The organism is Anabaena sp. FACHB-83 (assembly GCF_014697485.1).
GTDB lineage: Bacteria > Cyanobacteriota > Cyanobacteriia > Cyanobacteriales > Nostocaceae > Nostoc_B.
This window is the reverse complement of record NZ_JACJRY010000018.1, coordinates 57672-148409: the sequence shown is the minus strand read 5'-3', so window position 1 is coordinate 148409 and position 90738 is coordinate 57672. Positions and strand designations below refer to the sequence as shown.

The following is a 90738-nucleotide window of genomic DNA, read 5'->3' as shown; positions in this document are numbered from 1 at the left end:
TTCTCAATCACCTTCCGATTCATCTTCATCGCTGGAGTTCTTTTCCTTCTACTCCTGTTGACGATTTCTTCTGCTTTAACTCCTCCTAATTGTAAAAAACCTACACCTGTCAGGGTTAGGGGGTGGGGTGCAATGACTGTGGGAATCATAACTAATTAACCGGACATGATATGATTTAGGACTGCTATATAGTTTGGTTGATTTCCACTGACTTACTTATATTAAAAGACAAAGTTTGCTTCATTCAGCTTCCCCAATTAGTGTAAATGCTGCCCAGTTAATTGGTAGAGAATTTTCTTTAATTCTGCCTAGCATAGCTTGGCGTAATGCTTGGGCTTTATCGGGGTTCTTTTGCAGATGTTGATAAAACTCTGTCATGAGTAACTGGGTTTCTTCATCGGGAACTAACCACAGGGAAACTAACACGCTGGGAACACCAGCAGAAATTATCGAACGAGATAAACCAATCACACCATCACCTGTGATGCGTCCCCGTCCAGTTTCACAAGCACTGATGACAAATAATTCGGCTTGCAGTTTTAAGTCTAATATTTCTTCAGCAGTTAGTAAGCCATTACCTATTTCATTTTGATTTTTTGGGTTTGGTGCTAATGCAATCCAACTTCCTAAACCGCGAGTATCATCAGCCCATCCATGAGTTGCTAAATGGATAATTCGGGCTTTTGGTAGCAGTTTTAAAATTTGGTTTTTGGTTGCATCTTTACCGATGATGGCTTTGGTATTTAATAGCCGCGCAACTTCTTTGGCTTCAATTTCTGCACCGGGTAAAGCTTCTAATTGTTCTGGTGTGTCTCCAGGTTTGTAAGCGACACGGGGCATGATGGGATTACCAACAACTAAGGCATTTTGATTAGATGCGTTTCGTGTTTGGATGCGTTGTTTATGAGTTAAATCTAATACTTGAATTGACGGTGCAGTGAGGATGGTGTGTTTTTCAATGAGGTATTTATTGTCTGCATCTTTTAAGGAAGGGAAAGGCACAAAGAATAATGATGCTTGAGGGATAAAAATAACATGAGCTTTAGGGTCTTTGGGTAATTCTTGGGCGATTGGTTCAATGAGAATTTCATGGAGTTGCTGTAGAGGTTTTTTCCAAAGACGATAGTTTGTGCCGAGAATACTTTTAACTAAATTTTCCAGATTGGTGTTTTGTTTTTGCCACAATGCTTTAAGGTCTTGGCGGTGAAATTTGACTTCACCGTTAGGTTTGATGACCCAAATATAAAGTTCTGATTCTTGCGTCGTTGGTTTACTTTCTACTTTGAAATTATCGTAAATAATTGAGTACTGCACCAAGGTAGAATTTTGCTGTTTGGCAATTTGTCTCATCTCGCCTATTGTGGGTGCAGAGAGCGATTTCATTTCACTGTTATCTTTGTTCAAGCGGGATGATAGTAATTCAACAAACGCCCTAGCACGACCCCGTTCTGATATTTCTAAAGCTGCATCGGTTTTCTTTTGGGCGATGAGGACTTTTTGTAAGGTGCGGTAAGTGCTTCTTTGCGTCTCGAAAATTGAGACTTTATTGGTATCAGCTAATTTTTTATCTCGCAGAGATTCCCATAATTTTTTATCTCGCAGAGCTTCCCAAACTTTAATTCCTTCATCCAGCGTTTTCTCGGCTGCGTGGAGATTACCAGATTTGTAGAAAGCAACTCCTAGATTATTTAAAGACTGTCCCTCACCCAGACGGTCTTTAATTTCACGGGCGATCGCTAAACTCTGCTGCTGGTATTCTATGGCTTTTGGGTAGTCTCCTAGTGAATCGTAAGCAATACCGAGATTGCCCAGTGCTGCACCCTCCCCGATACGGTATTTGATTTCACGGGTGATCGCTAAACTCTGCTGGTGGTACTCAATAGCTTTCGGGTAGTCTCCTAGTGAATGGTAAGCAAGACCGAGATTGCCTAGTGCTGCACCCTCACCCAGACGGTCTTTGATTTCACGGGTGATCGCTAAACTCTGCTGGTGGTACTCAATGGCTTTCGGGTAGTCTCCTAGATTACGGTAAGTAACACCGAGATTTCCCAGTGACTGTCCCTCGCCACGACGGTCTTTGATTTCACGGGTGATCGCTAAAACTTGTTGTAGGTACTCAATGGCTTTGGGGTAGTCTCCTAGTGAATCGTAAGTAACACCGATATTACCCAGTGCTTTACCCTCACCTCTAGGATCTTTGATTTCTCGATAAATAATTAGTGCTTGTTGCCACGACTGCAAAGCTGCTTCAAATTGACTGGTTTGATACTGCTGAATACCTTGCTGTAAAAGTTTATCTGCTTCGGCTTTCCGTGCGTCTGGGGTTTGTGCTGAAGCGACTGAGTTGGCGTTGTGGAGAAAATTGAGTTTGGGTAAATCTAAGTTGATGCTGAGAGTTGCAGTCAGCAAGGCGATGATGGCATATTTGCAGAGTTTGAAGTGCATCGCGGTGAGTTGTTGCCAGGGTTGATGTTTATTTTACTACCACTACAAATTGCCAAAATTAGCCTGAGATTAAAATTCTATTTTCTCACCCCGTGATATGGCAAAATGCTGAGTGAGTCTTTAAGAGGATGTTTTAAAAGTCCTATTGTTGGTAGCCAAACATTTTAGATCCCCCTAAATCCCCCTTAAAAAAGGGGGACTTTGAAGCATTTCCCCCCTTTTTAAGGGGGGTTAGGGGGGATCAAGAAGTGCTAATAATCACAACCAACCACTTTTCAAACACCCTCTAAGACTCATTCACGAATATTAAAGACTCATTAATGAAGTTCCGAGACTCATTCACGAGTATTAAAGGCTCATTAATGGAGTTCCGAGACTCATTAATGAAGTTCCAAGACTCATTCACGAGTATCAAAGACTCATTAATAGAGTTCCAAGACTCATTCACGAGTATCAAAGACTCATTAATGAAGTTCTAATACTCATTCATAGGGATCAGAGTGATTCGCATCATGGATAATTGTTTGTGTGATCGCATTTGCGTATAATTTTTTTTCAAATTCCTCTCAGGCAGATGCAGCAGTGTAGACTTGGTGTTTAAAATCTCACAGTTATGAATGAGCAAGATTTGGATGTAGTGCGATACCTATCAGTATGCGTGAATGTTGGGTTCCGTTCCTCCACCCAACCTACACAAATCTAAGTTGTTGCTGTCTCCTACCTTCTTCACTCCCATTCATCCAATTCATGACTGCGGTTGCGAAGTAAGCTATTAAGTTGGGTGCGGTGAGTTTCAAAGTTAGCGGCGATATAAATCAGCAAAATGCCAACTAGCAAGCCAATTACCCATTTTAAAAATGAGTAACGTAAGCTAAAAATGACTAATTGGTAAATACCAGTAACTAAGAAAGTACCTGTACCAACATACAAAAAAGCCCGAATACGCAAAGTTAATCCAGCAAAAATAGCGATGAGGCTGAAAATTCCGGGAATGATGACTGTATCTTGATGAAATACTACTGCCCATCCACAAATTAAACTGATACCTACCAGCCTCACAATGTGCCGCGATGATTTTGATTCTGGCAGTTTTAGCTGTGGATCAACTTGGGCAATGTATAACAGCGAAAGTCCAGTGGCGGTAAAATACCACAAGGGATCAGTAATATTTAATTGAGATAACCATTTCCAGGCTGCCCAATCAATTAAGGCGATACTAATATATGTGAGGCGGATATTTTCACTCACCTTGGCTAAGATGATGTAAAATCCAGCCGCGATGAGCAGGGTGATGGGGTAAACTTGCAGTTTGGTTTCCCACAAAATCATTAATGGCAAAATGTAGGCGGCGAGTTGCCAAGGTCTTTTTGACCAACCCCAATTTTCCCAGGGTAAGCTGTATAAGAAGTAGGCTATCACACAAGCGATCGCACCATTCCAAGGGACTAACGGCCCGGTTAGCCACTGTCCGACGGCGGTTTCTCGCCAATAAACCCGCATTCCCAATACTTCTAATAAGCCGAGATACACCCACATTTCTTCTGTGGTGATTCTGCCAAAAACCCTTGGTGTATTACTATTACCTCTTCCTTGAAAGATGGCATACATAATTAATAATCCCCCTGTACCCAACCCAACAAGGCGGTTAGCTTGAATTGGCAGGGCAATGGCCAGGGTTAATAATACACTACTCCAAGCCCAGTGCAGATGAGCAATACCTTTGATTTCTAGCAAACTGAGGCGTAAATATCGGCTCAACCAAGGCGCTAATCGGTTGTAAACTAGCATGATGCTTGTTCCTAAAGTGGACATAGCAATTAAGCCATCACCCAATGCACCGCCTTTAGCTTGGGACATTTGATAAAACAATAGTTCATAAAAAGAAATTGATACGCCAATAATGCCGCAGTACAGCAGAGGTTTAAAGTTTGGTTGTCGTCTGCCGATACCAATGACAATTAAAGCCACACCCAAACTAGATAAACCAGTCCACTCTGTAAAAACATTTAACCGCAGAACAACACTCAATGCACCATAAACTAAAGGCAGAATATGTAAACTGCTGGGAAGTACGGCGGGATGATATCGTCTTTTCCACCATTCGCCTAAAAGTTGGGTGAATAAACCTAAAGCAATATTAGCGATCGCAATTCTGATTGTAGAACGTTCCCCAAAGCTCAACACTTCGGCGATGAATAATTCTACACACCAACCAATACCGTAAAATGCCCAATCTGTGGGTTCACGCCAGCTACGATAAACAATGGCGAGTAAAGTAATTGCACTGGCGACTAAATACCAAACTCCGGGGATGACGACGGCATCATAAACTAAATATGAGTGGATTGTCAGGGTTGAGAGTACAGTACAACATAAAGCGATCGCCCATTTATCACTAGCATCTGCATATATATCTGCTAAATCATGGTTGCGTTGTTGCAGTAATTTTCGCATTAACCATAAACTAAAAGTGGCGATCGCACCTACGACTAACCAACCTGCAATAGCTAGGCGGGGTAATCCTGGTATTCCTTCCCACAGCAACGCCGCTACAAAACTCAGTCCTAAACCAATGGTAAAAGCGGCAGATCCTTCATTTCTTAAATAGCGGGTATTGAGATACATTACACCCGTACCCACCGCCAAACTCATAAATCTAGTTTCTGGTACAAGAATAGTTAAAAACTGCACCGCAAACACAGCCACCCCACTCAAAAAAGCCCTGATGATGCGGGGTTTGCCTGTGGTGCGACTAGCTAAAAAAGTCAAACATAAGGGTGTAATTAACCAAATCACGCCCCAATATTGTTGGTTAATTTGTTTAAAAGTGGCATCAAAAAATAAACTAAAACTGACAATGGATAATACTAACCCGAAATACCATGCACTACTTTGCCAGCTACCATTACCAAGACTAAATCCCCATTCTGCCACCATCACAACTGAGATCACCGTTGCCCAGAGATAAGTCGGGAGATTCGGGAAAAACCAGTCTATGACTGAGAAAAGTGCCAGTAACCCGATGAAGTGAGTCAGGTAAATTAATGGCGTGGAAGATGGCGAACGGCGTTTAGTAACAACAACCAAAGTAATAGTAGAAAAAACTAGATTTAGCGATCGCAAGGTAGGATTAATTGTGGACAAGACAGTTAAAAAACTGCCAAACATCACGGCTATCGCTTCACCATAATTTGCCAAATCTCGGTTTTCGGTATGACGCAGGCGATCGCAAAACCATACCATAAAAATTAAATAAGGAAATAATGCCACACTCAACAACGCCCAAGGTTCATTGTGCGCCTGGGTGATATTTGCCGCAGTAGCAATTATCGATTGTCGCGTTCCCGGCGGTACAACTCGCCAACCCTGCCAAATCGACTGCAAGCCAACCAAAAACAGCACCGCTAAATCAAGCTTGAGGCTATATCTCTGCAAACGCTGACTCACATACCACAAAGCCAAACCACTCACAGCCAAAGCTTGTCCCGGATAATCTATTACCGCCACAGCCCAACCGAGGAAGAGTAAAAGGCTACCTAAGATTTCCCAAGCGGGGTGAAGTGCTGAGTGCTGAGTGCTGAGTGCTGAGTGGGGAGACAAGGGAGAGGGGGTAGACAAGGGAGAAAGATAGCTACCTTGTCCACCTTGTCTACCTTGTCCACCTTGTCCACCTTGTCTACCTTGTCCACCTTGTCCCCCTTGTCCCCCTTGCACCCCTATACCCTTGTACCCCTGCACCCTTCCCTGCTGTACTAACCACGTAATCAACCAACCACAAATCCCAATGGCTAACCCTAGTTGGGTGACATTTACACCAGCAACAAAAATTGCCCGTGACAACAGTACAATTAATGAGTAAACAATGACGGTGGCAAATAAACTGAGTTGATTTTCACCAGTATTACGTCGCTGACGACGAATGTCATAGACAGTTAGTAGAGTTGTGCCTATCATCGCTGCATACACAGCAATTAAAGGAAAGACTGCGATTTTCCAACCCCAATGTAAATAACTCAACGCCAGGATATTAATTAGCGGTAACTTTCTTGTGGAGGAGTTGGGAAAAACTGTACGATTACTGCAAAGTAAAACTGTAACAAAAGAAAGAGTAGGAGCAGCGATCGCAACTGTCAACCAGTTAAGCGGATTGTGCCATAATCCGAAACTGTCCATTGCCCAAAAATTTACAGGCACTAAAAATAACGTGACAATTAATAGCGTCTGAGTGGTTAATCTCAGGTTTGCTTGTCTCCCAGTCCAAAAACTGAAACCCCAAAAAGTTAAAGTATAAGCAAATAACACCCCATACTGTCCAGATGCGGGAAATCTTTCCCATTGACTTGCAGCCAATACCCCAGAGGACAGCACTACTAAAAATACACCTAAAAATAGTAGCCAGCGTACACTCAATTCTTCCCCCAAAGATTGCAACATCCTCGTGACAAAATTGGGTTGAGAAGGTTGTTTTGGCGGTGCTGGTGCATAAGCAATTAATGGCTTCTGTTTGGGAGTTGCACCCGCTACCACTGCTTCCGGTTCGACTTGCGGCTGTAGCACCACCGTACAACTGAGATATTCTTTACATAACTGCCTAACTTGGGCATCAGATATCAAACCTAAGCGCAGCCATAAATCCAATCCCTCCAATAACTGCGGATGGGATGATGGTAGGGTGAGGTTAATTTTTAACGGACGCTCTGGAGAAGATGACATAAGCAGCAGCCGTATAGGTATATACTTAAGTCTTGATGAGGGTAACGTATATCTTGACTCAACTTGTGCCAGTTCCGGGAGCGATCGCTAGAATGTTTTAAGATGAGTGAGTTGAACCTCTCCCCAACCCCCCTGCAATTGCTGAATGTCTAAGTAAACAGGAGTTTTTCTGCAAATACCTATCCCGCCCCAGAATTCATTCTAAGTCTCATAGCGCAAGTCATCTCAAAATGACTTACATTCCGAGTTTTTGCTCAGTAATTTAACATCTGATGTTCTATCTTCGAGTTCTGAAACAGAAGTTTGAGGTTCTGAGGTTGGAATTTCAAACTTATAAGCTTAACATTGCTTTTCTGAAGACGAAATATGGGTAATAGATAGAAATTGACCGTACAATAAATCGTTAGACAAATATACTTTTACAATTCATTTTTTAATTACTCTAGTGGTTTTGATAAGGAAAATTATTTCAGCGTTTATTGCGACTGGTCTTGTTACCGGAACCGTTTATCTTGGAATTCAATCTGGAAAAGATAATCGTTTTGTAGTTTGGTTTGGCATTGCATCTGCTACTGCTGCTCCCGTTGGTCTAGCCTTATTTGGCTATGCAATTAGCCGATCTGATGACGAAATCATACAGCGACTTTCCAAAGTTCCAGAGATCGAAAGGCTAATTGAGCAAGCTAAAACTCAGGAGGAAAAGATTCAAGTTCTCGAAGCAGAACGTTCGCGGCTTGCGGAAATTGTAAAAATTGAATCTCGACGACAAGCAGCCTTGGATAGAATAGATAGCTTAGAGCGTGATGCTGTTAGAATTTTAGCTGAACTCGAAAATCTAGATAGAGAAATAATCTTAATAGATGAACAGGTAGGCGAAAGTGCTATAAGTGAAGAAATTCGGCGCTTAAGAGAGCGTGTAAAAGCTCGTGAAGATGGAGATGTTATCCTCCGACTTGGTTCTAGAGTTTATCGTCTTGATCGAGATATCATCAAAGCATTACCTTTTGGGCTGGGGAACCCATTAATTGCATACTTCCGAATCGCAGAAAAGCTGGAAAAGACATTTATACCTAAAATACGTCGATAAGCAGGTTTGTATTACTTTATAAATTAGTTAACTTCCAAATCTCAATCAAAACCCAATAGCGATCGCCTGTGTCTGCTGAAAAGTTACATTGGCGATATGATGAAATTAGCTTCTGATGAGAAATCTTTATGGTAGCAGCATCCAAGCAAGAACCAAAAATCATTCGCACAGAACGTGGATTGACGATCGCCGGTACACGCATCACACTTTACGACGTGATGGATTATCTAAAAGCTCAGTATCCACCAAAACTGATTCGTGAGAAGCTTGGTCTCAATGATGAGCAGATTAATTCAGCGTTAGCATACATTGAAACTCATCAGACAGAAGTTGAGGCAGAATACCAAGAATGTCTGCAAACAGCAGTGGAAATTCGGCAATATTGGGAAGAGCGAAATCGAGAACACTTTGCAAAAATCTCTGCAATGCCTCCTAAATCAGATAAAGAAGCCCTACGTGCAAAACTACAAGCCTGGAAAGCTCGCATTGAAGCGCAGTCATGAATTTTCTTATTGACTACAATTTAACAGGCGATGCTGTTCTATTCTGGGGAACACTCTCTGCGGAAGGATGGCTGGATTTGTTACCTATCCGCTTCTTTACATTTCAGGAAGTCGGTTTGCCGATGGATAGTAGCGACCGAGTTGTTTGGCAATTTGCTCAAACCAACCAGATGATTTTGATTACAGCGAATCGAAATATGAAGGGCGATGATTCTCTAGAACAGACAATACGTGAGGAAAATACACCAATTTCTCTACCAATTTTGACAATCGGAAACCCTGATAGACTTGATGAAATTAACTATCGGCAAAAGTGTGCCACTCGCCTGATTGAGATTGTGTTTGATATAGAAAACTATCTAGGAGTCGGTCGAGTTTTTATTCCGTAAAGCTGAGTAATGAGCTTTTTTTATATAAAATACTAGTACAACAAAGCAAAAGTAAAAATAAATAACAACTACACCACAAGCCTTGTAGCAATTTTTTATGGTCTGTTGATTTACGCCGACCTGTACTAGCTATACTAACTAACCAAGAGTTGTTAGTATCCATTAATAGGGTTCTAACATTGTCAGATAGTTTTTTTGGCTCTCCTACTGACCAAATAAGTACATAAGTGTCTAACAATAAATTTCATACTGCACCTTCACCCATCCAAAATTCATCAGGTAAAGGATCATTAAAATCATCACTCATCCAAATTTCGCCTTCATGTAATCCTAATACCCTTGGCTGAGGATGTTCTTGGTTTGTTTCAGGTTGAGCATATTTTTGCATTAAAAATTCCACAAAATCTAAGACTTGCTGTTGCTATTCTGGTGCTAGAGTGTGGAAATTGGCAATTAATTCTGAGGTGGTATCTACAACTTGAGCAGTCATCTCACCTTCTCCCTTGGGTACATCTGATTTTATGCTTAGTTGTTTAGTCAGGCGATCGCTCTTGATTTGGTACTACTATGAATATATGGGGAAACACTACGCGAATCCTGACCTCCTCATTCTCATCGCCTAAACTTCCCAGATAATACTTGACAAAATTACATATTTATATATTTGGCTATATCACGCCTCAAAAGTACAAATTTGCCAGAATATATCGAAAAATATTAAGTTTTTGTTACATTAAGTGAGCATTTGCTTTTATTATCTATTAATGTTTGTTAACAAAGTTTGCGATTTTTATATCGATTTATGTCAGTTAAGCGACAAAATGCCCATTTGGTAAGGTTTTTCTGATAAAAAACTCTTATTGCCGAAAAAAATCGTTAAACTTTGTGGGCAACTTAGCCGCAAAGCAATTCCAGTCGAGAACACGCATCAAAGGAGCAGAGGAAGCATGTTCACCCACGTCAAGTCCACCATTAGACACATTGCGCCTGATAACCTGGGCGGACGTAACTTCATTAAGGTGGTCTATGTCGTGCTTGAGTCCCAGTACCAGAGTGCATTGTCGCAAGCGGTTCGTACAATTAACGCCAACAATCCTGACCTTGCGATTGAAATCAGTGGGTACTTGATTGAGGAACTCAGAGATCCTGAAAATTACGAAGAGTTCCAGCGCGATATACAAAGTGCCAATATTTTTATTGCCTCTCTGATTTTTATCGAAGACTTAGCACAGAAAGTAGTAGCAGCAGTAGAACCACACCGCGATAATCTAGACGTTGCTGTTGTGTTTCCCTCGATGCCAGAGGTAATGCGCCTAAATAAAATGGGCAGTTTTTCCTTGGCACAGTTGGGTCAATCGAAGAGTGCGATCGCACAATTCATGAAGAAACGCAAAGAAAAATCCGGTGCAGGATTCCAAGATGGAATGCTGAAACTATTGCGGACACTGCCCCAAGTCCTGAAGTTCTTACCGATAGATAAAGCACAGGACGCACGCAATTTTATGCTGAGTTTCCAGTATTGGCTGGGTGGTTCTCCAGAAAACCTGGAAAACTTCTTGCTGATGCTGGCTGATAAATATGTATTAAAAGATGTCGAAAAACAAAAAGCTGCATCTTTAGAATATCAAGCACCAGTAGTTTATCCCGACATGGGAATTTGGCATCCTTTAGCCACAACCATGTATGAGGATGTTCGAGAATATCTCAACTGGTACAGCGCCCGCCGGGATATCCCCCAAGATTTAAAAGATCCTTTAGCACCCTGTGTCGGGTTAGTATTACAACGCACTCACTTGGTTACAGGCGATGATGCCCATTACGTGGCGATGGTGCAGGAACTGGAAGCACTAGGCGCAAGGGTAGTACCTGTGTTTGCTGGTGGTTTGGATTTCTCCAAACCTGTGGATGCTTACTTCTACGAACCCACAACTAAAACCCCGTTAGTTGATGCAGTCATATCTTTAACAGGTTTTGCGTTGGTAGGCGGCCCCGCTAGACAAGACCACCCCAAAGCAATTGACTCACTCAAACGCCTGAATCGCCCTTACATGGTGGCTTTGCCTTTAGTCTTCCAAACTACGGAAGAGTGGTTAGATAGTGATTTGGGCTTACATCCGATTCAAGTAGCATTGCAAATTGCGATTCCTGAATTAGATGGCGCAATTGAACCGATTATATTATCGGGTAGAGATGGGGCAACAGGAAAAGCGATCGCACTCCAAGACCGTATCGCCGCCGTCGCACAACGGGCTTTGAAATGGGCTAACCTGCGTCGCAAACCCAAACTCAACAAAAAAGTTGCCATCACCGTTTTCAGTTTCCCCCCCGACAAAGGCAACGTCGGTACAGCCGCATACCTCGATGTATTCGGCTCAATTTACGAGGTGATGCAGGCACTCAAAAACAACGGCTACGACGTGCAGGACTTACCAGAAAACGCGAAAGAGTTGATGGAACAAGTCATCCACGACGCACAAGCACAGTACGCCAGCCCCGAACTCAACATTGCTTACAAAATGTCAGTCCCCGAATACGAAGAACTGACACCTTATTCCCAACGCCTAGAAGAAAACTGGGGGCCACCACCAGGAAACCTCAACAGCGATGGACAAAACTTGTTAATTTACGGTAAGCAATTCGGTAACGTCTTCATTGGTGTTCAACCTACCTTTGGTTATGAAGGCGACCCCATGCGGTTGTTGTTCTCCCGTTCCGCCAGCCCTCACCACGGCTTTGCGGCTTACTACACTTACCTCGAAAGAGTTTGGGGCGCGGATGCGGTACTCCACTTTGGTACACATGGTTCCTTAGAATTCATGCCCGGTAAGCAAATGGGGATGTCGGGTGAATGTTACCCCGATAACTTAATCGGCACAATTCCCAACCTCTACTACTACGCCGCCAACAACCCCAGCGAAGCGACAATTGCCAAACGTCGCAGTTACGCCGAGACAATTTCTTACCTCACACCACCCGCAGAAAACGCTGGTTTGTACAAAGGTTTGAAAGAACTCAGCGAATTAATTGCTTCTTACCAAACCTTAAAAGATAGCGGTCGCGGTATTCCCATCGTCAACACGATCATGGATAAATGCCGGATGGTGAACCTAGATAAAGATATCAACTTGCCCGAAACCGATGCCAAAGATATGACCCCGGAAGAACGGGATAATATTGTTGGTAGCGTCTACCGCAAGTTGATGGAAATCGAATCTCGGTTGTTACCTTGTGGTTTGCACGTCATTGGTAAACCGCCAAGTGCAGAAGAAGCGATCGCCACTCTAGTTAATATCGCCAGCTTAGACCGTCAAGAAGAGGAAATTCTCAGCTTACCCCGCATCATTGCCAGCAGTATTGGGCGCGATATTGACGAAATTTACCAAAATAGCGACAGAGGCGTATTAGAAGATGTCCAATTACTGCAAGACATCACCCTAGCAACTCGCGCCGCCGTCCGCGCCTTAGTACAAGAACAAACCGACGCGGAAGGACGGGTTTCTCTAGTATCCAAGTTGAATTTCTTCAACATGGGCAAAAAGGAACCTTGGGTAGAAGCACTGCACAAAGCCGGGTATCCCAAAGTCGATGCTTCCGCCTTGAAACCCCTGTTCGAGTATTTAGAATTCTGTTTACAACAAGTTTGTGCAGACAACGAACTCGGCGCATTACTCAAAGGCTTGGAAGGCGAATACATTCTTCCCGGCCCTGGTGGCGACCCCATCCGCAACCCGGATGTATTACCCACAGGTAAGAACATCCACGCCCTCGACCCCCAATCAATTCCCACGGCTGCGGCTGTCCAATCAGCTAAAATCGTTGTTGATAGACTTTTGGCAAGAAACAAAGCCGAAAACAACGGTAACTGGCCAGAAACCATCGCTTGTGTTCTCTGGGGAACAGATAACATCAAAACCTACGGTGAATCTCTAGCGCAAATCATGTGGATGATGGGTGTACGTCCGGTTCCCGACGCTTTGGGACGGGTGAACAAGTTGGAGTTAATTCCCTTAGAAGAGTTAGGACGACCCAGAATTGATGTTGTAATTAACTGTTCTGGTGTATTCCGCGACTTGTTCATCAACCAGATGAACCTGCTAGATCAAGGGGTGAAAATGGCTGCGGAAGCAGATGAACCCTTAGAAATGAACTTCGTCCGCAAACACGCGATGCAGCAAGCTGAGGAATTGGGAATTAACCTCAGACAAGCAGCCACCCGCGTGTTCTCCAACGCTTCTGGTTCCTACTCCTCAAACATCAACTTGGCAGTAGAAAACAGCACATGGGACAGCGAAGCCGAATTACAGGAAATGTACCTCAAGCGCAAATCCTTCTCCTTCAATTCCGATAACCCCGGAATGATGGACGAATCCCGACAGCTTTTTGAAAGCACCTTAAAAACTGCTGATGCAACCTTCCAAAACTTGGATTCCTCCGAGATTAGCTTGACCGACGTTTCCCACTACTTCGACTCAGACCCCACCAAGTTGGTAGCAAGTCTGCGTGGTGATGGCAAAAAACCAGCATCCTACATTGCAGACACCACCACAGCTAACGCCCAAGTCCGCACACTATCGGAAACCGTCCGCCTAGATGCCCGTACCAAATTGTTAAATCCCAAGTGGTACGAAGGTATGCTATCTCACGGTTACGAAGGTGTACGGGAACTCTCCAAGCGGTTAGTAAATACCACAGGTTGGAGTGCAACAGCCGGCGCTGTGGACAACTGGATTTACGAGGACACCAACGAAACCTTCATTAAAGATGAAGAAATGCAGAAACGGTTGATGAACCTCAACCCCCATTCCTTCCGCAAGATTGTCTCAACTTTGTTGGAAGTGAATGGTCGCGGTTATTGGGAAACTAGCGAGGAGAATTTAGACCGCCTCCGCGAGTTGTACCAAGAAGTTGAAGACCGAATCGAGGGCATAGAGTAGGTTTTGCATAACCTAATAAATTAGCTAAGAGGCACGGTATAACCGTGCCTTTAGTATTTATCTAAATTTTTACTGAATGTAGAAAAAAGATAGGTTAGCAAAAGCTATTAGTAGATTGTTTATATAGTCTTTAGAATTTCGCTTATTGTTAAAAAACAAGAAATGCTAAAAAAACTTGAAATAATTGGACTACGTGGATTTGCTACCCTTCAAACTCTTTACTTGGCTCAAGCCGGACAGGGATTGGGTAGTGGTCTTACAATCTTAGTTGGTGCAAATAATACAGGAAAGTCAACAGTAATTGAAGCACTTCGTGCTTTAGTCCAGCAAAATCCAAATCCCAATTTTACACAAGGAAAACGGAATCGTAAAGCTGGTGATATGGTAAAACTTCGTATCACTGATAACAATAATAAAACAGAGGAGCTTCGTACCGTAAATGCTGGTTCAAGCGAAACAGAACGAGATCCCATTCAGTCAAAAATTTTAAATAACCTTCTAATTTTACCTTCACGGCGTACATTATATCCATATTTCCAGCGAGCTGAATGTCCTCGCAGTGTTTATATGGCGCAAGTAGGATTTCCTACTGTTCGTACATCAGTGGTTGATCAGTTTGCATCCCGTTTGTTTACTGCACAGAAAAATCAAAGTCAATTTAATGAAGTATTAAAGAAAGTACTTAATCCAGTACCCAGTTGGACAATTGATCAAACGGATAACGGAGACTATTATCTGAAGATCAAAACTGGCGGTGCTGATCATAGTAGTGAGGGACTGGGTGAAGGGCTGGTAAGCCTTTTATACATTGTTGATGCTTTATATGATTCAAATCCTGGGGATGTAATAGTTATTGATGAACCAGAGTTATCACTTCATCCATCGTTGCAACGTAAATTAGCAACTCTTCTCACAGAGTATGCAACAGAGCGTCAAATTATCTTGTCTACTCATTCACCCTACTTCTTAAATCTTGAAGCACTGAAAAACGGCGCGACAGTAGCACGTATTTATCTCAAGAATGGTGAGTCAGTAATTTCACAACTATCTCCATCTTCTGCCAAGGGAATATTACCGCTTTTGACGGATAAGAACAACCCCCACATCTTGGGTTTAAACGCTCAAGAAGTTTTTTTCCTTGAGGATAAGATAATTTTAGTTGAAGGACAAGAAGACGTAATCTTCTATCAATTTGTTCAACAACAAATCAATGTAGACCTAAATGGAACTTTCTTTGGTTGGGGTATAGGTGGTGCTGAAAAGATGGCAAAAATTGCAGGTGTTCTACATGATCTAGGTTTCACTCGTGTTGTTGGTATTCTTGATGGAAATCGTAACTCATTGGTGAACGATTTGAGTAAAAAGTTTCCTAATTTTCATTTCTTTGCCATACCAGCAGACGATGTTCGTACAAAACCTGAGCGTCAGTATAAGGCTCCAGTAATTGGTCTACTAGACGATAACAAAAATATTAGGACTGAGTATAAGGACACAACATACCATTTGTTTATCGAAGCTAATAACTATTTAAGTGATATATAGGAGTCAGAATGGTGACAAACAGGCGATCGCATTTGTGAGTGTGGAGAGGTGCGATCTCTTTTGGGAATGTAGAGTGCGATCGCTCATCTCTCCATACACGCAATCGCTTTTGGAAATGCGGAGTGCGATCGCTCATCTTTTCAAACAGGCGATCGCATTTGGGTATGTGGAGTGCGATCGCTCATCCTGAAAAACAGGCGATCGCTTTTAGGAATGTGGAGTGCGATCGCTCATCATGATACACAGGCGACACGTTTGGGAATGTGGAGTGCGATCGCTCATCATGATACACAGGCAATCGCCTATTGTGCAATCATAGAATCAGCGATCGCGTTTGGGAATGTGAAGTGCTTCGCTCATCTTGAAAAACAGGCGATCGCGTTTGGGAATGTGGAGTGCGATCGCTCATTGTAATCAACAGGTTATCACTGTTTGGTAATTGTGGAGTGCGATCGCTCATCCTGACAAACAGGCGATCGCCTATTGTGCAATCATAGAATCAGCGATCGCTTATGGTAAATAATGAGTCAAATAGATAAACTACTGGCTAAGATATTATCAGGAACATCAGACAAAAACATTGCCTTTGAGCAGTTGTGTCAACTACTAATTAAACTAGGGTTTGATGAGCGCATTCGCGGTAGCCATCATATATATACAAAAGATGGTATAGAAGAAATCTTGAATCTTCAGCCCAAACAAGGAAAAGCTAAAGCTTATCAGGTTAAGCAAGTGCGTGAAGTAATTCTCAAATATGAACTAGGAGAACAAGATGAATCTGCGTTATGAAATTAATCTCTATTGGAGTGAAGAAGACCAAGCATTTATAGCAGAAGTACCAGAATTACCTGGATGTGCTGCTGATGGTGAAACTTATCAAGAAGCACTACAAAATGTAGAAATTATTATGCAGGAATGGATTGAAACTGCTCAAGAATTAGGTCGTCACATTCCTGAACCAAAACAGCGTTTGATCTCTGCTTAGGTGATTAAAAAAATATAAATCATGTTCATATTTTTCTACAGGCGATCGCTCTAGAAATTTTTACGTTACAATCGCTCATGATAGCAAACAGGCGATGCTAACCTTATCATCATAGAATCAGCGATCGCTATACTATCAATTGCTCTAACACTAACACTGATAACCCTGGCAACGAAGGTAAACGTGCGTCATTCGTCACAAAAAATGATATTCCATGAATCGCGTTCGTGATTAACATATTCTTGAGCATCAACACCATTCCAGATTTCTTTACCCAACCCACGCAATTCTAAAATGCTACGCTTTGGTTTAGATATCATTGTTACCTGTTGACGAATTAAGCTGGATAAATCTTCAATTAAGCGTATTTGTTCTTCAGGAGTTAAAGTTTGAGCTTGTTGTAATACTTCTTGATAGCTAGACATAAAATTTATAACTATAATTTTTTGACTCTAGGTTTAGTATACAAAGAATTACTTTTTGCTTTTATATATTTTACAAACAGAAAGACAGGCGTTAGGGAAGCTTATCGGAGGTATCGCTAACCTTATCATCATAGGATCAGCGATCGCTTTTGGAAATGGGGAGTGCGTCGCGCTTTGGGAGTGTTATCGAGTGTAATTGCCTTTATTGCTTTTACTGAATACTTTCAATTAATTTAATATTATTTCTCAACCATTCATTGACTAAAATTTGCACATCAATATTTTTCTCTTGAGCAATTTTATTTAAAAAATTATCAACATCTGGTTCAAGGTAAATCGGATAATGAAACGTTGCATCAGGATGATAAAACTTACCTTGTTCAGCTTGTGAAAAATCATATTCCGCTTTCATAGTTTTCTGCCTTGATAACACTGCTGCTCATTAAAATTTGCTTTCCGTGCTGAAATAATACGAATTAAGCAGGAATCTTCATCTGTTTGTTCAAAAGTATGAATAACAACCCTTAAAATACCCGTTTCATCTAAACCTATCGTAATCCATCTGTCTTCATAATCACTATGTTCCTCATCATATAAACTTAACTGATATTGATCACGAAAAACAGTTGATGCTAAACGAAAATTGAGTTGATGTTTACTAATATTTTGTTTTTCTTTGGCCGGATTCCAATCAAAATTATAACGCAAATTTATAAACTAAAGAAGAGTAAATAAGTTGGCATCATAATTATACAATAATTTTATACTTTGACATTTTTAACGGTAGCTTACTGTAGGTATCGCTCATCTGGAAAAACAGGCGATCGCGTTTGAGAATGTGGAGTGCGTTAGCGAAGCTTACCGGAGGTATCGCTCATCTCTCCATACAGGCGATCGCTAACAGTGTCATCATAGAATCAGCGATCGCTTTTGGGAATGTAGAGTGCGCTCGCTGTTAGACATAGTAGAGAAGATACACTCAATTGCACAAACAGTATATTTTATCTAAAAACAGTATTTGATATCTGGTTTATTATTGTAATTACTCAATGCGTTTAGTATATGTTGTGTATCTTACGATAGGTATCACGCATTTAGCCATACAAGCATTAGCTTACATTAAGTATCGTAAGTTATTAATGGCATGATATAGAAAGCAAGCGATGAGCCAATACAATGCAAAAACCGCTTAAACAAATAGTTGTATCCGACCCAAAAGTAATGATGGGTAAACCTGTAATTGCAGGTACGCGCATCACTGTTGAGTTAATTCTAGAAAAATTAGCTGCTGGTGAAACCCCAGAACAAATATTAGAATCACATCCGCGACTAACACGCGAAGCAATTCAAGCAGCTTTGGCATTTGCGGCTGAGGCTTTACGATATGATGTGATTTATCCGATTGTTGAGAACGTTTCTTGAAGTTTCTAGCAGACGAGAATTTAGATTGGCCGATTGTTGAGCGTTTGCGTCAAGATGGCCATTTAGTTTGGTACGTTGCTGAAATGGAGCCAGGAATTTCAGATGATGTAGTGCTGGATTTGGCTAACCAAGAAGAAGCAATATTATTAACATCAGACAAAGATTTTGGTGAGTTAGTTTTCCGCTTACGTCGTATTGCATCAGGTGTTATCTTAACTCGATTAGCAGGGTTATCTACAATCAGCAAATCAGAGATTATTGCCAATGCTATTAATCAACACCACTCTGAATTACTGGGAGCTTTTACTGTTATTTCACCAACAGCAATTCGCATTCGTAGGCTGGAGAATTGAATACTGAAAATAAAGTGTATTTTACTCTGTTGAAGACGAGCGATCGCATTTAGGATTGTGGAGAGGTGCGATCGCTTGTTGCCAACGGGGTAATGGAATATAGAATAGTATCTAAGGCGAATATAATTGCTGCTTTAATATTTAATCTGGAATATTGCTATGAATGCTTTTACAGTCAATCTCAAACCAGTATTGGAACTGACAGATGAGCAATTTTTTAATCTATGTCAAGCAAATAAGGACTTGAAATTTGAACGCAGCGCAACTGGAGAATTAATTATTATGCCGCCTACGGGAGGAGAAACGGGAAATAAAAATGCGAGAATTACTCAACAAGTAATGAATTGGACTGATGCTGATGGTACTGGCATAGCTTTTGATTCTTCTACTTGTTTTAAATTACCTAATGGTGCAGACCGTTCTCCTGATGCTGCTTGGATAAAGTTGTCAAGATGGAATACTTTAACAGATGTAGAAAAAGAAAAGTTCCCTCCTATTTGTCCTAATTTTGTAATTGAGTTACTTTCCCCAAGTGATAGTTTGAAGGTTGCACAGGAAAAGATGAGGGAATATATAGACAATGGTGTGCGGTTAGGTTTATTAATTAATCGTAAATCTCGTCAGGTAGAAATTTATAGACAAGGTAAGGAATTTGAGCTTTTGGAATCTCCTGTTACAGTATCAGGGGAAGATATTTTAAATGGTTTTGTTTTGAATTTGGGAAGAATTTGGTAATTGATTTTTTGATTATGAATAATGTTTAGTATACAAAGAATTACTTTTTGCTTTTATATATTTTACAAACAGAAAGACAGGCGTTAGGGAAGCTTATCGGAGGTATCGCTAACAGTGTCATCATCATATCAGCGATCGCTACACTATCAATTGCTCTAACACAACAATTGATACAAATGTTTTTGGTGTAGTGCGTGTTACTCAAGCATTAATTACCTTAATGAAAGAACATAATTATGGACGAATAGTGAATGTTTCTTCAGGGATGGGATAGTTAACAGATATGGAGGGAGGTTTCCCTGGATACCGTATTTTTAAAACAGCTTTAAATGCCGTCACCCGAATTTTTGCTAGTGAATTAACTGGCACAAATATATTAGTTAATTCTGTTTGTCCTGGTTGGGTAAAAACTGATATGGGTGGCGCAAATGCACCACGTACACCAGAACAAGGCGTTGACACAATCGTATGGCTGGCAACCCTTCCAGATGATGGTTCTACTGGAGGATTTTTCCGCGATCGCCAACCAATTGCTTGGTAAAATTTTGTATTTAGTTATGAATCGATACAAAGAATTCACGATAATTAATCAGGCAAAGTTGGTGAAAATATACGATTTTCTTGACATGGGGATCGCTAGACAAAATTTATTCAGTAATCTCGAAAAATTGTGCGGGCTGATACAGTAATTTCTAAAGGGCTATTATATTCTTTATAAGCCCTTTACTTTTACCCTTATGGCGGAAATATCCGCTAAAAAAGCACCAAAGCATATAGATAATTTCTCCTAGGAAAGTAGGATTGATAAACTTCAACCACAATGTTTCTGTAACAACATAGGAAAATTACTATGCTTTGGTGATTTACTTAAAATTTTGTCAAGATTCAATAGAAATTTGTTATTCTTTGCCTACATATTTGATTCTCAAGGGAATGCAACGTCTTTGGGGTAGGAAAATCTCGGATCTGGCGTTTGGCGAGTTTCTACAAATCCTGGAATGGGTTGCTAAGAAGAAAAATAAATTGGTTGTGTTTATCGACCAGTGGTATCCATCCAGTAAGACTTGTGCTAGTTGTGGCCATGTTCTAGAAGATTTGGATTTATCTATGAGAGAATGGCGTTGCCCATCTTGCCAATCCGTGAACGCAAGGGATGAGAACGCATCTCAAGTGATTGAAATGGTTGGGGCATCAACCATCGGGTTAGGTGATGTAAGTCGGGCTACGCCTGCAATCGCTGTTTGAGCCTAGAATCCCCGTGCTTTCACGCCGGGGAGTATGTCAAAATCGAGTTGCTGGGATACTCAGCAGGATTGCCATTTTTATTGTTTTAGCCTGTGCTTACTTCTGGATTACCGACTATCAACACCCTCAAGCAACCCACCTCTGATGCTTGGGTCGAACAAGCGATCTCAAATTTAGATATTATTTTGCTTGACCATTCCCACTGCGAACGCAAAGCCGCCGGGGTGGCGTTAAATTTCATGTTTCGCTATCCTTCTAATACTAAAATGGTTAGGGAATTAACTGCGATCGCCCGTGAAGAATTAGAACACTTTGAACTCGTCAACCAGTGGCTAGAACGTCGCAACATCCCCCTTGCACCCTTATCGCCGCCTCCTTATGGTGCAGGTTTGAAAGCCGCAGCCCGTCCCAACGAACCAGACCGTTTTTTAGATTCCTTACTCGTCACCGGCTTAATAGAAGCCCGCAGTCACGAAAGACTAGGACTATTAGCCACACATTGTCCTGAACCAGAATTAGCGAAATTTTATAAAGGCTTAATGGCATCAGAAGCCAGACACTTTGGTACATACTGGGTTTTAGCAGACACTTACTTTGAACGTGAAATTGTTCAGCAAAGACTTGATGAGTTAGCAATTGTTGAAAGCGATATCCTGGTAAACTTGCATCCAGAGCCGAGAATACACAGTTAGTCAAGCAAAGTGCTGAGTGCTGAGTGCTGAGTATTAACCAGTTAAATTCAAGGTCTTAAGAAATTAATACTGTGCTAACCTCAGTGACTACGGCTATATATTCACTAATAGACATCATATTTATCATGCTTCAATTAACACATATCAGGCTGTTAGTAAACAACTATAAAGATTGTTTCTTCTTCTACCGTGACGTATTGGGCTTTTGGATTGATTGGGGGGATGAAAATAGTGGCTATGCTGAGTTACACACTGGAGATAACCTCAAATTAGCCTTATTTAGAAAAGATTTCATGGCTGAAGCAATTCCCAGTGCTTATTTACCTTCAGCCTCAGATTGTCATAATAAAATGGCTTTGATTTTTGCCGTTGATAACGTTGATGAAGTATACGAAAAACTCAAAGAACGCAACGTTGTAATTGTCACCCAACCTTTAGACCGTCCAGCTTGGGGACTACGCACTGCTCATTTTCGTGACCCCGATGGTAATTTAATTGAAATCTTTAGTAATTTAGGGACGGTAAATTAAGGTTGTCATTTGTCATTTGTCCTTCCTCATTTGTAATAACCATTTGGAAAATAATTATCTACAGATGGAGTGCAGAAAGGCTGACTAATAAGTTCTTTCACAATTCAAAATTGTACCAGTACAGGTCGGCATAAATAAACTGACCATAAAAAATTGCTAAAAGGCTTGTGGTATAATTATTCTTTCTTTTTACTTTTGCCTTGTTGTACTAGCCGACTGCAAACTCGGTAAATTTTCGTTTAAAAGGAGAATGAAAAGCCAAGACAATATCTTGTTTAGGCACACCTCGGCTAGTCAGTTCATCAGCAATACCACCTTCAGTACCGTCGTGCTGAATCCAGATTTTTTCGTTTTTAATATCTAAGTGTAAAACACAACCATATACACGCCGTTTATTAGACCAGCCGACATGAACTAGTTGATAGCGATCGCGCTCTTGATCAAAAATAACTTCAGCGTCTACTTCTTCATTACTAGCTTTAATTTCGCTATAAGCTTGTAAAAGCTCTTGAATAAGTTGTCGATATTGTTCTACTTTTGCCATTTGATAATCGCCTCCTCATCTGGAGAAAAAATAATCAATCGCACTTGATAGCGTTGAATTAACAAGCGCGGTAATTCTTAATATTCATATAGCAGTCCTATTTGAGAAATGAACAAAAGAGACAAGGTAGACAAGGTAGATAAAGGAGACAAGGTAGAGAGATGTTGGTATATCATTTAGAATTGCTATATTTTCTTGAATTTTAGGATTGCTATATTTTCTTGAATTTCCTAGCCTACAGTTTGTTCAGCTAACCTCAATTCATAGTTTTTCTGAAGATTTAGCCAAAATTCTCCACCAGTTCCAAAATATTGACCTAATCGTAAAGCTGTATCAGCTGTTATCCCTCTTTTTCCGTTGATGATTTCGGTAATCCGGTTTTTAGGAACATGGAGAACACGAGCTAAATCACGGGTGCATCCCAGTTTTTATTTAGCAACTAAAGAATAAAAGTCATTGCGTTCGCGTAGCGTCTCGCAGAGAGGAGGGACGACGAAGCAATCGCATGGTTTTGTTCTTAGTGCGAGACTTTGCGATTGCTTCACTTCACTTCGTTGCGTTCGCAATGACATACAAAAAAGTGGGATGCTCCCCTAAATCACTTGCGGTCATACCAAGTTCTGTGATTTCATCCCCAATAATTTCTCCTGGATGAATGAGTAGGCTTGCCATTTATCTCTCCTGATTGGAATTTTTGCATTTATTAGGGGTTCCTGCAACAGAAACCCCCAAAACATTTATTTTTTACAGTTATCTTAAACCACCCAATATTTTAAGGTTTGGGAGTACTTGTAGGTGCAGATGCGGCAGATGCAGCAGGCGCAGGCGTTGGGGAAGTGGTTGCAGCTTTGTTAATTTCGTCTCGGTATTGAGCAGGCGCTAAACTGGCTGCATTATTAAACAAAGGTTTAGCTTCGGTGGTTTTGCCTTGTTCCTTCAACAACATGGCTTTAGCCAATACGGGGCGAAAATCCTTGGGATCTTTTTTAATCGCTTGGTCATAGACATTCATCGCTTGAGGAAAGCGTTTTTGGGCTGCATAGACATTGCCTAGTAGCACTTGCACAGCAACTACATTCACACTTCCCGGTTGAATGGTATTAGCTTGGGTAGCATTATTTAAAGTTTCTTGTAATAGACCGATCGCAGCTTCCGGGCGTTTTTGGTCTAAGAGCAGTGCTACCATACCTTGTAAAGCTTTTAAATCGCCTGGTTTAGTATCCAAAATTGTGCGATATGCTTGGGCGGCTCCTTCTTTATCGCCAATTTGCTGTTTGGCTTGAGCGAGGAGGACTCCATATTCTGATCTTTCAGGATTGAGTTTAGCTAGTTTTTCTAAAGGGGCTATTACTCCTTGAACATCACCTTGATTCAAGCTTAAAAGTTGTAAACGTGCTTGTAATAAACCTTTCAGGGCAGTTTGATTTTCAGGTTCCCGTTGTAAAACTAGTTCATAACCCCGTACTTCATCTTGCAATTTTGTTTTTTGGTCAGAGGAAGCTAAGTTACCTGTAGGATTTGCAGCATTCTGGTTTGTCGATGTCGGGCTATTGAATGCGCTAATAATAGGAACTATAGATACACCCACAAACATCAGAACTGCTAATGCCAAGATAACCCGGACTATCCAACGATTACGCGCTTCAGACACAGTTTTGTAATTCTCCAGAACTCTAATGACATTATCATTGACACAAATTGGAAAGTGAAAATTTCCAAAACTTTGCGGAATACCGCCAATTGTCTGTGAATTTTATAACAAATAACTATTTACACTGCTAAAGTAATTGATGACTTTAGGGGGAGCCGTCAGAGTTTTACCTATGATATGCTTCCGAAACTAGTGTCTAGACGCTAGATTAAACATTTAGAGTATAAATGTAAATTTAGCGTTTTTGGAATTGTATTTGGCGTTGTCGTGTGTCTTGGTGGAACACAATATACTTTCATCAGCCGCACAAACGCGCTTTCCAGTTGCTTTAGTAAAATCCCACAATGGGATGTGTCTCCGCCGCAAGGAGTTTTTATGAATTCCGACCTGATGCCTTCGCCTGAATCTTCTAATTTGCCTGAGTCCAATCAACCTGAAACCGAAACAGATACGGCTCTTGATGTCACAACAGTAGTAGCTACTGTTTCTGAATCGGAAAATTCGTCTACTGATCCTAGTGAGATTGCCAACGATGCTCATTTAGCCAATCGACAGCAACCAATTCCACCACCCAGCGAACCAATGCAGTACAGGGCGATCGGATTAGTCCGGGGTCGCTACATTGCAAGCAGTGAACAATTTACTCAAGGTACGCTCCTGACTGCGGATGGTGTGGAAATCCAAGCTGTTCTCCTCGGTCGAATTATGAGCTTAGTCAAGAATCACCTTGATTTAGAAAAAAATCACCTCTGGGTAGTTTATCCCCGTACTAAGCAAGAAACCGATGCCTTACATCTGCAAATTGTGGGTGTATGGGAACCCGAAAATTTAGCCAAACAGCAAGCACAAGATTCGGCCGATGATGAATTGCCTCAAGCCGATGCTGCTGTAACAGATAAAAGCGACATTAAAGCTTCATCAGATATTCCCGATGGTGGTTTTTCTGTGCGTGGCGAAGTAGTTTACCAATCTTTTGATGACAAAAATTTAGTTGTCAAAATTAAGCAGGCTGCTCGCAAACAAGATGAAAAACCCAAATACTTTAAATTAAAACTCAAAGGTGTCCTAGCGACTAAAGCTGTGGGCAAGTTTTGGGATTTCCAAGTCAAACGAGATGGTGACTTATTAGCCATAGAAACAGCAGAAGCGATCGCGGATTTACCCAAAAAACGCCGACCACCCCAAAGAGGTGGCCCTGGTGGTTTCCGTGGTGGTGGTGGTGGCGGTGGTCGCCGACCATTCCCGCCCAGACGTAGCCCTGGAGACAGTTCCAGCCCACGTCCAGTCAAAAAGATCGGCGGCGGTGAAGCCTCAGCAGTGTCCAAACCTCTGCCAAAATCATCTGCTCCAGTTCCTAAGCCCATTAAAAAACAAAAGCCACCGCAAGAGTAGTGCTGAGTTGAAAGTGCTGAGTGCTGAGTTAAGAGAGTGCCTGCGGTACTAAATAAAGCTGAATTACTGACTCTTAGTACTCAGCACTCAGCACTCAGCACTCAGCACTCAAAACTAAAAATCTGTCCAACGATCTTGGGGCAAAAATGATCGCTCCATTGGAATGGGGGCGACTGGTTCTGTGAGGGTAAAAGTGCCAGCTGCAATCCATTGTTTTAACTCTAGGGCGACTTGCCGAGATAAGGACATACTAGCTAAAGGTGCAGCACGCACAGTTTTATTTTCAATGGTGAGTCGCCCGGATTTCAGTTGGGCGTAACTCACCAACCCAAAGGTCGGACGCACGCGCCGGGGAATGGAAAAATCGACGATGGGCGCGACTAAATCTTTATCCTGCACTGCACAGTGTTCAACGACAGTTTCGTTTAATACGGGGAATGGTATCCCCACACCCAACATCAACGAAGGGCCATAACTTTTAAAGTAGCAACCACGTACCCAACTGGCTGACATTTGTTTAGCATCACCAATTAAGGCTAAGGTAGCAGCCGGGCCAATGGGTGTACGATTAGCTAACCGCTTTTGTAAGGGGAAGTGTTGCGTTCCTTCCCAAGCGATATAGCCGATACCGCCACCTAAGAAAATCCGTGTCCCAATGCCAATGAGTTGCAAATCGGGGTCGTTAAATAGGGGAGAAATTGCCCCAGGGTTAGAGTAGACGGCGTTACCAAGATGAGGTTGTAAAGGGCCGAGATAAGTAAAAAGTGGGCGATCGCCACCATTCACACCCACGATAAAATTTTGATAAAGGTTACGCGGATTAAATAAATAAAATTGATTGATAGTATCACGGGTAATGGTTGTTTCAAAAGTAGCCCGTGGATAACAATCTGTAACTTGTCCTTGCGCCCTGACTTGTACTTGTTTCCCAGCAATCAAATCTTCAATCACATGACCACCGCCACGTTCGCGGATTTCCTCACCGTCCATCGTCTCCACGGCACAACTAGCACCCAAGTATAAATCTACCGCCCCAAAACCTGTATATGCAGGTACGCCATCTATCCAACAACGGCGAATTTTAATCGGGGGGTCAGTGTGTCCGAGATTAAGAATCGCACCACTAGACTCCATTGGCTCAAATGTGCCGGTGGTAATCACATCAACTTCCTTGGCAACTTTGCTGACACCAACTTCTACAACTCTGGCTTTGACTTCTTCAACTGTTAAAACTACTGCACGCTGGCGGCTGATTTTATCGTTAATTTCGGCGATCGTTCGCATAATAATCAAAATTAGGGGTGTAAGGGTGTACTTCGACTTACCTCGACGTCTCCTGACGGAGACGCTGCGCGAACGCTCGGTACAAGTCGCCCAGTAACCTTTACTATCACCTGTAACCTATCACCTATTCCCGATTAATCAATTGTTTCTGGGTCAATATTTAATTCCCGCAGTTTCGCTGCTAACTTTTCGGCTCGTGCTTGCGCTAGTTCTTTTTGCTGACGTTCAAATTCGGCGGCTTCTTCTGGCGTTGGAACTAATAGACCGACTGGAGTAAAAAATCGCAATAGTCCTTCATGAATCCCCAAATATAAACCCAACTGCTGACTCCACAAATGTCCTTGAGCATTGGGTTCTAGGGTTTGGTATTGACCATCAACTAAATGAAATCCAGCAAATTCTTGAGTTTCTGGGTCGAACCAAAAATAATCAGGTGTGCGGAAAGTATTTTGGTATAGTTTTTTCTTTAAATCTTTATCGGTTTTCGCCGTTGATTCTGAAAGAATCTCTAAAATTACGTTAGGATATTTCCCTTCTTCTTCCCAAACAACCCAACTTTTGCGAGTGCGACGCTCTGTATCCAGCACGACAAAAAAATCTGGCCCCCGGAAGTGTTCATCTTTGCGTTTATTCCAACTGTAGTAAATAGTTAGATTTCCAGCCGCGTAGAAATCGTTTCTGTCTCGCCACAACCACTCTAAGCATTTAAAAAGTAAAATTATTTGCCGGAGATGCAGTTCTGTTTCCAAGGGAGGTTCGTCGCTGTATAAATCACCTGGAGGAAAGATAACATCTTCTGGGGTTGCTTGAGGAGCGTCTAGTTCTTTAGCAAGGGACATGAGGAGATGACTGCATCTGGTAGTGATGGGTTTATTTTAGCGTCTAGGTTGAAAGTGCTGAGTACTGAGTGCTGAGTTCTGAGTAAAAATAATAATCTCTAGCCCCAAGTCCCTCTTGTTAAAATCTACTTCATAATGTGCAGAATGTACCATTTGGATGGTACAAATGGGAGATACGATTCCCACATCAGCGCATAACAATCAACTTGGATAGTAAAACTTACCTACAGCCTAAAACGATGAAAGCATCTGCTAAGTTCGACTTTGAGGACGAAAAATTTAATGCGCCGCCTTCTCAAGTCATCCCTTGGTGTCAGATGATTAATCCTCGGTATGGCACTGATGGGATGCAAACCTATGGTCTCGCCATCAAGTTAGATAATGCTAATGCTGTGGGTTTTCAGCCGGATGAAAATTGGCAGCAAGTAGAGCATGAATTTAGCTCTGGTGTCGAAACAGTTTTTATGACTACTACTCCGCGCTTGGTGATAGTGCGCCGAGGCCCTTTGTCAGTCAAAGACCGGGAAACAGGGCTGAAGTTAGGTACGCTCAAAGAAAATTATGATGCTTTTTTAGCGGATAAACTGAAGTTTAAAACTTTTACGCGCTATTTAATTTTCTTAGTCAGTGAAGATAAGAAATTTTTACATGACTTGCCACTACAATTAACCCTGAATGGTGCAGCCGGAGCAAGTTTCAGCAAAACCTATTGTGAGTTTCAACAAGGCAAAGTGGTGAGTGGTTTTGTTGCCGAATTAGAAAAAGCTTATGCTGTATATCGTAAACAACCATTAACACCAAAAGGCCCTTTGTTCCACGCGCATGGGATATTCTGCCCGATAATTGAGTGTGAAGAAAGAGGTATTGAGCCGAATACTGTATTAGTTGCTTCGACTGTAGATTACAAGCATCCAACAGTGGGAACATTAACACAATACCTGATTGCTTCTGATGCGCCTGAGTCGGCGATTATTTGCAAGTATTTTGAAGAATACAAAGAATTTGGTAAGGAACCAGTGAGAACAGAAACCAGTAAACCAGTTATGGCTGGTGTTTCTAGTTCCTATATTTACGCTGATGAAGATGATTTTGGTTATCCACCATATTAGGTGGGGAGTTGTGAGTGGGGAGTAGGGAGTAAGTAATTTTTCTTCCCCCATTCCCTACTCCCAATTCCCTACTCCCTAGTTTTTGAGTAGCAAATAATATAGTGAACCATTGCCACCTGTAATTCCAGCGCGATCGCCTGCTAGTTTACCAGTTCCCATAAAGTAATCTACCCTGCCTGGGCTTTTAATCGCACTGCCTGTATCTTGGTCTAAGACAAAACGGCTGACAGTACGCGGTTGTAATTTGCCACCAGCAGCAGGATAGGGGAATGTACCATTAATTAGTGCTAGTGCGCCAGGAGGCATCAGCGATTTATCAGTCGCAATGGAACGTTCTGCTGTCACCGGCACATTAATACTACCAGTGGCTTTTCTTCCTGGAGCTTCTTTAAAGAACACAAAGCGTTCCCAACGAGGCAAATAATTATTTAACTCTAGAGGATTTTGCTGGAAGAAACTAATCAAGCGTGGCATGGTTAAGCCGTCTAGGGGCAGTTTGCCATCTTTGGCGAGTTCTCTGCCGATGCTAGTCCAAGGATAGTCAGTACCGCCAGCGTAACCAACAGAAGTAGTTTTGCCATTGGTTAACCTGATTTGGGCAGAACCTTGGATATGTACCATGTATGCGTCTAAGCGATTGCGGAACCACAACAATTCCAAACCGCGCAACTGGCTTTTATTTCCCAGTAAACCATCTTTGCCTTCCAACTCAATGCGTTTTGGGTGGGGTTTAGCCCATTGGTCAAAATTTGGCGGTAGTCGATAAAGGGGATACTTATATATAGAAGTTCTAACGCGACTGGCCTGATAAATAGGCTCATAGTAAGCAGTAAATTTAACAGTACCCTTGCCATCATTGCCAACAGACTTGTAAAACACAAACTCTCGCTGAACGGCTGTTCTGAGTTGACTGGCAGATTTGGCTGTTGTGACTAATTGCCGGAAACGCAGTAAACTGCGCCGCACGCGATCGCGGGTAATTCCTGGCACCGGATAATCTTGATAGGCGGCGATCGCTTTATCTTTTGCCAAATAATCTAAACTATTGTCAATGGCCGCTAAAAGAGCTTTGCGATCGCCACTTTTGCCTGGACGACCAAAAATTTGATCATCCCATCCCAAACAAGTAGATACAGGAGTACAAGTATCACTAATTTCTACAGGTTCGAGTGGTAATTGGAACTCAGGGGGAGTGCTTGGCTGTGTAGGTAACGGTACAGGTAATGGTATAGTCGTCGGAACTTGAGCAACAGCTGGCCAAATTGTGTTAACAAGGGCAATTCCTAGACTCAAAGAAGCCAAAGCAAGGGTTTTTCTCATGATTTAGTCGAATCTTTCAACACTAGAACTAAACAGTGGTTCTACCCGGATTGCCACAATCCGAGATGGGCGGACAACCATATACTCTCCCTGAATATTCTTGATCGGTACACTGATAAAATCATTCGAGGTAGACTTGGGTACTAGTTCGCCACTATACCATTTTTGAAATTCTTGAATAGTTGGAAACCGCACTTCTTCACGATGACCAGTTTCCAGCAACAGGTGTACAGCGTACTCATTCGGTGTTCTAGGCATAAAGTTGAATCATTAAAAATATGTTCAACCCATGTTAACCACGTCACCCCAGAATGAAAAGGGTAAGCATACGGGAGCAAGAAAAGCTATCCGGAGAGTTTTGCATTAATTAACCATGAGCTACTACTCCTAAGTCTTGACTTTTATTGTCCCTCTAGACGGCCAATAGTTGAACCTGTTCCTGGAAATCTCTGTGCAGGCTGGGAATAATAAGGAGTCAAACCCAAAACCATGTAGAGACGTTTCCTCAATTTTTAACCGTTAAGCTAAACCAAAATTTTATTTATATAATTTCAGTCCGTAAAAGTGTAAAATGAGATGTAAAGTAGAACCATGAAATCCTTGCGGGGTATATGACAGCAACGTCGTCGAAAATGACTCTTGCGCCCGTGTTCTACACATTGGCTCAGGTTCAATTTAACCCAATTACCCAAATGTCGGATTATGTTGCCCATTTGCAGGAGCGCCTGCGCCGAAGTGGGTTCCCTGACTTCCGCGACGAAAATCAAGTTGAACTCGAAATTCGCCGACTAGACGAATCACAACCTGATGTTCGTCATATACCACATAGGCGCTGGAGTTTCACGAATACTGAATGTACCGAAGGATACGTATTGCTCTCGAATGCCTTGGTTTTTCACACTACTAGATACGAGACCTTTGCAGATTTTTTGAACAAAACCATATCTGGCTTAAGTTTGGTACATGAAATAGTTGAACTGGCTTATGTTGAAAGGATTGGACTTCGTTATCTTGACGCTGTTGTGCCGATGGATAATGATACTCTCCAACAATACTTGAGTCCATCTTTGCTTGGATTTTCTCCAAGCTTACAAGGTAGTCTAAATCATAGCTTTACTGAGACGGTCACAACTATCGGGTCTGGTAATTTGGTTGCTAGAGCATTGATTACGGATGGGGGATTAGCTTTGTCACCTGACTTGATGTTGTTACAGCTCAAGCTGAAACCCCGATTCACAGAGATTAATGGGCGAAATGCCGTGTTAGATACTGATTATTTCGTCGTTAGACGAGACAGCTTTGACCTTAAAGAAATTGAAGATCAGCTTTTGAAGGCGCACGACATCATCGCCAATGCTTTCAATGTTTCGGTGACTGAATACGCTAGAGAAAAGTGGGCTTAAGACTATGACTATAACAATACAACCTTATCCCTCCTCTCCTGTTCAAGATAAAAAGACCAATAATTTTCATCCAGCTATCAAGTTAATTGATCCACCAGTTTTAACGCCAGGCACAGGTGGTATTTTGACTGCTCAAAGTGCTACCGAGTTAAACAGATGGGTCTATGATCCACGTATACATATCGAACCTTCTCAGTCCAAGCATATTGATACACGCTCCCCTGCTGATCATGTTGCCAATATCCGTGATGTATTTTCTGTAAATATGTCTGATCTGGCTTCTGTTCTTGGGGTCACTCGTCCTACTGTCTATGCTTGGCTGGCAGGACAAGAGCCAAAAGAAGAAGCTGTAATACGTATTCAGCAGTTATCTCGCGCCGCAGACAAATTTAATCACGCAAACATCATCCGTCTAGATAAACTGGTGCATCGTCCAATTTTAAATGGGCGTTCCTTGCTCGACATACTCAAGACAGATGAAGACCCAATAACATTTTTACCAACTCTCAAGGCAGTAGCTGATAGAGAAGCTCAGACCCGGCGTGAATCTAAGGGATCTGGTAAACACCTGAGATCGCTCGATGATGTATTGAGTGAGTTTCCTGTGTCTATCTATGAAAGGAGTTAGTGCGAGCAATGCCTTGGTCTCGAAACACATCCTGGCGGCAGGGTAGCGTACTGGCGCAGAAAGACTTTCAGGCAGTAGGTTTGAGCGACGTACCTGATGCTGATCTGGCTATAGCAATATCTCATGATTGCGATATCGCCAATGACAATCTAGATGTTGAGCCAACTGTAGAATTTATATTTGCTCGTATTCTAGAGGAGTGCGATGGAAATTATACACATGGGAAAAACCCCCGCACTCTACACCTGGAATACACACATGGTGAAACCCCTGTTTTCCTTAAGCTGCTCGCGCCAGAAAGATTCATATTAGACAAAAATACGCTTGAAGCAGTGCAGCCTGACGAATCTTATGGACTTACTCCTCGTTCTCGGCAGATTCTTCAGAATTGGTTGGCAGCTAGATATCGCCGCCATGCTCTACCGAACAGCCTTGTTGATCGGCTTCGTGAATTTCTTAAACACATTGATAAGAAAGGCAAGCAAAATTCTTCTGGAATATTGTTTTTCCGTCTGTCCTATGACCCCGAACATGAACTTCCTTCCGAAGAACCCTATGAACTCAGGCTATACGTTGTTTATGTCACTGATAAGGAGGAATACAGCACGATAGCTCAAGAAATTGTACAAAACCTGAAAACGGAATTTCCGAAACTTTTAGAAAAGACAAAGAATTGTGGCACGGTGATTCTATGCAGTTGCGAAGCGGTTTCTGAAATGGAATTCACGGTTCGCGATATGCGTGATACAGTTGAATATCATCTTGAACACTTAAGCTATCGCACTGAGCCTCCAGACCCAGTGATTTAGTTGTAACTACCCTGCCGCCTCAAAATCATCAGCAGTTCAGCTAACCTTGCCAGGATTGGAATAGATAGCAGAATAAAGTGCGATCGAGAATCATTATCAAAACCTTGTTGGGTTTCGCTGTTGCTCCACCCAACCTACCCTGCTTTGCTATATATTTCGTGGTGGAATTTCTCGCCCTTGATAAAATTGCTTTTCTAACTTGCCTAAACCAAACCAAATTCCGCCACCCAGTAATACAGCTAAGTTGGCAATAATGACCGTGATATGAGAAATATCACCGGGAAATAATACTGATAAAGACAACAAACTCCAAATTAATGCGGTTGCTATCACTACTCCTAAACGCAAACTTTGGAGGTTTTTTAGGGCAGTTCGACAACTGCTGCAATGTTTGGTGTGGGAATGGTATCTATCTAATAAAGCTGCTTTGGATAGTGGCGGCGGTAAAGTTTTTCCTGGAAATGATTCTGCACAATATTGCTTGACCCAAGAACGCAATTGAAATACAAAAATATCCGCTTTAGTTGGTAAATAAAATGCTTTGCTAAAGTTATCAGTGCCACCTTTTTGTTCTAAATAACGTTCTTGGTGATGTAAGAAAATCTGGTCATCTTCCAGTACGCCATTTTGCCCTAGATGAGAGTACCAGCGAGGCGTGAGTTTAATAAATAACCCTGGTAATTTTGATGAAAATTTGAAAGGAAAACGGGCAAATAAGCGACATTCCCCCTTACGGATGGGAGTTGCGTAAACGACTGTTAATGTTCTACCAAATTGCTTGGAGGTGAGATCATGCCACATCAACCCCGGCGCAATAAAGGTAGTATCTTGTTTGCCTAAAGTGCCTTTGCGGGGGCCTTCTTGCCAAAGTCCTTTAAAGCCCCATTTACCAGACTCGACAATTTCTAATTCGACTGGCGCAACATTAGCGCGGTTGCCAACGGTGCGATGATGGGTATAAGGAATGTGGCTGGAATCGAGAACATTTTCCATTAATGTCAAAGCATCATAAGGTAAGTCTCGAAAGGTATTCAGACAAACCCAGCCATCTGTATCTTCTTCTAAAACATCAACGATGGGAACCTGTGTTTTGGCAGCATTCTCAGCTTGACCAGGATAAACAAACAATAACCCTTGTCTGACTGTGGTTGGGAATGATTTTACACAAGCGCGGGGAGATGTTTCGGCTTTTCCGCCTGGTACTTGTTGGGGAATGCTTTCACATTTGCCTGTTCCCGAAAATGCCCAACCATGATAAGGACATTCTAGCCGTCCATCTTCATTAATTCTGCCTTCGGAAAGTGGCGCTAAACGGTGGGGACATTGGTCTTCAAAAGCCCGCCAAGTTTGTTCATTGTTATCCCACCATAAAACTAAGTCTCGCTCTAGTAAGGTGAAGCGTGTTAGCTGGGATTTATCTAAATCTGCAACATAGTGGACAGGATACCAAACTTCTAACCAATCAAAGCGTTCTGGGTCTAGTCCACCAGCAGGTAAATTTTCTGTGGTTGTTGGGGATAATGGCTCTAACAAGCTGTTGGACATAATGAGTGAGATGCTTCAAGTAATAGTTGTCTACCCACCAAAAATGTAACAATTTTTTAAAGAAGATGGCAGGCAAGCAACATGAAATCAGCCAATGGTCTAGATTAACAAGCAGTTGCATAAAAGAATTTCAACGCTATGGCAGTAGATACAAGAGAATGTGTAAAGGCGAAACTAGCTTTACGTCAGATATTGGCTGCTTGTGGTGGTAACACTAAGGACGAAACGGTAATTGCTGCTATTGAAAATTTGCGACTTGTTAACCCAAATCCAGCACCAACTCGTAAAGGTAAGCTATTAGATAGTAATTGGGTATTAATTAGTGCGCCTAATTTTCCGGGCGGTAAACGGTTGGGAAATGGTAAGTTTGTCTACACTCTTGGTCGTCTGGCGTTTAATATGTTTCAGCCGACAACACTAAAATTAGTAATTGACCGAGTTTCACAACCTATTTTTTTATTAGGAAATGGCGAACAGCGTAGTCATGATATTGTTGTGGAATTTACAACGGTTGATGAAAATTACCCACAAATATCGGGGGTTGTGCGGAATTTGAGTGTGTGTGAACCAATTAGTGATACGGCGCTACAAGTCAAATTTACTGGAGGGATTTTAGCACCAAAAGACCCAAATAAAATGGATGAATGGCGAACAATTTTTGGTCAGCAGAGTCAAAATGTCAAACGCAGTTTAAAAGATAGTTTGATGTTTGGTTTGTTTAAATTAATGTTTGGGCTGGTTCCGCCACAAGGAATTAATTCTGAGACTGGAGAAGCTAAGTTTATCATGGAGCGATCGCCTAAAGGTCGGCTAGAAATTCTCTATCTTGATGAGGAGTTGCGAATCACTTGTGGCGAAAAGGAAATGATTTTAGTATGTGAAAGGCAATAGTATATTTTGTAAGAATTCAGAACTCAGGAGTCAGAAGTCAGAATTTAATAGCAATTCACAACTATTCATCTGTTGAGCCAGAATAATTTTACAAAATATACCAACATTCTGACTCCTGGATTCTTACAATATTTCTATTCCCCACTCCCACTCATCCTCATGCAAACTCCCTCTACTGTTCCAAATTTAATTGCTGCGGGCTTTCATGCACTTTCCGATCCGTTACGGATTAATGTGCTGGAATTATTGCGACAGCAAGAACTTTGTGTATGTGATTTATGCGATGCTTTGAATGTTAGTCAATCAAAACTCTCATTTCACCTCAAAACTTTGAAGGACGCTGGTTTAGTTAATTCTCGTCAAGAAGGACGTTGGATTTATTACAGTTTAAATATTCCCCAATTTAGTGTTTTAGAACAGTATTTAGCAGGTTATAGTCAGCATAATTTGATATCATCTGTACGTTCTTGTTGTGATTAGTTTCTACTCAGCACTTGTTATTTTTGTAGAGAAGCAAGATCCCCGACTTCTTCAAGAAGTCGGGGATCTGAACACTACGAATTAGTACAAATTAGAAGACTGAAACTGGATATTAGGATTAACGCACTTTAGTCTCTGGTACAACTGGTAATTTAGGTTTTTGTTGTTCTTGTTGTGCTTGCAATTTTTGTTGGGCAATGGGTTGATTAGCTAATGCTAAAGCATTTTTGGGATCAAGTTGTAAGGTGGCGGTAAAAGTATTGACGGCATCTTCTAATTTACCCAATCTTAATAAGGCAACGCCTTTACCTGCTAAGATATTTGCATCCATAGGAGCTAAAGTACTGGCTTGATTATAAGCATTAATCGCCTCATTATATCGAGCTAAGTTAAATAAAACGATGCCTCGGTTGTACCATCCTTGGGGTAAATTAGGGTTAATACCGATCGCTCTATCCGCAGATACCAAGGCTTCTTGATTTCTCGATAAATGCCACAAAACCACACTCCTGTTAGCCCAAATATTGGCTATGAGTGATTGATCTGTGAATTTGCCCACATTTTCTAAGGCTTTATTATAAGCTGCTAGAGATGCGGAATAGCGGTCTAAGGTTTTGAGGATTCTGCCTTTATTAAACCATGCTTGGGCATATTTGGGATTGATTTCGGTGGCGCGATCGCTACTGGCAATTGCATCAGAATATCTGCCTAAATACCATTGAGTTGCGGCACGATTATTCCATGCTTCAGCATAGTTGGGATTGAGGGCGATCGCTCTTTCGATTGAGGCTAATCCTTCTTCATAATTTCCTAATCCGGCTAAGGCGATTCCTCTTTCTTGCCAAGCTAAGGCGGGGCTGACATCACCCCAGCGACTATCCCCTTGGAGTGCTTGTTCTGCGGCTGCTTGTGCTTCTTTAAATTTGCCTAATTTGTTGAAACTGGCACTTTGACTGGCTAAAGCCAAAGCATAATTAGGACTTAGTTTGACAGCAAATTGGTATGAAACTGCCGCTTGTTCTGGTTTACTAATGGCTGCTAATGCTCTACCATGTTCTAACCAAATATCTGCATCTTTGGGATTCATGGCTACGGCTTGATCAAAGGAGGCGATCGCTTCTTCTAATTGTCCGTTTTTTTTCTGTGCCAAGCCTTTAGTATACCAAGCAATTGCAGGTGTAGTATCACCCCAGTTTTTATTAACTTTAATGGCTGCGTCACAAGCGGCGATCGCTTCACTGAATCTGTTTAAATTGGATAATGCTTGGCAATTTCCGACTAAGGCTAATGAATTGTTGGGATGAATTTCTAAGGCGCGATTATAGGAGGTAATTGCTGCGTCTAATTGTCCTAATTTACTTTGCCCTAAAGCCCGGTTATACAAGGCTACAACTTCTGTATGATTGCCCCAGTTACCATCAGAACGTAAGGCTAAATCACAAGCGGCGATCGCTTCGGCAGTTTTGTTTAAATTTAATAAGGCTTCACATCTTTGCGCTAAAGCTAAAGAATATTTGGGTTGCAGGCGCAAGGTGCGATCGGCTGATACTAAGGCTTCACTATACTTGGCTTGCTGGAGTAGAATTTCTGTACGGGTAATCCAAATTTCTGGTTCGTCGGGTTTGATAGAAATACCTTGATTGCAAGCTGCGATCGCTTCATCATATTTCTTTTCCTCTCCCAACAACTTACAAAAATTCGCCCAATAGTCAAAGTCTTTAATTTCTAATTTTTCTTGGGCAAACAAAGTTGTTGGTACTAACGAATTTGCTAATACAAAAACTGCCGTTAGTCCCCCGATAATGCTGCTGGATGTAACTGCTTTACTTATCCCCTTATTAATAGCTTGTTTTTGTGTTGGCTGAGTATCATAAAAATGTCTCATATTTTTTAAAATTTTTCAAAAATATTTAATGTTACCGACAATAATCAATTAAGCAGGTCGGTGAAATTAAAAATAACTAGTGAGGGCTGTCATTTGTTATTGGTCATTGGTCATTTGTAAGTGTTTCCAGGATATTTACGCTTCGTAATATACTTTGGTTTATTTCCACCGACTTACTTAAATCCTCACACAGAATTTAGTTACATAAATTCTTCTTCTGTCACCTGTCACCTGTTCCCTACCTCCATAAATGAATTAGTCCGTATTAACTTTAGCAAACACATCCATAACAAATTAATTTTGCAAACATTCGCAAAAATTAACATCTTTAACTAGGAGAAACTGCAAACTTTTATAAATTGTTGGCAACTTAATAAGCTAATCTATATTCTATTGATGCAAAAGATAACTAAAAATTTTAAACTCTCAATAAAAAAATTAAAAAAATATAATTTTTATGCAGCCAGTAATTTCTATCATCATCAGAGTTTACAATCGCGCCAATTATCTCAAATTAGCCATAGAAAGTGTTTTATCACAAACTCGCCCAGATTTTGAACTATTGATTTGGGATGATGGTTCTACAGATCATAGCCTAGCCATTGCCCGTGAATATGAACAGCGTGATCGCCGCGTGCGGGTAATAGCCAGCAAATATAATCTGGGAGTAGCCAAAGCTTTAAAAGGTGCGATCGCTGCAACTCGTGGTAAATATATTGGTTGGCTAGATAGTGATGATTTACTCGCCCCCACTGCACTAGCCCAAACCACAGCCGTATTAGATGCTAAACCCAATATTGGCTGGGTTTACACCGACTATTTAGACATTGATGAAAATAATACAATTCTTAGTTATGGCTATCGCTGTCTGGTACCTTATAGCCGAGAAGAACTGTTAAATCGGTTCATGACATTTCATTTCCGCCTAATTCGCAGTGAAGTGTTGGAATTAGCTGGAGGAATTGACGAAACACTGGCAATAGCAGAAGATTATGATTTATGTCTGCGACTTTCCGAAGTTGCGGAAGTAGAGCATATCTATCAGCCCTTATACTACTATCGCACCCATCCCGAAACAATATCACAGCAACGCAGACAAGAGCAAATTAAGAACTCCCAACTTGCAATTATCAAGGCAAAAAAACGCCGACAGCAAATTCAACCTAGTTTACAAAAAAAAGCCCTCATTCCTGGTAGCAAGATAAATTTCCCTGCTATTACCAAAGCTAAAAAGCCAACATTAGCACTCAGCAATATTGCCTTGCTGTTATGCCTCATACCCACAGCCGCCATAGCCCAAAACATCACCCCCGCCAACGACGGCACAGGTACAACAGTTAACACCCAAGGTAATAACATTAATATTGGTGGTGGTAGCCTCAGCAGCGACAAAGCCAACCTTTTCCATAGCTTCAGCAAATTTGGACTCGATGCCAACCAAACAGCCAACTTTTTATCCCAACCATCCATCCAAAACATTTTAGGCAGAGTCACAGGTGGAGACGCATCCATCATTAACGGCATAATTCGCGTCACAGGAGGCAATTCCAACTTATATTTAATCAACCCCGCAGGTATTATCTTTGGGCAAAACGCCAGTTTAAACGTACCAGCCTCCTTTACAGCTACTACAGCCACTCGTCTCGGTTTTGGGAATAATAACTGGTTAAATGCTGTTGGCACAAACAACTACAGTCAACTTATTGGCACACCTAATAGTTTTGCCTTTGATAGTAGTGTTGCTAGTGCGATTTTCAATCAAGGTAATTTAGCTGTACCAACTGGCAATAATCTCAGTTTATTTGGTGGCACAGTGGTAAGTACAGGCAGTTTATCAGCCCCTGGGGGTAACGTCACAATTGCATCTGTACCGGGAAGTAGTCTACTCAAAGTCAGTTTGGCAGGAAACCCGTTGAGTTTGGAAATTCAACCGTTAAATTCCCCTAATAATAATTTGCCATCGAATGATTTAGCGGCGTTATTAACTGGTGGTGGTGGAGGAAATGCCACTAATTTAGTTGTAGATAATGGTGAAGTAAAGTTAACTGGTTCTGGTTTGACTGTGAGTAATGGTGATGTTGTCGTCAATCAAGCATCTGGGAAAAATGTCACCCTGGCAGCTAACCACAATTTAACACTACCAGAAAGTCAACTTGCTGCCACAAATAACTTAAATTTACTGGCGAAAGATACAGTCAGAGTGCGTGATAGTGTCGCTAAAAGTTTCTCGGCTACTGCTGGCAATAACCTGACGATTCAAGGCAATCAAGGTATTGATATTTTTGCGATTAATCACTTACAGCAAACAACATTTATTAGTGGTGGTAATCTCTCTTTAATCAGTGATGGCAATATTTCTTTAGACGCGCATTTTGCTAGTGGTGGTAAATTTTCAATTCTCAATTCTCAGCAGCAAGGGGCAGACTTTATTAGTTTAGTTGACCCAATTTTTAGTTCTAACGAAGATGTTACCTTTGGGAACTATAATGGGCCATCTTTAAAAGTAGAATCCCGTGGCAGTATTACGACTGGCGAAATTGTGATAACTGGTGCAGATACCGCCCTTTCTAGTACTACTCCAGATGGTCAAATTTTGAGTAGTCAGCCAGCTTTGATTTTACGAGCAGGTGTGACTAGTTTAGAAGAAGTTACCACTGGTAATCCCTCTAGTTTTATTACCAGTGGCTCTTCATTCACATCAACAGGAAGCACATCTTCTCCAGGTAATGTAAATGTCACAGGTGATATTTCATTTAGTCTTTATGGTGGCCCTGTAATTATCAGTGCTACAGGTGATATTACAACTCAAAATATTACTAGCTCTGGTTTCAGTAACACCAGTGGTGATGTGACTTTAACCGCAGGCGGTAGCATTACCACAGGTGATATTGACACATCAGCATCAGGTTTCGGAAATGTTGTTGCAGGTGCAGTCACCCTCCAAGCCGGAACTAGTGGCACATTTGGGCATAATATTACTTTTAATAGTATTAATACTCAAAGTTTTAATTTTAGCGTAGGTACAGCCCAAGGCGGAGATGTTAATGTTTTGGCCTATGGATTGGTAAGAGGTATAAGCTTCATTCCTGATGGTGAAGGTGGTTTTACTGGTGATACCATTAACGCCACTGGTACCACTCAATCCGGCTCAATCACAATTCAACATGATGGCGGGCCGAATAACGTCCCATTTATTGTGGGCAATTCCACTACTAATGGTACAGCCGGAAATATTGTGAGAAATGATACGCCCACAACAACTACTTCATTTCCAGTTTTACCCAATGGCGGCACAGTTACAGATACTGGTAATGCCGCTAACTTTACTTCCATAAATACGCCACCCACCATCACAACCGATTCACTCTTTTCCACAGTTCCAAATAAATCGATAACTTTTACATTTGGGTCTTTAAATCCGATGATCAGTGATGTCAATAATGACAACTTGACGATCATTTTTGATGCGATTTCATCAGGTACTTTAACTTTTCAAGATGGTACGCCCGTGACATCTGGTAGCGTATTAACTTCTAGTACGGTTTTAGTATATACGCCACCAGCAAATTCCAATGGTGTTATCCCAGCTTTCACAGTCAGAAGCAGTGATGGCGTTTCTCAATCTGATCCGCAACAGGTGAATGTAACTGTTGTTTCCGAACCAAACATTGATGACCCCATTCCTGTACCACCGATCATAGTTAATCCGCCAGTAAAAGTTGTTGTAGACCCAGTATCTAAACTGGATGAAAAGTTTACTGACAAAGTTGGGGAGTATTTAGGAGAAGGCAAACCTCTAGTTAAAACTGTGACAGAGGCGCAAGAAGTTCTCACGAAAATTGAAGCTTCTACAGGTGCTAAACCTGCCTTAATTTACATTTCATTTGTTCCTGCAAGCATTAAAGAAACGGCTCAACTACCCATTCTTTCTAAAGATAACGATGTTTTAGAATTGGTAGTGGTGACAGCTAAAGGTGAACCAATTCGGCAAGTATTTCCAAATGTAACGCGATCGCAAGTTATCGCCGCCAGCCGTCAATTAAGCAGTGCAGTTACAGACCCCGCCCTGCGTCGCACCTATATCAAGCCTGCTGAACAACTATACAATTGGCTAATTGCACCCCTTGAATCTAACTTCAAAACCAGAGAAATTAATAACTTAGTTTTTCTCATGGATACGGGATTACGCGCTATGCCCGTAGCCGCACTTTATGATGGTAAACAATATTTAGTTGAACGCTATAGTGTTGGTTTAATGCCCAGCCTCAGCTTAACTAACACTCAATATGTTGACATTAAAAAAGCCCAAGTTTTGGGTATGGGCGCATCGAAATTCATGACCCTCGATCCGTTACCAGCCGTCCCCACAGAATTAAACACCATCACTCAAAAAATTTGGCAAGGTAAAGCCTTTTTAAACGAAGCCTTCACCTTGAAAAATCTCAAAGCCCAACGACAACAAACACCCTACGGCATTATTCACCTAGCAACTCATGGTGAATTTAGAAAAGGTGCGCCCGGTAACTCTTATATTCAATTGTGGGATAGCCAACTGAGAATGGATCAAATGCGTCAACTTGGCTGGAATAACCCCCCTGTAGAACTGGTGGTGCTGAGTGCTTGTCGTACAGCCTTGGGTGACGAAGATGCAGAATTAGGTTTTGCTGGCTTTGCGGTACAAGCTGGTGCTAAATCTGCATTAGCTAGTTTATGGTATGTCTCCGATGAAGGCACATTTAGCTTAATGACCGAATTTTACGAAAAGTTACAAAAAGCCCCGATTAAAGCCGAAGCCCTCCGACAAGCACAAATAGCTATGCTGAAAGGAGAAGTACGCCTAGAAAACGGTAAACTCAAAACATCTCATGGTGATTTACCTCTACCACCAGTTCTACTAGAACTTGGTGACAAAAGCCTGACTCATCCTTATTTTTGGTCAGCCTTTACCATGATTGGTAATCCTTGGTAGATCAAAATATTTTAGGACTTATGTACCAAGATTGTCTGTGAAGAATGGGTGTTGGGGTGTAAGGGTTTGAGATACATATACGCCTACACCCCAAAAGCTTGATTTTGCGTCTTACAGCATAAGTCCTAGATTAATATCAAGCTATGACAGTAGCCAAGTTGGTTAGGACATCGATAAATAATAAAACTTAGACACCATAAAGTTTTTAACCCTGTCATCTGTCACCTATTACCTGTCCTCTGCCATATATTGAAAGATTACTTCACATAAACCTGAATATTTTATTGATTTTCTGCAATTTTTGACCTAAACAACTCGAATAAGTATATACTTAATCTTGTATAATTTAAATCATAAAACTAGAAACTTACATCGAGTTATTACTCAAAATAAATATGCTATCAGTTTTTTTTTGAAAAGTAGATTTAATAAAAATACAATCAAATTTTCAAGATTTTTTCAACAACATCAGCCTGCTTTTCAACTAGCTTTAGATAAAGCCACAATACTAACCGTTACTAGCATCATTTTAGGATTATATCTAACACCTAAAACAGTCTTAGCTCAAAACATCATCCCCGCCAACGACGGCACAGGTACAACAGTTGACCCGCAAGGCGACAAAATCAATATTAGTGGTGGTAGCCTCAGTAGCGACAAAGCCAACCTCTTTCATAGCTTCAGCAAATTTGGACTCGATGCCAACCAAACAGCCAACTTTTTATCCCAACCATCCATCCAAAACATTTTAGGCAGAGTCACAGGTGGAGACGCATCCATCATTAACGGCGTAATTCGCGTCAGTGGTGGCAATTCCAACTTATATTTAATCAACCCCGCAGGTATTATCTTTGGACAAAATGCCAGTTTAAATGTACCAGCCTCCTTTACAGCCACTACAGCCACTCGTCTCGGTTTTGGGAATAATAACTGGTTAAATGCTGTTGGCACAAATAACTACAGTCAACTTATTGGTACACCCAATAGTTTTGCCTTTGATAGTAGTGTTGCTAGTGCAATTTTCAACCAAGCTAATTTAGCTGTGCCAAATGGTAATAATTTAAGTTTATTTGGTGGCACAGTGGTAAGTACAGGCAGTTTATCAGCCCCTGGGGGTAACGTCACAATTGCGGCTGTACCAGGAAGTAGTTTACTCAAAGTCAGTTTGGCGGGAAATCCGTTGAGTTTGGAAATTCAACCACTAAATTCTACTAATAATAATTTGCCATCGAATGATTTAGCGGCGTTATTAACTGGTGGTAGTGGTGGCAATGCCACTAATTTAGTTGTAGATAATGGTGAAGTAAAGTTAACTGGTTCTGGTTTGACTGTGAGCAATGGTGATGTTGTTGTAACTCAAAATATTATCACTGCTGATAGATTTACTGGTTTAGCAGGCGCAGTTAATATAACAGCAGAAGGTAATATTACAACTAATAATATTGATGCTTCAGCTTTCAGCCGTTTTGAAAATGCTACAGCAGGCGCAGTTAATTTAACAGCAGGCGGTAATATTACAACTAATAATATTGATACTTCCGCAGCTTTAATTTTGGGGACTGCTAATGCAGGTGCAGTGAATTTAATTGCTGGTGGTAACATTACTGTAGGCAGCATCAATACAAGTGCGATGAGTATTGATGTTGAGCAAATTGAGTTTATCAATGCAAATCTTCCACAAGCTGGTATTGTCTTGCCTGATACACCCCCCTTTGCTCAAGGTGGTAATGTTAATCTTTTAGCCAATGGCACTGTCAGGGTAGTAGGAGAAATTCTTGATAATGATCAGCCTACCGGGAATTCGATTTTGACTAGTGCATTTACTCAACCGGGTTCTGTCACGATTCAACATAACGGCGGCGTAAATAATGTGCCATTTGTGGTAGGTAATGCTAACTTGAATGGCACCAAAGCAGCTATTAATGTCAGTCAACTTAGTTTTTTTAATCAAACTTCAACTGTTGCAAACATCATCATAGATAGCAACGATTCCCAAATTACGCCGACATCACCAATTAACACTTTTCCTGTACTGCCACTAGGCGGAATGGCAGAAGGTACACCTGATTTAATTTCTATTATTTCTGTTAATACTCCACCGACTTTAACAGGTAATTATAATTTACCAGATACTCGCCAAAATCGTCCTGTTACATTTACCCTTGGTTCATTAAATATTAATCCTAATGATGTTAATAATGATGTCAGCAAAATAATTGTAGATAAGATATTATCTGGTTTTTTAAACTTGCAGGATGGAACACCCGTTACACCAGAAACTATTTTAAATCCCAATACAGTTTTAGTTTATACACCACAAAGGGGTTCTGTTGGTCGAGTACAAGCTTTTACAATTAAAGCAAGTGATGGTGTTTCTGAATCTGCACCACAATCAATCAATGTTAATATCACGCGACAACCAATAATTATCCCTCCGCCTATTACTGAGCCTCCTGTAACAGATAATCCCTCGCCTAACCCTAGAACAAATAATCCTCCTCCTGTAGATACGGATAATTCTTTTAATCCCGAAACAAATAATCCGCTAAATATAGACCTAACTAATGTAGTTGATTCGGAGACAGAAGAAAAGAAAACGGCTAGTATTCCAATTTTAGAAAAAGATCAGTCTTTGCTAAATGTAGATGTAGATAAAGAGATATCTAAAATTGATGCTAGATTTACTAACCAGTTTGCCCAATATTTAGGTACAGGTACACCACCAATTAAAGGTATTAAAGAAGCTAGTGAAAGTTTAGTCAATATTGAAAATGCTACAGGTGTAAAACCTGCATTGATTTACATTTCGTTTGTGCCGAAAACACTCAAGCGGAGTGTTTTACCAGAACAAAAACTCACGCCTCAAGCCGATGATATTTTAGAGTTAGTTGTAGTGACGAGTAAAGGTGAGCCGATTCGGAAAGTAATTGATGTGACGCGATCGCAAGTTTTAGCTGTAAGTAAACAGTTTACCAACAATATTACCCAACCAAGTTTGTCAAACAACTATCTTACTCCAGCACAACGACTATATAACTGGCTCATTACACCCCTAACACCTACCCTACAAGCACGGCAAATTAATAATTTAGTGTTTATTGTGGATGCAGGCTTGCGAACTATGCCCATAGCGGCACTTTATGATGGTCAACAGTATCTTATAGAAAACTATAGTGTTGGCTTAATGCCAAGTTTGAGCCTGACAGATACCACATACGTTGATATTAAAACAGCCGAAGTTTTAGGGATGGGTGCATCTCAGTTTATGAATCAAGACCCATTACCATCTGTACCTTCAGAGTTAACTACTATCACGCAAAAACTGTGGCCTGGTAAAGCCTTTTTAAACGAAGCTTTCACCTTAACAAATCTGAAAACTCAACGACAGCAAAAAGCCTTTGGAATTGTTCACCTAGCAACTCACGGCGAATTTAATTCCGGTGCGCCGAGTAACTCTTATATTCAATTGTGGGATACCCAATTAAAAATGGATCAGATTCGCCAACTGGGTTGGAATAACCCACCAGTAGAATTGGTGGTGTTGAGTGCTTGTCGTACAGCCTTGGGTAATGAAGATGCAGAATTAGGTTTTGCTGGCTTTGCGGTGCAAGCTGGTACAAAGTCGGCGTTGGCGAGTTTATGGTATGTTTCCGATGAAGGAACACTGGGATTAATGACCCAATTTTATGAGAAGTTGAAACAAGCGCCTATCAAAGCCGAAGCCCTGCGAAGAGCGCAAGTTGCTATGCTGAAAGGGCAAGTGCGAATAGAAATGGGTAGGTTGCGGACTGCGCGGGGTGATGTTCCTTTACCACCAGTTTTACTAGAATTGGGTGATAAAAAGTTGACGCATCCCTATTTTTGGGCGGCTTTTACAATGATTGGAAATCCTTGGTAATGATATGGGGAGTGGGGAGTAGGGAGTAGGGAGTGGGGAGTGGGGAGTGTGGGGAGAGAGGGGGGAAAGATTTCTTCACTATCCTCACACACTTGTCACACCTCCCACACCTTTCACACCTTTCACACCTCCCACACCTCCCACACCTTTCACACTTCCCACACCTTTCACACTTCCCACACTTCCCACCCCTCCCACACTTCCCACCCATTCCATTTATTGCATAATCATCCGTGCGACTTTATCCATAACTTGACTCAAGGGATGTTCTGGATGACGTAAGCAAAATAAATCGCTACTGGCTAGTTGAATTAATTCTTCCGCTAGGGGTAAAATTCCGGCTACCGGTGCATTGTAAATTTTTTCAACTTGTTGTTTGAGGGCATCAAAATCTAAAGCTGGAAGTGCTTTATTAATTAATAACAACATATTTGGTACTTCCAGTTTGCGGGCTACTTCTACGGTGACGGCTGTACCTTGAAAATCTTGGCGATCAGGACGCAAAATTAAAACTAAAATATCAGAAATCGCAATTGAAAGTAAGGTTTCTTCGTTGAGTCCTGGGTGAGTATCAATGAAGAGGAAATCTAGTTGTAACGCAGTTAGTAATTTTTGAAAGCCTTCGTTAAGTAAATTAAAATCAAATCCTTCCCGTAAAACTTTGGTAATATCTCTGGCTTTAATACTAGAAGGAATAAGATAAATTCGTCCTTTTTTGTTGGCTGTTTGCCCTAAAATTGAGCTAACATCGTATGCCGCTTCTTCAATATTACAGCGTCCCCAAAGATAATCATTCAAGGCATATTTCATTTTCTGTTCATCAAAACCAAACAAAACATGAATCCCTGGCGATTGAATATCTGTATCAACAATGCCAACCCGATAACCATAACGTGCAACAATTCCGGCTAGGTTAGCGGTAGAGTTTGATTTACCTGTACCGCCGCGAAAGGAATGGATAGATACAATTTTTGACATGATGAAATTGATTTTTGTAGGCGAACCACAGAGACAGCAGAGTAATATATAGCAGTCCTAGTTGATATGTGAATAACAGAGACAAGGGAGACAAGGAGGACAAGGTAGACAAGGGAGAGAAATATTTTTGAAGAAGAAAAAATTCAGAAGTCAGAATCAATTAGTACGTAGTGGAATATCTAGACTAAAATAGTGCATTAGATTGGAAAAATTAACCGCAGATGTAGACGTGCAAGCGGCTTGCCGCAGTCTACGCGGATGAAATCAATTTTTTAATGCAACATTTTAGTCTGGTCACGTTACTACACTTACTCCTGGATTCTATGTTGAGAAATCATTTAGGATGGCTATAGTTGTCAGAATTTTTACATAGATTTAGAGTTTATCCCAAATATTTTGACTGAGTTTACTTTTCTTTTTTTCACCAAAGTAGGGTTGATAGTAGATTAATCCACTATCATCTATTTCTTGAATAAATCTTTGGGTAACTAAAGTTTTTAGTTGCTGTTGTGCCAATTCTTCTGTAGTTTCCAAATGGCTTACTACTTCTGCTAAAGTAACTTTTTGCTGGCGAGTTATCCAATTTATTAGTTGTCGTTGTTCGTCTGGTAAATCGAGGATATCTAATTGACTATTTTGGGGAGATGATTGGTTAGGTTCTGGGTAATTCATGATGATTATTTGTTTTCTTTCAATTTTTTACTACGACGTTGTAAATCTGCTAGATATTCTAGTTCGTCTGGTTCTTCAATTGTGGTTGGTGTGGTGGTGATTTCTAAGTTATTGCTTGGATTTTGAGGGAGTAAGGTTTCTTGGGAATTAATTTGGTTGCGTCTGTCGCGGACTTGCTGGAGATAATCTATTTCTGTAGGTGCAGAATTAGTAGGTTGAGAAATGATTGTGTCTGGTAACAGATGATTAGTATCTATGTTATTTACAACAGGTGAGATTGTAGGTTGTAAGTCTTCGGAATTATCTCGCCCCCGCAAATCTTTAGCTTTTTGTTGTAGTTCTAAAAAGTAGTCACTTTCGGTAATTGCTGCTACTTCTTGATTTTTTTTGTCTTGGTCAATGTCAATATTAATTTTGAGAAAGCCTTTGACTGTTTTCACAATTGTGGCGGCATATCTGTCTATTAAAACCACAGCAACAGCACTGCCTAACAAACCTAAAACTGGTGGTACTAAAGGTATCCAACCAGCTTGGAGAAAGATGATATAAGTACTACCTAATAATATAGCGATCGCTACACCACCACCCAATATCAACAGCCAAGGTTTGCGAATTTGCCAAGCTAAAAATCCCCCAACTAATGACCAAGCAAAGATCCACAACCCTTCTTGCCATTCATTCCAATACCAAAATAAAGGTCGTTTATCTAAAACTGCACTTAATATTTGACTAGCATTTTGGGCGTGGACTACTACCCCTGGCATTTTTTGGCTATCGGCTGCACCCGCGCTATAAGGTGTGTAAAAGGTATCTTTGACAATTTGGGCAGTATAGCCAATCATCACAATTTTGTCTTTAATTAAGGCTGGGTCAACTTTATCTGCTAAAACATCAGTAAGGGAAACTTGCTTGACGGCGTTTTTGGCAGAACGATATTTTAGTAGTATTTGGTAATCTGATGTATCAATGTTGTGATAGCCGCCAGCTTTTGGTGTTAGGCGTTTGAGAACGGTAGAATTAAACTGTAATTCACCAGATTTGGTTTGTTGTGGTTCAATTCCCTGGGCGGTGAGGTAACGCACCACCATTTGAAAACTCAGCGATGGTAGTTGATTTTCAGGATCATCGATATTGCAGATATGTTCGCTGGGTTTGGGCAGTTTGGAAGCTTTAGGAACGGAAATCATCATCCCTTGGCGGACTGTACCACCAGCATCTACAGGGAAGTCCGCCACCCCGACTCTATCTTCAGGAATCCCAGGTGCGGCGGCGATACCGGGAGAATCAGCTTTACTCAGAACGCAAACAGCCGCTATATTATCGTTTTCTGCTAAGATTTGCATTAAATCTGCCCGACCTGCGGCTGCACCTTGTTTCACATCCCGCAAAATATCTATGCCAATGACGCGCGGTTCATGTTCTGCGAGTTTCGTTAATAACTGCGCCATTGTGCCGTCTTCAATGGGATATTCTTTGCGGGTTTGAATATCGTTATCATCCACACCCACGATTAAAAAGCGATTGTCTATTCCTTCATCGGGACGCGATCGCATTAACCAATCAAATGCAGCTAACTCCATCCCCTGCAAACTTCCCAATTCTCGCAATCCCAAAATTAATCCCGCGATCGCTACACTGGTGAGAACAACTGTTCCGCCAATGGTGACTACTGTTTGACGGAAATTACGCTGTTGGGAATTTTGACCGACCATTGGCCTTACCTCTTTCTGGATTAGCTAAAGTGTAAATGTTAAAAAATAGCTCGTTTCCCCAAGAAATTTCGATGTAATAATTGTTTGCTGTAATTAATATTTTGCGAATATGCGTCCAAATTACCTGTTTTGCTTCACTCTGTCATTAGCTATTTAATATTTCTCAATGAAATTGGTTTGAAAAAACAATAGATGTAGCCACCCTGATTTCTCGAATCCAGGACTTACGCAAAAGTAGGAAAAAACGAACCGCAAAGGACGCAAAGGACACAAAGTTATAAGAGTTTTAGAGAGTTATTGCATAAGTCATAAAATAATTGGGCTATCTGTTGAGTTTAAGAATAATTGAGAAATGCTATAGTGTTTTCACTGAGGCTATTTTAAGCCAAAATTAACTAAATTTAAGCAGAAAAGATTCACAAACTGAAACTTTAAATATTCGTAAATAGTCATTCATAAAAACATACATATTGTAAAAAATATGCTCAACAAAAACTTACTATTAATTACATTAGGCTTAACTCTCATTCCCGATTTGCTGCTGGGGACAATCCCCACAATTGCCGCACCTACCAATAGCATTGCTCAATTCGGTGTTCCGCGTTCCACACCCAGATTATTTCCGCGTCGCCGTTCTCTATTAAGATTTAAAGTGCCAGGAATCCGGGGTTCGCGCAATTTAGAAGCAGGTGCAGCCAGAGGAAAATGCAGCCCGCAAGATATTAGTGGAGTTTTACCACCCAAACCGCCCAAAAGTGCCGCTAATCAAATTCCCGTAGAATTAACAGTGAGCGATCGCCCGACGTTTTTTGTCAATGTACCCCAAACCTCTGCACAGCAAGCAGGATTTTTACTCCGGGATGAAACTGGAGAAGAATTACTTGACAAAACTCTGCCAATTACAACCAGCAGGGGAATTATGAGCTACACCTTACCATCTGATTTTGCAGGGTTAGAAATCGGGAAGAAATATCGATGGCGCTTGTCTTTACTGTGTGATGCTACCAACGGCGATCGCAGTGGCGATCCAACCGCTAGTGGCTGGATTGAACGCATCGAAGTACCCCCAACTGTAGCAAGTAAATTACAAACAGCAACACCTAAACAACGTGTCATCATCTATGCAGAAAATGGTTTTTGGCATGATACCCTAAAAACCTTGGCTGATTTACGTGCTGCCCGTCCCAATGATTTAACTTTAGTTCGAGATTGGGATGATATTTTGCGATCGGTCGGGTTAGAAGCGATTTCCCAACAGCCGTTAATTCCCCTCCACCCCACAACAGCAGCTAATAAATAAACCCTACTTTCGGTATGGGGTTCTCTCCTCCTCACAGGTGTAGTAGTCTGCCAAGGAAACTTTGCGTTGTGGTCAGCAGAGGAGCAGAGGGGCAGAGGGGCAGGGGGGAAAGACTTACTGCAAGTTTCTCCCCTGCTCCCCTGCTCCCTTGCTCCCTTGCTTACCTCCACGTAGCAATTTTGGGTTGGTACACTAGTAGGTTTTTAACAGAGTGATGAGTAGCAACTCTAAAAATCACGATTTAATCAGAGTTTCATCCCTCTCACACCCTGGTTACTGAGCTTGGCCGAAGGGCGCAGCCGTTCGCGGAGCGTCTCGCAGAGAAGTACACCCCTACACCCTAAATCAATGTTTTTGGGTCAGAACGTAAAAATTCTACCCCTGTCAGGTTCTCTCCTCCGCCCATATCCTTTGTTTTCTTTCTTGACGATGGTTAAATATCAAGGTATTTAAATGCTTAATATCCTGTCACTATCTAACCATGTCTACCGCACAAAACAAGGCCATCGCCCTGGAATTTTACCAAGCCTTTGACAATGGCAGTGTTGAACAAGCCAAAAAAATTATCGCCGCAAATTTCATCGCCCATACAACAGGCACATCGGAACCTCTCGATTTAAATGGTTTTATCGAGTATGGGTTGATGATGCGGAATGCTTTTCCTGATGGGAAGCATACATTTGCAGATGTGATTGTGGAGAATGATAAAGTCGTTACCCGTGGGACATTTAGCGGTACTCATACAGGAGAATTACTGGGTTTTCCGCCCACAGGTCAGCCAGTGAAATTTGCCGTGATGCACATAGACCAGATTGTTGACGGCAAAGTGCTAGAACATTGGGGACAGGCAGATATTATGGCTTTGATGCAACAACTGGGTATTCTTCCCCCATTCATGTAATCGGTAGGTTGCTATATGAAAATCACAGTTAGGACTTACGCATCAAAATGAAAAATCAAGGGTGTAGGGGTTCAGGGGTATAGGAGTGTACTTATTCAAAATCCTTACACCCCAAACCCTTTCACCCGAATTTCTCACGTATAGGTAGCGGGTGTGGAGAGAGAGGGGAGTGTGGGGGGAAAGATTTTTTCACCATCCTCCCACACTCCCCACACCCCTGGATTTCTCTCTTGTGAGAAATCCAGGTTTCACCCTTACACCCAATCTTCACAGATAATCTTTGTGCGTCAGTCCTGACTAGTAATAGCGATGATTTCTGGACGCAGTTCCAAATTTGATGTTTAAACTACTAAGACACGTAAGTCTTTTTCTGATTACAGCTTGTTTGCTGTTGGCTTGTCATAGTTCAGCGCCAACAAAATTGCAACGTCCGCCTTTGAAAGTGCAATTTGGCTCGTTTGTCGGGGAGTATCCTGGAATAATTGCTCAAGAAAAGGGATTTTTTCAAGCCCAAGGGGTAGATGTAGAACTAATTTATAAAAGATATGCAAAATTAGAACAAGCAAATTTCAGTGCTGGTAAATATGATGGAATTTCATTATCATTAGGAAGTTTCATGATTTTGAGTGCCACAAATCCTGATATTCAAGGAGTGATTGTGATCGATGAATCAACAGGTGCAGATGTGGTAGTTGCCAAATCACAAATTAAAACCATTGCTGATTTGAAAGGGAAAAAGTTAGGGGCAAATCTCGGCGGTTTTAGTGAAGTGTTTGTGACGGAAATGTTAAAAAGTGCCAACTTAACTAGCGATGATATCAGCTTCGTACAATCAGAAGCTTTAGATATTCCTCAACGTCTGAAAAATAATGTGATTCAAGCCGGACATACTTGGCAACCTCATCTGACAGAAGCTGTGAAATTAGGGGGACATATTTTATTTACTAGTAAAGAAACCCCTGGCTTGATTTTAGATATGATTATCTTTCGTAAAGATATCATCCGCGATCGCCCTGAAGATATTCGTGGATTTGTGCGGGCTTGGCTGCAAGCCTCAAGCTATTGGAAAGACCATCTTCAGGAAGGAAACACCATCATCAGCAAGGCTTTAAATATTCCCATTCATACCCTGTCTCTAGAGGGCATCAAACTCACTAATTTAGCCGATAATCGCCAATTTTTTCAATCTAGTAACCCTCATTCTATCTACAAAACTGCCAAGATATATGCAGACTTTTTCATTCGTGCTGGAAATGTCACCCGCCTTCCAGAGTTAAAAGGTTTGTTCAATTCTACCTTTGTGAACCCTCCCTCATAATTTAAAGCTATGCAGCGAACATTTTTGGGCGGTATTCGGAGTAAGTTAATTGCTTCATTTCTAATTGTAGCTTTAATTCCCTTGCTGTTACTGTCTTGTATTAACAAACAAACCACAGAAACAGCACTGACTGAAAATGCAAAACAGGCTTTATCTGCGGCGGCTAAGGAAACAGCAAATAGAATCGATGCTTTTATTGATGCTAATTTGAATGCGGTGCGGGTAGAGGCAATTTTACCAGGGTTGTCACGTTACCTGAGCTTAACTCCAAAACAACGAAATAATAGCCAGGAAATGCAATTGGCGACAGAAACTTTAAGTCGCCTCAGTCGCAAAGATATGCTGAATATTCTCTCGTATTCTTTGCTGGATTTAAACGGGAAAAATGTTTTAGATACCCACACATCGAATATTGGTAAAGATGAATCAGCCGCAGATTATTTTCAACAACCATTGCATACTGGCTTATCTTTTGTTTCTAGCATGAAGCGATCGCCACAAATTCCTGACCTTGTTACCCTGGTTTTTAGTAGTCCAGTCCGCAATGCCAAGGGTAAAATATTGGGGGTATTGCGGGTTGCTTACAATGCAACTGTGGTACAGCAGTTAGTCACCAGAGAAACTGAACGGGCTGGGGCTAAAGCCTTTGCGATTTTGTTAGATGAAAATCATATTTATTTAGCACATAGTACAGCACCAGAACTACTATTTAAATCAATTGTACCTCTGCCTTTGGAAGTAGTAACACAACTCCAAAAAAAAAGTCTGTTGCCTAATGCTCCTGTGGAACAATTAGCAACTAATGAATGGCAACTCAAGCAAGCATTAGATAATCAACAATCATATTTAATTACATCTTTATCAACAACAGCCAATCAGGTAAATTTGATTGCGATCGCTCATTTAAAATATGAACCTTGGTCGGTATTATTTATTCGCCCCCTAGCAATTGCCCTAGCACCTGTAGACAAGCAAATTACTGATGCTATGTTGCTGTTTGCTTTGATTGCTTCAGTAGTAACAATCATTGCTATTGTGATTAGTCAACTGCTCACAAAGCCAATCATTTATCTTACCAAAATTGTTGCTCAGTTTACCGCAGGTAACTTAGATATCCGCGCCAAAATTAACTCTCAAGATGAAATCGGTCAATTGGCGACATCTTTTAATAATATGGCACTTCAGTTACAAACATCTTTGACAACTTTAGAACAACGAGTCCAAGAAAGAACAGCCGAGTTAGTCATTGCGAAAGAAAAAGCGGAAGATGCAAATCAGAAATTAGAAAAACTGATTAATCTTGATGGTTTGACTCAAGTAGCTAACCGACGCTGTTTAAATATACAACTACAAGCAGAATGTCACCGCCTCGCACGCGAACAACAACCTCTTGCACTAATTTTATTTGATGTTGATCAATTCAAACTTTATAACGATTGTTATGGTCATCTTGCAGGTGATAATTGTCTAATCAAAGTAGCACAAACAGTTCAACATATTCTTTATCGTCCTGCTGATCTTGTGGCGCGTTACGGTGGAGAAGAATTTTTAGTATTACTACCTAATACTAATTTAGTAGGAGCGATAACTGTAGCGCAAAGAATTCAGGAAGCAATTCATGAACTGGCGATTCCTCATGAGAAATCTAGTGTCAAGAATATCATCACTGTGAGTTTGGGTATTACTTCTGTTATTCCCACGTTAGACTTCAAGCCAGATACATTCATCGCCTTGGCTGATCTAGCACTGTACAATGCCAAAAAACAGGGACGCGATCGCTATTGTAGCGCCGAGGTAGGAGATAGTTCACAATTACATGAATCCGGCTGACTCGTATAATCTCTGCACCATTGCCGTAATTTTAGCCCCATAATCTAAATCTGCTGACCAACGACCAGAAAGTTGACTAACTAAAGGTGCAATTCCTCTGGTGACAAAGCGAAATCTAGGGTCAACCACTTCATTTACTAACGGTTCTAAACTGGCGTAAGCTTTTAAATGTTGAATATGCGCCCTAACTCCAATTCTGGCACTATCAAACGCCGCCGCATCAGAACCACCGCCAATACTCCCCAGTCCAGCAAAGTTGTTTTGTTCTGGTCGAATATCACCACCAAAGCGTAAAAAACCAGTTTCAACACACATTTGGCAAAAGGCGATATCGTAATTTACCCCTTCAATTGAGGCTTCTTCTCGATAGAGTTTGGGAATATCAGGAAACTTGGCTAAAGCATTTTCATTATTATTTCGCAGAAAGAGTTGTAGCTGCACTTCGGAAGTATTACCACGGGAGATAATTTGATCCATCTGACCTTTGCAGATCACTAAAATCGAACGCAGGTTAACAGTGCGGGTTGTACTGTCCCAGTTGACAGAAATATTAAAATCCCGCAGTTCCACAGCTTTGACATAGACAACTCGGCGATAGGTAATTCGGTTGACATTGGCGGCTGTTGTTAAGTCAATTCGCAAGCGGTCTACTAAATCAATGGGAATATAAGCATTACCATTCACTAATATTCCTTGTTCTGAATAACTCTGCCCATTGATGTTGATATTAATCGATGGATAAGTTTGTTCGGTGGGAGTTCCGGGTGTAGGGTCAACAACACGACTCCAAGAAGCCAAACCATCAGCAATACCCAAAGCAAAATCACGGCGACGGTTTTGCAGCAAGGCGCGGTCATCAGGGCTACTGAGAAATCCCACCTGCATTAATAATGAAGGCAGTGTTGTTTGACGACAAAAGGCTAAACGTCCCAAACCACTATCGCTATCTGGTTTCACTCCCCGATTCGGTAATTGGGGAACACGGCGTAACAAACCCACTAACAGCAGTTCACCATTACTTTTACGCTCATTATTACTGGCAATATAAAATACACTAGCCCCACGCACCGTTGGGCTACTGGCGGAATCAGCATGAATTTCCAGGGCGACATCTCCCCGACGACCACGAGAATTAATCCAAGTGATGGTGTCGGCGGCGCTTAAATCATCAGGAACAGCCAAAACTTCAAATGTCCGCGCCCGTAGTTCTGTAACAATTAAATCCCGCAGCAGAATCATTTCTCTGGCTTCTGTAGTTCCCCCAGCAATTGAACCTGGATCGATTCCTCCTGCTTCTTTGCCTCCGTGCGCCGCCGAAATAAAAATACGCCCCATCTTCAGTATTTCCTCTTAAAAAGTTAAGCGTAAGCAATTCTATAGCGGTTCTCGGTTGGATGAGGTACATTTCAACCCCACCCCCAACCCCTCCCCGCTTGCGGGGAGGGGAGCGTTTGCGTCAGCAAATGCGGGGTGGGGTTCCAACTGTATTACAAGCAAGTAAGAACTGCTATATACATAATTCTTCGTCTAGCAACAAGAATATAATAGCTATCAGAAGTATTTTGTCATTAGTCATTTGTCCTTTGTCCTTGGCAATGACCAATGACCAATAACCAAGGACTAATATGTACATTCCCCGCTTGCACCCAGACACAATTGAGGAAATTAAACAACGTGCTGATATTGTGGATGTGGTATCAGAACACGTAGTTTTACGCAAGCGTGGTAAAGATTTTATCGGTTTGTGTCCCTTCCATAGCGAGAAGAGTCCTAGCTTTACAGTCAGTCAAACTAAGCAAATGTATTATTGCTTTGGCTGCAATGCTGGGGGAAATGCAATTAAGTTTTTGATGGATTTGGGTAAGCAGTCGTTTACGGAAGTGGTGCTGGATTTGGCGCGGCGCTATCAAGTAAATGTCCAAACTCTAGAACCTGAACAAAGACAAGAATTACAGCGTCAATTATCGTTGCGCGAACAGTTATATGAAGTTCTCGCAGCCACAGCCAATTTTTATCAACACGCCCTGCGTCAAACCCAGGCGCAAAAGGCTTTACAGTATTTACTGGAGAACCGCAAATTAAAGGAAGCAACTATTCAGCAGTTTGGTTTGGGTTACGCCCCTGCTGGTTGGGAAACGCTGTATAGATATTTGGTGGAAAATAAACATTATCCTGTGCAGTTGGTAGAAAAGGCAGGATTGATTAAGCCGCGCAAAGAAGGGGGCGGTTATTATGATGTGTTCCGCGATCGCTTGATGATTCCCATCCGCGATATTCAAGGGCGGGTGATTGCGTTTGGCGGACGCACATTGACGGATGAACAGCCCAAATATCTCAATTCCCCAGAAACCGAACTATTTAATAAAGGTAAAACTTTATTCGCCATAGATTTAGCCAAAACCGGAATTGCTCAAGTTGACCAAGCTGTGGTAGTAGAAGGGTATTTTGATGCGATCGCCCTTCATGCGGCGGGGATTAACAATGCTGTGGCTTCTTTGGGTACAGCCTTGAGTTTAGAACAAGTCCGGTTAATGTTACGTTACACCGACTCGAAACAGTTAGTTCTCAACTTTGATGCTGATAAAGCCGGGACTAACGCCGCAGAAAGAGCGATCGGCGAAATTGCAGATTTAGCCTACAAAGGTGAAGTCCAACTCAAAATTCTCAATATTCCCGATGGTAAAGATGCTGATGAATATTTGCATACTCATACCACAGAAGATTATCAAAGCTTGTTGCAAAATGCGCCACTGTGGTTAGATTGGCAAATTCAACAAATTACCAAAGACCGCGATTTAAAACAAGCTACCGATTTTCAACAAGTAACTCAGCAAATAGTCAAATTACTCAAAAATATCGCTAACACCGATACTCGCAACTATTATGTTTCGCACTGTGCGGAAATTCTCAGCTTGGGTGATACGAGATTAATCCCCTTACGGGTGGAAAATTTGCTGACTCAAATCGCCCCGAATGTAATTAAATTTTCTCAGCCGACAACTACAAAAAGAGAATCGAGTAGCAATAAAAAAGCACCAGTTCCACAAACAGATAAAAGTCTTTTAGAACGAGCCGAAGCTTTATTATTACAAATTTATTTGCACTGTCCCGAACAACGACAAGTAATTATTAACGAACTGGAAGAACGAAATCTAGATTTTAGTTTGTCTCATCATCGGTTTTTGTGGGGACAAATTTTAGAATTAGAGGAATCTAATACTCAGCACTCACACTTCGACTCCGCTCAGTATGCAGCACCCAGCACTCACACTTCGACTGCGCTCAGTGTCCAGCACTCAAAAGAGGATTTAATCTCCAGCTTGCAAGATAGATATTTAGAATTAGGTGAAGAAATCGAATTAATCTCACATTTATTTCATTTAAATGAAAAGAGTAAAAAAGAGCTACTCCGCACCCCGCAAGTTGTCCAAGCTGCAACTGCTGGGATGGAAAGAGTATTGCGAGAAAAACGTTATCGTCACTTTTTAGAATTATGGCAACAAACCGATCCAGACGCAGAGCCGGAAAAATGCCGAGCTTATTATGAGGCATTTTATAACGAAAAAATCAAACTGCAAGAACTTGATCGCCAGCGTCAATTTTCCATTACTGATTTGTTATGAAAGTTCGAGCCTTTTTCCAAGCTGCGACAGTTGAAAATATTTCGCCACCATATAATAGTATTCACCTCAAGGTTTTCTACCCAGAACCAGAACAAAATTTAAGTCTTGTTCCGGCTGAAACTCAAGCATCTAAGTTTCCAGTCGTGATTTTGTTCAACGGAATTAACTGTGGCCCGGAAATGTATCAATGGTTGGCGGTGAAATTAGCCGAGTTTGGGCTGGTAGTTGTGACATTTTCCTGGATTGCGGAAAATATACCTGGGTTTGTGGCGATGACTCCCGGCGTTGATTTGAGTATGCTGGCTCCCGATAATTATGGTCAAGGGGCGACAGCTTCAGCTTTACCCACATTGCTGAAAACCTTGGAACGGTTGCAAGTGGAAGGGATTTTGGCTGGCTTGCTTGATTTAGACAAAATCATTTTGGGTGGACATTCTGCTGGTGGTAGAGTTGCAATTGAAAGTGCAGATCCGGGATTTTGCTCACAGGTAGTAGCCGCCTTTGGTTATGGCGTACATACAGCAGCAACTGTACAACTAGGGTATAAAGCCGGGACAATCTTATCCTTACCAGACTCCTTACCGTTACTCTTGATTGGCGGAACTTGCGATGGCGTGATTGCGAACAGTAGCAATAACTATGGCGTAACTTGGGAACAACCAACAACTCCTATAATCAGGACTTTCCAAGAAGCGATCGCAGGTGGTAGAAATGATAGTTATTTACTGATCCTCGAAGGCGCAAACCATTTTTCTGTTACCCATCCTTTGGATACCACTATTAGTAGACAATTTCCTGACTTTCCCGCGACACAACAAGAAGCAGAACTCCGAGATTTAATCGCCCAAATTATTCGTTTATTTATTGATGCTCACGTTCGTTACCAAACAACCGCGCTAGAAGCTCTTAATCAAATGTTAGTTGCTCAAAATACGTTAATTGCATCATTTAATCGCAAGTAAATTTTAAGATTTAGGTGTAACAGAAGCAATAGGCAGAATAATTTCAAATTCTGTTTCTGCATTTGGCTGCGATCGCACGCTCAAATTACCGCCATGTTGTTGAATAATTGAATAGCTAACAAATAAACCCAACCCTGTACCACGCCCGAAGGGTTTTGTGGTAAAAAATGGTTCAAAAATGCGGTTTTGGATATGTACAGGAATTGTACTATCTGTATTGGCGATCGCAATGCGTAAGTGGTCATTATCTATCACTTCAGTGCGAATACGAATTTCTGGGTATTCACTGCATTGGCGATTATCTCGAATGGCATCAATGGCATTATTAATAATATTTAAGAAAACTTGATTTAAGTGGCTAGGATAGCAATTTACCAGAGGTAGTTTGCCATATTCTTTCACTATCTGCACTTCTGGTTGAATTGCTGAACCTTGCAAGCGGTGTTGCAAAATGAGCAAAGTACTTTCAATCCCACTATGCAAATCTACTGCTTTAATTCCGGATTCATCCAAGCGCGAGAAGTTGCGTAAACTCAAAACAATCTGGCTGATGCGATTACTTCCTGTCTCCATTGATTCCAGAATTTTATTCACATCATCAAAGATAAAATCGATATCAATTTCTTGGCTTTTCTTTTTAATAGCTTGGCTGGGCTGGGGATATTCTTGCTGATAAAGTGTTAACAAACTAATCATATCTTGAATATAACCTTTGGTATAAGTTATATTGCCTTGGATAAAACTCACTGGATTATTAATTTCATGGGCAATTCCAGCAACTAACTGCCCCAGAGATGACATTTTTTCTGTATGAATTAATTGGGCTTGGGTTTGTTGTAATTGTTTAATAGTTTGTTCTAAATCTTGGGCTTTTTGGTTGAGAGCCTGGGTTTTTTGTTCTACTTCTGCTTCTAAAGTGTAAGAATAATTTTCGACTTGTTGGTATAAGCGAGCATTTTCTAAAGAAATAGCAGCTTGAATACACAGAAAGTTGAGAACTAAGATGCGATCGCTCGTAAATACTCCACTGGCAGAATTATTTTTTAAATACAAAATCCCAATTAAATTTCCTTGATTGAGAATTGGCAAGCACAATAAACTTTTTGGTTGACGTTGCCATAAATATTCATCAATTACAGGTAAATCAGTTTTAAGTTCATCAACTACCACCACTTTTTGACTGTTTTTGACATACTGAATCAACTTCACAGGTAAATTAGGATTACCTTCCAGGGGTTGACAACAAAGTTCGGTGTTATTGGGTGTGCTGATTGCTCTCAATAACCATTCTCCTTGATTATTCGGCAAAATCAACGCACAGCGATCGCCGCCAGAATTTTGGAGAATCATCTGCGTTAGTTGGTGTAGCAGTTCATCCAGTTGAATTTTGCCAGAGATGGCTTGAGAAGCTTTGAGAATAGTGACAAAATCCAGAGTTGTATTAATACTTGTACTAGAAGAATGAGAGGTTGTATTTTTGGTATTAATCACACCATTCACAGTTGCAATACTCGCCAGTGTTTCCAATGGGTTCCAGTTCTGTGTGGTTTTGTGGAGAATTAGACGCAATAAATGAGGATAGCGTTGTTCTAAATCATCGATTTTGGCTTTCGCACCCCAATGAGCATAGCAATAGTAGGCTTCTTGCATATAACCTGCGGCGATTTTTTCTTTGTGGCGTTCAAGGTAGAATTTGGCTGCGAGTTCGTTGGCTAATGCTTCTTCTTGGATGTAATGATTTTCTTTGGCTGTGGCGATCGCGCGATCATATAATTCCATTGCATCATAAGGTTTGCCCAAAACACGGCACAGTTCAGCTTCTACTAAGTGATACTTGTGTAAATGATTACTGGGGACTAAATCTGCCCATTGTTTGAGTTTTGCTTGATGAAGTTGCACACGCTCTAAAATAGCCGATGCTTCCGGTTCTGCAACTTGGTTAAAGATGGCTAACTGTGCTAAAGCATCGTAGAAAGGTAGCAAAACGCTGACAAATAAACCCGGAACCCCATCTAAATATTGTGCAGCAATCTCAGCCTCTGCGATCGCTTGCTGATATTCGCCAAACAAGTAGCAGAGAATAATTTTGTTAATCTTGGCATGATAAACAGCCGGACGATCATTAACTGCTTGATGTTGGGGTAACATCTCATCTTCGTTGTACACATCCCCCACTAACAAAAAAGGCGTTTCACTATAGCCGAGTAAGTTTAAAGTCGCTTGGTGATAGGTTTTTTGATAATTCAGGGCTGTGGTTTGCTTGAGTTGGGCGATCGCTTTACTATATATAGCTAACTCTTGTTCTAATTTTGTTAGTTCTTTACCAGTGCAATAAGAATGGAAGCTATAACCAAATATGCACCATACAGCCCATTCTAAATCCCCAGTTTCTAATCCACTTTGGTAGCCTTGCAATGAAGATGTCAGCGTCACTTTCAGAGGCTCTTGCCAATGTCTAATAAAATTATTAAAGACGGCTGCTATCCTCGCACGCAGGTGTTGAGCAGAAAACTTCTCCATTAAGTTTAAAGCCAGTTGCCCAAATTTGTAGCTGGTTTCGACCGCACCAGTAAAAGCACAAAGAATTAACCCATAACTTGTATATGCAAAAGCTGATAAAGCTGTATTACCGTATTGAATTGATAAGTTAACTTGTTCACAAATTGTTAAAGGTAACATTTCTGGACAGCCATTATATGCAGCCCCAAACATACTTGCTAAAATTCGCATCGCAGCTTGGGCGCGAATATCTGTCATCACAGGCAAATCAAGTATTTCTGTGGTATTTTTTTCACCCAAGATTAAACTTGTTTTTTCTAGTGCTTGATTAACATCTTGGTATGTAGGCTGATTTGGTAAATCTATCCCCAACTGATGCAGAATTGCCAAGGCTGTATCTAAGCCTAAGCGCAGTTGATTTTGAGCAATACAAGCTTGTATTTTAATTTCATAGATAGGTATACTATCCCAAATATTCTGCACCTGATTTAATACTATTGCAGATAGTTCCTCCATCTGCTCAAAATCTGTATTCAAATAAGCCGCTTCTGTTGCTTCTGTATAGATTGTCAGCATTAAATCATAAGATATTTGCCAATGATGATTTGCTAATAATTTTCTGGCAACTCCATAATATTCAACGGCGGCGGCGTAAGCTGTAGAAATTTTCGCTCTCCGTCCGGCGATTAAATTCAATTCAGCTAAATCTTGCTGTTCTTGGGGATGGATAACTAAATCAATACCTAGTTTAAATTGATTGACTAAATCAAAAATTTTGTCTTCTCGTTCTGCTAGGGAAGTATGCTGGAGGAGTAGTTTCCCAATTTGATAGTGAGTTGCTGTTGTTTGCGCTTGGGGAATTAAACAGTAAGCAGCTTGTTGAATGCGATCGTGTAAAAATCGATAAGCAACATTTTGCATCTGCCCCTGATTAACATTAGTTTCTGTCTGGTACAAATAAAATTTATAGATTTCATTTTGGGGTAAAATCAAGCCCTCTTGTAATGCTTGCCATAATGCTGTTGCTGTATCATTTGGTGACTGCTCAGAAACAATTGCTAAAGTAGTTAAATCAAAGGAATTACCAATACAAGCAGCCAACTTCAAAACATTTTGTGTCGCTTCGGGTAACTTTTGCAATTGACTAGCCATAAACTCCACCACATCAGCAGTTATAGCTAGTGTATTTACTGCTGTTAAATCACATTCCCAATTACCTTGCAGGTAATTAAAGTTAATTATTCCATCTTCATATAATGCTTTGAGAAATTGCGTAATAAAAAAAGGATTGCCTCTAGTTTTACGCTCAATTAATGCAGTGAGGGGCTGTGTTTGCTCAGTACTACAATGCAATGTATCCGCCACTAACTGATTCATATCCACCCAAGCCAGGGAAGTTAAAGTGATGGTGTTCACTGTTTTCCCAGCCTGCTTTATCTCCTCTACTGTCAATCTTAATGGATGTGCGGATGATACTTCGTTATCTCGATAAGCCCCCAACAACAATAGAAAACTTTGGTTTTCCATTAATAATTTAATTAACTGCAAAGAAGCTAAATCTGCCCACTGTAAATCATCCAAAAATATCACCAACGGATGCTCTGATTTGGTGAAGACAGCAATAAACTTCTGAAACAATAAATTAAACCGATTTTGGGCGGCAGTTCCTGATAATTCTGGCGCAGGCAATTGTTTCCCAATTACACGCTCTAATTCGGGAATTACCTCGATTAAAACTTGCCCATTTTCCCCCACAACTTCTAAAATCCGACTCCGCCACTGTGCCAATTTTGTATCTGATTCTGATAATAATTGCCCCATCAAATCACGCAAAGCTTGGACAAAGGTAGAGAAGGGAATATTTCGATTGAATTGGTCAAACTTACCTTTGATAAAATAACCATACTGACGGGTAATTGGTTTGTGAACTTCGTTAATTACAGCCGTTTTCCCAATCCCAGAAAATCCCGCCACCAACATCATTTCTGATGTGCCACTAGCTACACGTTCAAAGGCTTCTAATAAGCAATTAACTTCCGCTTCTCTACCATATAATTTTTCTGGGATGAGGAAGCGATCGCACACATCCCGCTTACCAATTTTAAACTCTCTAATTTCGCCTGTCTCTTGGAGTTGGGTTAAACAAAGTTCTAAATCATGCTTTAATCCTAAAGCACTTTGATATCTATCCTCGGCATTTTTCGCCAGCAGTTTCATCACAATCTCTGCCAGTACTTGCGGAATTTCCTCCCTGTTCCCTACTACCGTTGGCATTTTTACCAAATGACAATGCAGCAACTCCATCGGATCATCGCTATTAAATGGCAATTCTCCGGTTAATAATTCATAAAATGTCACCCCCAGCGAATAAAAATCACTACGGTAGTCTATACCTCGATTCATTCTTCCGGTTTGTTCAGGCGAAATATAAGCCAAAGTTCCTTCTAAAATATTAGGATTTTTGATTTCTTGAGTTTCTTTGGGGAGTAATGAAGCAATGCTAAAATCTATTAATTGGACTTGTTTTGTTTGGGGATGAATTAAAATATTTGCTGGTTTAATATCTTTATGAATCACGCGATTTTGATGTAATTCATCAAGACTAATACTTAATTGCAGAGCAATATGCAAAAATTCTCTTAGGGATAAATTATTGTTTTTAATATAGTCTCGTAATGAGATTTTCCCGCTATCCTCCATTACGAGAATATAACCATTGTTATATGTTTCTAAAGATAACGGCTGAATAATCCCAGCAATGTTGAGATTTTTGCTAATGGTATATTGATTGCGGAGTTGCAGTAGTTCACTAAAACTCGGATATTGTGAGGTTAGCAATTTGATGACAACTGGGAGTTGATCTGATTTGCGGATAGCTCGATATACAAGCGTTCTGGAGCCAGCATACAGTTGTGAGCTAAGTTCATATCCGGGAATGATGGGGTTAGCATTGACTGTCATCATCTATACATACCTCACAGAACAAGTTAGTTTCTGTTGTTGCTCAACAAGCTGTGCAGACAAACTCTGCACTCCGCTAGTATTCCCATCAACTACATATTCACTAACATTTATGTATAGATATAAACAAAAAAACCAACAATGTTAAGAACCATTAATTAGACAATCATCTCAATTTAGGACTTACACACAAAGATTGTTGGTTAAGAATGGGTGTGAGGGTTGTAGATACGTAGACCCTTAGCAAAGTCCTATTACTCTGGAATTACTGGACTCAAAGGACTCAGAGGAGTGGTAAACACATAATAAATGACTCCAGAGCCGAGAATCATAATTGCCAAACTGAATAAAATCACCCAACGGTCTGTAGGCTCATAATTATCATCTTCAATATCACGCCGTACAGCAAAATAATGGGCAGTTGACAGCCAGACTGTTATTAACCCAACTAGCGAAAAGACTAAACCCAATTTCCAGCCGTTACCGGGTGTGGGTAATAGGGGGACTTGAAAGGCTCGCAGACGGACGATAACGACTCCAAAACCCAACAGCGCGATCGCGGTTCGCATCCAAGCTAGGTAAGTGCGTTCATTGGCTAAATGATCCCTGATGCGCGATGGATTTAGCCTACCAAGTTTCTTAGTTTCTTGCTTAGTTTCTTGCTTTTCTGTTGTTGGTTTAGACTCTAATTGCATCAGTAACACCCTTAAACTCCAAGAAGCCCCTCTCCAAAAAATCCCAAAATGATAGCAAATTTCTTTCCAGATAATTTGCCATTTGTGCAGCGATCGCACTTGCAAAATATATTTAATTTGTCGGTACATTTTTGCCAAAATTTATTTTAATGCAGAGATGGTAATAACACAAGTCTCAATAACACTTTTAATGCTCCAAATTATTTATAATCTCAGATTTTGTTGACAATTAAGCTACATTTTTTCCTATTCAAATAGGCACATTCGCAATGGGTGTATTTATTAGTCTTATTTTTCTACTGTATTTAATTTAATCAATAGAATCAAATGTTTTTATTTGTCAAAATTATAAATATAAGTGATTAAATTTTTACATCAAGGTTTTTAGGGATAATGAAGTATGGCAGGAATGACGCTGGAACAGCTCAGAATCTTTCTCGCTGTAGCAGAACATCTACACTTTACGCGTGCAGCTGAGGAGCTTTATATTACCCAGCCAGCCGTCAGTGCTGCGATTCATAATTTAGAGCAAGAATATGGAGTCAAACTATTTCATCGCATTGGTCGTCACATTGAAATTGCTGAAGCTGGTAAATTATTACAAGTAGAAGCTCAGAAAATTCTTGACCAAGTGACATTAACAGAACGGGGATTGCGAGAATTAAATAATCTCCAACGGGGTGAATTAAAATTAGGTTCGAGTTTAACCATTGGTAACTATTGGCTACCCCGAAAAATTAGTGAGTTTAAAAGTAAGTATCCGCAGATTACTGTTGATTGTTGTTTGGCAAATGCGGAAACAATTTGCGAAGGAACAGCAATGGGACAGTTTGACATTGGTTTAGTCGAAGGCGATGTCAAACCAGCCTTACAGAATACTTTAGAACAAGAAATCATCGGGAGCGATCGCTTACAAATTGTTGTGGGCGAAACTCACCCTTGGTTTGAACGCCAAGAAATCACCGTTACAGAACTAACTCAAACAGCTTGGGTAATGCGCGAACCTGGTTCTGGTACTCAGCAAAGATTTGAAGAAGCCTTAAAAAATTGGGGTATTAATTTGTATGAACTCAATGTCATTTTAGTTTTCAACAGTGGCGAAATGGCCAAAGCCGCCGTTGAAAGTGGCGTAGGTGCTACCGGAATTTCTGAGTTAATGGTAAAAAAAGAAATTCAGTTAGGCACTTTACGCGCAATAAAGATTTTCCCTAACCCAGAAGATAACAGTAAAGACTTAGAAATAGTGAGACCATTTTTTAAACTCAAGCATCGCCAACGATTTCAAACGGCTCTAGCGAAAGTTTTTGAGCAAACCTTGATTACATCATACACAACTATAAGTTTTCCCGAAAAAAATTTAGCTAGTACAACAAGGCAAAAGTAAAAAGAAATAATAACGATACCATAAGCTTTTTAGCAATTTCTTATGGTCTTTTTATCTGCGTTTATCCGCGTCTATCTGCGGTTAATTTTAGATTACGACACCAGTCCCGACAGCAACACAATAAAGCGCCGCATGACGTTTGCCATCAATACCCAACATCTTATTGAGGCTCAGGTCATGAAAACCACCAATGCAAAGACTACCCAAACCTAATTGCACAGCCATCAGACAAATATTTTCTGCTTGATGACCAGCTTCTAAAAGTGCAAAACGGTAGCCCCGCGCACCATATTTGCACAGCGATCGCATAAAAATAGACGTGAATATCACCAAAGCATTTGCATTCACAATGTAGTTTTGTTGCAGTAAAGCTTCCACAAAATCATTAGGTACTGCCTGATTCACCAGATGTAAGCCATGACCACGCGGTTCATAATGATAAAGTCCATCAGCTAAATTTTCTACCGCTTGGGTTGAGACAAACACTTCCAACGGATACAGCCCCCCCGCCGATGGTGAGTTTCGCGCTTCATAGGTGTAACCCTCTGTGTGACGTAACCCATTTAAACCACATCCCGCATCCAGCAATTGAGCTAATTTAATCAACGGCATAGTTGTATTAACAAACGATCGCACAGAAGACCGTTGCTCTAAAAGCAGGCTCAAAGAATTGTCATGCGGTGCTTTGGGCAATTCCAAAAAAGTAGCCTCCGGCATATATCGCATTTCCGTAGCCGGAACGCGCTTGACATAACTTTTCGGTACTGGGGAGTTTAAGTGATAGAGAAGAGCTAATTCTAGTGGCTCGTTGACTGTATACATAAAGATGAGTGATGAGTGATGTATAACTCAATACGGTTCAGTTAAGAGAATAGAATAGTAGGTTGGGTGTAGCGATAGCGTAACCCAACATTCTCAAGACTCTGTTGGGTTCCGTTCCTCCACCCAACCTACACCTCAAAAAAAACTCATTCCAGTCCACGCTTTGTGGACTTTGGCTATCAGCCTGGAACTTTAGTTCTAGGCGGGATGCGTTTCATACTGCCTATTTTCGACTTGTGTCCCGACCTATTTAAGCCATAGGATGTGGACAGGGATTTAAATCAGCTTCGCTGCGTCGCCCACTATAACCTAACCTTTGTGGTACTTCAAATAACCGCCGATTTCCCAATGGTTCTAACCCATAACCAAAATATATCGGCACTAATTCACTCGCCAAAGTCCGCACGACGCGAAAACCAAGCGGTGCTACATCAGGCGTTGTAATATCAACTAAATATGGTTCAGCGCCCACAGAATGCAATCTTGTGATGACAGTCCGCAATTTTTCTGCTTCTGTGGCAGAGGTGTACGTTGGTAAATCTTCAACGGCTATATAACTATCATGCTCAAATAAAAATTCCAACTCACCTAAGCGAGTGGTTGTGTAGAAAAAGGCGCTGTGATCATCTAAATTCTGGACATCTTGATATTGATGGAGATGGGAACCAGCACCATTAGCTTTGCGTTCTATATCACCGAAACGGGCTTGGCAAACTTCAAAAATTGCCTTACGCAGCGCCGTTGAACCATCCAGATGGCATCCTAAACCAGTGGCGACAGCCGGAGTTCTGCCGGAACGGTCAATTAACATCGCCATCACCACTGGGATGTTAATATCAGTGGTCAAATAAAAGGTAACTAACTCAATGCCAAATCGGGAGTAGTGACGTAAAATTTCTGTCTCAATTCCGGGGCGGTGGGCGAAATAAATCCGGGGCGCAGGTAAGCGGTTTAACCAATTAATAATAAAAGCATCGCGCTCAATCAATTCACACAAGCCGCTATCAGCCGCAAACTCAAGATTTGGGCCACTAGCCAAACCATTGGAAGTCACAGGTAAAATGTCATCTCCTGGTTGATGAATATCCCAGTCAAAATAAACCATGAATGCTGGGACTAACACTGGTTGGTTACTGGTGAGAGATATGGCAGTTATCCAGGAAGTCTGCGTTGTTTCATCAAAAGCAGGAAAAGGAAAAGTTGGGTCAGAGTATTGGGTGTCTGAAAATGAGAAAAAACTTGGTGGCGGGACGGCGGGATAAGTTAAATCTGCGTAGCTACTAATAATGAGTTGGCGATAATTAACAATGCTGCCACAGTATCGCTCTACGGCTTCTCCAACTGCCCCAAAAATTGCTTGTTCATCTGTCATTCCTCTGCCGACACCGTAGCGTAAATCATCTGGCTGTTTACGCAATTGAAAATTAGCTAATTCGGCTTGCCAGAGAACTGGGAAATCAAACTCTGTATAAGGCTTGGTAAACCTATCGATGGCGCGGATGATACCAGTATGAGGGCTAACTAAATCACGCCAACGTGGACTAGCGATCGCACTATTCACTGATTCTCTCCTGTTGTGAACAATGGGGGCAACCTGGTTTTTTCAGCACAACATTGTGAGTGAGTTTTGTACCTAATAAGTCTAGATGCACTAATTTGCCATCTGTAGCGATGGGTAAACCAAGAAACATTTTAATGGTATCCAGAGCTAGGTAACTTCCTACTAACATCTGGGCGATGGGTAAAGTTTCTTGCAACCTTGGTTGAGAACGCCGTTCTCGGTCAAGAAATCGCTCAATGGCTAATTCCGCCTCTGGGAGTTTCGCGCAAGCTATCGACCGCATCCGATAGCAGAGATAACAAGGGCCATCTTGAGCAAAGACTAACGGCCCAAAAGTGCCTTCTACACCAGCCGCACCACCTGGTAATAATGGGCGTTGCATCTGCCAGCATAATCTATTCAGACGATAGGCAAGATTGACAGAGACCGCATCAGTGGCAACAATCACCAAGTCAACATCTTCCAGTAAAGCATTGACTGTAGCATCGTCTGTGAAATTATCAGTCACAATTTCAGTTTCGGTGATTTCTGCGATCGCGGCAATTTGTCTTGCAGTTTCCACACCCCGCAAAGCACCAATTTGATTAAATGCTGAGTCTGACATCATCAAATCAGCAGTCAGTGTGCAGACATCATCACATAATCTCAGAAAACCAATCCCCGCACTAGCCAAGTTAATTGCTGCTATCATCCCTGAACCACCAAGTCCAAAAACAGCAATTCTCGCTTTTACTAACTGTTTTTGGGCATCCTTTTGCTGAAATCCCAACTCATGATAAAGACTCATTTGAGGCAGTAAATCAGCCCGGATATTTAAATCAGCAGCATCTTCTAATAATTCTTCAACTAACCGATTTTCCATCAAAAACTTTAAACATTGATTGATTGAAGCATCTGTTAATTTCTCCCCTATTTCTACTTTAATTTCTCCGATTGTTCGTGAGCCATCTAGTAAAGGTAATACTATACTTTCCACATCACGCAGTGCTTGACCCTTTACAGTCAGTGTTCGCCGTGTTGTATTAAAAATCATTGTTTCTTCGCCACTACAATCTGACGGCATCACATGAACAACAATATGTTCTAATAAACGCAGACGTTGAGCATTATTTAATTGCATAGGCTTTATCTGATTATTTCAAGCTGTCAAAAATAATTGCAAAACTGTTTTTAGAATTTGTCAGGTAAAAGTTTTTTTGCTTTACATAGCACAATACGGTTCAGATAAGAATAGGACTTACGCAAAAACTCTCTCAAACTCTCATTTCTCCGTGAAATCTGCGCCTCTGTGGTTCGTTCTTCCGTAGCCTGTGCGTAAGTCCTAAAGAAAAATAAATTTCAACAAAACCAGAAAATGATCACTCAACAAAAAACGAAAAAATGATTTTGGAGGGGGTTTGGGGGACGCAACCGTACCCCAATCGGGGGCTTGGGGAGCCACTGCGTTGGGCGGCTTTGCCGACTTGAAGCATGTGGCGTGGAGAATCCCCCAAATCTTAGCCATTGTCTAATAAAAGTACACGAAGGAAGAGAATAGAGTCATTTGGTTTCAGATCCCCGACTTCTTAAAGAAGTCGGGGATTTAAAATGCTAGATATCCCCAGATGATTTAGTATCCAAATCCAAGCTCATCTATGTCGTCTGGAACACTTGACATTGAGCCAGTTTCACTAACTCGACATCCACAGCCACCACATCCCCGACATCCCCGACATCCACCACATCCAAAACAGCCACGACAAGGAAAACATCCCCGACATCCACCACATCCGCCACATCCGCCGCAATTAGCAAACCATCTTTGTTGAGTTTCAGATTCTAACATTCCAGGCATTGCTAATTTTTCTAAAGCTGCTCTTTCCTCATCAGACAACAAAAGTTGCTCTAATTTGTCAGCTTTATCTGCCAAACGCATATCTATTGTTTGTTGGGTCAGTGTTTTTTCTGCAAGCATTGTCAATTACTCCTTGTAACTTCAATTCATCAGCTTGTGAGCAAATCTGCATTTAATTTGCCGAAAAACTGTGATGATATTTGTCCATCAATAGATTTGATGAAATCAGAGATATAGGAACAAGCGAATTTGAAGACGAGCCGATAATCAGACAGTGGTTAATGCTGAAATATATATGCCAATAAGGGCATAGTTAAACAACGACATTCAGCTTTGTATTTAGATTGTCACTAATCCACAACAGGTCAAATCACTTTGTCATCAGTGATGGGAATTTCCATAGAGGATTAATCTTCCCGAAAACCTTGTCTTTGATAAATCTTGTGTGATTGTTAGCGATACCTTATCCTGTCTTGATCATCTAACTTCTCTAACATTATCTTTTTCTAGAGTTTTTTATTCTTTCTGGAGTAGTATACTTTTGACTCATAACATTCAGATTGTTCTATCTTAAGTAAGATGGTTTTGAGTTGAAATAGCATCTAATATAACTGCCTGCCTTCAAAGATAAATAATTAGGTTTAATTGATGAGCGATTTTAGAGTTTGGTTTACAGACTACGCTAAAACTTTATTTCGTTCTCTACCTTTGTTATGGCAAGCAGCACCCAGAGAAATGGTTTTCTTAATTGCTGTGACTTTATTACAAGGTTTTCTACCTGCTATTAGTGTTTGGATTACTAAGTTAGTGATAGATACTGTAGCAGAAGCCTTAACATCTGGTAGAGAATTAGGGTATGCAGTTCTGATACCTTTGGTATTAGGATGGGTGGGAGCTTTGCTATTAGAAACGATGCTTTATCCTTGGATATTGGCACTGCAAGGAAATCTCAATGATAAGTTAACGGCGCATATCAGCTTATTGTTAATGCGTAAAGCCGATAATTTTGCAGATTTGAGCCGTTTTGAAGATTCTATGTTTTATGATGAACTACAAATATTGCAGCAACAAGTCGGCTATAAACCGTTAAGTTTACTAGAAAATTTAGTGGAATTAAGTCGCTCTTTTGTGACTTTGATAGTCATAGTTGGGTTACTAGTTCCCTTAGCTTTTTGGATACCATTAGTAATTGCGATCGCCACTGTACCCCAAATCGTCGTTTCTTCTCAATATGGTCAAGCAATTTGGCTAACTTTATTTGAAAATAGTCCGCAAGCGCGGCGAATGCAATATTACACTTCACTCATGCTCACGGATAGCTACGCTAAAGAAATCAGGTTGTTTCAACTAAGTTCATTTTTTATCGAGCGTTACTTACAAGCGTTTCAATCTTTACACCAAACCATGCGTTATCTGCGTGGTAAACAAGCATTTTGGTCATCAACTTTAGCTATTCTGAGTACGTTAGGTAATGGTTTTGCTTTTTATTGGGTCGTACAGCAAGCTTTTCGGGGTAATTTCAGTCCTGGTAGTGTACTTTTATTTGTCCAATCATTAACTTACTTTCAAAATAATCTCGAAAGATTTGTCGCTAATTGGGTAGAATTATTTGAAAATATTCTATATATGCAGCAGTTTTTCAATTTTCTCGACAGTCCCATCCCGATGCGAATCAGCATCCCTGGCGAAAAGGTACCAATGCCGATTCGTTCTGGTATTACTTTTGAGAAAGTTGACTTTTACTATCCAGATAATCGATTAGCTTTACAAGATATTTCTTTTACTCTTTACCCTGGGCAAACTGTCGCCATAGTCGGCGAAAATGGTGCAGGTAAAACAACTTTAGTTAAACTTTTAACTAGGCTGTATGATCCAACACAAGGTTGTATTTTAGTGGATGATATAGACCTCAGAAATTTAAATTTACAACAGTGGCGACAACAAATTGCTGTGGTTTTTCAAGACTTTGGTCATTACGCGCTGACTCTGGGAGAAAATATCGCGCTAGGAAATTTAGCGGCTTTAGAAAGTCCAGATATTCTCAGGTATGCAATCGAAAAAGCTGATATTACCACACTTGTTGATAATTTTTCTACAAGAGAAGATACACCATTAGGTAAGCAATTTGGCGGTACAGAACTTTCTGGTGGTCAGTGGCAAAAATTAGCTTTAGCGCGTGCTTTTGTCCGCCAGGAAGCACAAATATTATTATTAGATGAACCAACGGCTGCGCTTGACCCCCGTAGTGAATATGACCTCTACAGACGCTTTATTGAATTAGCCGAAGGTAAAACAACAATTTTGATTACTCACAGACTAGCTTCAGTACGGATGGCTGACCGAATTTTAGTCATGAAAGCTGGTCATTTAATTGAAGATGGAACTCATCAAGAACTTTTACAGCTTGGTGGTGAATATACAACTTTGTGGAATATGCAGGCACAACATTATGGTATTTCTGATTGAAGAATTCAGAAGTCAGAATTCAGGAGTCAGAATAAGAAGGTGATGTCAAAAAGCACTCATTGAATTTACGTTAATTCAGAAATTATGTAACATTATCTACCAAGTAGAATTTCTGCAAAAAAACGTACATAAAAAATGCTCTTTCTTACTGCTAACCAAAGATAAACAGATTATCTTAGCAGGGTTCCAGGATTTTACACAATAACGAACAAGACAGTTAAAAAACTTATCACAATCTAAATTTTTATCATTAACCTTTTGATAGATTAGGGCTACTCTAGAAAAGCTATATATTAAGACAGAGCTAATACCATTTTGGATTTTAGATTTTGGATTGAGAAAGGGTTTACTGGTAAGCTTTTCGAGCAATCCATTTGTCGCAATCATTCTTCCATTTGGTATAACATATAATTTATTATTGCTCTTCATGCTGTATCAGTAAATTGCATCTAAAAAGACCGAAAATTATCAAACAGAATGCAGGAGTCAGTAGGCAGAATTCAGAATTTACCTGAGTGTGACACTTCTCCTGGCGGAGACGCTACGCGAACGGCAAGCTCAGTGCGTCGCTGGTGAATGAAGAAACGGGTATAAGATACCTACCAAATTCTTAATTTGCTGGTCTTCAATCAGTACGGTGTATTTTTCTCCTACTGTTCACATTCTGACTCCTGAATTCTGACTTCTGAATTCTTCAATTACTTTATTTTTAGTAACCTGATAAGTCATGACATCCCCTGAGCCGCAAATTGATTTTGACAAAGAACTTACAGAACCATCATCGCCACCACCTCAAAAAAATTGGCGATGGTGGCGATTATTGTTAGCTTTAATACTAATAGTAGGGGGTGGAGTTGCGATCGCTTGGCGTTTACTTACTCCTGTACAGCCAACAAAACCCATTCAAGCTCAAACACCAGGGGTAAGAGCCAAAATAGCACCTGTGCAATTAGGCACAATTGAAGAAAGTGCAGACTATATTGCCACTTTAGAGTCCCGACGTTCTATCAACCTCCTACCGAGAATTCCTGGCCAAGTTACCCAGATATTTGTCAAGCCAGGAGATACGGTTGCTATCGGTACACCTATTATTCAAATAGATTATAAAGCCCAACAACCCAACAACCTGGGCAATAATGGTGCAACTCAAGCAACCGCCGCCCTCCTAGAAAGCGCCCGCGCCACACTCCGCGCTTTGGAACTAGAACGCATATCAAAGTTAGGTGAAGTCCAGTCCAATCAATTAGATTACGCAAAATCTGCCAATTTAGCAGACCAAGGTGCAATATCACGCCAATCCAAGGATTTAGCTGCTAATAGGTTGGCAACGGCAAAAGCTAATCTAGATGCTGTCAATTCTCGCATTCAAGCCCAAAAAACTAGCATTTTGCAAGCTGAAAATGCCCTCCAGCAAGCTACCGCTAACAATAGACAACCACCCGCACAACTTCAATATGACAAAATTACGGCTCCCTTTGCTGGTACGGTAGGCGATATCTCGGTAAAAGCTGGTGATTTTGTCACGCCTTCTTCACGACTGATGACCGTTGCTGAAACCCGACCTTTAGAAGTTGCTTTAACTTTACCACTAGAGCGCGGCCCTAAATTACGAAAGGGAATGCCTGTGGAAATTCTCAGCACTCAAGGGCAGGTTTTGGGTACAAGTCGAGTGTTTTTAATTGTTCCCAACGTTAACACTGAACAACCATCGATATTAATTAAAGCATTGTTCAACAATACCCAAGGGCAATTAAGGGCAGGTCAATTAGTCCGCACAAGATTAATTTGGAGTCAGCGTCCAGGAGTTTTAATTCCAACTACAGCAGTCACTCGCGTGGCGGGTGAAACTTTTGTTTATGTCGCCCAACCACAAACAACTCCCCAAGGCGTTTCCCAGTTAGTAGCGCAACAAAAGCGCGTGAAGTTAGGCAATATCAACAATAACTATTACCAAGTTTTAGCCGGGTTACAGCCAGAAGACAAAATTATTATCTCTGGACTGCTAAACATTCGGGATGGTGTGTCTATTGTGCCTGAGTCTTAGTGCTGAGTGCTGAGTGCTGAGGGAAAAAAACAAATACTCAACAGGTAAATTTAACCTTTGTGCGATAGGTTAAGAGCAACTCATCACTAGTCAAGCAGGATTTATTTATGGCAGCTTTAACCGGGAAAGTTGCAATTGTCACTGGTGCATCACGGGGAATTGGTCGAGCGATCGCTCTAACATTAGCGCAAAAGGGTGCATCTATCGCAAAGCACGTTGGATAACTGGGCAGAACATTCGGGTTAACGGTGGGGTTGTTTGAGGTTTTTATTTATCAAATATCTGCTTCTTGGTTTTATAGCAATCCTATCTGAGTTGTGAAAAAGTATTCTTTTTAACGAACCGCAAAGGGCGCATAGACGCGATAGCGGCTTCCTGAAGGGTAGGACACAAAGAAAGAGAAAGAGGAAAAGAAAGAGAATTTCACAAATGATTTAGAATTGCTATATAGTTATTCAGTTTTAGATGTGAAATTATCTGTGCAGGTAGGGAGTCGAAAAAATTACTTTTTAAGTCTACTGTTTTTCAGAAATCAAACGTTCGTCTTATATAATCTTCCTGGAACGGCAGACAAAACAAGTAAAGAAAAATGGGCGAAAAAAATTGTATAAAACGTTTTCTATTATACAAAATTAGCTCCTCAAACTGATTTATAGCTTGTTTTTTTGCTAGTAATTCTCAGTTAACCAATAATTCCTGAATAGTGAAATCATCTAGTTTCATTTGTGGAATTAATGGGAAATTGGCAATTATCGAGCATTTTGCTTTGGGGACAACCCAAACTCAAAAACCTACAATTAAAATTTTCTGACAGGTATTCTCAAACTATGGATTTATCTAACATTAATACTCTGCATAACCTAGAAGCCGCCTTCGGTGGTGAGTCGATGGCTAATCGCAAATATTTATATTTTGCGAAAGTTGCTAGTAAATTGGGATTTTCGGATTTAGCAAAACTGTTTCGTGAAACCGCAGAACAAGAAACCGAACATGCTTTTGCTCATTTTGAGTTACTGCATCCAGAATTGGTGGTGAAAGATCCAGCCGCTTTAACTGATGAACAAAAAAAACAAATTGTCTCTCGTTGCTTGTCTTTAGCAATTGAAGGCGAGACTTACGAATACACTACAATGTATCCCGAATTTGCTGAAGCGGCAAAAAGCGATCGCGATAACCCAGCCGCCGCAGAATTTCTCAAACAAGCACAAGAATCTGGCGAACATGCTGATACATTTCGAGAAGCTGCACACCGTTTTGGCTTGCTCAAGTTTATCGAAAATTACCACGCCGATCGCTACACTGAAGCATTAGAAGTCCTCAATGGTGGACAAGCCGTCACCAGAGTCGCTGGTGATGACCCCCAAACTCGCAAATGGATTTGTCGTCAATGCAGTATGATTTATGACCCCGTAGCAGGCGACCCCGATTCAGGTATTGCTCCTGGTACACCTTTTGAAGATATTCCTGATGATTGGAAATGTCCCATTTGTGGTGCTACCAAAAAGACTTTTAAACCGCTAGAAGAAAAAGTCGCGGCTTAAAAATAGGGGCTAGAGATTAGAGGCTAGATTTTAGGAAGAGGAATTTTTTGGTTAGATTTTACTGAGTAAAAATTACTATTTCTAGTCTCTAATCCCTCATCTCTTTTTCCCCTGCAAAATTATGATTGATATCAGCATGACTTATATCATGTGCGGCAAATCAGTTATGATTCAACACATCTGTGCAGAACAAAACTCTTTCTCCCCCTGCGGTTTTGATGATAAGTCTTTTACCGGAAATGATATTACACACCAAGCTTGTCTGTAGAGACTGGGTGTGGTGGTGAAAGCGTACAGGGTTGTTAGGGTTTTGAATAAGTACACCCATGAATCCCTACACCCTTACACCCTTACCAATCAAACCTTCTGTTTGCAGTACTGAATCTAGAATTACCGTAAAAATACTCATTAACTCTATTTTTCAATTAAATCAAAATAATTGTCATATTTTTGATGATCACACCCTTCAACCATTGAGCGATCTCTAAATGTTTGACAGCAAGTATTATCATCTTCTATCGTTCTTTTTGAATTTATGTCCGCAGGACGATGCGAATTTTCTTCTACGAGTTTCAAGTTGGTGTTAATTACTTCCTGGGCATTTGTAAATTTTGCTAATTCGAGACGCAATTTATCTAGTTGCTCATCTTCAGGTGTTACCAAAATATTCATTGGTGAAGTACCTCTGTTATCTGTTATCAAATTTTACTGTGTTTTGCTATGAATAACCTTTTAGGTAATGATAGAAAACATCAGGAAGTTGTTTACAAATCTATTTATTACCTGTCCGGTTTCTATCTCTTGACGATTCAGTTAATCAATCAAATGGGTCTTCCATCTTACAACAAGATAAAAATACAAATGACTTATGTAAGAAAATGAAAGACTCAGATTTGAAACAGGCGATCGCGTCATGAGTCTTTAAGTAGAAAAAGTTAAAATAACTACAAACTTATAGACTCATTCCACTTATGCTCACAAACAATCTTTATGTAGAAGCTTTGATTGATTAACTATAAGTAGAGTATTACACATCTTTTTGCTGTATAAGAACTGTTGCTTACTTATATTTACAGAGAAAATTGTGAAAATACGCTGAAGTCAATTGTTACAAAGCAGCACCCATCTTAAAATTAGGGGGCGGGAGTTTTACAGCCCATTGAACTTAGATGAATGCTGACGATTTTTTTAACCAAGGTTTTAACAAAAATTTGCAAGGAAACTTTCAAGGAGCGATCGCAGATTATACAGAGGCGATTCAGCTAAAACCTGACTTTGCAGAAGCTTACTATAATCGCGGTAATATTTTGTATACCTCACTCCGAGACTATGATGCCGCACTGGCAGATTTTAACAAGGCAATCCAAATAAATCCTGAGTTTGCTGAAGCCTATCATAATCGCGGCAACACTCGTTATTCTCTAGCAGATTACGAAGATGCGATCGCTGATTACGAGTGGGCATTAGCGATCAATCCTAACTTAGCAGAATCCCATCACGGACGGGGTAATGTTTATTGTGCGTTGGGTGATTATGATCATGCGATCGCAGATTATCACCAAGCGATTGAAATTAACCCAGTATTAGCAACATATATAGATTTTGATATAGCGCGAGCTTTTCATTATCGGGGTATCGCTCGCAGTGAGAGTGGTGATTACCAAGGTGCATTAGCAGATTTTCAGCAAGCTTTACAATGGTATCCCCAGTATGCTGCCGTTTACAGCAGTCGCGGGAATATTTTCCATATTTTAGAAGAATATGAGCAAGCCCTTGCCGATCATGAACGGGCATTACAGTTAGATCCGCATTTGGTGGAAGCTTATCATTACCGGGGGAATACCTGTTATCTTTTAGGAGATTATGCAGCCGCAATTGCTGATTACAATCGCGCCTTACAAATTAACCCCAATTTTGCCCCAGCCTACTACAATCGCGGAGTCGTCCGTTCTTACCTAAAAGATTATCCAGCCGCAATTTCTGACTTTAACCAAGCTCTGCAATTAAATCCTGAAGATGTGCAAGCATACTATGAGCGCGGATTAGTCAAAGCCACTTTGGGTGATTTTCCAGGTGCGATCGCTGATTATGAACAAGCTTTAGACAGAAACCCGACTTTGGCTTTAGTCTATGGTTTTTTGGCTTATGCGCGTTGTCAGTTGGGTGACTACCAAAGTGCGATCGCCGATAGCAATCGTGTCTTACAAATTCACCCCGAATATGCACAAGGATACAGCGATCGCGCTACGGCTCGTCGTTGTTTAGGAGATTATCAAGGGGCAATTTTAGATTACAACCGCGCCTTACAACTCAATCCCAACTTAGCTACAGCATACTATGGTCGGGGTTTAGCCCGTGAAGCTTTACAAGATTATTTAGCGGCGGTGGAAGAATACACCCAAGCCGTTAGAATTGAGCCTGATTTTGCTCCAGCTTACTGTAATCGGGGTAATGCTTTGCGGTTTTTAGAAGCGGAACAAAGAGCTTTAGCTGATTACAATCAAGCAATTAAAATTAACCCCAGCTTAGTAGAAGCTTATTACAATCGCGGTTCCTTGCGCTATGCCTTGCAAGACTATCACGGCGCAATTACAGATTACACCACAGCTTTGCAAATCAACCCCAGCACAGCAGCATTTTACAGCGATCGCGCCAGTGCTTACTATGCCCTGCAAAATTATCACAGTGCGATCGCTGACTACAACCAAGCCATTGCCCTTGACCCCAGTTTTGCTGAAGACTGGTATCATCGCGGGCGTAGCCGTTTGCTGTTGGGAGACTTGCAAGGCGCATTAGCAGACTTAAACCAAGCCTTACAACGTCAACCCCATTGGGCTTCCGCTTATATGTTACGCGCCGATATTTACCGCCAACTCGAAGATTTTCCTGGTGCGATCGCTGATTTTCAACAATCTGCCAACATCTATTATCAAGAAGGCAACATTGAATATTATCAACAAATGCTGACTGCGATCGCTCAACTCCAGTCTCAAGTCTAAAACATCCATTCAGGCAGTTTTTACATAAAAACTATGTTCCTTTCGCATAATAGCTTGACATAAATTTCTTAGCGGTCATGATTGATTAACATATAGTTTTGTTGTTTTGGGAAAGGCGGATAGCTAATATCAATCAAGCATCCGCCATTTATTTTGTGTACAGTTTGACGTAGAAATACTCATCAAATTTAGGATTTTGGATTGGAAATTGTCATCTAATTTTCTTCCTAGCTTTGGACTCAGATTACCTTGTATTATTTCCTGTAATCACGATTAAGTATTTTCCCTGTTGCATCAAGTTGTTATCCCCAAATAGTATTTACCACATTGTTTTTCATCATCTAAATAATTGTGAAATCAGTTCTACAAAGTTACTTGGATCAAGAAATTTGGTTATTGATCAGAGATAAGTGGTATTTCGCAACAATTATCAATGTTTGTGACGATTTGTTATGCTTTAAACACAGAACGCATAACAAAGATACAGAAGAAGATACTTTGTGGGAAATGGTTGTTAAAACCAGTGAAGTAGTTGCTATTGATAAAGTTATCTCTGTTGTGAGTCGCAAACCAGATGTGTTTATGTCTCGTCTGTTAGAAACTAATAGACAAAATGATAATCAGCAACAAGATTGAAGAATTCAGAAGTCAGAATGCAATCTATGGGGAAAATAAATGCCACAGATTGAAGACCACAAAATTTAAATGCTAAATTGCCTTTAAATTTCAGGGAATCCCTTATAACTTCTGAGTGCAAAATTCAGATTTATTCTTCCTGACCAAAAGTCACACATGGGCTATCAATTTCTTCCGCAGGTTGAAAAGAACTGCAAAAAGTCACAATAGCACAATTAACTGCTAATTCATCGGGGTGAATACACTCTATTCCTGACTCAGTTTCAACATGAAAAGCACATTCATTGCAGATAGTTTGACAAGACATAGAATTATTATTATTGCTTAAATTTTCTCTAGCTTCAAATATTGATAAAAAAGTCAGAAGACAGAATTCAGAATTGGTGAATACTTCACTCATAAAGGGATGGAGTTTAGAGCTTGCCGTTCGCGTAGCGTCTCCGACAGGAGAAGTGTCATATAGAATTCATACGGCATTCTGACTCCTGATTTCTGACTTCTTATTCATCAACATCTCTCTCCCTTGTCTACCTTGTCTCCCCTGTCTCTTTTATTCACATCTCACATAGGACTGCTTTAGCAGTAGCGATTGTGGCAAATTGTCAACTAATATACGCTAAATTACTTCACAATATTGGTAGTCGTTTGGTTGAGCAGTTTGGTTATGAGTCAAAATGAGAACAACGAGCAATCTAGTAGCCATGAATTGTCCTCACATTCAGGTGCGAGATACTGGGGTAACGTGGAGGTAATTGAAGAAGGCGATAATTATAGAATTAGTCGCGTTGAGATTAAACCCAGGCATGGTATTAAACCACAAATCCATTACCATCGCAATGAACATTGGGTGGTAGTTTCTGGGGTGGCTAAGGTAACTTGTGGCGATACGGAAACGCTGCTGAATCGCAATGAATCAACTTATGTTCCAGCCGCAACCTTACACAAAGTGGAAAATCCCGGTTTAATTCCCTTGGTAATTTTGGAAATTCAAAACGGTGAGTATTTAGGCGAGGATGATATCGAACGTCCTTATGACCTCAACTTAATTAAGCCAACATCAGAAAATAAATGAAGTTTGTCAATGGTCAATGGTCAAGAGTTAATGGTCAAAAATAACTTTTGACCATTAACTCTTGACTTGATCAAAACCATCCTTCTTGTTCTAAAGTTTCGATTAGCTGTAAGCCACGGGGGTCGCCTACTCCGAGTAGTGAGGCTTTAGCATCTTCTCGCACGCCTAAATCTTTATCTTCGGCAAAGGCTTGAATTAAGGCATCAATGGCTGTGGCGTAAACAATATTAGAGGGTAGTTCTTTGCATAACTGTCCAATTGCCCAGGCGCTATTACTGCGAACGGCGGGAATGGGATCTTGGACTAAGGCTTCAATTAAGGCGGGAATTGCCCCTATGACGGTTTCGTAACCCACTCCTGCCATTTGGGCTAAAGCACTCGCTGACCACAAACGCACTGCGGAAATGTCTGTTCTTAAAGCATCAGCGAGAGGTGCGAGACAACGGCGATCGCGGCAATTACCCAATGCCCAAACTACACCTTTACGTACATAACCGTTCCAATCTTGGTTGAGTTGGGCAATTAATGGTTCTACTGCTTCTTTACTGGGATTGCGACCAATACCATAGGCGGCACTCACGCGCACCAAGGGACAGGAATCTTTTAACAGCCCAATGAGTAGCGGGGTAGCTCTTTCATCTTCAATATCACAAAAAGCACGCGCCGCCAACATTCTCTGCTGGGGTTGAGAATTTTCCAAAAGTGCTAACATCACTTCTGGATCGGGCTTTGCCACTTCTGATTCAGCAGTGAGTGGCTCCATTTTATCAAGAGGGCTTTCTAGCTCTACGTCGGGATCGAGTAGGCTTAGGTCATCGTCGTCATACATACGTCATTTAAGTGCCGAGTGGGATTTACAGATAACCCCCCGTGCCAATAATTCAGCGCCTGATAGGTATTTGCTAGATTATTGTACACTTTATGTTCGACATGATTTAGATTTGTTTGAAAAGTCTGAAGTCTAAAGTATGAAGTCTGAAGTCTTATTTTTGAGCCTTGTGTCTATTGACCAATTACTAACTGTCCCAAGTGTTTCAGAATTTTTAGGACGGTAAATAAATTGTTGCGGTACTGCGATCGCAAAACTGCTACTCATGGCTGTCACCGACGAAATAACCTGACAGTTCTTTCAGCATCCACAAGGATTGAGTTTGATAACCCAGTTGATAGTAGAGATTTAAAGCAGGTTGATTGGATTCAAAGACTTGTAAACCGATTTGTTTATCGCCTCGTTGAATTGCCCATTTTTCGACATGCTGCATTAAAGCCTTACCAATACCTTTACGCCGATGTTCTGGGACGACGTAAAGCAAAAAAATATGAGCATGGCGATCGCCACTGACTTGATCTATGGCATTTCCCACCCAGAGGCAAGCAACGGGGCAGGGGGCAGGGGGCAAGGGGGATGAGGGAGACGAGGGAGACAAGGGGGCAGAAGTCTTGTATGTTTCTCCCCTCTGCTCCCTGCTCCTTGTCTCCCCTGCCTCTTTCACATCCACCCACCATAAGGGCGTATCTTGGGATAAATACTGCTCGACAGTGCGGGCGAGGTGGGCAAAATCTTGCTGGGGAAATCGCTCCTGGTAAGTGCGTTGTATGAACTTGACAAGGAGCGATCGCTCTAATGTTGAACCGCGACGAATTAAATACCCTGGTAGTAATTGCTCAGACACTTTATTTGCTAAAGGTGAATAAATCCACAGCCGTCGCTGGCAAAATTACCCCAGTTTCTTCAATAGGCGCGGGTGCTGCCATATCAGCCGGCAAAAATATCCGGGCGCTGACTGCTACTAAGGCAACGAGAAATACTAAAAGTACCAGTAGTGGGGCGATGTATTGACGAATTATAGACATATTTAGTAAGTCAAAAGTTAAAAGTCAAAAGAAAGAAACTGAGTGCTGAGTGTTTAGTGCTGAGTGCTGAGTTGAAGCATTTTCCCCTCCCTCCTGCCTTCTGCCTGGTTGGTGAGCGACTTGCCTTGAGCGCAGTCCAAAGGAGCCGAACCACTGCCTCCTGCCTCTCTTTTTTAACCTTAACGCTGATCGCGTTCTAAATCATCCATAACTCGCTCGCAATACCAACTTTCTGGCATACCGGGATAATTTTGCTTGGCTTGTTCAATTAAGCGTTCAGCTGCGGCGGTATCACCATTTAACTTGGCAATCAGCCTGTTTTTGAGTTGGTTATCGGTGATGCGATCGTTAATCTCTGTTGCGGACATATTTTCCGGCACAACGCTGGATTGTTCTCGGCGTAACTGCCAAAATAAAACGTAATACAGTGTGCCGAAAATTAAAATTAGGCTGAGTGTACCAAAAAAAGTAAAGAGATTAAAAGTCAAAAATCCCAGTACTAACTGTGACAGGACATAGCCAAGTAACAAGCCTGTAAGTAAAAGAATAAATGTACCAACAACAACAATTACTTGGCTTCCCATACATCCTCATCTTCTTCCTCTAGTCCTGGTCTAGATATTACCACTGGCTTTTGATTCCAGGGAGCAACAAACGGTAAAAGTAACAATCCTGGCAAGGCTGCTACTAGGGTTAACAAGAAAAACACAGGCCAGCCTGTGGCTTTTGCCCAATCGCCTGCCGGTGCTGAAAGAACATCTCTACTAATCGCCATTAAGCTAGAAAATAATGCAAATTGAGTGGTTGTAAAACGGTGATTGCAGAGGTTCATTAAAAATGCCACTGTAGCAACCGTTACTAATCCAGCACTAAAATTTTCGATATTTACTGCCAAGATTAATAACGAGTAATTTTTGCCAGCAACAGCTAAAGCATAATAACCCAAGTTACTCAATAATTGCAGTATGCCAAATATCCATAAACCGCGATTAATATGAATTTTGCTTAAGATTACCCCACCAGCTAATACGCCAACAGTTGTGGCGAGAAAGCCAATTCCGGCTTGAATTGCACCAATTTCAGTTTTAGTAAAGTTGATTTCTCGCAAAAATAAATTAGCTGTGATACCAACTAAAGAATCGCCCAGTTTATAAAGGATGATAAATATCAGAATTACACCAGCTTGAGCCAAGCCAAAGCGATGAAAAAACTCTTTAAAAGGCAGAAAAATTGCTTCCTGTAAGTTTTGGGGGGCTTGATTTTCTTGAGCTTCACCCAGTAATTCATCAGGCAATAATAAAGATGAAACTATCCAAGCGACAATCAAAGCTGCTAATAACCAATAAAATACAGGCAAAGCAATATAGCCAAGAAAAACTCCTCCCAGTAAACCAGCTACTAATGCTGTGATAAATAGCACGAATATCACATCTTTGGCAGATAAAGGTGCTGTTTCTCGATTGTTGCTTACCTGTGGTTCTCTGGGTGCAGATAAAGTGACAAAGATACTCCCAGCCATTAAAGCCGCCATGAGTAAGTAAACACCATTCCAAGGTAAGCGATCAGCTAAAACTAAAGCTAAGGAACTGGTGACAAACAAAGCCACACGATAGCCGAGTACCCACACCGATGCACCAGCTTCAGCTTCTAGGGGGTTTAAAATATCGGTACGGTAAGCATCGCCGGCGATGTCTTGGGTGGCACTTAAAAAGGTGATAATTAAACAGTTGATTGCCAAAATTTGCAATACTTGGTCACTTTGAGAAGGTTGTTGAAGTGCGAGAGTGGCGATCGCAATTGCTAACCCAACTTGAGTCAAAATCAACCAACCCCGTCTCGCGCCCAAAAACGGTGGTACAAACCTATCTAACAACGGCGACCACAAAAATTTGAGCGAATAAGGCAACGCCAACAAACCAAATAAAGTAATTTTGCCGATATCAACCTTGGCATCTTGCATCCACAATTGCAATGTTCTACTAGTTAAGAACAAAGGCAATCCCGATGCAAAACCCAGCAATAACAAAGCCCCCATTTTGCGACTTTGGACGGCTTGGCGTAGTGCTTGGATTTCTTTCATCGTTTCGATATTCCTTACTCACAGGAGCGAATTGCAGTTATCTTGCCATAGTTACTGCATAGTTTCATAACTTGACAAAAATTAACTTGGTTCTTCCCAATCTTCAAGCTTTAATCCACTGATTCGACTAAATTCTCGCGTGTTGTGCGTGACTAATATCAGATTCTTTGCTATTGCGCCAGCCGCAATTTGTAAATCATAAGGGCCGATTGGTGTACCTATAACTGCTAAATCAGCGCGGATTTTACCTGCTATTTTTGCTGTTTGTGAGTCCAATTCAATAATATTAAATTGGCTATGAAATCTTTGTAATATTTCTAAATTTTTCTCAGTTTGTGAGCTACGATAAGCTCCATAATAAAGTTCCAATTGAGTGATATAGTAATCCTAAATCATTTGTAAAATTATCTTTCTTCTCTTTATTCTTCTTCTTTGTGTCCTACCCTGCGGGAAGCCGCTATCGCGTCTATGCGTCCTTTGCGGTTCGTTATAAAAAATATTTTTTCCAACTCAGATAGGATTGCTATAGCAGAAATAAATATATTCCTCTGGTTGCTGACTTGCCAGACGATTCACGACACCAGGATGACTGTTATTGATTAGGCGAATACAGACATTTGTATCAAGTAAATAAGTCAAAATATCTGCTCCCTCGTTTCATATTCTCCCTGTTCTGGTCTTTCTAGGGCTTCTCCTACCCAACCACCAATTACTTCCTCAAAAAATCCCGGCATCCAGCCGCGTTTTTGTGGTGTAATTTCTTGAATTGTTACTGTTACTTCAATTTCTGCATTTGTCATTTCTACGGGAATATCAAGATGTAAAATACCATCTGCGCCTACACGAGAACGGATATTAATACTTTGCATAACTATTTGTCCTCTAAATTTTGTCTAACTTTCTTTGATCGGATAAATTTGATGTCCTCTAATTTCGACTCCATGTTCAGCCAGACATTTTAACCAACCTTCACGGGTACCAATATCACTTTTTTGCTTGAGTAAACCTAATTCCTGTTCTTGTTGGGTGAGTTTAGCAAATTCTTCGTATTGGGGATAATTAGGTGTAACAAAGGTTTCTTTCCGATGCAGAACAGGTGGATTTTCCCGATTTGCATAGTCTCGATGAGTGACGTACAAAGTTTTTAAGTCAATGGTGATGCTGGCTTTTAAAGCTGGGTGGGGGTCTGTGTCGAAGTCTGGATAAAATAAGTAAGATATTTGCGGTTGCTCAAGGTTATATTTGATCAGCGTCGCATCATCAACACGCCCAATGGTACGACTGGCGCAACCTTCGTAAATGCGGAGTAAGGGATCGAGGGCGGCGAGGGCGGAAACATGAACGTAAAGTGCGCCGCGTGTATGTTTGCCGATTTTGCTTTTTTCGCAGGCTGTTTGCACTACTTTTGGTCTACCCAAACTAAATAATTTTTGGTCAGCGACTTCGCAAGCTTCCTCGTAACTACCAAAAAAGGCTTTGATGTCGTGGCGCATTTCTGGCGCAAGTTGGGAAAATCTGGGGCGTTTATCAAAGTGGGTGAGGGCAAGGTAAACTTGAATGTCTAAAGAACGACGATAGGCGATCGCATCCCATTCTGCTTCATCGGTGGCTTGCAACACAACTGCAAAGGCGCGGCGAAAGTTACCAAATTCCGTTAATAGTTCTTGTTCGTTGGCTAATTCACCCTTGACTGGTAATCTCCCGCGCTTGGTGAAAAACTCCATGAGTGGTTGCAGTGTTTCCTGATAATCTTCAAACCGCTTGCTAGGGATGCGGACTCGCGGTGTATAAGTGCGCGAAAAGAAACGGATGGCTTTGAAACTTTCTTTTTCGGCTTCGTCGCGGAAGACAAAGTAAACCCCAAGCGCCACCGGGACTGCATCGACGTTTAAGACTTGATCAATATATTTTTTGAGTTCTTCTTGCTCGTAATATTTTTGAAAAGTATTACGGCTAGTTACAATGCCGTCATTGTAAGCGAGTTGGGCTTTGCTGGGAGCGTTAATTAAGACTTGTGCAGCGACAATTAAAACTTTGCGGGTGAGTTCCCAGGCTTTAATCAGGCTTTGGTTGCGTTCTGCGATATCTTCGATGACGTTGATAACGTAACCCAAATTAACAACATCAGCAGGCGTAATTTGCTGATTTGGGTAATAGTACGGGTCCCAACCTGCACTCGTATAGCCGAGATTCCCGACACGCTGCACATCGCCACCATGACCGCAGCCATAGTCAAAAAAAGTGGTGTCCTGGTTAATGATTGACCATTCTATGGCTAATCTTACAGGGCGAGAGATTTCTGTGCGAGCGATCGCAGCGCGATGACGCTCAATTTCTAAGTAGCTCTCCGGCATAATGTTCAGTTAACAGTTAACAGTTAACAGTTAACTAATATCCTTTCAATCTTTTATTACCAGTTCAATCAAATCTTCAATTTTCTTGATATTTGGGTCGCCAGCTAAATAACCAATCCCTCGATGCAAATGCAACCGGAATTGCGTAGCGAGGGTTTCTTTATCAGTCCCTAAACCGTCATTATGACAGCGTTGCTTCAGGGCAAGTAAAAAAATATCAGACATTTCCCCACCAAAAACCCGCCAAGCCATTTCCACATTACTATCTTGGGGAATGGGTACAGGCGATGGTGGCGCGGGTTCAGCCAGCGAACGACACAACGCCCAACGACACAGAATATTCCATTGGTCAATTTTCGTATTGCGTTTGAGTTTTTGTAGTTGGTCTTTGGCTGTTTGGGAAAGTTTAATTCTTTCGATTGGTGCTTCCATAATGTTTACTCATATCTTTTACAAAAATTTAGACAGTTTTTGGTCATAAACCCAAACAGTAGCGAACCGCAGTTTCAACTTCTAGCATTTTGGATTCAGCAAGCTTACCAGATGGAGCAGCAGGAAAGCGGTTTGGATCTATAGAACGAATTTGAAAACATAAGAATACTGTTTCCATAGGCAGTCCACATTCATTTGAAGAAACTCGGATATTAGTGGGATAATCACGCTTAATATTTTCTCCTTTTGTCCCTACAACTACAGTCACAACCAAAGGTAATTGATTAATAGGGTCTATGGATAAAACTAAAACTGGCCGTGTTCCTGCTTGTTCTCTACCCTGTACAGGATTAAGATTGACAAAATAAATTTGTCCTCTTTCGATACTCACAATTTTTCTAATCCATCCATTTCAGTAAAAATAAATTCCTCGTGAATAGAAGCAATTTCTGTCTTTATATCTAAATCATTAGCCATAGTCGCTAGTTGTTTATTTATCTGGTGAATATCAGTAAAATCATCTGATTGTTTTCTGGCTTGCACTTGTTTTCTAATACGTTCTAAAAGCCATTCAAGTTCTTCTAATGACAAAGTACTTAAATCACGTTCTAGTTCCAGTAAATGTGGTGATATCATCTCTACTCTCTAAAGCTGCTTACATCTATTGTAAATAGACAAACTTATACAAATTGCTCAACCCCATTGTCTCAAAGTTATCTCCTACCAAAAATATTGATTTTCCATCACTGTAGTTTGGCGGGTGGATGAGTCGTATTTGAGAAGATATTCACGAGCGATCGCTTCATTTTTCCGCAGAGTTTCGACTTCTTTTTTACCAATTTCCGTATCAGTAGAAAGGAGAATTACTTGATGGCTGGCGGCTGGGAAGTATTTTTCTACTAGGTTTTGGCGGTGGGAAGAGTCGAGTCTGCCGAGGGGTGTGTCAATAGCTACTGGTAAGCGCAAACCAGAGACTTTGGCAAGTCCCCACAGGAATGCGATCGCCAGTAACTGCTTTTCCCCAGCCGACAGGCGATGTTTCGGGACTGCTTTACCATCAAAATCAAACAGAGATAAAGCAAAAGTTTTAGTATCAATAGCAATGCGAAATACTAAGTCTGATTTGTGCAGTAAATAGAGAAAACAATTCTTCACTTCTTCTTCTAACTTATTTAGCTTCCGCAGCGTTAACTTTTCTCGAAAAATCTTCAGGGTTTCTTGCACTTTAGAAGCAGAAGTAATGATATGTTCTCTATTTTGATGTTTGATACTTTTGTCAGTATAATCGTTTAATTCTTTTTTGGTGATTTCAATTGCCTCCGTTAAAGCTGCTAATTTCTGCCTTGTTGTTTCATACTTAGCTTTAGCTTGCACAACTTCTTTTTGTGAATCTTCCACAGCATCACGCAGCTTTTTATAAGCTTCCGGTTCTGCTGCTGTCTGCACTTGTCTTTCTAATGTAATAATTTCTTCTTCCAGATTTCTGAGACTAACTAAATGCTGTTTTGCAGTATTACACGCACTTTTTAAGTGATATCTCACATTATCTAATTGGCTCAAG

At 41.0% G+C, this 90738-nt stretch carries 79 protein-coding genes and 4 pseudogenes (1 of these 83 cut by a window edge); 40 read left to right on the top strand and 43 right to left on the bottom strand.

From position 1 onward, the window contains the following. Positions 1–240: 240 nt before the first annotated feature. Both H6G79_RS21220 and H6G79_RS36350 read right to left on the bottom strand, forming a co-directional pair. Positions 241–2445, bottom strand: coding sequence for a CHAT domain-containing protein (locus H6G79_RS21220; RefSeq protein WP_190593241.1), 2205 nt, complete (start codon positions 2443–2445; stop codon positions 241–243). Positions 2446–3171: 726 nt separating this feature from the next. Then, positions 3172–7158 carry a DUF2157 domain-containing protein gene (locus H6G79_RS36350; RefSeq protein WP_199334079.1) on the bottom strand — a complete coding sequence of 1329 codons (3987 nt, stop codon included), beginning with the start codon at positions 7156–7158 and terminating at the stop codon, positions 3172–3174. A 445-nt stretch (positions 7159–7603) separates the two neighbouring features. Between H6G79_RS36350 and H6G79_RS21210 the strand changes: the two genes are divergently transcribed. The 3 genes from H6G79_RS21210 to H6G79_RS21200 all read left to right on the top strand — a co-directional run bounded on the left by H6G79_RS21210 (position 7604) and on the right by H6G79_RS21200 (position 9137). Next, a complete protein-coding gene (locus H6G79_RS21210; RefSeq protein ID WP_190593242.1) occupies positions 7604–8245 on the top strand; it encodes a hypothetical protein in 642 nt (213 codons plus the stop codon). 128 nt (positions 8246–8373) lie between these two features. Next, positions 8374–8748 (top strand): DUF433 domain-containing protein, encoded by a 375-nt coding sequence (locus tag H6G79_RS21205; RefSeq protein WP_190593243.1) that lies wholly within the window; start codon positions 8374–8376, stop codon positions 8746–8748. After that, on the top strand, positions 8745–9137 hold the full coding sequence (locus H6G79_RS21200; protein WP_190593244.1) for a DUF5615 family PIN-like protein: 393 nt from the start codon (positions 8745–8747) through the stop codon (positions 9135–9137). The genes H6G79_RS21205 and H6G79_RS21200 overlap by 4 nt, the downstream gene beginning before the upstream one ends. Positions 9138–9381: 244 nt before the next feature. Here the strand turns inward: H6G79_RS21200 and H6G79_RS36870 are convergent. Next, positions 9382–9546, bottom strand: a pseudogene (locus H6G79_RS36870) (DUF2281 domain-containing protein); the annotation flags it as partial. Between the two features lie 538 nt (positions 9547–10084). Between H6G79_RS36870 and H6G79_RS21190 the strand changes: the two are divergent. The 6 genes from H6G79_RS21190 to H6G79_RS21165 all read left to right on the top strand — a co-directional run bounded on the left by H6G79_RS21190 (position 10085) and on the right by H6G79_RS21165 (position 16598). Beyond that, the gene (locus tag H6G79_RS21190) at positions 10085–14071 is read left to right on the top strand and encodes a magnesium chelatase subunit H (RefSeq protein WP_190593245.1); all 3987 of its coding nucleotides are present in this window, start codon (positions 10085–10087) and stop codon (positions 14069–14071) included. 162 nt (positions 14072–14233) lie between these two features. After that, complete coding sequence (locus H6G79_RS21185) at positions 14234–15613, top strand: ATP-dependent endonuclease (RefSeq protein ID WP_190593246.1); 1380 nt, start codon at positions 14234–14236, stop codon at positions 15611–15613. Then, positions 15603–15803 carry a hypothetical protein gene (locus tag H6G79_RS21180; RefSeq protein WP_190593247.1) on the top strand — a complete coding sequence of 67 codons (201 nt, stop codon included), beginning with the start codon at positions 15603–15605 and terminating at the stop codon, positions 15801–15803. The genes H6G79_RS21185 and H6G79_RS21180 overlap by 11 nt, the downstream gene beginning before the upstream one ends. Further along, positions 15785–16027, top strand: a complete 243-nt coding sequence (locus H6G79_RS21175; RefSeq protein ID WP_190593248.1) for a hypothetical protein — start codon at positions 15785–15787, stop codon at positions 16025–16027. The genes H6G79_RS21180 and H6G79_RS21175 overlap by 19 nt, the downstream gene beginning before the upstream one ends. Positions 16028–16135: 108 nt before the next feature. After that, positions 16136–16402: a type II toxin-antitoxin system HicA family toxin gene (locus H6G79_RS21170; protein ID WP_190593249.1), complete on the top strand. Its 267-nt coding sequence runs from the start codon at positions 16136–16138 to the stop codon at positions 16400–16402. Continuing rightward, positions 16386–16598 (top strand): type II toxin-antitoxin system HicB family antitoxin, encoded by a 213-nt coding sequence (locus tag H6G79_RS21165; protein WP_190593250.1) that lies wholly within the window; start codon positions 16386–16388, stop codon positions 16596–16598. Before H6G79_RS21170 ends, H6G79_RS21165 begins: the two co-directional genes overlap by 17 nt. A gap of 188 nt (positions 16599–16786) precedes the next feature. Here H6G79_RS21165 and H6G79_RS21160 read toward each other — a convergent pair whose 3' ends face one another. The 3 genes from H6G79_RS21160 to H6G79_RS21150 form a co-directional block, all read right to left on the bottom strand. After that, a complete protein-coding gene (locus tag H6G79_RS21160; RefSeq protein ID WP_190593251.1) occupies positions 16787–17023 on the bottom strand; it encodes a hypothetical protein in 237 nt (78 codons plus the stop codon). 211 nt (positions 17024–17234) lie between these two features. Next, complete coding sequence (locus H6G79_RS21155; protein ID WP_190593252.1) at positions 17235–17435, bottom strand: hypothetical protein; 201 nt, start codon at positions 17433–17435, stop codon at positions 17235–17237. Further along, positions 17432–17731 (bottom strand): BrnT family toxin, encoded by a 300-nt coding sequence (locus H6G79_RS21150; RefSeq protein WP_190593253.1) that lies wholly within the window; start codon positions 17729–17731, stop codon positions 17432–17434. The genes H6G79_RS21155 and H6G79_RS21150 overlap by 4 nt, the downstream gene beginning before the upstream one ends. A 128-nt stretch (positions 17732–17859) precedes the next feature. On the opposite strand from H6G79_RS21150, the gene H6G79_RS37415 reads away from it, so the two are divergent. From H6G79_RS37415 to H6G79_RS21115, 8 genes and pseudogenes are all read left to right on the top strand, one after another. Continuing rightward, positions 17860–17982 carry a hypothetical protein gene (locus H6G79_RS37415; RefSeq protein ID WP_277877306.1) on the top strand — a complete coding sequence of 41 codons (123 nt, stop codon included), beginning with the start codon at positions 17860–17862 and terminating at the stop codon, positions 17980–17982. Between the two features lie 217 nt (positions 17983–18199). Next, the gene (locus H6G79_RS21145) at positions 18200–18445 is read left to right on the top strand and encodes a DUF433 domain-containing protein (RefSeq protein WP_190593254.1); all 246 of its coding nucleotides are present in this window, start codon (positions 18200–18202) and stop codon (positions 18443–18445) included. Further along, positions 18442–18798, top strand: coding sequence for a DUF5615 family PIN-like protein (locus H6G79_RS21140; RefSeq protein ID WP_190593255.1), 357 nt, complete (start codon positions 18442–18444; stop codon positions 18796–18798). Before H6G79_RS21145 ends, H6G79_RS21140 begins: the two co-directional genes overlap by 4 nt. Before the next feature lie 159 nt (positions 18799–18957). Beyond that, positions 18958–19533, top strand: coding sequence for a Uma2 family endonuclease (locus H6G79_RS21135; protein WP_190593256.1), 576 nt, complete (start codon positions 18958–18960; stop codon positions 19531–19533). Positions 19534–19696: 163 nt separating this feature from the next. Further along, a pseudogene (locus tag H6G79_RS21130) lies at positions 19697–20074 on the top strand (SDR family NAD(P)-dependent oxidoreductase); the annotation flags it as partial. Between the two features lie 351 nt (positions 20075–20425). After that, positions 20426–20778, top strand: a pseudogene (locus H6G79_RS21125) (RNA-guided endonuclease InsQ/TnpB family protein); the annotation flags it as partial. A gap of 92 nt (positions 20779–20870) precedes the next feature. Then, positions 20871–21470: a tRNA-(ms[2]io[6]A)-hydroxylase gene (locus H6G79_RS21120; protein ID WP_190593257.1), complete on the top strand. Its 600-nt coding sequence runs from the start codon at positions 20871–20873 to the stop codon at positions 21468–21470. 122 nt (positions 21471–21592) lie between these two features. Then, positions 21593–22000 carry a VOC family protein gene (locus H6G79_RS21115; RefSeq protein WP_190593286.1) on the top strand — a complete coding sequence of 136 codons (408 nt, stop codon included), beginning with the start codon at positions 21593–21595 and terminating at the stop codon, positions 21998–22000. Between the two features lie 208 nt (positions 22001–22208). On the opposite strand, the gene H6G79_RS21110 is transcribed toward H6G79_RS21115, so the two are convergent. The 4 genes from H6G79_RS21110 to H6G79_RS21100 form a co-directional block, all read right to left on the bottom strand. Then, the gene (locus tag H6G79_RS21110) at positions 22209–22544 is read right to left on the bottom strand and encodes a XisI protein (RefSeq protein ID WP_190593258.1); all 336 of its coding nucleotides are present in this window, start codon (positions 22542–22544) and stop codon (positions 22209–22211) included. 230 nt (positions 22545–22774) lie between these two features. After that, positions 22775–22969, bottom strand: coding sequence for a HigA family addiction module antitoxin (locus tag H6G79_RS21105; protein WP_190593287.1), 195 nt, complete (start codon positions 22967–22969; stop codon positions 22775–22777). A 121-nt stretch (positions 22970–23090) separates the two neighbouring features. Further along, entirely contained in the window at positions 23091–23216 is a 126-nt protein-coding gene (locus H6G79_RS37410) for a hypothetical protein (RefSeq protein WP_277877304.1), read from the bottom strand. Positions 23217–23316: 100 nt separating this feature from the next. After that, a complete protein-coding gene (locus tag H6G79_RS21100; protein ID WP_190593259.1) occupies positions 23317–24195 on the bottom strand; it encodes a tetratricopeptide repeat protein in 879 nt (292 codons plus the stop codon). A 375-nt stretch (positions 24196–24570) separates the two neighbouring features. On the opposite strand from H6G79_RS21100, the gene H6G79_RS21095 reads away from it, so the two are divergent. Beyond that, positions 24571–25587 carry a hypothetical protein gene (locus H6G79_RS21095; protein WP_190593260.1) on the top strand — a complete coding sequence of 339 codons (1017 nt, stop codon included), beginning with the start codon at positions 24571–24573 and terminating at the stop codon, positions 25585–25587. 114 nt (positions 25588–25701) lie between these two features. Here the strand turns inward: H6G79_RS21095 and H6G79_RS21090 are convergent, their stop codons facing one another. Both H6G79_RS21090 and H6G79_RS21085 read right to left on the bottom strand, forming a co-directional pair. Next, positions 25702–26871 (bottom strand): homocysteine biosynthesis protein, encoded by a 1170-nt coding sequence (locus H6G79_RS21090; RefSeq protein WP_190593261.1) that lies wholly within the window; start codon positions 26869–26871, stop codon positions 25702–25704. Between the two features lie 134 nt (positions 26872–27005). Then, positions 27006–27710 (bottom strand): Uma2 family endonuclease, encoded by a 705-nt coding sequence (locus H6G79_RS21085; protein WP_190593262.1) that lies wholly within the window; start codon positions 27708–27710, stop codon positions 27006–27008. Between the two features lie 239 nt (positions 27711–27949). On the opposite strand from H6G79_RS21085, the gene H6G79_RS21080 reads away from it, so the two are divergent. Then, the gene (locus tag H6G79_RS21080; RefSeq protein ID WP_190593263.1) at positions 27950–28819 is read left to right on the top strand and encodes a DUF5895 domain-containing protein; all 870 of its coding nucleotides are present in this window, start codon (positions 27950–27952) and stop codon (positions 28817–28819) included. Between the two features lie 75 nt (positions 28820–28894). Here the strand turns inward: H6G79_RS21080 and H6G79_RS21075 are convergent, their stop codons facing one another. Continuing rightward, entirely contained in the window at positions 28895–30139 is a 1245-nt protein-coding gene (locus H6G79_RS21075; RefSeq protein ID WP_190593264.1) for a murein transglycosylase A, read from the bottom strand. Positions 30140–30142: 3 nt separating this feature from the next. After that, positions 30143–30397 (bottom strand): hypothetical protein, encoded by a 255-nt coding sequence (locus H6G79_RS21070; protein WP_190593265.1) that lies wholly within the window; start codon positions 30395–30397, stop codon positions 30143–30145. A 353-nt stretch (positions 30398–30750) separates the two neighbouring features. Here H6G79_RS21070 and H6G79_RS21065 point away from each other — a divergent pair, with 353 nt between their 5' ends. Genes H6G79_RS21065 through H6G79_RS21055 form a run of 3 tightly spaced genes read left to right on the top strand, consistent with a single transcriptional unit; the run spans position 30751 to position 32979 of the window. Continuing rightward, entirely contained in the window at positions 30751–31542 is a 792-nt protein-coding gene (locus tag H6G79_RS21065; protein ID WP_190871361.1) for a TIGR04255 family protein, read from the top strand. Positions 31543–31546: 4 nt separating this feature from the next. Beyond that, entirely contained in the window at positions 31547–32170 is a 624-nt protein-coding gene (locus tag H6G79_RS21060) for a hypothetical protein (protein ID WP_199334080.1), read from the top strand. Positions 32171–32178: 8 nt separating this feature from the next. After that, positions 32179–32979, top strand: coding sequence for a hypothetical protein (locus H6G79_RS21055; RefSeq protein WP_190593267.1), 801 nt, complete (start codon positions 32179–32181; stop codon positions 32977–32979). A 147-nt stretch (positions 32980–33126) separates the two neighbouring features. Here H6G79_RS21055 and H6G79_RS21050 read toward each other — a convergent pair whose 3' ends face one another. After that, entirely contained in the window at positions 33127–34524 is a 1398-nt protein-coding gene (locus tag H6G79_RS21050) for a Rieske 2Fe-2S domain-containing protein (RefSeq protein ID WP_190593268.1), read from the bottom strand. 138 nt (positions 34525–34662) lie between these two features. Between H6G79_RS21050 and H6G79_RS21045 the strand changes: the two genes are divergently transcribed. Next, positions 34663–35415 carry a PAP/fibrillin family protein gene (locus H6G79_RS21045; protein ID WP_190593269.1) on the top strand — a complete coding sequence of 251 codons (753 nt, stop codon included), beginning with the start codon at positions 34663–34665 and terminating at the stop codon, positions 35413–35415. 159 nt (positions 35416–35574) lie between these two features. Continuing rightward, positions 35575–35895 carry a helix-turn-helix transcriptional regulator gene (locus H6G79_RS21040; RefSeq protein WP_190593270.1) on the top strand — a complete coding sequence of 107 codons (321 nt, stop codon included), beginning with the start codon at positions 35575–35577 and terminating at the stop codon, positions 35893–35895. A gap of 118 nt (positions 35896–36013) precedes the next feature. Here H6G79_RS21040 and H6G79_RS21035 read toward each other — a convergent pair whose 3' ends face one another. Then, positions 36014–37780: a tetratricopeptide repeat protein gene (locus tag H6G79_RS21035; protein ID WP_190593271.1), complete on the bottom strand. Its 1767-nt coding sequence runs from the start codon at positions 37778–37780 to the stop codon at positions 36014–36016. Between the two features lie 457 nt (positions 37781–38237). On the opposite strand from H6G79_RS21035, the gene H6G79_RS21030 reads away from it, so the two are divergent. Both H6G79_RS21030 and H6G79_RS21025 read left to right on the top strand, forming a co-directional pair. Beyond that, positions 38238–42749: a CHAT domain-containing protein gene (locus H6G79_RS21030; RefSeq protein WP_190593272.1), complete on the top strand. Its 4512-nt coding sequence runs from the start codon at positions 38238–38240 to the stop codon at positions 42747–42749. A 412-nt stretch (positions 42750–43161) separates the two neighbouring features. Beyond that, on the top strand, positions 43162–46647 hold the full coding sequence (locus H6G79_RS21025; protein WP_242048486.1) for a CHAT domain-containing protein: 3486 nt from the start codon (positions 43162–43164) through the stop codon (positions 46645–46647). A gap of 84 nt (positions 46648–46731) precedes the next feature. Here the strand turns inward: H6G79_RS21025 and H6G79_RS37405 are convergent, their stop codons facing one another. The 4 genes from H6G79_RS37405 to H6G79_RS21010 all read right to left on the bottom strand — a co-directional run bounded on the left by H6G79_RS37405 (position 46732) and on the right by H6G79_RS21010 (position 50009). Then, positions 46732–46863: a hypothetical protein gene (locus H6G79_RS37405; protein ID WP_277877297.1), complete on the bottom strand. Its 132-nt coding sequence runs from the start codon at positions 46861–46863 to the stop codon at positions 46732–46734. After that, the gene (locus tag H6G79_RS21020; protein ID WP_190593273.1) at positions 46864–47625 is read right to left on the bottom strand and encodes a MinD/ParA family protein; all 762 of its coding nucleotides are present in this window, start codon (positions 47623–47625) and stop codon (positions 46864–46866) included. It lies immediately after the preceding gene. A 375-nt stretch (positions 47626–48000) separates the two neighbouring features. Continuing rightward, on the bottom strand, positions 48001–48297 hold the full coding sequence (locus H6G79_RS21015) for an ArsR family transcriptional regulator (protein ID WP_190593274.1): 297 nt from the start codon (positions 48295–48297) through the stop codon (positions 48001–48003). A gap of 5 nt (positions 48298–48302) precedes the next feature. Continuing rightward, positions 48303–50009 carry a CHASE2 domain-containing protein gene (locus H6G79_RS21010; protein ID WP_190593275.1) on the bottom strand — a complete coding sequence of 569 codons (1707 nt, stop codon included), beginning with the start codon at positions 50007–50009 and terminating at the stop codon, positions 48303–48305. 481 nt (positions 50010–50490) lie between these two features. On the opposite strand from H6G79_RS21010, the gene H6G79_RS21005 reads away from it, so the two are divergent. The 4 genes from H6G79_RS21005 to H6G79_RS20990 all read left to right on the top strand — a co-directional run bounded on the left by H6G79_RS21005 (position 50491) and on the right by H6G79_RS20990 (position 55358). Further along, the gene (locus tag H6G79_RS21005) at positions 50491–51309 is read left to right on the top strand and encodes a DUF928 domain-containing protein (protein ID WP_190593276.1); all 819 of its coding nucleotides are present in this window, start codon (positions 50491–50493) and stop codon (positions 51307–51309) included. 481 nt (positions 51310–51790) lie between these two features. After that, a complete protein-coding gene (locus tag H6G79_RS21000; protein WP_190593277.1) occupies positions 51791–52210 on the top strand; it encodes an ester cyclase in 420 nt (139 codons plus the stop codon). A 337-nt stretch (positions 52211–52547) separates the two neighbouring features. After that, a complete protein-coding gene (locus H6G79_RS20995) occupies positions 52548–53528 on the top strand; it encodes an ABC transporter substrate-binding protein (protein ID WP_190593278.1) in 981 nt (326 codons plus the stop codon). A 9-nt stretch (positions 53529–53537) separates the two neighbouring features. Continuing rightward, on the top strand, positions 53538–55358 hold the full coding sequence (locus H6G79_RS20990; protein ID WP_190593279.1) for a sensor domain-containing diguanylate cyclase: 1821 nt from the start codon (positions 53538–53540) through the stop codon (positions 55356–55358). Here H6G79_RS20990 and H6G79_RS20985 read toward each other — a convergent pair. Next, positions 55341–56693: an N-acetylmuramoyl-L-alanine amidase gene (locus tag H6G79_RS20985; RefSeq protein ID WP_190593280.1), complete on the bottom strand. Its 1353-nt coding sequence runs from the start codon at positions 56691–56693 to the stop codon at positions 55341–55343. The two genes, H6G79_RS20990 and H6G79_RS20985, sit on opposite strands and share 18 nt — an antisense overlap. 290 nt (positions 56694–56983) lie before the next feature. On the opposite strand from H6G79_RS20985, the gene dnaG reads away from it, so the two are divergent. Together dnaG and H6G79_RS20975 are read left to right on the top strand one after the other, a co-directional pair. Next, positions 56984–58981: a DNA primase gene (gene dnaG / locus H6G79_RS20980; RefSeq protein WP_190591312.1), complete on the top strand. Its 1998-nt coding sequence runs from the start codon at positions 56984–56986 to the stop codon at positions 58979–58981. Next, positions 58978–59943 carry a dienelactone hydrolase gene (locus H6G79_RS20975; RefSeq protein ID WP_190591311.1) on the top strand — a complete coding sequence of 322 codons (966 nt, stop codon included), beginning with the start codon at positions 58978–58980 and terminating at the stop codon, positions 59941–59943. Before dnaG ends, H6G79_RS20975 begins: the two co-directional genes overlap by 4 nt. A 3-nt stretch (positions 59944–59946) precedes the next feature. On the opposite strand, the gene H6G79_RS20970 is transcribed toward H6G79_RS20975, so the two are convergent. Both H6G79_RS20970 and H6G79_RS20965 read right to left on the bottom strand, forming a co-directional pair. Next, positions 59947–65406: an ATP-binding sensor histidine kinase gene (locus tag H6G79_RS20970; protein WP_190591310.1), complete on the bottom strand. Its 5460-nt coding sequence runs from the start codon at positions 65404–65406 to the stop codon at positions 59947–59949. A 251-nt stretch (positions 65407–65657) separates the two neighbouring features. After that, a complete protein-coding gene (locus H6G79_RS20965) occupies positions 65658–66227 on the bottom strand; it encodes a YidH family protein (protein WP_190591309.1) in 570 nt (189 codons plus the stop codon). 271 nt (positions 66228–66498) lie between these two features. Here H6G79_RS20965 and H6G79_RS20960 point away from each other — a divergent pair, with 271 nt between their 5' ends. Then, positions 66499–67482 carry a LysR substrate-binding domain-containing protein gene (locus tag H6G79_RS20960; protein WP_190591308.1) on the top strand — a complete coding sequence of 328 codons (984 nt, stop codon included), beginning with the start codon at positions 66499–66501 and terminating at the stop codon, positions 67480–67482. Positions 67483–67569: 87 nt separating this feature from the next. On the opposite strand, the gene H6G79_RS20955 is transcribed toward H6G79_RS20960, so the two are convergent. The 4 genes from H6G79_RS20955 to H6G79_RS20940 form a co-directional block, all read right to left on the bottom strand. Next, positions 67570–68304: a SagB/ThcOx family dehydrogenase gene (locus H6G79_RS20955; RefSeq protein WP_190591307.1), complete on the bottom strand. Its 735-nt coding sequence runs from the start codon at positions 68302–68304 to the stop codon at positions 67570–67572. Between the two features lie 250 nt (positions 68305–68554). Beyond that, positions 68555–69865, bottom strand: a complete 1311-nt coding sequence (locus H6G79_RS20950) for a YcaO-like family protein (protein WP_190591306.1) — start codon at positions 69863–69865, stop codon at positions 68555–68557. Then, positions 69858–70985, bottom strand: coding sequence for a TOMM precursor leader peptide-binding protein (locus H6G79_RS20945; RefSeq protein WP_190591305.1), 1128 nt, complete (start codon positions 70983–70985; stop codon positions 69858–69860). The genes H6G79_RS20950 and H6G79_RS20945 overlap by 8 nt, the downstream gene beginning before the upstream one ends. A gap of 489 nt (positions 70986–71474) precedes the next feature. After that, a complete protein-coding gene (locus H6G79_RS20940) occupies positions 71475–71819 on the bottom strand; it encodes a hypothetical protein (protein WP_190591304.1) in 345 nt (114 codons plus the stop codon). Positions 71820–72347: 528 nt separating this feature from the next. On the opposite strand from H6G79_RS20940, the gene H6G79_RS20935 reads away from it, so the two are divergent. The 4 genes and pseudogenes from H6G79_RS20935 (at position 72348) to H6G79_RS20920 (ending at position 77750) form a co-directional block, all read left to right on the top strand. Further along, on the top strand, positions 72348–74165 hold the full coding sequence (locus H6G79_RS20935) for an ABC transporter ATP-binding protein (RefSeq protein ID WP_190591303.1): 1818 nt from the start codon (positions 72348–72350) through the stop codon (positions 74163–74165). Between the two features lie 727 nt (positions 74166–74892). After that, positions 74893–76209, top strand: coding sequence for an efflux RND transporter periplasmic adaptor subunit (locus H6G79_RS20930; RefSeq protein WP_190591302.1), 1317 nt, complete (start codon positions 74893–74895; stop codon positions 76207–76209). A gap of 107 nt (positions 76210–76316) precedes the next feature. Further along, a pseudogene (locus tag H6G79_RS20925) lies at positions 76317–76415 on the top strand (SDR family NAD(P)-dependent oxidoreductase); the annotation flags it as partial. 621 nt (positions 76416–77036) lie between these two features. Beyond that, positions 77037–77750 (top strand): rubrerythrin family protein, encoded by a 714-nt coding sequence (locus tag H6G79_RS20920; protein WP_190591301.1) that lies wholly within the window; start codon positions 77037–77039, stop codon positions 77748–77750. Positions 77751–78164: 414 nt separating this feature from the next. Here the strand turns inward: H6G79_RS20920 and H6G79_RS20915 are convergent, their stop codons facing one another. Then, complete coding sequence (locus H6G79_RS20915) at positions 78165–78422, bottom strand: hypothetical protein (protein ID WP_190591300.1); 258 nt, start codon at positions 78420–78422, stop codon at positions 78165–78167. A 497-nt stretch (positions 78423–78919) separates the two neighbouring features. On the opposite strand from H6G79_RS20915, the gene H6G79_RS20910 reads away from it, so the two are divergent. Both H6G79_RS20910 and H6G79_RS20905 read left to right on the top strand, forming a co-directional pair. Then, complete coding sequence (locus tag H6G79_RS20910; protein ID WP_190591299.1) at positions 78920–80749, top strand: tetratricopeptide repeat protein; 1830 nt, start codon at positions 78920–78922, stop codon at positions 80747–80749. A 351-nt stretch (positions 80750–81100) separates the two neighbouring features. Then, entirely contained in the window at positions 81101–81385 is a 285-nt protein-coding gene (locus H6G79_RS20905; RefSeq protein ID WP_190591298.1) for a hypothetical protein, read from the top strand. Positions 81386–81515: 130 nt separating this feature from the next. Here H6G79_RS20905 and H6G79_RS20900 read toward each other — a convergent pair whose 3' ends face one another. Then, entirely contained in the window at positions 81516–81692 is a 177-nt protein-coding gene (locus tag H6G79_RS20900; RefSeq protein WP_190591297.1) for a hypothetical protein, read from the bottom strand. Positions 81693–82049: 357 nt separating this feature from the next. Here H6G79_RS20900 and H6G79_RS20895 point away from each other — a divergent pair, with 357 nt between their 5' ends. Continuing rightward, positions 82050–82457 (top strand): phosphomannose isomerase type II C-terminal cupin domain, encoded by a 408-nt coding sequence (locus tag H6G79_RS20895; protein ID WP_190591296.1) that lies wholly within the window; start codon positions 82050–82052, stop codon positions 82455–82457. 70 nt (positions 82458–82527) lie between these two features. Here H6G79_RS20895 and H6G79_RS20890 read toward each other — a convergent pair whose 3' ends face one another. The 14 genes from H6G79_RS20890 to dndD form a co-directional block, all read right to left on the bottom strand. Beyond that, positions 82528–83286: a HEAT repeat domain-containing protein gene (locus tag H6G79_RS20890; protein ID WP_190591295.1), complete on the bottom strand. Its 759-nt coding sequence runs from the start codon at positions 83284–83286 to the stop codon at positions 82528–82530. 132 nt (positions 83287–83418) lie between these two features. Next, a complete protein-coding gene (locus tag H6G79_RS37400; protein ID WP_277877292.1) occupies positions 83419–83553 on the bottom strand; it encodes a hypothetical protein in 135 nt (44 codons plus the stop codon). Beyond that, on the bottom strand, positions 83546–84130 hold the full coding sequence (locus H6G79_RS20885; protein ID WP_190591294.1) for an N-acetyltransferase: 585 nt from the start codon (positions 84128–84130) through the stop codon (positions 83546–83548). Before H6G79_RS20885 ends, H6G79_RS37400 begins: the two co-directional genes overlap by 8 nt. Before the next feature lies 1 nt (position 84131). Next, positions 84132–84311 carry a hypothetical protein gene (locus H6G79_RS20880; RefSeq protein WP_190591293.1) on the bottom strand — a complete coding sequence of 60 codons (180 nt, stop codon included), beginning with the start codon at positions 84309–84311 and terminating at the stop codon, positions 84132–84134. 179 nt (positions 84312–84490) lie between these two features. Then, positions 84491–84895, bottom strand: a complete 405-nt coding sequence (locus H6G79_RS20875; RefSeq protein WP_190591292.1) for an ABC transporter permease — start codon at positions 84893–84895, stop codon at positions 84491–84493. Then, a complete protein-coding gene (locus tag H6G79_RS20870; protein WP_190591291.1) occupies positions 84880–86391 on the bottom strand; it encodes an AmpG family muropeptide MFS transporter in 1512 nt (503 codons plus the stop codon). Before H6G79_RS20870 ends, H6G79_RS20875 begins: the two co-directional genes overlap by 16 nt. A gap of 81 nt (positions 86392–86472) precedes the next feature. Further along, a complete protein-coding gene (locus H6G79_RS20865; RefSeq protein WP_199331420.1) occupies positions 86473–86760 on the bottom strand; it encodes a PIN domain-containing protein in 288 nt (95 codons plus the stop codon). A 141-nt stretch (positions 86761–86901) separates the two neighbouring features. Next, positions 86902–87030 carry a type II toxin-antitoxin system VapC family toxin gene (locus H6G79_RS37395; RefSeq protein ID WP_277877291.1) on the bottom strand — a complete coding sequence of 43 codons (129 nt, stop codon included), beginning with the start codon at positions 87028–87030 and terminating at the stop codon, positions 86902–86904. After that, positions 87027–87260, bottom strand: a complete 234-nt coding sequence (locus H6G79_RS20860) for a hypothetical protein (protein ID WP_190591290.1) — start codon at positions 87258–87260, stop codon at positions 87027–87029. Before H6G79_RS20860 ends, H6G79_RS37395 begins: the two co-directional genes overlap by 4 nt. 24 nt (positions 87261–87284) lie before the next feature. Continuing rightward, a complete protein-coding gene (locus H6G79_RS20855; RefSeq protein WP_190591289.1) occupies positions 87285–88745 on the bottom strand; it encodes a DNA phosphorothioation-associated putative methyltransferase in 1461 nt (486 codons plus the stop codon). Positions 88746–88790: 45 nt separating this feature from the next. Next, positions 88791–89177 carry a DNA sulfur modification protein DndE gene (gene dndE, locus H6G79_RS20850; protein WP_190591288.1) on the bottom strand — a complete coding sequence of 129 codons (387 nt, stop codon included), beginning with the start codon at positions 89175–89177 and terminating at the stop codon, positions 88791–88793. 43 nt (positions 89178–89220) lie between these two features. Further along, entirely contained in the window at positions 89221–89568 is a 348-nt protein-coding gene (locus tag H6G79_RS20845) for a type II toxin-antitoxin system PemK/MazF family toxin (RefSeq protein ID WP_190591287.1), read from the bottom strand. Further along, a complete protein-coding gene (locus H6G79_RS20840; RefSeq protein ID WP_190591286.1) occupies positions 89565–89813 on the bottom strand; it encodes a hypothetical protein in 249 nt (82 codons plus the stop codon). Before H6G79_RS20840 ends, H6G79_RS20845 begins: the two co-directional genes overlap by 4 nt. An 84-nt stretch (positions 89814–89897) precedes the next feature. Further along, positions 89898–90738: the final stretch of a DNA sulfur modification protein DndD gene (gene dndD, locus H6G79_RS20835; protein WP_190591285.1), read on the bottom strand. 1148 nt of this gene lie beyond the right edge of the window; only the last 841 of its 1989 coding nucleotides appear in the window; its start codon lies off the right edge, out of view — the gene reads right to left on this strand; the stop codon is at positions 89898–89900.

What these genes read in the sequence shown, in the direction of transcription:
- H6G79_RS21220 (WP_190593241.1), bottom strand. Translation starts at nt 2,445, where the DNA reads ATGCACTTCAAACTCTGCAAATATGCCATCATCGCCTTGCTGACTGCA.
- H6G79_RS36350 (WP_199334079.1), bottom strand. Translation starts at nt 7,158, where the DNA reads ATGTCATCTTCTCCAGAGCGTCCGTTAAAAATTAACCTCACCCTACCA.
- H6G79_RS21205 (WP_190593243.1), top strand. Translation starts at nt 8,374, where the DNA reads ATGGTAGCAGCATCCAAGCAAGAACCAAAAATCATTCGCACAGAACGT.
- H6G79_RS21200 (WP_190593244.1), top strand. Translation starts at nt 8,745, where the DNA reads ATGAATTTTCTTATTGACTACAATTTAACAGGCGATGCTGTTCTATTC.
- H6G79_RS21190 (WP_190593245.1), top strand. Translation starts at nt 10,085, where the DNA reads ATGTTCACCCACGTCAAGTCCACCATTAGACACATTGCGCCTGATAAC.
- H6G79_RS21185 (WP_190593246.1), top strand. Translation starts at nt 14,234, where the DNA reads ATGCTAAAAAAACTTGAAATAATTGGACTACGTGGATTTGCTACCCTT.
- H6G79_RS21170 (WP_190593249.1), top strand. Translation starts at nt 16,136, where the DNA reads ATGAGTCAAATAGATAAACTACTGGCTAAGATATTATCAGGAACATCA.
- H6G79_RS21165 (WP_190593250.1), top strand. Translation starts at nt 16,386, where the DNA reads ATGAATCTGCGTTATGAAATTAATCTCTATTGGAGTGAAGAAGACCAA.
- H6G79_RS21160 (WP_190593251.1), bottom strand. Translation starts at nt 17,023, where the DNA reads ATGTCTAGCTATCAAGAAGTATTACAACAAGCTCAAACTTTAACTCCT.
- H6G79_RS21155 (WP_190593252.1), bottom strand. Translation starts at nt 17,435, where the DNA reads ATGAAAGCGGAATATGATTTTTCACAAGCTGAACAAGGTAAGTTTTAT.
- H6G79_RS37415 (WP_277877306.1), top strand. Translation starts at nt 17,860, where the DNA reads ATGTGGAGTGCGTTAGCGAAGCTTACCGGAGGTATCGCTCATCTCTCC.
- H6G79_RS21145 (WP_190593254.1), top strand. Translation starts at nt 18,200, where the DNA reads ATGCAAAAACCGCTTAAACAAATAGTTGTATCCGACCCAAAAGTAATG.
- H6G79_RS21135 (WP_190593256.1), top strand. Translation starts at nt 18,958, where the DNA reads ATGAATGCTTTTACAGTCAATCTCAAACCAGTATTGGAACTGACAGAT.
- H6G79_RS21110 (WP_190593258.1), bottom strand. Translation starts at nt 22,544, where the DNA reads ATGGCAAAAGTAGAACAATATCGACAACTTATTCAAGAGCTTTTACAA.
- H6G79_RS37410 (WP_277877304.1), bottom strand. Translation starts at nt 23,216, where the DNA reads ATGGCAAGCCTACTCATTCATCCAGGAGAAATTATTGGGGATGAAATC.
- H6G79_RS21095 (WP_190593260.1), top strand. Translation starts at nt 24,571, where the DNA reads ATGAATTCCGACCTGATGCCTTCGCCTGAATCTTCTAATTTGCCTGAG.
- H6G79_RS21090 (WP_190593261.1), bottom strand. Translation starts at nt 26,871, where the DNA reads ATGCGAACGATCGCCGAAATTAACGATAAAATCAGCCGCCAGCGTGCA.
- H6G79_RS21085 (WP_190593262.1), bottom strand. Translation starts at nt 27,710, where the DNA reads ATGTCCCTTGCTAAAGAACTAGACGCTCCTCAAGCAACCCCAGAAGAT.
- H6G79_RS21080 (WP_190593263.1), top strand. Translation starts at nt 27,950, where the DNA reads ATGAAAGCATCTGCTAAGTTCGACTTTGAGGACGAAAAATTTAATGCG.
- H6G79_RS21075 (WP_190593264.1), bottom strand. Translation starts at nt 30,139, where the DNA reads ATGAGAAAAACCCTTGCTTTGGCTTCTTTGAGTCTAGGAATTGCCCTT.
- H6G79_RS21070 (WP_190593265.1), bottom strand. Translation starts at nt 30,397, where the DNA reads ATGCCTAGAACACCGAATGAGTACGCTGTACACCTGTTGCTGGAAACT.
- H6G79_RS21065 (WP_190871361.1), top strand. Translation starts at nt 30,751, where the DNA reads ATGACAGCAACGTCGTCGAAAATGACTCTTGCGCCCGTGTTCTACACA.
- H6G79_RS21060 (WP_199334080.1), top strand. Translation starts at nt 31,547, where the DNA reads ATGACTATAACAATACAACCTTATCCCTCCTCTCCTGTTCAAGATAAA.
- H6G79_RS21055 (WP_190593267.1), top strand. Translation starts at nt 32,179, where the DNA reads ATGCCTTGGTCTCGAAACACATCCTGGCGGCAGGGTAGCGTACTGGCG.
- H6G79_RS21050 (WP_190593268.1), bottom strand. Translation starts at nt 34,524, where the DNA reads ATGTCCAACAGCTTGTTAGAGCCATTATCCCCAACAACCACAGAAAAT.
- H6G79_RS21045 (WP_190593269.1), top strand. Translation starts at nt 34,663, where the DNA reads ATGGCAGTAGATACAAGAGAATGTGTAAAGGCGAAACTAGCTTTACGT.
- H6G79_RS21040 (WP_190593270.1), top strand. Translation starts at nt 35,575, where the DNA reads ATGCAAACTCCCTCTACTGTTCCAAATTTAATTGCTGCGGGCTTTCAT.
- H6G79_RS21035 (WP_190593271.1), bottom strand. Translation starts at nt 37,780, where the DNA reads ATGAGACATTTTTATGATACTCAGCCAACACAAAAACAAGCTATTAAT.
- H6G79_RS21030 (WP_190593272.1), top strand. Translation starts at nt 38,238, where the DNA reads ATGCAGCCAGTAATTTCTATCATCATCAGAGTTTACAATCGCGCCAAT.
- H6G79_RS37405 (WP_277877297.1), bottom strand. Translation starts at nt 46,863, where the DNA reads ATGGAATGGGTGGGAAGTGTGGGAGGGGTGGGAAGTGTGGGAAGTGTG.
- H6G79_RS21020 (WP_190593273.1), bottom strand. Translation starts at nt 47,625, where the DNA reads ATGTCAAAAATTGTATCTATCCATTCCTTTCGCGGCGGTACAGGTAAA.
- H6G79_RS21015 (WP_190593274.1), bottom strand. Translation starts at nt 48,297, where the DNA reads ATGAATTACCCAGAACCTAACCAATCATCTCCCCAAAATAGTCAATTA.
- H6G79_RS21010 (WP_190593275.1), bottom strand. Translation starts at nt 50,009, where the DNA reads ATGGTCGGTCAAAATTCCCAACAGCGTAATTTCCGTCAAACAGTAGTC.
- H6G79_RS21005 (WP_190593276.1), top strand. Translation starts at nt 50,491, where the DNA reads ATGCTCAACAAAAACTTACTATTAATTACATTAGGCTTAACTCTCATT.
- H6G79_RS21000 (WP_190593277.1), top strand. Translation starts at nt 51,791, where the DNA reads ATGTCTACCGCACAAAACAAGGCCATCGCCCTGGAATTTTACCAAGCC.
- H6G79_RS20995 (WP_190593278.1), top strand. Translation starts at nt 52,548, where the DNA reads ATGTTTAAACTACTAAGACACGTAAGTCTTTTTCTGATTACAGCTTGT.
- H6G79_RS20990 (WP_190593279.1), top strand. Translation starts at nt 53,538, where the DNA reads ATGCAGCGAACATTTTTGGGCGGTATTCGGAGTAAGTTAATTGCTTCA.
- H6G79_RS20985 (WP_190593280.1), bottom strand. Translation starts at nt 56,693, where the DNA reads ATGGGGCGTATTTTTATTTCGGCGGCGCACGGAGGCAAAGAAGCAGGA.
- dnaG (WP_190591312.1), top strand. Translation starts at nt 56,984, where the DNA reads ATGTACATTCCCCGCTTGCACCCAGACACAATTGAGGAAATTAAACAA.
- H6G79_RS20975 (WP_190591311.1), top strand. Translation starts at nt 58,978, where the DNA reads ATGAAAGTTCGAGCCTTTTTCCAAGCTGCGACAGTTGAAAATATTTCG.
- H6G79_RS20970 (WP_190591310.1), bottom strand. Translation starts at nt 65,406, where the DNA reads ATGATGACAGTCAATGCTAACCCCATCATTCCCGGATATGAACTTAGC.
- H6G79_RS20965 (WP_190591309.1), bottom strand. Translation starts at nt 66,227, where the DNA reads ATGTACCGACAAATTAAATATATTTTGCAAGTGCGATCGCTGCACAAA.
- H6G79_RS20960 (WP_190591308.1), top strand. Translation starts at nt 66,499, where the DNA reads ATGGCAGGAATGACGCTGGAACAGCTCAGAATCTTTCTCGCTGTAGCA.
- H6G79_RS20955 (WP_190591307.1), bottom strand. Translation starts at nt 68,304, where the DNA reads ATGTATACAGTCAACGAGCCACTAGAATTAGCTCTTCTCTATCACTTA.
- H6G79_RS20945 (WP_190591305.1), bottom strand. Translation starts at nt 70,985, where the DNA reads ATGCAATTAAATAATGCTCAACGTCTGCGTTTATTAGAACATATTGTT.
- H6G79_RS20940 (WP_190591304.1), bottom strand. Translation starts at nt 71,819, where the DNA reads ATGCTTGCAGAAAAAACACTGACCCAACAAACAATAGATATGCGTTTG.
- H6G79_RS20935 (WP_190591303.1), top strand. Translation starts at nt 72,348, where the DNA reads ATGAGCGATTTTAGAGTTTGGTTTACAGACTACGCTAAAACTTTATTT.
- H6G79_RS20930 (WP_190591302.1), top strand. Translation starts at nt 74,893, where the DNA reads ATGACATCCCCTGAGCCGCAAATTGATTTTGACAAAGAACTTACAGAA.
- H6G79_RS20920 (WP_190591301.1), top strand. Translation starts at nt 77,037, where the DNA reads ATGGATTTATCTAACATTAATACTCTGCATAACCTAGAAGCCGCCTTC.
- H6G79_RS20915 (WP_190591300.1), bottom strand. Translation starts at nt 78,422, where the DNA reads ATGAATATTTTGGTAACACCTGAAGATGAGCAACTAGATAAATTGCGT.
- H6G79_RS20910 (WP_190591299.1), top strand. Translation starts at nt 78,920, where the DNA reads ATGAATGCTGACGATTTTTTTAACCAAGGTTTTAACAAAAATTTGCAA.
- H6G79_RS20900 (WP_190591297.1), bottom strand. Translation starts at nt 81,692, where the DNA reads ATGTCTTGTCAAACTATCTGCAATGAATGTGCTTTTCATGTTGAAACT.
- H6G79_RS20895 (WP_190591296.1), top strand. Translation starts at nt 82,050, where the DNA reads ATGAGTCAAAATGAGAACAACGAGCAATCTAGTAGCCATGAATTGTCC.
- H6G79_RS20890 (WP_190591295.1), bottom strand. Translation starts at nt 83,286, where the DNA reads ATGTATGACGACGATGACCTAAGCCTACTCGATCCCGACGTAGAGCTA.
- H6G79_RS37400 (WP_277877292.1), bottom strand. Translation starts at nt 83,553, where the DNA reads ATGAGTAGCAGTTTTGCGATCGCAGTACCGCAACAATTTATTTACCGT.
- H6G79_RS20880 (WP_190591293.1), bottom strand. Translation starts at nt 84,311, where the DNA reads ATGTCTATAATTCGTCAATACATCGCCCCACTACTGGTACTTTTAGTA.
- H6G79_RS20875 (WP_190591292.1), bottom strand. Translation starts at nt 84,895, where the DNA reads ATGGGAAGCCAAGTAATTGTTGTTGTTGGTACATTTATTCTTTTACTT.
- H6G79_RS20870 (WP_190591291.1), bottom strand. Translation starts at nt 86,391, where the DNA reads ATGAAAGAAATCCAAGCACTACGCCAAGCCGTCCAAAGTCGCAAAATG.
- H6G79_RS20860 (WP_190591290.1), bottom strand. Translation starts at nt 87,260, where the DNA reads ATGCAAAGTATTAATATCCGTTCTCGTGTAGGCGCAGATGGTATTTTA.
- H6G79_RS20855 (WP_190591289.1), bottom strand. Translation starts at nt 88,745, where the DNA reads ATGCCGGAGAGCTACTTAGAAATTGAGCGTCATCGCGCTGCGATCGCT.
- dndE (WP_190591288.1), bottom strand. Translation starts at nt 89,177, where the DNA reads ATGGAAGCACCAATCGAAAGAATTAAACTTTCCCAAACAGCCAAAGAC.
- H6G79_RS20840 (WP_190591286.1), bottom strand. Translation starts at nt 89,813, where the DNA reads ATGATATCACCACATTTACTGGAACTAGAACGTGATTTAAGTACTTTG.